The sequence below is a fragment of the Neiella marina genome, from assembly GCF_002165625.1.
Lineage (GTDB): Bacteria > Pseudomonadota > Gammaproteobacteria > Enterobacterales > Neiellaceae > Neiella > Neiella marina.
Genome location: NZ_NGNS01000016.1, coordinates 1 through 100,410, shown reverse-complemented (window position 1 = coordinate 100,410; position 100,410 = coordinate 1). Strand labels below are relative to the sequence as shown.

The following is a 100,410-nucleotide window of genomic DNA, read 5'->3' as shown; positions in this document are numbered from 1 at the left end:
ACCGTCCACAGTTCTACTTCCGTACAACTGACATCACCGGTACTATCGAACTGCCAGAAGGCGTAGAGATGGTAATGCCAGGCGATAACATCAAGATGGTTGTTGAGCTGATCAACCCAATCGCGATGGACGAAGGTCTGCGTTTCGCAATCCGTGAAGGTGGCCGTACCGTAGGTGCGGGTGTTGTAGCTTCTATCATCGAATAAGCTGCTGCATTAAAACCATCTAAAAAGGCTGCCCTCGGGCGGCCTTTTTTGTGCTCACATTTCTGCTGGGCTAAGGTTAGCCACCAGTTGTGGCCAAATATTGCTTGATTCAAGCAGTGTTTCGTTAAAAGGGGATATTCTCTTCCGATGTAACTTTGTTACACTGAAGCCCTACTTGTGCGGCGAAAATTAACTCTTGCTGCACCTAAACCTATATTTACCCCAAGGTAAGGACACTAAATGATATACCCCGTCATTATGGCTGGCGGCTCAGGTAGCCGACTTTGGCCTTTGTCTCGTAAACTCTATCCAAAACAGTTTTTGCCGTTGCATGGTGATAGCACCATGTTGCAAGAGACAATCACAAGACTTAACGGTGTTCAGGCTAAATCACCAGTAGTTATTTCAAATGAAGAGCATCGTTTTATTGTTGCAGAGCAACTCCATCAGCTCGGTGACTTGGGGACAATTATTCTAGAGCCCGATGGCAGGAATACTGCGCCAGCGGTGGCACTAGCAGCGCTCACCCTAAAGCACACTGAGGGTGACGATGCGCTCATGCTGGTGTTAGCAGCTGATCATGTTATTCAAGATCAATCGGCATTTCATCGGGCAATTGAACAGGCGGTACCGCTAGCGAAGGCTGGTGAGTTGGTGACATTTGGCATTGTTCCTACCGGCCCAGAGACAGGTTATGGCTACATTCGTTCTGGCGACGCTATGGGAGAAGCCTTTAAGGTTGGCGAATTCGTTGAAAAGCCAGATCTGGAGACTGCCCAATCTTATGTTGATAGTGGTAAGTATTATTGGAACTCCGGTATGTTTATGTTCACTGCAGGCCAGTATCTGAGTGAATTAAAAAAACATCAACCCGACATTCTCGCTGCTTGTGAAGCATCAATGGCTGATGTCAGCCATGACCTTGATTTCGTCCGAGTGGATAAAGACGAATTTTTGAAATGCCCTGATGATTCCATCGATTATGCGGTGATGGAGAAGACTGAGCGCGCTGTTGTGATTCCGCTTGACGCCGGTTGGAACGATGTTGGCTCATGGTCGGCCTTGTGGGAAGTGAACGAAAAAGACCAACACGGTAATGTCACTCGCGGTGATGTGATGGTCCATGAGAGCAACAATACCTACGTCAACAGTGAAGAAAAACTAGTTGCTGTGGTTGGTTTAGATAACATCATCGTTGTTGAAACCAAAGATGCTGTATTGGTTGCTGACCAGAATCGTGTTCAAGATGTAAAAAGCATTGTCAATGAACTGAAATCACAGGGTCGAAGCGAGTACTTACATCACCGTTATGTCTACCGTCCTTGGGGCAAGTACGATTCCATCGACAATGGCAGCCGTCACCAAGTGAAGCGTATCACGGTGAAGCCTGGTGCCAAGCTTTCGGTCCAGATGCATCATCATCGGGCGGAACATTGGATTGTTGTTAGTGGTACCGCGAAGGTAACCAACGGCGACAAGACATTTTTGGTGACCGAGAATGAGTCGACTTATATCCCAGTAGGCGTAGTTCACGCGCTGGAAAACCCCGGCAAAGTGCCACTGGAGTTGATCGAAGTTCAATCTGGTTCTTATCTCGGAGAAGATGACATCGTGCGATTTGAAGATCGTTATGGGCGGGTAGAGAGTTAACTATGGCTGAATTAACTTGTTTTAAAGCATATGACATTCGTGGCCAACTCGGTACCGAACTCAACGAGCAAATTGCCTATGACATTGGTCGCGCCTACGGCGAATTTTTGCAACCAGAAACGGTTGTTGTTGGCGGCGATGCGCGCGCAACCAGTGACGCGTTGAAGAAAGCCTTGGCAGAAGGGTTAATGGATGCTGGCACAAATATTATTGATCTCGGGGTGACCGGCACCGAAGAAATTTACTTTGCCACCTTTCACCTTGGTGTGAGTGGTGGTGTAGAAGTGACCGCGTCCCATAACCCGATTGATTACAATGGCATGAAGTTGGTTTGCGAAGGCAGCCGGCCGATCGGTAATGCCAATGGCCTAGCTGATATTAAACGCATCGCTGGCGAGGCTCCTTGGCGCAGCGCTGAGTTTAAATCTGAGCGCACTAAGGGCAGCTATGAACAGCGCGACTTACTTGCGGATTATGTAGCCCATTTACTCGGCTACATTAATATCACTAAGCTCAAGCCATTAAAGTTAGTGGTCAATGCTGGCAATGGTGCAGCAGGACACGTCGTTGATGCGCTGGAGTCAGTGTTCAAACAGGCAGACGTTCCGATCGAATTGATTAAAATTCACAATGAGCCTGATTCGACATTCCCCAATGGTATTCCTAATCCGCTATTGCCAGAAAACCGCCCGGCTACAGCAAACGCCGTCAAGGAACATAATGCCGATATGGGGATTGCTTGGGACGGCGATTTTGATCGCTGTTTCTTGTTTGATGAAAACGGCGAATTCATCGAAGGCTATTACATTGTTGGTCTGCTAGCTAAAGCATTCCTCGATCAGCAACCTGGCGCCAAGATCATTCATGATCCACGTTTGACTTGGAACACCATCGACGTGGTCGAGCAAGCCGGCGGTAATGCCATCATGAGTAAAACTGGCCATGCGTTTATTAAAGATATTATGCGTGCCGAAGATGCGGTGTATGGCGGCGAGATGAGCGCCCACCATTACTTCCGTGACTTTGCTTACTGTGATAGCGGTATGATCCCTTGGTTGTTGGTGGCCGAATTGCTCAGCACCACAGGTCAGCCACTGTCTGAATTAGTCAAAGAGCGGATTGCTGCATACCCGTCTTCTGGCGAAATCAATCAGAAGTTAGCAGACCCTGATGCTTCTATCGCTGCCGTGCTGGCTCAATACCAAGATGAGGCCGACGTCATCGATCGCACTGATGGTATTAGCGTTGAGTTTCCCGAGTGGCGCTTTAACTTGCGCAAGTCAAACACTGAGCCTGTTGTCCGGCTAAATGTTGAAAGCAAGGGCGACAAAGCGCTGATGGAAGCCAAGACTAAAGAGTTACTCGCGGCGCTTTCAGCCTAGCAACACTGCTGATATCGCTGAACGTTAAAAAGCCGGAGTTAATCCGGCTTTTTTGATAACGCCCAAAGGGTCCATGGTTGCTTACATTAGTACTATCCGCTGCTGTCGGGCTTGGCATCATAGGTTGATTGGTAACTAATCTTTTCGTGGGATGGCCGCCGTCCTTTGCCGAACTGTATTTCTATGCCGGCAATGAATAAGTAGGTCGGTTTGTAATCAAATTTGCGCGGTAGAGTAATTTGCGGCTCCAAGTGAAAGGTAAACCAAGGACGCCAAACACTCTTACGATAGTTAAATCCAAGCCGATAGATCTCTGACTCATCGTCATCTTTTGGATCGTCGGTGGCACCTTCCACTGACAGAAAAGAGACAATCGCGCTGCGCTGAGACAATTGCTTGATACGGGCGATGGTGGCACGCCACTCGTAGCCATCTGTCTTCTCACCATACTTCCCTTGCAGCTGATATCGATAGATGACGTCATCAAGATAACGATCGACTGTCGCCCGCGAGGTTTCGTACCAGCTATCTTCGAGCTCTAATGTGAGATCTTGAGTGAACTTAAATACCGTGTTGTCACTCCATGGGTCGTAATGCCGAGCTCGGACACGAGTAAAGGGGCCGCCGCTAAAATGTGCGCCTACGTCAAAGCTCAAATCCCAGCTATCTCGGTCAAACATGGTATAGCGCACCGCAGCGGAGGATTTTTCTTGCCGCCGGCCTGCTGGATTCAAAAGATTGTCACCATTACCGGAATCATCTTTACCATCAATCAACAATTGCAGTTTGTTGGAGATCTGAGGCAAATGAATCGACGCTTGGATTCGTGGTTTAATCTTGTCAGATTCGCGTTGCCGAATGACGTAGTCGGTACTTAAACGAACCAGGCTGCTAGCACTTTGAATATCTGATGAAGTGACTTCATCTGGGCCGAAAAAGCTATCAAGCCACAGGGCCTGGTCACACACTGTGTCGGATAACAGTAGATGAGCTTTGTCGTACCAAGGATAGTTTTCTTGTGCAATGGATTCGCAGGGACGCATGTGATCCTTGGCGTAAGACCACATTTCAGTTTCGTCTTCGCTACTTGGTATGAGCGCTTGGACTTGGGCGGCGGCAAGAACGACAGACAGCAACAACGACATTTATCCCCTTTTCAATTCAATACTTCAGTTAACACAAGCATGCGGATTCTGTCATGGAGTTCGTTTTGAAAATCAAACCTACATCGGGCTTGTTTTGTCGATACGCTTGTGTATAATACGCGACCACTCGGTATTGAACGAGTTTAATTGATTCGATTTAAAGCGGCTTGCCGCAGCAAGTCGAGTCAAATACAGCAACCCCGATTTGGGGTTGAATGAATCGATGCACACCCACCATACCAAAAATGGTATTGGATTGGGCGTGTGTTTTTGTGTCAAACATTTTTGGAGCGTTGGTCTGATGCAGAACCAAAGAATCCGTATCCGCCTAAAAGCTTTTGACCATCGTCTGATCGATCAGTCTACGTCAGAGATCGTTGAGACGGCGAAGCGAACCGGGGCTCAGGTACGTGGTCCGATTCCGCTGCCAACCCGCAAAGAACGTTATACCGTTCTGATTTCACCGCACGTCAACAAAGACGCGCGTGATCAATATGAGATCCGTACTCACAAGCGTTTGGTCGACATCGTCGAACCTACCGACAAAACTGTCGACGCTTTGATGCGTTTGGATCTTGCTGCGGGCGTTGATGTTCAGATCAGCTTGGGTTAATCCCAAGCAGACTAGAAGAGGTTTGTAAACCATGGCTATCGGATTAGTCGGTCGTAAAGTAGGTATGACTCGCATCTTCACTGAAGATGGTGCTTCTGTACCTGTAACCGTAATTGAAGTCGAAGCCAACCGTGTCACACAGATTAAAACTCTGGAAACCGACGGATACCGTGCGGTTCAAGTGACCACTGGCGGCAAAAAAGCCAACCGTGTGACCAAGCCGGAAGCGGGCCATTTTGCTAAAGCTGGCGTTGAAGCTGGCCGCGGTGTATGGGAATTCCGTCTGGCAGACGGTGAAGGCGAAGAGTTGGAAGCTGGCAAAGAAATCACTGTTGATGTGCTAGCTGAAGCAAAGAAAGTTGACGTAACCGGCACCTCTAAAGGTAAAGGTTTCGCAGGCGTTGTTAAGCGTTGGAACTTCAGTACTCAGGACATGACTCACGGTAACTCTTTGAGCCACCGTGCACCTGGTTCAATTGGTCAAAACCAATCACCAGGTAAAGTCTTCAAAGGCAAGAAAATGGCCGGTCAAATGGGTAATGAGCGTGTAACTGTTCAATCTTTGGACGTTGTACGTGTTGACGCTGAACGTAACCTCATCCTTGTTAAGGGTGCGGTCCCAGGCGCTACTGGCGGCGACGTCATCGTTAAACCTGCCGTTAAAGCGTAACTTGGAGATTGGTGATGGAATTAGTATTGAAAGACGCGCAAAGCGCGCTTGAAGTCAATCCAACGATCTTCGGGCGTGACTTTAATGAAGCGTTAGTTCACCAGGTAGTTGTTGCTTATGCAGCAGGTGCCCGTCAAGGTACTCGTGCCCAGAAAACTCGCTCAGAAGTGAGCGGTGGCGGCAAGAAGCCTTGGAAACAAAAAGGTACTGGTCGCGCACGTGCTGGTACTATCCGCAGCCCAATCTGGCGCAGCGGTGGCGTGACTTTTGCGGCTAAGCCACAAGATCACAGCCAAAAGGTGAACAAGAAGATGTATCGCGGTGCACTGCGCAGCATTCTGTCTGAGCTTGTGCGTCAAGAGCGTCTGATCGTTGTTGAAAAATTTGGTGTTGAAGCACCTAAAACCAAAGAGCTTGCAAGCAAACTGAAGCAGTACGATGCGAACGATGTTCTGATCGTTACTGAAGAAGTTGATGAGAACCTGTTCCTGGCCGCACGCAACTTGTACAAAGTTGACGTTCGCGACGCAGCAGGCATCGACCCAGTTAGCTTGATCGCCTTTGATAAAGTTTTGATCACTGCTGCTGCAGTGAAACAACTTGAGGAGAACCTAGCATGATCACTGAAGAGCGTCTGCTGAAAGTTCTCTTGGCCCCTGTTGTCTCTGAAAAGAGCACCATGGCTGCTGAAAACAACAACACTGTTGTTTTCAAAGTTGTGACTGACGCTGATAAGCGTGAGATCAAAGCGGCGGTAGAGAAGCTGTTTGAAGTTGAAGTTACTGGCGTTCGTACCGTCAGTGTAAAAGGCAAAACCAAGCGTCACGGTGCCCGTTTCGGCCGCCGCAGCGACTGGAAAAAAGCCTATGTAACGCTTAAAGACGGCAGCGAAATTGATTTCGTTGGCGGCGGTGAGTAATTGGAGGAGTAGGAAACATGGCAATTGTTAAATGTAAGCCAACATCTCCGGGTCGTCGCCACGTAGTTAAGGTTGTTAACAGCGACCTGTACAAAGGCAAGCCATACGCCCCTTTGCTGGACAAAAAGTCTAAGTCTGGTGGCCGCAACAACAATGGTCGCATTACCGTGCGTCACATTGGTGGTGGTCACAAGCAGCATTACCGTATTGTTGACTTCAAACGCAACAAAGACGGTATCCCAGCAAAAGTTGAGCGTCTGGAATACGATCCGAATCGTAGTGCAAACATTGCTCTAGTTCTTTATGCAGATGGTGAGCGTCGCTACATCATCGCGCCTAAAGGCCTAGAAGTTGGTGCAGCAGTTCAGTCTGGACAAGATGCGCCAATCAAAGCCGGTAACGCACTGCCACTGCGCAACATGCCAGTTGGTTCAACCGTACACTGTGTTGAACTGAAGCCTGGTAAAGGTGCTCAGTTGGCTCGTTCTGCCGGTGCTTATGCACAAATCGTTGCCCGTGAAGGCTCATACGTCACTCTGCGTCTGCGTTCTGGTGAAATGCGTAAAGTATTCGCTGAATGTCGCGCGACTTTGGGTGAAGTAGGTAATGCCGAGCACATGCTGCAGCAGTTTGGTAAAGCTGGTGCATCGCGCTGGCGTGGCGTTCGCCCAACCGTTCGTGGTGTTGCCATGAACCCGGTTGATCACCCACATGGTGGTGGTGAAGGTCGTACGTCTGGTGGTCGTCACCCAGTTACACCTTGGGGTGTGCCGACTAAGGGCTACAAGACGCGTAAGAACAAGAGTACTGATAAGTACATTGTTCGCCGTCGTTCTAAGTAATAGAGGTAGAAGCCATGCCACGTTCTCTCAAGAAAGGTCCTTTTATTGACCTGCACTTGCTGAAGAAGGTAGAGAAAGCGGTGGAAAGCGGGGATAAAAAGCCAGTTAAAACCTGGTCCCGTCGCTCAATCATCATTCCTGATATGATCGGATTGACCATCGCTGTCCATAATGGTCGCCAACATGTTCCTGTCTACGTGACTGACGAAATGGTTGGCCATAAGCTGGGTGAATTTGCACCTACTCGTACATACCGCGGTCACATCGCGGACAAGAAAGCCAAGAAGCGTTAAGGAGTAAATGATGGAAGCATTAGCTAAACATCGGTTTGCCCGCACCGCAGCACAAAAGGCTCGCTTGGTCGCGGATCAAATCCGAGGTGTACCAGTAGCAAAAGCTCTGGACATCCTGAACTACAGCCCTAAGAAGTCTGCTGTATTGGTTAAAAAAGTGCTGGAGTCTGCAATTGCAAACGCCGAGCACAACCAGGGCGCCGACATTGATGAGTTGAAAGTTGCCAAAGTCTTCGTTGACGAAGGTCCAACTATGAAACGCATCAAGCCGCGTGCAAAGGGTCGTGCCGACCGCATCCTGAAGCGTACCAGCCACATTACTGTGGTTGTGTCCGATAGCTAACGGAGACAGGTAAATGGGTCAGAAAGTACATCCTAATGGAATTCGCCTAGGCATCGTTAAGCCGTGGAACTCAACCTGGTACGCAGGTAAGAAAGAGTACTCGGCCAACCTGCACAGCGACCATTTGGTTCGTCAGTTCTTGAACAAAGAACTGAAAAACGCTTCAGTTTCTCGCATTGAAATTGAACGTCCAGCGAAAAGCATTCGCGTGACCATTCACACTGCCCGTCCAGGTGTTGTGATTGGTAAAAAAGGTGAAGACGTTGAAAAATTGCGCCTGCAAGTAGCCAAATTGGCTGGTGCTCCTGCGCAAATCAACATCTCCGAAGTGCGTAAGCCAGAACTCGACGCGAAACTGGTCGGCGATAGCATCGCTAGCCAGCTTGAGCGCCGTGTTATGTTCCGTCGTGCCATGAAGCGCGCGGTACAAAACGCTATGCGCCTCGGTGCCAAAGGTATCAAGGTAGAAGTTAGTGGTCGTCTGGGCGGTGCAGAAATTGCTCGTACAGAATGGTACCGCGAAGGTCGTGTACCGCTGCACACACTGCGTGCAGACATCGATTATGCAACTTCAGAAGCTTTGACTACTTACGGCATCATCGGCATCAAGGTGTGGATCTTCAAAGGTGAGATCCTCGGTGGTATGGAACAGGTCGAGAAGCAGCAGGCGCAACAACCGCGTCCAGCTAACAAGCGCGGCCGTAAAGGTACTAAGTAAGGAGTAAGCAATGCTACAACCGAAACGTACTAAGTTCCGTAAGATGCAAAAAGGCCGTAACCGCGGTGTCGCGGTTGCTGGTAGCAAAGTCAGCTTTGGTTCTTACGGTCTAAAAGCAGTTGGCCGTGGTCGTATCACTGCGCGTCAGATTGAAGCTGCGCGTCGTGCCATGACTCGTCATGTGAAGCGTCAGGGTAAAATCTGGATTCGCGTCTTCCCAGACAAGCCAATTACTGAAAAACCATTGGAAGTTCGTCAAGGTAAAGGTAAAGGTAACGTTGAGTACTGGGTTGCCCAGATTCAGCCAGGCCGTGTTCTTTACGAGATGGACGGTGTTCCAGAAGCATTGGCTCGTGAAGCCTTTGATCTGGCCGCTCGTAAGCTTCCAATTAAGACAACCTTTGTAATTCGGACGGTGATGTAATGAAAGCGAGTGAACTGCGTGAAAAAAGCGTGGAAGAGCTGAACGCTGAATTGCTAGAGCTGTTGCGTGAGCAATTTAACCTGCGCATGCAAGCAAGCACTGGTCAGTTGAGCCAGACTCACACGCTGAAACAGGTACGCCGCAACATTGCGCGCGTTAAAACCCTCCTGAACGAGAAGGCAGGTGCGTAATGAGCGAAGCTAAGATTCGTACGTTGCAAGGTAAAGTGATCAGCGACAAGATGGACAAGTCCATCACTGTAGCTATCGAGCGTAAGGTGAAACACCCAATCTACGGTAAGTACATCAAACGCACTACCAAGCTTCACGTACATGATGAAGAAAACCAATGTCAAACTGGTGATGTGGTTAGCATTAAAGAATGCCGCCCACTGTCTAAGACTAAAAATTGGACCCTAGTTGAAGTGGTTACTAAAGCTTAAGTTTGACTTAATGCTTTAATGAAAAAAGGCTCCCTCGGGAGCCTTTTTTGTTTGCTGGTTGTCATGCGCCCCAGTCGCATTTAACCAACGAGCTTTAGCTATGTCCGTCGGTGACTTAGAAGTGGACTTGCACACCGCCGTAAATACCGTCGAATTCGGCGTCGATGGTCAGGTCATCAACATCATCCAAATCAAACTTCACTTTGCGATAGCCCAGTTGAATCGCTGCTTCAACGGCTAGGTTATCGATCAACAGGTATTGAGTACCTACTTGCACGTCATAAGCGCTGTAGTCGCCGACACCGATCCAATTGGCTTCACCATAGATTGAAAAGCCGGTGCCTGGGATACCAAGCTCGGTGGCGCCGTATAGCATTGGAATAACGCCTTTGTAACTCTCTTTCGATGTCGCTGTCACCGTGGTGTCGTCAACTTCGACTTCGCCAACTACTGTTACTTTGTAGTCGCCGTATTTCAGGTTCAAGCCTACATCTAAGCTGGTGAGCGGATTATCGAATAATTCGTAATACATGATGATGTCAGCGTGGTCGAGCTCGGCATCGAGTGTTGATTCACCATTGTAGGTAATGCCACCGAATTCAAAGTCCTCAACGTCGGCAAAGCCATCAGTGTCCATTTGGTTGTATCGAAGCTTCAAGTTAGGTAGCAATGGCACGGGATGCTCAACAGCTAACCAAATAGAAGCTTTACCTTCGTCGGACAAATCATACTCTTGGGTGCTGCTGCTGGTACCAAACTCTCCTTGAGCGTCCATATCCCAGTATTGAACGCCGGCGTAGATGCCAGCAAAGGTATCTGCCTGTGCGAGCGATGGAAACGCTGCTATTAATGCAGCTGCAAGTATTTTGTTTTTCATATTGTTGGGTTTCTATTAAGTGTGATGGGAAAGCTAACATGGACGGCTACCGAAGCAAAGGCTCGAGTCTCAGTCGGTGGCTAACTTGGGAGTGTTCATACAAGTTATTGGCCGATTAAGCATTCAGCTGTGGCAACTAACGAATCAAGTGTAAACAATTCATAACAGATTTCTGTACAGGCCAACCCCAGCAATTATGTGACTTGGGCCGCCATTTCTTAGGTGTTTTCGTTGCCTGCCTCTACAATGCCGTCCGTGTTTAGTCATGTAAGCGATGCATTGTTATGAAGCAGATGGCCCTGAGTTGGTATGCCCAGGTTGAAGGCTGTTTTTTGGTATCTCTAGGTGTGTGCTTTCTTGCCGCTAGTGGCTTGTTGGTTGGCGGTACAGCCGGCCTTGCCTTTATTGCCAACAAGGCTTTGCCGATTACCTTCGGGTTTTGGTTTTTTACTATAAATCTGCCGTTTTTCTATCTGGCCATTCGGCAAATGGGGAAAGCTTTTGCTCTTCGCAGTTTGCTGTGCATTGTCGCGGTATCACTGATGTCCGATGTGCTCAACTACTACGTCCATTTTGATAACCTGCCTCCTCTGCTTGGTGCTGTCATTGCTGGCGGATTGATTGGCATCGGCTTGATTCTGTTGTTCCGCTATCGTTCTTCATTAGGTGGTGTGAACATTTTAGGTTTGTACCTTGAGGAGCGCTTTGGTATTCACTCCGGTAAAGTACTTCTCGGCTCAGATTTGATTGTTGCTGCTTTTGCCTTGGCCTTATATGACTGGGATAAAGTGGCTTATTCGCTACTTGGATTTGTGGTGCTAAGCTCTGTGCTTGGCCGCTACCACAAGAAGGCTCCGATTCAGCAACAATCGGATATTCATCTTCAGCCACCGGCGCAAGAGGCTCGCGAGTCGCAAAGTGTGGTAAATACACCAAGCTAAATCGCGGTTATCTGTCATATTAGTGTCACCTTTGTTTAATAAGGTCAGCACCATGTGGCAGATTTTCAAACACTTCTTTTCTCTCGGTTGGGTCAGCTTTGGTGGCCCAGCTGCGCACTTGGGTTATTTCCAACGACATTTCGTGCAGAAATTGGGCTGGCTTAAACAAGAGCGTTACGCCCAACTGATTGCGCTATCGCAATTTTTACCCGGCCCTGGGTCTTCCCAAGTGGGCTTCGCTATTGGTTATCAGCGAGCGGGATTGCTCGGTGGCCTGACTGCGTTTTTTGCTTTTACTGCGCCATCTTTTTGCATCATGTTTGGCATTGCCATCGTCAACACCAGCTTGACAGAAAATCTGTTCTATCAGAGTGTCATTCATGCGTTGAAGTTGTTCGCTGTGGTCATCGTTGCTGATGCGGTGCTCACCATGTCGAAGCAATTTTGGCAACGACAACTCGGTGTTGTCATAGGCCTTGCTAGCACCGTTGTGATGCTTATTTGGCCAGGGATTAGCACTCAATTACTGGTGCTTATTGCTGCCGCAATTATTGGTTGCGTCCAACCATCAGCGCCCATTGATGCCGACAATGCTACAGGCTCGGAGCTGAAACCAAAGTGGTGGGCGCTGGTCGTCTTTGGCTTGTTGTTTGTTGGCTTGCCATTGTTGGCGTCGAGTAACCCGCTACTGTCCTTGTTTAGTGATTTCTTTCAAGCTGGCGCCTTAGTTTTTGGTGGTGGTCATGTGGTATTGCCTTTATTGCAGGAGGCATTGGTTGGGCAGGTCAGTAGTGATAGCTTTTTTCTTGGCTACGCTTCTGCTCAAGCTATTCCGGGTCCTATGTTTACATTGGCGACATTTCTTGGCGCCGATTTGATGCCAGAAACCCCTCTTATTGGCGCGCTGTTAGCTACTATGGCTATCTTTGCGCCCGGCTTACTGTTGATGGTTGGATTTCTATCCAGTTGGCATGGATTAATGGCGAAGCCTCGTTTGGCCGCGGCAGTTAGTGCTGTCAATGCCGCAGTTGTTGGCCTGCTATTGAGCGCTTGGTATAGCCCCATTTTTGTTAGTTCGGTGCTTGATGCCGGTGATTTTGCTGCCGTTGTTGTTGGCTACGTTTTGTTGCGACAGCTTAGAGTACCGGTGCTGTTTCTTGTGTCCGGCTTTTGTGTGTTTGGTGTCCTGTCCGCCATGGCATAACCTGAGCTCTCATCGGTCAGCGACAACTACCCTATTGCGGCCTTGCTCCTTGGCTTGATAGAGCGCTTGGTCTGCTCGGCAAGTCAGCTCATTTAAGCTTTCATGACTGGCATTGTGTTGGGCGACGCCAATACTTGTGGTGACCGATAGTGTTGTCGCCAGATAACTGAGATCGAGATTATCAATATCTCGCCGAATGCGCTCGGCGACTAAGCTTGCTTGTTTGCTGCTGGTTTGCGGCATCAGCGCGATAAACTCCTCACCACCGGTGCGACCGATGACATCTTGGTGGCGAATTGCCGCTTTGGCTGTTTGCGCCAAGATCTTAAGAACTTGATCGCCTACTTCATGGCCGTATGAATCATTGATGGTTTTGAAATGATCGATATCCATCACCAGCAGAGAGCAATCGTGTTTGTTTTGAACACATTTATCGAGCATCTGCAAACCAACTTCTTCAATGTGGCGCCTATTAGGTAACATCGTTAACGGGTCGGTTAGTGCTAGGCGTTGCATTCGACGCGCATGAAGCCACAGTCTGACGCCAGCAATCGCAATGACGACCAGTAATGCTGACGCCAGTGCCACGGTGACGAATTGCCACTTTGACGCTTCGGCAAGTGCCTGTAACTCGGCATTTTTGAGGGCTTGTTGTTGCTTAAGATGATCGTTTTCGTCTTGAGTGCGTTGTAGGTTAAATTCGATTCTCAGTCGTGCCGAGTGCTGCTCGTCTTGTTTTTCAGTGAGTTCAACGAGGCTATCGGTATAACGTTTTTGCTCGTCAAATGCTTGCTGCCACAGTTTTTGTTTGGCGTACAACAAGGCTTTTTCTTGATGGAGCAAGGACAAAAAACGAAGGTTGTTTTCTCGCTTGAAAGACGCTTCGGCATTGGCCAGTGCGACACTTGCTTGGTCTAGTTCATTGAGGCCATTAAGGGCTTGACCGAGGTAGAACTGATTGAGTTGTGGATCGAGGTCGGGATTGTCGCTCAGCGCAATGGACTGGCGAATATACACCAAGCCGGTCTGATAATCTCCCATGTCGTTATGGATGCTACCCAAGTACGTTGAGGCAAAGGATATGCCGTCAGGATCCTCTTGTTGTTGATAAAAATCATACACCGACTTGGCCAGTTGTTGGGCTGTATCCAATTGCCCCATATCCTGATAAATGATCGATTGGTAAAGCTTAATCTCCATGAGGCTCGCGCGATTCAGCGCATCAGAATAGAGTTCATGTAGCCGAGCATAGTGTTCTAAAGCATCGCCATAGGCCTTCATTCGACGATAGGTATTGGCAATGATGGATAGGTTATATGCGCTGTAATAGGGCAAGTCGAGTGCGTCATAAATGCTTTGTGCTCTGAGTAGGTCACGCAGCGCAATGGCGAGATCACCACGATATGAATTGATTTCGCCTCTGGCTGCCATCATGTCGGCGATGAGTCGTCGATCATTGATTTGCTGAGCGATTGCATACGCCTGCTCGATCTTGCCCAAGGCTTTATCGGGATCGCCAAAGTAAAAATCATAAGCAGCTTGGCAATTAATAAAGTCGGCTTCTGCCACTCGATCTTGAGCTTGTTGTGCCTCTGCGATTTGCGTTTCGGTAAAGACGTTTACTTGCGCTGGTTCGAGGTGATGCAGGTACCAACATTTGATTCGATTGAGCTTACGGCGTGCCGCATCATCAAAGTAAAGCGCTTGTTGCTCAAGGTATTCCAGCGTTTCTAAATCAGCTTCAATTGTTGTGTCTGAACCATCTGTGAGGATTTGGACTGCGGAGAGGAATTGTTCTTCGGTTAGCTCTTGCTCTGGCTGAGCTTGGGCCAGCCAAGCTGGCATCAGGCTTAGGCTGGTAATGAGCAATAGCAAGGTAAACTGGAGCATCGACCGGAGAAACCTATAGTTGTGCTGAACCTCAATGCAAGGTAGCAGATAAGTACTCGGACAGTCTGAGCGATTTAAAGTAAGCCCGCAACTGACATTTGGTAGTTATATTACCTGAGGTTAGGGCGCCAGCGTTACTCTGTTTCGACCTTGTTTTTTGGCTAAGTAAAGCGATTCATCTGCGCGCTTGAACCAGTTTTCAATGTGTTTTGAATTGAGCTTAGCGACGCCAAAAGAAGCTGTCACTTGACTGTGTTCACAGATATGACTCGACTCAATCACTGCTCGTAAGTTCTCCGCCAACGTTAAGGCGCCAGCGGTGGATGTTTGCTCACAGACGATAGCAAATTCTTCTCCCCCCCAACGGACAAGGTGGTCATTGTCTCGAATGTGTTTACGCAGTAGTTTGGCGAGCTGCACCAGTACCCGATCACCTTCATCGTGACCATAATTGTCATTGAGTTGTTTGAAGTTGTCGATATCCAGCAAAATCAATGCGGTGGAGCTATTGCCATGTTCAAACTGACCGATGGCGCGACCGAGGATATCGATCATGCCATTTCGGTTAAGACATCCTGTGAGAGCGTCATGTTTGGCCAGAGTTTCGAATTTATCGCGCTCAACCTGGAGGAAGTTATTAATTTCGTTAAGGCGTTTTGCTTCACGCTGGGTGTACAGGTACTTAAAGCGAAAACGCCTGGCAATTACTAGGATTTGGGCAACTGCGGCAAAGGCCCAAACCACCAATAGATAGAAATAAAGGTCCGCTGCTCTCATCCATTTGCCATCAAAGTGAAAGTCCAACACCTGAATTTGCACATGTCGAGCACTGCGGTGATCGCCGGTTGAAAGCTGAATGTTCTGAACATTGTCGAGACGTGATGCGGTGGTAATGTTTTGTTCTGTTCGGGAAAAGATCCACCATGACGGGACATGAAACTGAGATAGCGGCAGGGTGTAGTCTTGCGTACCTGTCGCTGGCACCAGCACTTGCATGTTGGCCCGAATCACTTGGTCGTTGCCGATAATCTCACCGTTGTTTAGATAAACCAACAAGGTGTCGCGTTCGCTCGCCTGAAAGCCAAGCGTTAAGGTCAGTGAATCATATCGTTGTAGATCAATACCACTGCCGTTGTTATTGCTGAGCGGTAATAGAATGCTGCAAAACGGAAAGCTTTGTGACAGCACAATATCGCAGTTCAGCGTCGGTTTACCGTTGGTGTATGACAAGATGCCGCGAGAGCGGCCGCCGTTGATGTCATCATTACTCAGGGTAACTGGCACTTCCCTGGATAATTGATAGCTGTAACTGATATTCATGCCGAAGTGTTGCCAGGCGACCAAACCGATGGTCAGCATCAGCAAAATAAGATAGGCAAATTCGGTTTTTATCAGGATTTTCATGGTGACTACAACGATGCGTTAACTGACTGTCTGTCATGCGAATCTTGAAGTGTTCGCTCTAATCTGAGTATTGATGTTGCGTTTAATTGAAGCAAGCGTTGGAGTCACAAAAAGGCAAGCTAGGAGGCCCTAGCTTGCCGTTTGAACCAGCTTATTTTGCAGGTTTGAGGTGTGTCTCAAAAAGCTTGTGAATTCGCTTGTATTCATCGAGCCAGCTAGAGGGCTCTTTGAAACTATGAGGTTCGACTGGGAAAATAGCCGTTTCGAAGTCGTCTTTCTCCAGTTCGATCAAGCGCTGCACTAACCGCACTACATCTTGGAAGAACACATTGTTATCAAGCATCGGCGCATTGATTAGCAATGGTTTGTTCAACCCCTCAGCGTGATAAATCGGTGAACTAACCCGATATGCTTGGGGGTCCATTTGCGGAGTATTGAGGATGTTGCTGGTGTAAGGCGCATTGTAGTGAGCCCAGTCTGTCACCGGCCGCAATGCTGCACCGGCAGCATACAAGTCTGGCTCTCTAAATAAGGCCATAAAGGTTAGAAAACCACCGTATGAGCCGCCATAAACACCAACTCGCTGAGCGTCGACATTGGCATTTTGCGCGAGCCACTCAACCCCTGTGGCCATGTCTTCAACTTCCGGGTGCCCCATGTTGCGATAGATAGCTGTGCGGACATCGCGACCATAGCCTTGCGAGCCGCGATAGTCGATATCCATCACCACATAGCCTTGTTCGGCCAACAAATTATGGAACATATACTCGCGGAAATAACCGGACCAACCCGCGTGGACATTCTGCAGGTAACCGGCTCCGTGAACGAACATCACTGCTGGATACTTTGTCGCTTGGTCGGCGTCATAACCTTGTGGGTAAAAGATTTTGGCGTAGACAGGTTGATCATCGTGAGCCGATGGCATGGCAACAATTTCTGCCTGTTGCCAATCAATTGCTTGGAATTCGGTCTTGACGGTGTTGCTCAGTTGCTTGGCTTGATCACTGCCGTCAGCTGGTGCGACAAACAGTTCCGGCGGCTTGGTCATGGTTGAATGAGTGAGTAGCAGCTGTTTGCCATTGGGGCTGAGCTGATAAGATGTCATCCCTTTTAAGTCGGTGAGCTGGGTGATTTCGCCGCTCGACGTTGCAACTCGGTAGATGTCATAGACGCCCGGGTGAGTAGGATTCGATACGTAGTAAATGTAAGCGCCATCTGGACTCACAGTCAGTGACTGAACTTCTTGAGTGCCGCCCACTAAGCGGCGAGTTTTGCCTTGCAGTGATTTGACATACAAGTTGCTGTAGCCCATTTGCTCAGACAAGTAATAAATTTGCTCGCCAAGCCAGCCGAATTCATTGAAGTCGTAGTTGACCCAAGCATCGTCATGCAAGCGATGCTGCGATTGGACAATGCCTGAGCTGTTAACAGAGGCAATCCAGCGATCTTTGTTGTCCACCGCTTCCACCATCAACAGTGCCGTATCTTGCTCTGGATGCCAAATAATCGATGGGTGGCTAAGCCCCCAATCTTCCATTAACTGCAGTTTGCGGGGCTGCTGTTCGGGGGCCTCATACGCACTGCCATAGGCCTTTTCGTTGGCGGCACGAACTGCTTTGAATACATCATCCTTCATACCGGGCAAAACCGACATGTCGAGAATGGTCATGGCGCCGGTTTGAGTATCCACCATCATCAGTTGCAGTGGCGCAGGATCATCATCGCCAACGCGGGCACGAACTGATTGCGTTTCAATGGTGCCATCGAAGGTGATGTAATTTGGCATGATGTCGCTATCAGCACGACTGACGCGGTCTTCAGCATAAGCCAATAGCAGGTAACGGCCGGACGCCGACAGATGAGCCGCTAACAGCTCATGATCGTCGCCCAAGTAAATGGGTTCAGGAGCAGCTGAAGGGTCTTGCTGTAGCCATTGTTGTTTATTGTCGAAACGTTGCTCAGCACGTTTATGATTATCGGCAACCCATTGAATCAAGTCATGTTGCTCTTGGGAGACGAATCCCTCGGGTTGAGCTGGTGGCTTAGGGCTGTTTTCCAATCGTACATCGGCCAATTGAGTGCGCTCACCAGAGTGAGGATTAATCGCAAAAAACTGATTGTCTTGACGATAACTAATACGACCATCAGTCATAAAGTGCGGTTGGCTGACCTCATCGCTATTTCGGGTGAGCTGCTTGACATCGCCGCTACTCAGGTTGGTCAGCATTAAGTTGCCGCGGAATATGTACGCGCGCCATTTGCCATCGGCAGAAGTCTCGCCATCTTCCATGTCGGTAAGGTAGCGCTGCTCGATGGGTACAACTTCAGTATTACCTTGTAAATCTAGTTTGACCCGCTGGTAATAAACTTGGTCTTTGACTTTTTGGTCGTAGTAAACAGCGCTGCCATCCCAATGCCAATGACTGGCGTAAGGCTGATAGCCAATCCACTCGGGATCAGCCATGATTTGTTGCAGCGTTAAACCTTGAGGTTGGCTGGGAACACTTGCTGAAATAACGGGAGTTGTCGTCGGAGCAGTTGAAGCAACGTCGGGCGACGTTTGCGCACATGCAGTGAGCATCACAATGGATGCAACAATGGAGTATCGGATCATGCCGAGAACCTGTTTTATTGTTTTATCGGATAGAACTGTCGGGCTCACCATGAGTGAGCGGCGATAGTATACACGACTGCCAGCAACTACAGTGAACAATGGGATTGTCTCAGTGCATTAGTCGGTTGACTTGATTGCGCGTAATACCTGAGCCTAACCCGCTATTCTCCGAACAACCCAAACCACCAAGTGCAGCAATAGTAACCCAGTAAAAGCACCGCTAAAAAATAGCAAAGCGATCGACTCAACGGATTTCGGCGAGTCGGCGTATAGCCAGTACCATAGTGGCCAGCAAATTAAAGACAACAAGGAAAGCTGCAAAGCGCAGATTTTGCAACGCCCTAATTTACGCTTAAACACAGTGCTAATGCAGTCGTCACAGGCCAAGCTCAGTTTCCTTCGTGCAGTTACAAGCAATAATTGTTGGGCCATGGTAACCGTCATTATTGGTTGCCTCTAGTCATAGCTAATGTTTTATTGATCATCTGCCAGTTCACGCTTGTTGCGTGAAATCGGGTGACAGCCTCGGCGGTTTTGCCGATAATAATGGGCCGAATTCGATAGGTGTCCCATGGCTAGTACTCCGCAAAAGCAGCGTTCTCAAGATCGTCAGGTTGAATCCCTGAAAGTCCCGCCACATTCATTAGAAGCTGAGCAGTCTGTGCTTGGTGGTCTGATGCTGGACAATGAAGCTTGGGACCGAGTGGCTGAGAAAGTGGTTGCTCAGGACTTTTATCGCCGGCCTCATCAACTATTGTTCGAGACCATGGGGCGGCTGGCTGAATCAGGCAGCCCGATTGACCTAGTAACGTTGGCCGAAGCGCTGGAGAATGAAGGTGCATTGGATGATGTTGGTGGCTTCGCATATATCGCTGAAATCGCCAAAAACACGCCCAGTGCTTCTAATGTTGCTGCCTATGCAGAAATCGTTCGCGAACGGGCTGTGACTCGCGAAATGATCGGTGTCGCCAATGAGATAGCCGAAGCTGGTTTTGATCCGCAAGGCCGTAACGCTGCCGAGTTGCTCGACATGGCCGAAAGCAAAGTATTCAAAATTGCTGAGAGCCGGACCAACTCCAACGAAGGGCCGCAAAATCTCAATACCGTGTTAACCGCCACGGTGGAGAAAATCGAGCAGCTGTTCAATAATCCCCATGACGGTGTTACGGGTGTTGATACCGGCTATGCCGACCTCAATAAAATGACCGCCGGCCTGCAGTCATCGGATCTCATCATTGTTGCCGCCCGACCGTCGATGGGTAAAACCACATTCGCCATGAACCTCTGTGAACATGCGGCACTGACAGCCGATAAACCAGTGGTCATTTTCTCCCTCGAGATGCCTTCCGAACAAATCATGATGCGGATGTTGGCATCGTTGAGTCGCGTCGACCAAACCCGGATCCGGACCGGCCAGCTTGATGACGAAGATTGGGCGCGAATATCCGGCACCATGGGGATGATGGTCGAGCGCGGCAAACTTTACATTGACGACTCGTCGGGGCTTACGCCAACTGAGGTGCGTTCACGTTCGCGTCGTATTGCTCGTGAACATGGCGGCATTAGCATGATCATGGTTGATTACTTGCAGTTAATGCAGGTACCTGGCTTGAGTGAGAACCGAACCCTAGAGATTGCTGAAATCTCTCGCTCTCTGAAAGCCTTGGCGAAAGAACTAGAATGCCCTGTGGTTGCCTTATCGCAGCTGAACCGTTCATTGGAGCAGCGAGCTGACAAGCGCCCAGTGAACTCTGACTTGCGTGAATCGGGCTCTATTGAGCAGGATGCCGACTTAATCATGTTTATTTACCGCGATGAGGTATATCACGACGATAGTCCTGATAAAGGCACTGCGGAAATTATTATTGGTAAGCAGCGGAATGGTCCAATTGGCCGCATCCGGCTGACTTTCCAAGGCCAGTTCTCGCGGTTTGATAATTATGCCGGTGGCGGCATGTTAGAGGAGTAGCTCTTGGAAGTTGCTGTTGCCACCATTCACACCAGCGCCCTTGCGCATAACTTGGAGCAAGTGCGTAAGCACGCGCCGGGACACCCGGTGATGGTCATGCTTAAAGCCAATGCCTACGGCCATGGCTTGATTGAAAGTGCCCATGCTCTTCATACCGCAGATGCTTTCGGCGTGGCCCGGCTGCATGAAGCGGTGACGTTACGTGAAGCGGGCTTTCAGCATCGCATTGTGCTGCTTGAAGGCTTTTTTGAAGCCAAAGAATTGCCACTAATTGCCACCTTGCAGCTCGACGTCGTGGTGCATCAGCAGTGGCAACTTGAAGCACTTGAGTTGGTCGAAGACGGCGAGCTCGAACAACCCATTGCCGTTTGGTTAAAAGTTGATTCTGGCATGCATCGGATTGGCGTTGCGCCAGAGCTGACCGATGCCTACCTGCGACGTCTACAAAATTGTTTGGCGGTCCGCGCAGATATCAATTTGATGACCCACTTCGCTTGTGCTGACGACTTGCATTCGACCATGACCCAAAGTCAGTTGGCTACCTTTGAATCTTTGTATCCTAGTTTTTCAGAACATACTTTCGGTGGCGAGGTGTCGCTGGCCAACTCCGCTGCAATTATCGCCCATTCTGCCAGCCATCAAGGTTGGCTCAGACCGGGTATCATGTTGTATGGCGCAAGCCCGATGCAACATCGGCAAGCGAGCGATCATCAGCTGCAGGCGACCATGACGCTGAACAGTAAAGTCATTGCGGTACGAGAGTTAGCCGCTGGCGAGCCAGTTGGTTATGGCGCCAGATGGCGGACACCAAAAGCGACTAGAATTGCTGTTGTTGCCATGGGTTATGGCGATGGATATCCGCGTCATGCCGAAGATGGCACGCCTGTGATGATTAACAATCAGCGTTTTCCTTTGGCGGGGCGGGTGTCGATGGACATGCTCACGGTTGATATCGCCGATGCCGATGTTCGCGTTGGCGACCCTGTTGAACTGTGGGGCCAGCAGCTCTCTGCTGATGAGGTGGCACGATGTGCAGACACCATTGCTTATGAACTGTTTTGTGGCATGACCCGGCGAGTAAAATTTCGCTACTGTTAAATTTACTTGATAGCTAAAAATCGCTTCATCTTCACCGCTTCATTACCTTGTTCAGCTTTTGTTAATTTTTTGCCTGCTATTCTCTAAATCATTGCTAATCTTAGTTAAAGATAAATAAACTGCCTGACGCCAAGCGCTTAAATGGACTCAGGCTAGGTGATTCCATTTTTCACATAGGATATGAATGATGAAAGCATTGCTGTTAGGTCTAGGAGTGATGGTAGCTGGTACTGCTATGGCAAATGATGAGGCCCAGTTGACCGATGAGTTGGTTCAATTGGCTGCCGAAGCGAAGTACATCAGCATTGATTGCGATATACCGCTAGATAAAGACAAGTTCATCGATCTGACGAAGATTTATGCCTTTAATAACGGTTATGATCCCAAGACTGAAATCAACTGGGAATACGTAAAGCTTGAATCGCATAAACTTTACATGACGATGAAGAGTGATTTACCACACGCAGGCCAGGCCTGCGATAGCCTTACTGACAAGTTCAAAGATGCGCTTCCGGCCCTGCAGAAAAAGCCTGCATTGGATTTAGACATCTAAGCCCAGAGTTATCTTTATCAGCACAAAGGCCGAGCAATGCTCGGCCTTTTTCGTTGCTACAGGGGAGCTGTAGCACTCATCAGCTGTTACTGGCACAGAATCAAGGTGGCTGCATACCCAGATAGCAACAATTGTTGCTGGCTTAACTGACCGTCGCCAATCAGCGTCTCGATATGGCTGGCTTGATGATGCCAGCAAGACAAATCCAGATTGACCTCCAATGCTTGATTGCTGCGATTAATCGCTACGATTAACATCTGCTGCTCAACAATTCTGGCAAATACAAACACATCGCCTTGAGCATAGAGTGTCGCATAGGCCCCTCGTTGCAACGCTGGTAATCGATGGCGCAACGCAATCGTTTGCTGATACCAGCTTCTCAGCTCATGATGCCAGCTCGTTTCATCCCAGTTAAAACAGCGACGGCAATAAGGGTCATTGCCGCCGACTAATCCGATCTCATCACCATAATAAATACTCGGTACCCCGATATAGCTCATCAGCATTAATACTGCTTGCTTCATCGTTGGCAGATGCTCATTGACCAGGGTAAAAAAGCGTGCGGTATCGTGACTACCGAGCAAGTTAAATTGTGCTAATTGATGTTCAAACGCAATGCTGTTGCGAGCTTCAGCCAACCAGGCAGCAAACTCTTCGGCATCTAGGCGGCAGGGCTGATAGGCAACATCTTGATGTGCGAGGAATGCCCTGACTGGGGTGGCAAAACCAAAGTAGTTCATGGCTGCGTCTTCTTGGTCGCCTTGTAGCCAGCGGCTGGCCTCGAAGAAGTGCTCGCCCAGCACCATGGCGTTGGCGTTGGATTGTTTCACTGCTTGGCGAATTTGGCGCATGCGAGTGGCATTGTTTTTTGCCCCCGGACCATCGCCAAGCATGTGGATCACATCGAGGCGCCAACCATCAATATGATATGGCGCGTTGAGCCAATGCTGAATCACTCCTGATTTTGGGTTGCAGAAGTAGTCCTGCACTTGGGGGTTGCCCCAATCCAGTGTTGGTAGTGTTTTCGCACCTTTCCAGCAGCGGTAAGAGTCGGCATTGGCTTGGTCATAGAAATAGTAATAACTGCGTGTATCCGACGATGGCGTGAAGTAAGCGCCGCTGTTGTCGTGCTGTTGCCAGCGATCAAACCAAGGATGGGTTTCGGAAGTGTGATTGAACACAGCATCGAGTACGATTTTCATCTCACGTTGATGAATTTGTTGGCACAGATCGGCTAAGGCTGCGTTACCGCCAAAGTGCGGGTCAACGTTGAGGTAATCTTCGGTGTCGTATTTGTGGCTACTTGGTGAACTAAAGACTGGGTTGAGATATATCGCAGTGGCGCCAAGTTGCTGAATATAGTCGATACCCTGCTCAACGCCGATCAAATCACCACCATAAAAAGCGGCTTGATCACCCGTGGCTAAGATGTCATCTCCCCAAGGCATCGACTGAGTTGCAACTTCGCCGTGATAACGGTAAGCGTCCGTTTGCACATTGAGGCGTTGGTCGCCATTGCGGAAGCGCTCGGGAAACACCTGATAAAACACCTGACGGTGAATCCATTGCGGCGGATGATCGGCCAGCAGCCAGCGAAACTGATGTTCCCGTTTCGGAGCTCTTGGTCCTACGCCTGTGGTATCGAGCCATCGTTGGCGGTCGCCACAGATTGCTTTAAAACAATAGAGAAAAGTTGGTTCATGATCAGACAACGAGACATCAGCTGACCACCATTGCCAGCGCTCATCGACTTGCTCTTTAGTCATTGCCGTCAGCTGTTCTTCGTTGTCCGGTTCGGTGCGTAACCACAATTGGTCGACGTTCGCGTCCCGGGCCAATCGCAAGCGCACAGTCAACTGGCCACCGTCAGCATGGCGATATTCAGGCAAAGGATAGTGATACATGTTTGTTGGGTATGAAGCGGCAACCATGAGCAACAACCAAAGTCGATGTGATTAAGCCATTTTAGCGCAAGGTTGATGGCGGCGAGGGTTGCATTATTTGGTATTCAACAAACGAAATTTATTGTCTTCATTGGCACCGGCAAGGGGGAGAGCAGGTCTAAGCAAGCTGGTTTGCTAGCCTTGACCCTGAATGGTGATGATGACCGAGCGACCAGATGCATGATCGCGATGTTCGCCGAGGTAAATACCTTGCCAGGTTCCTAATCCTAAACGACCTGATTGAATGGGAATACTGACACTGGCGCCGAGTAGTGAAGCCTTGAGATGGGCAGGCATATCGTCCGGACCTTCGTAAGTGTGCTGATAATATGGCGCGTTTTCTGGCACCATCTGGTTGAAATGACGCTCAAAGTCACCTCGAACCGTTGGGTCAGCATTCTCATTTAAGGTCAATGACGCCGAACTATGGCGAATAAAGGCATGAAACAAACCGATGTTGATGCGGTGTAGCTCAGGAATGGCTGAAACCAGAGTGTCAGTGATCAGATGAAAGCCCCGCCGGTAGGGGCGAAGCTCGACTTGGGTTTGAAACCAGTGGCTATTTGTCAAAGCAGATCTCGATGTAGGCTTTGCCCGCATCACTAGTAAACGGCAAGATTAACTTTGGCCCTTTGGCCTTATGAGTAATGGTGTGTGCTGGGCCGGAGACTACGGCTGGAGTCGCCATATCGAATTCGTATCCCTTATCACCGAGTAGGTTTTTTGCTCCGCCTGTCACCATGTTGGTGATTTCGCCGACCATATCGGTTACTTCTTCATTAACACTGGTTGGGCGCTCGCCAAGCATACGTTGCATGATTTCAAAGGCGAGCTCTTGCTCGAAGCTAATGGAGAACGACCCTTTGGTTTGCGGGCCAATCATCCCAATCAAGCCTGAAACGTCCCCTCTGGCCACTTCATCTCGCTTTAAGCCCGGCTTACCTGGCGTTAGTTGCATATTCGCCATGGTGCCAAGAACATTTTGAAGCGATGTCAGAAAAGGGTTAACAAATTCAGCATTCATTGAGCAATATGTCCCTAAGTCTTTTTTGGGTAGATAGAGTTTTTTATCAGACCCTACGGATTCTAATACGAATTAAGTCTTTGACAACCGTTGGGTTGCAAGATTATGCAATGCTTTGTTGGGGGTCACAACTATGACTTTCGATGGCAAATTTCTACCATCTTGCTGGTGTTTATCATTGCTTTTTTGCTGTTAAGAAAGCTGTTAGTGAGATAAAACCCCAAACGACTTCAAGGCCAAACACTGGCCAGTTACCATCTTGGTATAGTTGAAACAATAAAATCCAAGCAGCATAGGTGTTTAGCAAGTAGTAGTGCTTCGGTAGTAAACGTTTGGCGGAAAACTTCCAATAGCCCAAACAAAAAGCCAATGTCGAACTCCAGCCCCAGATGGCGATACCTGACATTGAGCCGAGCAGCAATAAGCCGCTACCGGCAACAAACATGAATAAACAGCAAGCAAACAAAGCACGATTGCTAATGGGTAATTTGGGTAGCTGCCAAGATTTGATCGAAGCAAGGCTGACAATCAACCAGAACAAGTTGATCGCCACGGGCTGCCAAGACATTAATGCCATTGAACTAATCACCAGCGCCAACGCCGCTGCGGCATTGCAACAAAAGTAGATGCGATTGGCTGGTTGCCCTAGCACGCTAATTCGAGCATGGGCATACAAGTAACAAAGGGTACCAAACCAGCCAATTACCGACAGCATGCTCATGATTAATCGATCTCTATGTGCATATTGCGAATGTAGAGTGACTTACCAGCATGTGGGCCATTGGCAATATGGACCAACGAGTAGCGCATCATGCCATCAAAAATTTGTTCATTGTCGTGTGGCTGTAATACTACTGGATGCCATCTAAGTACCTCGCCTCGCGAGCCCTGCGGGATTACAAAGAACTGTTTGTCACCGTTATCAAGTAGCTCATAACCAGTGACAACCGGAAATCCTTCGGCGGCAACCAAGCGAACAAAACCAGAACCTTCAACCATGCGATTGCTGCTGAGAATTTCATCAAACAAACCTTGCGCCTTTAACGTCTTTAGGGCTTGATTGAATTGTTCGATAAAAGCTCGTCCTTCGACGCTGTTGGGCGCGACTAAATACACGTTGTTGTGGGCACGATGCTTATTCAGCACTTTAAATTCATGGGTTTTGTGGGGCATGTAGCGGCGAATCAAGTGCTTCGCAACTTGAATGCTAATCGGTAGGAGATCGATATCACCGTTGGCCAATGCCTCGAGCGCCAGTAACTCGCTGCTATAAATCTTTGCTTCGGGCAACAGCTCATCGAGTTGCTGACCATAGCTATAACCGGCAACACGACCATATTTCAGTGATTGATTGTCGGCCGCAGCGAGCTGGGCAACATCTTGGTGCCAACGCTCGGAATAAAACATGCCATTTTCCACTCGCATGAGTGGTTCAGAAAACAATGCCCGAGCCTGTCGATCGGGAGTTTTGAAAAACGGAAATGCGGCGGTAATGTCTCCCTCCGCTGCCATCTTAAAGCTGAAGTAGTAGTCGATGTGGTGCCATGATGGGCTGCGCTTCATCTCATACAGCACTAATTGCACAATGCGCTCGGCACTGCCCAAGTGTTGTTCGTCGCCGGTGACAAATGGTGGCCAAGGCGCAGTATAAATGGATTGTTGTTGAAGCGTCGCCGCTTGGGCCGGCAGGCTCCAACAACAAAGAATCAATAGCAGAAATTTAATGACGTTTGGCATACAGGTAGATAAAGAAAGCAAAGACAATAAAGAAGAAGCTGATGAGTAGCAGGTGGTCGGTCTCTAGAGTGGCTATCATGGTTAGAAATGATGACGGCGCCGAATCTCGGTACCCTAAAGTCGCGCTAGCAGTATAAGTTCGGCTGTATTCTGACAAGGTTATCGCTAAGTCAAATAAGCTGATAAAACCGATAGCGACCAGAATCAGATCGGTGTAATAGCTACTTTTCTCTTCCTGAGTGGATTGAATATCGTGAAGCCGGCTGGAACAAATGTCGATCAAACGCTCGGAGTTAGCAGTGACTTTGTCGAAATCCCACCCTTTTAAGATCTCATCAATAAGAATTTTTTTCTCGGGCTTTAGGTATTTACGAGCTTCCTGAAAGCTGCTGATATGCATCCGAGTAATGGCGCGAATCGCTGTTATTGCGGTTTTCGCCTGCTGCACGCTCTTTTCCAGGTAAGTTGTCGAAATGGTTTCGTAGAGGTTGCTATTGCAGATGTCTTGCACCGAGTAAACGTATTGCGCCGAGACCATGGCGGCAATTCGCATATCATTGAGCTCGACATTGGTATCAACAAACACATAGTTCAGCCACACCATGGAGACATCTGATTCGCCTGCAATAATTGCTGTGGCATCCTCCGGGCATGGGGTGTTGCTGAGCCATTCGGTGATCAAGTCGGCATGGCTTTGGCGCTGATGAGGTTGCAAGCGCAACGAGCGAGCACTCCAAAGTTGTTCTACTTCATCATCCGACCCAAATGGTTCATTGATATCAATAAAGCCTGAGAACTTGCCGATTGGCTCAAGATACTTAGGCGCCAGTTTGGCTGCCAGCAACTGTAATTGTGGCATTAAGTGCTGCTGGTAGTATTCGTTGATCAGCGTTGTGGTATGGTCCTGAACCCAATTTTCGAGATCGGTGTCGGGCAGTGTTTGTTCGTCAAACAACAGTTCGATGATGCTCACCGTATTGCTATACACATGGGCTGTTAGGCTAATTCCCTGCTGTTCAAAGCTATGCTTGATGCTAAACAGCTTGAGGCCGTCTCTATCATCCACTTTTAGTGATTTGTAAGCTTTCGCCGAACGTTGTTTGGAGATTTTTGCCTTTGGCAGTAACGACTTAATTGAATCAAGAAAGTCTTTGTATCCAGCGGTTTTTTCATTGACCCCTAGGCGAAGGTTCAAATGAGAGCGGATTGGGGTGATGGTTACTACTTGCATGGTTTTCTTCTTTACCAACTACTATCACGGCTCGAAGGCTACCATAAGGTGATTGTGAGTTGTTGATATGGCGATAATATTTGTTGGCGCGTCGGCAAAGTTAAGTGATTACCAGCTGGCGAATACTTTTGCTTGTGAAAACTGCAGCGTGATGGAACATACACTACTCGACCGCGCAGGGCTGTGGTTTTGCCTCAAGCATTATCATCAGAGTAACAGTGATACAGATTGACTCAATATTGGGCAAGGGTTAGTCAAAATTGCTTAATTTTGGTGCGTAGATCATCGCCACATCATCGCTTAAAAAACACCAATATAGTTTCTTGTCCTTGGCGTCGCTGAGTTTGGCGCATCTTTAATGCCTTGGCACAGGCTTTGCTGTTATCTCCTTAACGCATTAGAGAGAACTATCTCCGCTACCAACAAGTCGATGACTTGTCATGGACCAGCGTTGACCACAATTTGAAAAATAGACATCTAGGGTTCCGGCTGACTTCAAATCAGTGACTGGTCCGAGAGTTGTCAACCTCACCGCTTTATCGCAAATGGGGTCACACGGAGGGACAAAAGCCCGGGAGAACGACCTTAGGTCAAAGTTTCTCTCGTGCCACAAGTTTCTTTGGGTGAGCTCAATGCGCACATCCAAAATCGCAAAACCCAAATTGAACTAACAGCTATTGCCTGTTTGCGTAGCTCTAAAATAACCAAGGTGAGGTTAGCCATGTTGCAAGTCTTTCGTTCTGTAAAACGAGTTGCCGCCGTCGTTTCTATTTGTGCATTGACGATGTTCGGTACAGCTCAAGCCACTGAAAAAACTGAATTTAAATTAGCCTGGACCATTTATGTTGGTTGGATGCCGTGGGATTACGGTGCTGCATCCGGCATTGTTGATAAGTGGGCAGACAAATACGGCATCAAGATCGAAGTGGTACAGATCAACGACTATGTTGAGTCCATCAACCAGTTCACTGCAGGTCAGTTTGACGCCACCGTGATGACCAACATGGATGCTCTGACTATTCCCGCCGCCAGCGGTGTTGACTCTACAGCGTTAATCGTCGGTGATTTCTCTAACGGCAACGACGGTATCGTTCTCAAAGGCGAAAAGTCGCTCAAAGACATCAAAGGACAAAACGTTAATTTGGTCGAGCTAAGTGTCTCCCACTATCTGTTGGCTCGTGGTCTTGAATCAGTTGGCATGACAGAGCGTGATGTCACCGTGGTTAACACGTCGGATGCCGATTTGGTTGCAGCATTTACCACCAGCGGTGTGACTGCAGTGACCACTTGGAACCCGCTGCTAAGCGAAATCACGGCAATGCCAAAAACCAGTAAGGTATTTGATTCGTCGATGATTCCTGGCGAAATCATCGATTTGCTGGTGGTCAATACGGACACCCTGAAAGCCAACCCTAAGCTGGGCAAAGCCTTGACCGGTGCTTGGTATGAAATCATGGCCACTATGTCGGGTTCAGATGAAGCTGCGGTGAAGGCCAAAACTTTCATGGCCGAAGCCTCTGGTACTGATTTGATTGGCTACGAAGCGCAGTTAGCGTCCACCAAAATGTTCTACAAACCAGCTGATGCTGTTGCATTTACCAATAGTGCCAAGCTGACCGCCACCATGGAAAAGGTATCTGAATTCTCTTTCGAACATGGTTTGTTGGGTGAAGGTGCGCCGGACGCTGGCTTTATCGGCATTGAAACGCCAGCTGGCGTGTTTGGTGACAAAGGCAACATCAAGTTGCGCTTTGACCCAAGTTACATGGCGATGGCCGCCGAAGGTGCGCTGTAAACCCTGCCTGCTGTAACGCATTTTGATTTTGCTCGGCCACGTTGTGCCACATTGTGGCGTTGGCCGAGCTCAATCTGCCTGAACACCAAATATCGACCGTGAGGTGCCCATGACGCGCATCATCAATCGCCAACCCAATCGCTATGGCCGCATTGTGCTTGGGGTACTGCCATTTATTATCTTGCTGCTGCTGTACTTATCGGCATCCGATGCACGATTGGCAGAGAACCCCAATGACAAGTTGTTGCCAGCGTTTAGCAGTTTTGCCGAAGCCATTGAGCGAATGGCATTTGAGCCCAGCAAACGCACGGGTGAGTACCTGCTGTGGCAAGACACTCTCGCTAGTTTGTTGCGTTTGGCAATGGGGGTTGGCATTAGTGCCTTGATAGGGCTGTTGATTGGCATCGGTAACGGCATGGTGCCTTACATGCGCTCGCCGCTATCGCCTTTGGTAACAGCTTTGTCACTCATTCCGCCAATGGCAATTTTGCCGATTCTGTTTATCGTTTTTGGTTTGGGCGAGGTTTCCAAGGTGGTGCTAATTGTCATTGGTATTAGCCCCATCATTGTCCGAGATTTACAACTTCGCACCGATGCGCTGCCCAACGAGCAACTACTCAAAGCTCAGACGCTTGGTGGTAACAGTTGGCAGATTATTGTGCGAGTGGTATTGCCGCAAATCATGCCACGATTGATTGAAGCGATTCGCCTGACCTTAGGCAGTGCCTGGCTGTTTTTGATTGCAGCTGAAGCCATTGCCGCTACCGAGGGCTTGGGCTATCGCATCTTTCTGGTTCGGCGCTACCTGTCGATGGATGTCATTTTGCCTTACGTCCTTTGGATCACGGCGCTGGCATTTGCCATGGACTGGTCATTGAAGCGCTTGTCGCTACTCGCGTTCCCTTGGTATCACGCATCGAAGGGAGGCCGCGATGACTGATTCAATTATTGAGTTCAATAACGTCTGGAAAGAGTACGGCGACAACGTGGTGCTCGAACGGCTAAACCTGGGCGTCAAAGCAGGGGAATTTGTCAGCATTGTTGGTGCTTCCGGTTGTGGCAAAACGACGTTTCTCAACTTATTACTGGGCACGGAGCAAGCCACTCGCGGCGAGATTTTGCTCGATGGCCAACCGCTCAACCCAGAGCCGGGCATTGAGCGCGGTATTGTGTTCCAGCGCTATTCGGTGTTTCCGCACTTGACGGCATTGGAAAACTGCATGTTGGGTGATGAGTTTGCTGGTTCTTTGACGAGTTTATTGCTTGGCCGCTTGGCCGGAAAAGCAAAATCTGCTGCTCGCGAGCGTGCCATGAGCATGCTGGAAAAGGTTGGCCTGGCGAATGCCGCCAATCGTTATCCCAGTGAGTTATCTGGTGGTATGCAGCAGCGTTTGGCGATTGCCCAGGCTTTGCTCAAACAGCCTCGCATCTTGCTACTTGATGAGCCATTTGGCGCCCTCGATCCAGGGATTCGCAAAGACATGCATGGTTTGATTGGTGAACTGTGGCAGGAGCAACAACTCACTGTCTTTATGATCACCCATGATCTAAGTGAAGGCTTCCACCTCGGTAGTCGGCTCTGGGTGTTCGACAAACTGCGCCACGATCCACAAGCACCTGAGCGATTTGGTGCTCAAGTGACTTTTGACATTCCACTTCATCATGAACATTCATCCGCAGCGCAAATGGACCAACTGGCAACCTTGCCGGGAACGCCAAAAGCTGCGGTGCTAGCTGCGTCTTAACCGATAACAATCAAACGCGTAGCTGAGTTAGAGGATTTTTTATGGCCGATACAATTTTTACTGATGTGATACCGCCAGCGGCACACTGGTCGATGGTGGTTCCACAAGGGCATACCTTGGTGCTCACCGATCCCGATGGTGGCGCCAATCTGAGTATGTTGTTTTACAACCCCAATAATCTGCTAGAGCGCTACAATGCGCCAGATACCCTCAAGTGTCAGCATACCTTCAAACTGACCCAAGGGCATTGCCTGTACTCCGACATGGGCCGGGTATTTTGCTCGATTACTCGCGATGATACCGGTTGGATCGATTCCGTAGCGGGCGTTGCCAATAAAGCTAAGGTTGCCAGCAAATGGGGTAAGCGCGATTACCAGACTGATCGCAACAGCTGGAAGCAAAATGGTTATGACGCCCTGTTAGTTGAAGTTGCCAAATATGGCTTAGGTAAAAAAGACCTAGCGGCGAATTTAAACCTGTTCAGTAAAGTGCATACCGATGCTGAGGGCAATTTGCAGTTTGCCACTGGGCACAGCAAAGCTGGCAATGTCATTGAATTGCGCTTTGAGATGGACACCTTGGTGGTGTTTACAACCTGCCCTCATCCGATGAATCCAGCTACCGAATACCCTCGCCATTCGGTGCAACTCAGTATGGTCAAGTCGGCTGCTGTCGCTGATGACGATACGTGCCTTAATTCGCGACCAGAAAATGGTCGAGGCTTCGAGAACAACCGCCGTTATTTGGCTCATTCGGGCCATAGTACTGGCTGTTGTTAGGAGACAAGTCGATGATTAAAGAGAGTAACTTGCTCGCAGAACACGCAGTACAACGAGATGTGGTCGATGCCGGTGATTACTACATGAAAGTGGTCAAGGCCGGTCAGACAGTAAGAATTCTCGATCTGGAAGGCAATCAGGCAGCCGATACTTTGTTTTATAACGCCCACGATCCATCGGAGCGCTATAGCGCCATGGATACTATTCGAGAGCAGGGTAATGTCTATTTAACAGCAGGCACCGAGCTGCTATCCAATGAAGGTAACCTGATGTTGGAAATTGTCGCCGATACTTGCGGTCGACACGACACCTTGGGTGGTGCTTGCGCGACGGAAAGCAATACGGTGCGCTACGCCATCGACAAAAAATGCATGCATGCTTGTCGCGATAGCTGGCTTCTCGCAGTTGCGGAAAACGAGCAATTTGGCATGAGCAAGCGCGATATTACCCACAACATCAACTTCTTTATGAATGTGCCTATTACTGAGCAGGGTGGCTTAACCTTCGAAGACGGCATTAGTGGTGCGGGCAAGTATGTTGAGCTAAGAGCGGCGATGGATGTGATTGTGCTGCTATCGAACTGCCCACAGCTGAATAATCCCTGCAATGCTTACAACCCGACTCCGGTTGAAGTGCTGATCTGGGACTAATTGAAACAATGAACCAACTGGGCAGGGGACGACCCCGTTAAACGCCCGCTATTCATCTCGGGACGACCCGAAATAAAGACTCAAATTGAACAGCTGATACGCAGATTTCTAGCGGCAATGTTCGCCGTGTTGTTGAAGAGCTTCTCGCACAACAATATGACGGACATTGCCAAGCCAATCGAAGTTCCAAGTTCGCTGATGAAGTTGGATAGCGCTGGGTTAAACGTTGATCAAATTGAGCAAAGGTGAATGACCTATGTTTGCAAAAGTGCTGATTGCCAATCGCGGCGCGATTGCTTGTCGCATTATTCGGACGTTGCGAGCCATGAACGTCAAAAGCGTGGTGGTGTATGCCGAAGCTGACGCCGATAGTTTGCATGTCTCGCAAGCTGATGAAGCCTACTCCTTGGGTGATGGCGCAGCCGCTCAAACCTACCTTGATCAAGACAAGTTACTGGCCATCGCGGCTCAGTCTGGTGCCCAAGCGGTTCATCCCGGCTATGGTTTTCTGAGTGAAAATCCAACCTTCGTCGAGCGTTGTGAGCAGGCTGGGCTGGTCTTTCTCGGTCCCACTGCTGCCCAGATGAACGGCTTTGGCCTCAAGCATGAAGCGCGCGCGTTGGCCGAGCAAGCCTCGGTGCCGCTATTGCCGGGGACCGGATTACTCGACTCGCTAGAGCAAGCGCTAGCGCAAGCAGAGCAGATTGGCTATCCGGTGATGCTGAAAAGCACTGCCGGTGGCGGTGGCATTGGCATGCAACGCTGTGACACTGCTGATGAGTTGTGTGATAGCTACGAGTCGGTCAAGCGCTTGAGCGAAAACAATTTCGCCAATGCCGGTTTGTTTCTGGAGAAATTCATTCAGCACGCTCGCCATATCGAAGTACAGATCTTCGGCGATGGCCAAGGCGAGGTCGTTGCGTTAGGCGAGCGTGATTGTTCGGCACAACGTCGGAACCAGAAAGTCATCGAAGAAACCCCTGCGCCGCATTTGTCTGATGACACCCGCTCGGCCCTGCAACATACCGCGATTCGATTGGCGGCACAGGTCAACTACCGCAATGCGGGTACCGTTGAATTTGTGCTGGACCAACAAACAGAGCAGTTTTACTTTCTTGAAGTGAACACTCGCTTACAAGTAGAGCACGGCGTTACTGAGCAAGTGTTTGCCGTCGACTTAGTGCGCTGGATGATCGAGTTGGGGGCCGGTGAGCTCACGCCACTGGCCGAGTTAGCACCAACACTCAAACCTCAGGGGCATGCAATTCAGGTTCGTTTGTACGCCGAGGATGCCAACAAAAACTTTCAACCCTGTGCTGGCTTGCTCACTCAAGTTGATTTTCCAGCCACTGATGGCTTGCGCGTTGATCATTGGGTTGAGGCGGGGTTGGAAGTGTCACCCTTTTTTGATCCGATGCTGGCGAAGATCATCTTTACTGACGTCGACCGTCAGCAAGCGCTCCATGGCTTAGCCAACGCCCTTGCCGATACCAAGCTTTATGGCATTGAGCATAACTTGGGTTATTTGTCGCAACTGCTGGCCACTGAATTGGTGCAGCAAGGCAAGGTTCTCACTCGAAGCCTGAATGACTTCCATTACCAGCCAACAAGTGTCGATGTTGTCAGTGGCGGTACCCAAACCTCCATCCAAGACTATCCGGGGCGGGCCGGCTATTGGGATATCGGCGTGCCACCTTCGGGGCCGATGGATTCATTGACCTCGCGGTTGCTCAATCAGCTACTCGGCAATGACGAGTCTGACGCTGGCTTGGAAATGATCATCAGTGGCCCAACGCTCAGCTTTAACAGTGATAGCCAAATTGCCATTGGTGGTGCGGCGATCGATACCAAGTTAGATGGTCAAGTCATTGCACCTTGGACTGTGATTGACGTTGCCGCTGGCCAAACCCTCACTCTGGGTAAAATTAGCGGCGCTGGCGCTCGGAGCTATCTGGCCGTCGCCGGAGGGATTCAGTGCCCAGATTATCTAGGTAGTAAATCAACGTTCACCTTGGGCCAGTTTGGTGGCCATGGTGGCCGCGCTTTGCGTGCCGGTGATGTTTTGCATTTAGCTCAACAATACACGCCAAAGGCCGCGACCAGTAGCGCTATCGCAAAGCCGCCAATGATGACCCAAGATTGGTCCATTCGGGTGATATATGGCCCCCACGGAGCCCCTGACTTTTTCACCCAAGCCGATATTCAGGCATTTTTCGATGCCCAGTGGCAGGTTCATTTTAACTCGTCTCGAACTGGTGTGCGCTTGATTGGACCTAAACCACAGTGGGCTCGTAGTGATGGCGGTGAAGCAGGTCTGCACCCATCAAATATCCATGATAATGCTTATGCCGTTGGGACCATCGATTTTACCGGCGATATGCCGGTCATTTTAGGACCTGACGGTCCGAGCTTGGGTGGTTTTGTCTGCCCTGCCACCATTATCAAAGCCGATTTGTGGAAAATGGGGCAACTCAAGGCGGGCGACACCATTCGCTTTGTTCCTGTCAGCCATGAGCAAGCAGAACAGGCTGAGAAGCAGCAACTGTTAGCCATTGAAGAAGGGCGCTTTGAAGAAACCGAGTTGGACGCAGAGCCCTATTCGGCGGAACAACCGCTACCTTCGCCGATACTGAAAACCCTTGATGCTGCTTGTTATGGTGAGCAAGTGGTTTACCGACCCAGCGGTGAGGATTTTTTGCTGGTGGAATATGGCCCGCAAGTGCTCGATATTCGCCTGCGATTTCGCGTCCATGCCCTAATGCTGGCATTGCAGGAACAAGCCATTGAAGGCGTGCTTGAGCTCACCCCGGGTATTCGCTCGCTGCAAATTCACTACAACAATTTGCAGTTACCACAAGCCGATCTATTGGCTCAGTTAGAGCAAATCGAAATGGCGTTGGGCGATATTGACCAGCTGACTGTTCCTGCTCGAGTGGTTCACCTGCCATTGTCTTGGGACGATGAAGCGACCCGTTTAGCGATCAAAAAATACGATGAAGTGGTCCGCAAAAATGCCCCTTGGTGTCCCGACAATATTGAGTTTATTCGCCGTATTAATGGTTTGGATTCAGTCGATGAGGTCAAGCAAATTGTCTTCGATGCCAACTATTTGGTGATGGGATTAGGCGACGTGTACTTAGGGGCGCCGGTGGCAACGCCGATGGATCCGCGACATCGTTTGGTGACTACCAAATACAATCCCGCCCGCACCTGGACACCGGAGAATGCAGTTGGGATCGGTGGTGCTTATTTGTGTGTCTATGGCATGGAAGGGCCGGGCGGCTATCAGTTTGTCGGCCGCACCATGCAAATGTGGAATCGCTACCGGACTACCGAAGCATTCAGTAAACCTTGGCTACTGCGATTTTTCGATCAAATCAAATTCTATGAAGTCAGTGCCGATGAGCTATTGACCATCCGCCAGCAGCATCCGCGTGGTCAGCATCCGGTGAAAATTGAACAGACCGAGTTTTCGCTGGCCGATTATCAGGCCATGCTCGATGCCAATCAGCCACAAATTCAGCAGTTTAAAACCAAACAGCAACAAGCGTTTGAAGCGGAGCGGCAGCGTTGGATTGACAGTGGTGACGCCAATTTTGAGGCCGAGACAATTGGCCAAACTGAAGCCAGCGACGATCAACTTAACGACGGCGAACAAGCCGTTGAAAGTCATGTGGCAGGCAATATCTGGCAAGTGTTGGTGAAGCCCGGTGATGTGGTTAAAGCAGGACAAGTATTGATGATTTTAGAAGCGATGAAGATGGAATTGGAAGTAACGGCGCCGAGCGATGGTGTCGTCGTCAATCTGACACAACAAGCTGGCGCGCAAGTCCACGCCGGTCAGCGTTTGCTGGTGATATCTGAAACTGAGCAGACTGTTGCAACGGAGGTTGGACAATGAGTGAACTGAATCTGGCCACTGTCAGTGGTGTACTTGCCGCTTATGCCGAGGGCAAGATTAAGCCTGCGACGTTTTTGCAGCAAAAGCTCGATGATGCTCGCGCAGATAATAATAATTGCTGGCTCAGTCTGCTCAGTGACGAGCAGTTATCGGCCTACGTTGCAGCCTTGGAGGATAAATCGGCCGCTGATCTGCCTCTCTATGGTGTGCCATTTGCCATTAAAGACAACATTGATTTAGCTGATCTGCCAACGACTGCCGGCTGCAAAGAATACAGCTATCAACCGACCGAATCGGCGTTTGTTGTGGCGCAATTAATTGCTGCAGGCGCGGTGCCATTGGGTAAAACTAATCTTGATCAATTTGCTACTGGCTTGGTCGGAACACGTTCACCTTGGGGCGCGGTCAGCAATAGTTTTGATGCCAGTTATATCTCAGGTGGCTCCAGCTCAGGCAGCGCCGTGAGTGTTGCCACCGGTCAGGTGTGTTTCTCGTTGGGGACCGACACCGCGGGCTCTGGGCGAGTTCCCGCCGCTTTTAACAACATTGTTGGCATGAAAGCGAGCAAGGGCCGCTTGAGTTGCTCGGGCGTGGTGCCCGCTTGTAAGAGCCTCGACTGTGTGACGCTATTTGCCCACACCACCGATGACATTGAACGATTGCTGGCCATTGCTGGTGCGTATGACGGCAATGACTGCTACGCCAGACCACTGCCATCAACGAGCGAGAGCTATCTGCCGCAACAAGGCTTAGCTGGTAAGACTCTCGGGGTACCTAAGGCCAGTCAGTTGGCGTTCTTTGGTAATGAGTCGGCATCTGAGCTGTTCGCCGAATCGTTGCAACAGTTGAGTCAGCAAGGTGCAACCTTGGTCGAGATCGACTTTGAACCATTTTTACAAGCGGCCAAACTGCTGTATGAAGGGCCATGGGTGGCTGAGCGCTATGCTGCTATCCAGTCGTTTTTTGAAGCAGACAGCAGCCGTTGCCTACCAGTGATCGAAACCATCATCGGTGGTGCGCAAGGCAAAACCGCGGTTGATGCATTTAACGCTATGTATAAATTGCAAGCCTATAAGGTGCAATGCGATGCCATCTTGGCTAAATTCGACGCCATCGTCACCCCCACTGCCGGCACTATCTACACGATTGACGAGGTCAACGCCGACCCCATTACGTTGAACTCGAATATCGGCTACTACACCAACTTCATGAACCTCCTCGACTATGCTGCGGTTGCCGTGCCTGCTGGATTTCAAACGACGGGGTTGCCGTTTGGCATCACATTGTTTGCTGATGCTTGGCAGGATGGCGCGCTGCTGAGTATGGCGGGGCAGTTACAGCAAGCCTATGGCTTCAATTTGGGCGCAACCGAGATGGCCTTGCCGCCGTTAGCTGAGCAAGCTGAAGCTACTGCAGAAATGGTTGAGCTGGTGGTCTGTGGTGCTCACTTGCAAGGTTTACCGCTCAATCACCAATTGCTGGACCGAGGTGCCACCCTACTGGAGCAAACCGCCACCTCTGCCAATTACCGTTTCTATGCGTTGGCCGGTGGACCGCCATTTCGTCCTGGTTTGATTCGAGATGAAGCAAACGGTGCCGCGATTGCCGTGGAAGTCTGGCAAATGCCGCTGGCGCATTTGGGCAGTTTCCTCGCAGGTATTCCACAGCCACTGGGTTTAGGAAAAGTAGAGCTGGCCGACGGTCGTTGGTGTGTCAGCTTTATTTGTGAAAGCTATGCCATTGAGTCCGCAACTGAGATAACCCACTTTGGCTGTTGGCGTCGTTACCTGGAAAAACAAGCGAACTAGTCGATAGTCTAATTTCATCAAAAAGCTCGATCATCCGATCGAGCTTTTTTGTTTGACTCCCCAACTTGCCGTGATGAACTAAATTTATCCAATAGGTACGGAACATCTATGCTTAATAGCTGTTCAAGTCGACTCGTCTTGTATTGCACACGCGCCTCCACTGGTAGCGACAGCCTAACTTTTGGGAGGCCAAATGAGCGAACCTGTTGTATCAGCGACGAAAGGAATCGAAGCGATGATCACTGCCAATGTATTGATTTTAGAGGACGATCGTTTTCAAAGTCGGCTTATGGAGAGCATGGTGAAAGGCTTGACCTCGGGCCATGTTGCGATCGCGGCCAATGGTCACGAGGCGTTGGAACACTTGAAGGCGGAGCCATTGCCCCATTTGATCTTGTGCGATATTCAAATGCCTGAAATGGATGGCATTGAGTTTTTGCGAGCTTTGGCTGGCTTGAGTCACCAGTGCTCTGTTGCGCTCACCAGTGCCATTGATAGCAACATCATCGACTCCGTGCTGCAAATGGCCCGCTGGTATGGCATCAACAATGTATCGAAAGTTGAAAAACCAATCCAGCAGCAAGCGATTCTTCGGTTGTTAAAACAAGCTCAACAAGTGGAGGAAGCTGAGTCGAAATCTTGGCCTCAGTACGCTTTTAGTGATGACGATATTATCGAAGCGGTTGCCTCTCAGATGGTGCCTTTTTATCAACCTCATGTTGCGGCTAAAAGTCGAGAAATTGTAGGTGCCGAAGCGCTTATTCGGTGGCAGCATCCCGAGCACGGTACGCTGACGCCCAATCACTTTTTGCAGCAAATAGAGCAATTGGGCTTGAGTCATCAATTGACGCTAAAAGTGTTGCAACAAGGTATCGCCGACTGCGCGCGCTGGCATCAGCTTGGTATGCCGTTGCACATTTCGATTAATGTTTCTGCTTCGGATATGGTGGAGTTGGCGTTTGTCGATAGCGTCTTGGCCATTCTGAACGAACATCAATTGCCTGCGCAATATTTGACGTTGGAGTTGACTGAAACCGAAATATCGCCTCATTTAGCCAAGTCACTCGATACCATGAGTCGGCTTCGGATTAACAAGATCAATCTGTCCATTGATGATTTTGGCACTGGCCATTCATCTTTACATCAGTTGATTACCAGCCCATTTAATGAATTGAAAGTGGACATGGCATTTGTCCGTCACATGTTAACCAGCGACAAGCATCAAGCAACGGTTTCGGCATCCTTAGTACTGGCCAAACAACTGGGATTGAAAACAGTCGCTGAAGGGGTAGAAACACAAGAACAGGCCAACAAACTAGCAGACTTGGGCTGTGATATTTTGCAGGGCTATGTTTACTCACCAGCGTTACAAGGTGACCAGTTCATCGAATGGTATAAAGCTAATCCAATAGGCTAATGATAATTACCGCAGCCAACTGTTCATCTCGATCAGAATCCTCATCTGTCCCTTGATTTGGAGGGTAGCCGGTGACGGCAACCAAATAGTGTTGTTGGGGGCGCGCATAAAGCCGAATATGGGTTTTTGTGCTGATTTGTTGCCGTTGCCGCAATAGCGTGTGTAACCACGCCGCAACCGGTTTTTGGTTTGGGTCTGTGCATTCAATCAAGTAATCCAAGCTGACGGCTGATAACTGTTGTAAGTCAATCGCCAGCCACTCCACTGCTTGCTTGTTGGCAAACTGAATATGACCATGCTGATTGACGGTAACGACAATATCGGTAATCGAGTTGAGCAGCTCCTGATGGTGTTGGTTTTGCCGCTGTAATGAGGTTTGAATCGCTTTAAACTCAGCCAATACTTGCCCGAGTTCTTGCAGTTGCCCTAAGGCCTTGGGAGCCTGTGTTTGAGAAGCTGAAGTGGTTAAGTAGTGCAATAGTAATTTTAGTGGCTTGATGATTTGTTTGCGCATCAATAGCCAAGTGAGAAGTGACATTGCCAGCACACCAATAATAATCACGGCGATGAGCAAAATTGGCTCCCAAATAGCGGCGCTGTATTTCGGCAATAGCAAGGTCACTTTGGCTGGAATCATGGTGCCGTTGTTCATATAGCTGACGATGACCGCTTCTGATACGCCTTCCATGCTGGTTATTTGTTGTAAAGCGATGTAGTAACCATCCGAAAACGAATATCGAGCCGTGACAAAAGATGGCACGGTTAATTGCACTCGAACCTCCACGCCCAAGCTTTTTGCGATTTGCTGACTGAGTTCTGGTACCGCTCTTCGGAGTAAAACGAGCTTGCCATTTGTTTCTTGGGTTCTATTGCTATTTGAAATCAGTTGCGAGGTGTAGATGAAGATTTGGCCTCCGGAAATCAGCAAGCCAAAGTCGGTTTCTGATGGGGGAGTCGAGCGAAACAAATTTAACGTTTGGACAGGTGAGTGCTCGTTAAGTAAGGCTTTAAAGAACAAAATGCTGCCGCTATCTGATTGGATAATGACGCCATGGATCAGGGACGATTCAAGACTGGCATCAGAGAAATTTGATGCGATGAATTTGGCGTTTTGCTGCTCAACAAATTGGTACATATCATCCCAGTATGCAAAGTCATTGGTTAGCAGTTGTAACTGGAAAAAGTTGTTATCCACTAGGTTTTTGAGAATGTCACTAAACTGATGGGCAAATAACTCCTCACGCTCGCGGTTATCAAACCAAATGGTGACGCTGATGACGGTCACTGCTATGGCGATGGTAACGGCAGCAAAACTAAGCAGATGCCAACCAATCTTGCTTTCCATTGATTGCGACATCATCACCCTTCTCTCCTGACGATGATTACGATGTCTTGGTTGCTGCTTTCGCTGCTGAGCGCTCTCAGTTGAATATGGATATCATCAACAGTCTCAGGCATTGAAACTAAGCGCACTGTGAGTGAGCGACTAATGTCTTGGTGATGGGCAAGGGTAAGCAAATGCGCAATTGATGCGTCCGGTTCGGTACTTTCAATTAAGTAGTCAATAGGCTGGCCGATGAGCTGTTTTTCGTTGAGTCGCAGCCACTTTAGAGAGGCGGTATTGGCGAAACTGATGGCACCGTTGGGAGATACAACAAAAAGGGCATCGGAAATGGATCCAAGTATTAATTGGTTGTAACGGTGCTGCCGAGATAAACGCAGCAACAGGCTGTCGATGGAGCGCGTCAGCGAGCCTATTTCATCCTTTCTATGGCTCAGTGACAGATCTGCGATGGCGCCAAACCCTTTCATTTGGTGGAGCTTGGCCGATAGCAAGGTAATTGGTCGAATGATCAAACGATTATTGGCCATCAGAATTAGCATCGCGACGATAACAAAGACCACCACATTGACCACCATGGTGACTGTTTCGACCATCAGGTTGCCCTGAGGGAGTTCGAACCGTGTCTCGATAATAATGGGAATAGTCTCGCCATTTTGTGTTTCGGAACTAAAGCTGGCGCCAATTGCCTTATCACTGCGCCAAAACGAAGTCACTTTGAGTTCGGTGATTTCATTGGTCGCCACCAAAACTGGATTGTTTGGACGAATCAGGGTCGATACGTCTAAGTAGATACCTAAGCTGTCGCCGAGTTCTGATAGTAACTCGTCATCTAACTCTCTTAACACGGTAAAAAAGCCAACAAGAGGACCCGTCGGAGTCTGCTCAGGAATCACCGAATGGGAGCGGGGCGCTGATGCAACATTCTGCTCGGCAAAGATTGGTGAAGTGGCATACATATAGAGCATATCTTCGATGAAAATAAAGCCCTGATCGTCAGCTGTTCGAGCAATAGAAAACCGGCGATTGGTTAGTAGGTTGCCGATGTCCTGGTTGTGTTTATTGGCTAATGATGTGACATAAGCGACTTCAGCTGATTGCTCATCTCGAATTAAGATAGCTTCGACATTCATGGCATCAAGTGTTGCTGGATTTAGCCAACGCTCAATAAAATGACCACTTCGATTCTGAAGGTAATCAATGGTTTCACGGTGTAGCCCTAAGTTGTCAGCGAGAAATTGCAGAAGATCGATCTGGCTGGCTATTTCTTTGGTCGCAACTTGGCCATAGTTATCAATGGCGCGGTTAATGCGAATACCTTCGCGGTGCTTATTAATCCAGACATTGGCACCAAACTCCAGCAGTGCAAAAGCAAGCAGAAGCACCAACACAAACCAGCCTAGAAGTGACGCTAACTTGCTTTCGCGAGTAATCATGTCGGTTTATCTTCTGATGATGGTCGATTGGCGCTCAGATCTGTAAGCCAGCGTTCTACCTCTCCTTCCAATTGCTCTAAATCGGCAGCTAATTGATTGAGCATGTTGTGGTAATCCGATGGCCGCTGCTGTTTGGCATCATTTTCAATTGCTTTGCATGTCGACACAGCTCTTTGGGCGCCTAAGTAGCGCAGCCCTCCGCCCATTTTATGGGCTAACTCGGATAGCTTGGAATAGCCATCAGATACCAATGCTTGCTCCATATCGGCGATTAGATGCTGCTCTTCGAGAAATGCCTGAAGTACTTGCTGAATGACTTCGTTATCGTCCCCGATTAACCCCGTGACATGCGCTCGGTTGAGGATGCCGGAGTCGGAAGATTCCTTAGCCAATGAAGGGGGAGCCGTTGTAGCCTGCGGCAAACAAAGTAACTTCTGTCTCAGGGTGTCGAGGGTGAATGGCTTTGACAGGTAGTCATCGAAACCGGCTTGCTGGCAGCGCTGTATTGAATCACTCAGGGCATCAGCGGTCGTCGCGATTAACCTAGGGTGTTGATTGTCTCGTTCTGCTGAGATTTTTCGAGCTAGGGTAAAACCGTCCATTTTTGGCATGTGGCAATCTGACAGAACGACATCAAAATCGCCGTTCTGCCATTTTTCGTAGGCTTCTTGACCGTTTAACGCAACGACTGGCTTGATGCCAAGGCAGGCTAATTGGCTGGTTAGCACTTTGATATTGACTTGATTATCCTCGGCGACAAGGACGTTTAGTTGAGCGAGTTGCGGAGCTGGTTCGAGGTCGATGCTCAGCTCATCTGCTATTACCGACTTCGCTTCTTGTTCAATCTTGATAGGCTCTAATTGCAATTCTACGGTAAACAAGGTGCCAACGCCTTCGAGCGAGGACAAACTTATTCGACCACCCATGCCTTCGGTGATTTCTTTACAAATGCTAAGTCCTAAGCCAGATCCGCCGTATTTTCGCGTGGTGTCGATATCGGCTTGAACGAATGGTTTGAACAATTCATTTTGCTTCGCGGCAGAGATGCCGATACCGCTATCGCGAATATTGAACCTGACAAGGTGATAACCGGTTTGCGACGCTGATTGCGAGGCGGCATCGTCAATCAATTGTGCGTTGAGCTCGACAAAGCCCTTATGGGTGAATTTGATGGCATTGGAAACCAAATTGTTCAACACCTGCATCAAGCGGGTTGGGTCAGTAAGGTAGACCTTGTTCAGTGCCGGATCGAGTTTGCAATATAAGTCGAGCTCACTCGACAGAGTTTTGTGTTTGAAATTGTCGACGACACTATTGAGCAGGTTTTCTAGTTGCACGGGAGCTTTTTCAAAGGTGAGTTTTCCTGCATCAATTTTTGAATAATCCAGCACGTCATTAAGCAATGCCATCAGGTTTCTGGCTGAGCCATTCAGCACGGTCAATAACTCTGTTTGCTCTTTATTCAGCGAGGTAAATGACAGGGCTTCAGCCATGCCCAGTACACCGTTCATGGGGGTTCGTATTTCATGACTCATTCGGGCAAGAAAGTCACTCTGTGAACGAGCCGCGCGTTCGGCATCTTGGCGCGCTTGCTGGGTTTGCTGGAGTGCTTGTTCAACTTCGCGATGAGCTTGTTTTCGTTGGCGAATTTGTAAACGCTGTAGCAGGAATACGCCAAAGGTAATAAATGCAACGGCAAAGGCGATGTTGTAAAAATATTTGTGGTCGAAAATGCTGACATCGGGGACAGCGGTACTGGTTTTGCCCCACTTGCGGCGTAATTCATCCATCTCCAGTGGTGAGAAGGTTGCCAAACCAATATCGACCAATTCGACTAAAGGCCAGTGTTTTAGGTTAACGGCCATTCGAAAGGCTAAGTCTTCGTTAATGTCGGTGACTTCGTTTACCACCAAGTCGCCGAAGTTACCTTGCTTGGAGCGATAAATCATTGCTAATTCATCATCTAGCAAAACATCGGCGCGATTATCTTCAATAGCTTGAGTTGCTTCTGTGGCACTGTCGACATGGAGAAACTCATTGTTTGGCAATCGAGTGCTCATTAAGTGGCTTTCGTAGTAATCCTTGATAGACGCGATTCGGGCATCAGAAAGTTGTTCGAAAGACGAAAAGTTATCTTTCGCCCGACTCAAAAACGCCGGTGATGATTGGCCAAACGGAATCGAAAAATGCCACCGCCCCTCTCGTTGCGGCGTTTTGTAGACGTTTGGCATTAGCTGGATATCACCCTTATCGAGCGCTTTTAGGGCTAACCGTGCATTGGAGACTCGAATGGGTTGAAACTCAATGCCCATGCGATTGCCAATGGATGACAAAACGTCTATTGCCAAGCCTCCAACCCCTGCAGTATCGGGCACAACGTAAGGAGGATAACCACTTTCCATCGCCGCATAGTAAGTAACTGGGTTTTCAAGTAAGTATTCCGATAGCTGTTGGTTTACGCCGCCTTCTAACTGAAGCAAGGTCAGTTGAAATATTGACTCTTGGCTCCCCATGTTTTGTTGCCACAGAGCGGCTGCATCCTCAGTGTTGATAGTACGAAACACTTTATTGAGGAATTCCACTTCTGGTTTGCGATCTCGGAGCATCATTGCGCGAGCGAAAATAGGTGGTGCAGTCTGGTTTTGCGGCTTGAAGTCTTGCCGCATGTCTCGGCGGGTTAGCACCGATTCCGCAACCCAAGGAATCCAAGAATAGATCAGGTAGTAATCGTTACGGCGCGACAGCATGTCATCCAAGTCGTCGCCAAAAACGCGATGCATCGAACCGGCACTCGGCAGGCTGAAGTTGGCAAAGTCGGGGACATGAATAGCCGATGCCTTATGATGCCGAGATGGATTTGAGCGGACGTATACCGCCGGCTTCATCGATAAATATGGGATGGTGAAATACGCTTTTTGAAACAATGAATCGGCGTAGGGAGCGATGGCGATGACATCGACTTCGCCAGATTCAAGTACCTCGAGGTAAGTGGCAAAGCTGGTAGCTTTGAATTGGATCCTGATGTCGTACTTTTTACCGATATCAAGCCAAAACTGCTCAAGGAACGACGCTAACTTGGGAAAATCACCATACCAGTCTTTTTCAATTGCAGAGAATGACGGTAAGCCGATTGTCAAACTATTGGGTTTGGTAGCTTCTTTTGGCAAATCGGTCGCTACGGGCTGCTCATCGGCTGCTACTAGCGGCGTTATGATGCAGTAAATCAGCAATGCAACTGCCAACGCTTTTATCTGAAGCCTGCTTTTCCGTTGAATCAATCCTAAAATTAATTGTGGGCACGCCACTTGCCACCTCGAACGAGTCGAAATTGTCTGTGACTAGTATGGTAAAGATTCGGATACTTTGAGAGGCAATGCTGGTAGTGTGCACAAGGTGTATCTGGCTCGTCTTTAAACGAGTCTGTAAGTTTTTGATCTAACTAACAGTATTGAGTTGGCCTGAGGGCTAACGTTGGCGTTTTTTTTAACATCGTTGAGGGTCATTCTGTGAGTCATGTTGTATTTGTACTGCTGTTAGCAGGCTTTTGGTTCGTCAGCTATTACCTGCAATGGTCGCTGGTCTGGCCTGCTTTGCTCACAGGCATTTGGTTGCTTGGTAGGGTGCGCAGCCGTAACTTACAGCGTATTCGTGAACAAAAAGCCGATCAAATTACTCATTGTGCTGCAGCACTTGGTGTACCAGAGTATTTTGTCGAACACTATTTCGACAAGGAAGCTTGGCAAGCTCGGGAAAACTACAATGATGTGCATCCGGGCCGAGTCGCAGAGCAACTAGCGGAAGAATTCAAAGCACAGAACTAAGGTCTGTTGATCGTTACTTTAGCGGTCATACTCCAATGGCTGTGATAAACTTCGCACAACCTTGATTCATACCTTTCCGAGTTTGTTTGTGAGCAACGATCCTCTTGCTTTTAACCGCCGCCTTTCCATTGCCCCGATGCTCGATTGGACGGACCGCCATTGCCGTTATTTCCACCGTCAGCTCAGTGCCGATGCGCTGTTGTATACCGAAATGGTGACCACGGGTGCCATTCTGTACGGCAAAGGTGATTATTTGGCATTCAATGAACTTGAGCAGCCGGTTGCCTTGCAATTGGGCGGCAGCGATCCGGAGGATTTGGCGAAAGCGGCCAAAATTGGCGCCGAGCGCGGTTACTCGGAAATTAACCTGAATGTTGGCTGCCCATCGGATCGAGTGCAAAAAGGTCGCTTTGGTGCGGTGTTGATGACCGAGCCTGAATTAGTTGCCCAGTGCGTCGATGCCATGAAGCAAGTGGTTGATGTGCCGGTTACGGTGAAACACCGGATTGGCGTTGACGAGCAAGACAGCTACCAATTTGTCCGCGATTTTGTCGGTACCGTGAATCACGCCGGTTGTGATGTGTTTATTGTTCACGCCCGTAAGGCTTGGCTGCAAGGGTTAAGCCCTAAAGAAAATCGCGAGATCCCACCGCTCGATTATCCCCGCGTATACCAGCTTAAACAGGACTTTCCGGCCTGCCACATCTCGATTAATGGCGGCATTATGACGCTGGCGCAAGCGCGCGAGCAGTTGCAACACCTTGATGGTGTCATGATAGGGCGGGCAGCCTACCAAAATCCCTATTTGCTGGCTGAAGCCGGAGAGTTGATGTTTGATCGAGAGGGCGGTGAAACCATCGGCCGCGCAGATGTGGTTGAAGCCATGTTGCCGTATATCGAGCAGCAAATCGCCCAAGGAGCCCGTTTAAACAACATTGTTCGACACATGTTAGGGCTCTATCAGGCTGTTCCTGGGGCTCGCGCTTGGCGCCGATATCTTAGTGAGAACGGTCGCGGAGACGACAAAGGTGTCGAAGTACTACAGCAGGCCATGGCACTGGTTTACGATTGATGCCACTTTTCACGTCTTCTTAAATTGTGAAATTGACTAATGGACTAGTTAATTTCACTAACCCTTCCTTTTCTCAACGTCCTGTCAGAACTGCTAATTTTTTCATTTAATCAAGTAATAACAACAAGATAAAAATAATTTTCAATTCTGGCACAAGCCTTGAAATAGTCTCTTCGTAACGCAGTGAAGCGCCGCAGTGTCACTGGACATTGAACTTAACCCTTAGTCCTGCAATAGACAGGAAAGGAATTGGAGAGAACATCATGAAACGCATTCAAATCGCACTTATTTCTGGTTTAACTTTGGCTACCAGCGTTGTTGCACCTGCCGCCTCGGCAGATGAGCTGACCGGAGTCGTAAGTGAAGTGGCAATGGACGTTGCAGAACAAGTAGCAGCCGATATCAGAGAAAGCTCGGTTCGTCAGTTGGAGCAAGTTTGGGCGAATTTGCAAAGCGTCATTGTTGACACTGCTAAAAGCGAGTAACGGCCATGTTGTCACCAACTGAATTAATGATGTGGTGGAGCTTGCCATTAGCAGGGTGGTTGGTGACTTGGTTCGGTCTTCACATTTTATCTATTTGGGCTCGGGGCAACTATGCCAAACGAGCAGGAGTTTGAGGCGAAATGAACACTTATCAGCAACTATATCGTGATCCGGTGCAGGGCAAATTAGCTGGCGTGATTGCTGGTTTTGCGAACCACTGGGGATTGAGTCGATTTTGGTTACGTATTGTCGCGTTAGTGATGCTTTTTAGCATGCCGATGGTGATGATTCCCGGTTACTTGCTAGCTGCGGTACTAATGCCTACGCCTCAATCGAGACTCAGATAGTCATTTAAGGCGAGAGAAGATCTCGCCTTTTGTTTGCGTAAGGTCATTATATTTGTCTGATTATTAGAGTTTTCACGCTGACTTGATATGCTGGTTACATCGAATCATGCGTCGACGATTGTGACAGGCCCTTTGTCGGGTTGTTCAGTTGCTCGGCATACTGGCAAAACAATCGAGTAGGTGAATTAGTGATTAAACGGGCCGCATTGTTATTGATGTCGTCGATGGCGACTTGGGCTTCAGCATGTGAGATTAAAGTGGAAGATGCTTATGTTCGTGCCGCCATTCCTGGCGTCCCCAATACTGCTGCATTTTTGTCGATCGTTAGTGCCTGTCAAGAGCCTGTTTCTCTAGTTGGCGGACAAACAGAGCTAGCTAACCGCCTCGAACTCCATACGCATGTTCATCAAGATGGCATGATGAAAATGCGCCAAGTCGATGCCATTGTTGTTCCTGCAAATGGCGCTGTTCAGTTAAAGCCGGGCGGCTACCATTTGATGATGATGGGGATTGACTCCGCGATTAATGACAAGACATCTATTCCAATTTTGCTAACCTTCAGTAATGGTCAGCAGTTGTCCATTGATGCGCCGCTCAAAGACCTGAAATCCTCCCATCATCACCATCACTAAAGTCTGTTAAGTGAGGCCTGTGTGTACAAACGATATTGGAAAAGTGCTGCCCTTCTAATCGGTTTTTTGTTCGTTGTATTCTATTTCATCGCGGTATGGTGGAGTGGCGAACCAGATGTGCCGAATGTTGAGTCGGTTGCGAAGCAGCAAGCGCAACAAGATCAAGTGGTGATGGTGCCGGGTTATACCTCCACAACTGCATTGGTTTTGTTGATTGAGCATTTGCTCGATAAGCCGGGTGGTTATTTGAGTAATGATGTCACGCCGCCGGGTATTTTCATGGACAACATGCCGAACTGGGAATTTGGGGTGCTTGAGATCGCCCGAGATACTGCATTGGCAATGCGCCGTGACTTTGCCCGTAGCCAATCGCAATCAACCGAAGACTCAGATTTAACTGCAGCTCACCCGGCGTTGAATATTTCTCACACCAGCTGGATGTTTCCTGCAGCTGAAGATGAATATGACAAAGCCAGAAAATCCTTGTTGGCCTACCGCTCGCGACTTGCTGATCCGGCTGATTTTTCTGCCCAATTTTACACTCGTGCCGATAACCTCAACGAATGGTTGCGCTTTGTTGAAAAGCGTTTGGGCTCGGTCTCACAAGCTTTGAGTGCTAGTGTTGGGCGCGATCGCATCAACATTGATATGTTGAGTGAGCGCTACGAAGATCCATCAACTGCCATCGCAGAGCTGCAGTTCAATCAGACGTCGTGGTGGAAAATTGATGATGTGTTCTATCATGCTCGTGGCACCAGCTGGGCCTTGTTAGTCATGTTCAAAGCTGTCGAAGTCGACTTTGCTGACGTCTTGGAGAAGAAGAATGCCACCGTCGGTTTGCAGCAAATTATCCGCGAATTAGAAGCGACTCAGGAAGCACTGTGGAGCCCCATGGTGCTCAATGGCTCCGGTTTCGGCATGCTTGCCAATCACAGCCTGGTGATGGCCAACTACATTTCCAGAGCGAATGCCGCGGTGATTGATTTGCGAGAGTTGCTCAATCAAGGCTAGGTCATTGCAAATTTCAACAAAGGGCGGCCCTCGGGCTGCCCTTGTTGTTTTTATCTGTTTATCTCTTTTTGGAATATAAAAAGCAAAATCAATTCTTTTACGTTATTTCTTAACTTGTTTAGTCTTTATCACCTCTGAAAAAGTAAGGTTAGTAACCGCCATGCAATTAAACGGACTCACCAGTCCTTTAACGGACCAACAATTAAGCCTGCTGCAACAGGCTCTGGCTGGGATGTCACCTCTGCAAATAAGCTGGGTCAGTGGCTACTTGGCTGCGTTAAGCCAAACCGGTGTCAGCACAGGTGAGGCGCCAGTTGCTGCTGCGCCAGCGGCAGATAGCGCCAAGCTCACCATTCTGTACGGATCGCAAACTGGTAATGCCGAAGGTGTTGCCAAACAGCTTAAAGAAAAAGCGGATGCCGCTGGAGTGGCCGCTGACGTCTTTAGCATGGGCGATTACAAACCAAATAAACTGAAAAACGAGAAGCTGCTTGCCATCGTTGCGTCGACCCACGGTGAGGGTGAGCCGCCCGATGATGCCGAGGAGCTGCACGGTTTCTTAGTTGGCAAGAAAGCACCGAAACTTGATGGCGCTCGTTATTCTGTGTTGGGTTTGGGTGATTCAAGCTATGAGTTCTTCTGCCAAACCGGTAAGGACTTTGATGAGCGCTTGGGCAAACTCGGTGCTGAGTCGTTCGTACCACGGGTCGATTGCGATGTTGATTACGATGATGCAGTTGCGGAGTGGATCGATAAGGTTGTCGCTGAAGCTAAGTCGCTGACGAGTGTTGCTGCGACGCCTGTGGCAGCAGCAACTGCTGCAGCGCCAGCCGCGAGCCAGTTCAACAAAAAGAACCCATACAACGCAAGCTTGCTCACCAACCAAAAGATTACGGGTCGTGATTCGATCAAGGATATTCGCCATATCGAAATCGATCTGGAAGGATCGGGTTTGCAATACCAACCTGGCGATGCGCTCGGTGTCTGGTTCCAGAATGATGAAGCCTTAGTTGACGAACTGCTCTCTTTGGTCAAAGCCGACGGTGGTACAGACGTTGATGGCAAGTCGCTACGCCAAGCGCTGATTGAAGATTATGAGCTGACCCTAAGCTACCCCGGCTTTATCAAAGCTGTTGCTGAAGCGACCGGCGAAAAAGGCTTAGCTGAGTTAGCTGCCGATGCTGGCAAGTTGCGTGACTACATTGCCGATCGTCAGATCATTGATATCGTTCGTGATTACCCGCTGGAGTTGACCGTTGAGCAACTTACCGGTGCGCTTCGCAAGATGGCGCCGCGACTTTACTCTATTGCTTCGAGCCAAGCGGAAGTTGACGAAGAAGTTCACCTCACCGTTGGCGTGGTTCGTTACGATGCCCACGGCCAAGAACACATGGGCGGCGCGTCTGGTTTCCTGTCTGAACGATTGGAAGAAGGCGGTGATGTCAAAGTCTTCATCGAACACAACAACAATTTCCGTTTACCGGAAAACCCAGAAACACCGATTGTGATGATTGGCCCAGGTACAGGTGTTGCGCCATTCCGTGCCTTTATGCAGCAGCGTGAAGCGGACGGCATTGAAGGCAACAGCTGGATGTTCTTTGGCAATCCACACTTTACCCAGGACTTCCTCTATCAGGTGGAATGGCAGTCTTATCTCAAGTCCGGCGTGTTAGGTCGTATGGACGTTGCATGGTCACGCGATCAAGCCGAAAAAGTCTATGTCCAACACCGCATTGTTGAGCAAGGTGCCGAGCTATATCAGTGGCTAGAAAAAGGCGCTCACGTTTATGTCTGTGGCGACGCCAATCATATGGCTAAAGATGTCCATCAGGCCTTGCAAACTGTCATCCAACAGCATGGCGGTAAATCAGAAGAAGACGCGCAGCAATATCTCACTGATCTGCGTAAAGCCAAGCGTTATCAACGGGATGTGTACTAATGAGCGACATTAACATCGAAGACTTACAAGTTCAGGGCAAGCTGGCTGACAACGAGCGCCTGAAGCGAGAAAGTAATTTTTTGCGCGGTACCATTGCCGAAGAACTGAATGATCAAATTACCGGTGGTTTCAGCGCCGATAACTTTCAGCTGATCCGCTTTCATGGCATGTATCAGCAGGACGATCGCGACATTCGTGCCGAGCGCGCCAAACAAAAATTAGAGCCGTTGCATACGGTAATGCTTCGCGCTCGTTTGCCGGGCGGTATTATCCAGCCGAAGCAGTGGTTGGGTATCGATCAGTTTGCTGAAGACAAGACCATTTATGGCAGCATCCGCCTGACGACACGGCAGACCTTTCAGTTTCACGGTGTATTGAAGCGCAACATGAAGTTGATGCATCAAACACTAAACGACATGGGTATTGACTCCATTGCTACCGCAGGTGACGTCAACCGTAATGTGTTGTGTACCTCGAACCCGATTGAGTCTGAAGTACATGCCGAGGCTTATCAGTGGGCTACCAAAATCTCTAAGCATTTGTTGCCAAAAACCAATGCCTACGCCGAGATTTGGTTGAACGGCGAAAAAGCAGTCACAACCGAAGAGCCGATTTTGGGTTCAACTTACTTACCACGTAAGTTCAAAACCACAGTTGCTATTCCACCGCTAAATGACGTTGATGTTCACGCCAATGATTTGAACTTTATTGCCATCGCTGAAGGCGGCAAGCTCATCGGCTTCAATGTTCTGGTTGGTGGCGGTTTGGCGATGACCCATGGTGACACGGCAACTTATCCGCGCAAAGCGACTGATTTTGGCTTTATTCCACTCGAAGCAACCTTGGATGTTGCCGCTGCGGTTGTTACCACGCAGCGCGATTTGGGCAACCGAGTCAACCGCAAGAATGCCAAAACCAAGTACACCCTCGAGCGTGTTGGCGCTGACGTATTCAAAGCGGAAGTTGAATCTCGTGCCAGCATTAAGTTCGAAGACAGTCGTCCGTACGAATTTACTGAGCGCGGCGACCGCTTTGGCTGGGTTGAAGGCATCGATGGCAAGCATCACCTGACTTTATTCATTGAAAATGGCCGAATTCTCGACTTTCCAAACAAGCCACTGAAAACCGGTATGCGCAAGATTGCTGAAATTCATCAAGGTGATTTCCGCATGACCGCCAACCAAAACTTGGTCATTGCAGGTGTGCCTGCTGAACAAAAAGATGTGATTGAGCAACTGGCTCGCGAGCACGGCTTGTTGGACGACGATACCAGTAATCAGCGCAAGAGTTCGATGGCTTGTGTGGCGTTTCCAACCTGCCCGCTGGCGATGGCTGAAGCGGAACGCATGTTGCCAAGCTTTGTTACTGATATTGAAGGTATTTTGGCCAAACATGGCGCTCCAGAAGAGTCCATCATCACCCGTGTCACCGGCTGTCCAAACGGCTGTGGCCGCGCCATGTTGGCGGAAATTGGTCTGGTGGGTAAAGGTCCGGGTAAATACAACCTGTATCTCGGCGGCACTCACAACGGCGAGCGTATTCCACGTCTGCACAAAGAAAACATCAGCGACAGCGAAATTCTCAGCATTATCGATGAGTTAGTGGGTCGTTGGTTGCAGGAGCGCGACGGAGCAGAACGCTTTGGTGATTTCGTTGTTCGCAGCGGCATTATCGCCCCTGTGGTCGACTCAGCAAAGGACTTCCATGATGTTGGCGCAATCCCAGCTTAAATCCTTATCAACGCTGTCTCCAGCAGCACAGCGTTCTGAGTTGGCCGCCATTAACGGCCACTTAGAATCGCTGAGTGCGCAGGAGCGCGTGGCTTGGGGCTTGGAGCATTTGCCTGGTACCCAAGTCCTGTCGTCCAGTTTTGGTATCCAGTCGGCGGTGTTGTTGCACATGCTGGTGGAGCAGCAGCCTGATATTCCGGTGATATTGGTCGATACCGGCTATTTGTTCACTGAAACCTATCAGTTTATTGATCAGTTGCAGCAACGTCTTAATTTGAATCTTAAGATCTATCGCAACCCGATCAGCCCGGTATGGCAAGAAGCCCGTTATGGCCGTTTATGGGAAGAAGGCGTTGAAGGCATCGACAAATACAACCGCATGAATAAGGTTGAACCGATGCAGCGCGCTCTTGAAGAGCTCAACGTCGGCACTTGGTATTCAGGATTGCGTCGCAGTCAGTCCAGTACGCGCAGCGAACTGCCAGTGGTGGATACCGTCAAAGGTCGCTTCAAGATGCTACCGATCATCGATTGGAGCAACAAAGACGTGCATTACTACTTGAAAGAGTATGGCTTACCGTACCACCCATTGTGGGACAAAGGTTATGTCTCGGTTGGTGATGCTCATACCAGCCGCCCGCTAGAAGTCGGAATGACGGAAGAAGAAACGCGTTTCTTTGGCCTCAAGCGCGAGTGTGGTCTACACGAATCGAATGTCGACGGGGACGGTATCTAATGGTCCATTCCCAGTTATTGCAGATCCCCGGCCAGTTGCTGTCGCCGCCAACGGCAGCGATATCATTGGTCGGTGCTGGCCCGGGTGATGTTGGCTTGTTGACCATCAACGCACTACTTCGCATCCAACAAGCGGAAATCGTGCTGTATGACTATTTGGTATCAGAGCAGATCTTGTCGCTGTTGCCTGCCAGTTGCCAGCGCTATTGCGTTGGCAAACGCGCAGGTCAGCACAGCATGACCCAAGATGCGATTAATCAGTTGCTATTGAAAGTTGCAGCGACCGGACAACGGGTAGTGCGCCTCAAAGGTGGCGATCCGTTTATCTTCGGCCGTGGCGCTGAAGAAATGCAGGTGTTGCTCGATAGCGGTCATCACGTTGAGGTGATTCCGGGGATTACCGCAGCCTCTGGCTGTGCGGCTTATGCCGGTATTCCACTGACGCACCGAGATGTTGCCCAAAGTGCTACCGTAGTCACTGGCTACTGCAAAGCTGCAGGTAAATCCCCTGATTGGGCACAAATGGCTGTTACCAATAGCACTGTGGTGGTTTATATGGGTCTGTTTAAAGCCGCCAAAATCGCTGCCGAGCTGATCAAGCATGGTCGTGCCGCCGGCACCCCAGTTGCCATTATTGAAAAAGGCTGTACGCCTGCGCAGCGGGTGGTTGAGTGCCAACTGAACAACCTAGCTGACACCATTGCTGAACAATCAATTCAATCGCCGGCGCTACTGGTGATTGGCGATGTGGTTGCGATGCGACTACAGCAACCGCTAGCGGCAGAGGATGTTGCCTAGATTAGTCGTGATTGTTTGCTTCATTTCATGATTGTGTGAGAGCTGGCCTCAAGAAAAATTGGTAATTGTCGATACAAACGTTATAAGTAGTTTTATCGTTTGCTCGGATGGTTTCTTTCGCTATGGCAAGGTCAGTTCTCAATCTTCTAAAGGCAGTCACATTGACTGTGGCAATGGCCTGCTCGTCGGTTCAAGCTGATTCAATTTTGTCTGCGGTGCAAATCTATTCGCAAGATGAGTTGTTGGAGCTCATCAACGACAATGAACACCTCAAACGCGTGCGCGACGATGACTGCCAGCTGGTGGAGGACATCAAAGCGCGTGCAGAAAAGATGAAAGTACCGGCTTATCAGTTTCTCTACGGTGACATGCTGCTGTACGGCGTATGTATTGAGCGCGACGCCGAGTTAGGCATGCTGTACGTTGAGATGGCTGCTAAACAAGGTTTGCCTGCGGGCTTAGAGCAATTAGGCAGGTACTATGCCCAAGGTAAGTTTGTTCGCCCCAATAAAACCCGCGCGGCTGAATATCTCTACACCGCATCATCGACCGGCCATATCAAGGCACAAATGCAATTGGTTGAATTGTACTTAGAAGGGTATGGCGACCCATCCGCTTATTATGATGTCTATCATTGGTTGCACAACGCAGTGATTGCTGACCGGGCGCAGCAACAGCGAGCAGGTGAGTTACTGGCTCAATTAGCCAATAAAATGCCAGAGGAATTGGTCAAACAAGCGCAAGGACCGCTAGAGCGTTAATTTGCGTGCATTTTCTTCGTTGCTAATTGACTCCATAAGGTATACTCAGCGCTATCAGGCCTAATTGACGAGCCAGCGTGAGTAAATCCAAACACTATCAAGATCCGCATCAGGATCGAGAAGCTAAAAAATACGACCGACCTATCGCTTCGCGGGAACTGATTCTGCAGCTATTGCAGGACCAACCCGAGCCACTCAATCGTTCCCAAATTGAAAAGCATCTTAAGCTTGCAGATGAAGAGCAGCAAGAAGCGTTGCGGCGTCGCCTGCGGGCTATGGAACGTGATGGTCAGTTAGTGTTTACACGCAGTAAATGCTACGCCTTACCTGAAAAGATGGGCGTTATTAACGCAACTGTGATTGGCCATCGCGATGGCCATGGCTTTGCTCGCCCTGATGAGGGTGGCTCCGATTACTTTATTCCGCCGCGGCAAATGTTGGCTGTGTTGCATGGTGATAAAGTGCTGATCTTGCCGACCAAGCACGACCGAAAAGGCCGGATGGAATGCCGCATTGTTCGCTTGTTGGAAGATGCTAAACGCAGCATTGTGGGGCGCTACTTTGTTGAAAAGGGCACTGGTTTTGTGGTGCCGGATGATAATCGCCTTAATCAAGACATTGTTATTCCCAAAGACGATAGCAAGGGCGCTCGCCAAGGTCATGTCGTCGTCGTTGAATTAGTGCAACGGCCTAATCAGCGCCAGCATGCCATCGGCAAAGTCACCGAAATTCTTGGTGAACACATGGCGCCTGGGATGGAAATCGAAACCGCTATTCGGCGTCACGAAATTCCACATAAATGGCCTAAAGCGGTCACCCGTGCGGTCAAGGGCATCCCTGAAGCGGTGCCGGAAAAAGATAAGTACGGCAATGGCCGAATTGACTTGCGCCATTTACCTTTGGTCACCATTGATGGTGAAGATGCCCGTGACTTTGATGATGCCGTTTATTGTGAACGCAAGCGCAGTGGTGGCTGGCGCTTGTGGGTAGCAATTGCCGATGTCAGCTATTACGTCCGGCCCGGCAATGCTCTCGATGACGAAGCCGTCAATCGGGCAACCTCGGTCTATTTCCCGCAGCAAGTGATCCCAATGTTGCCAGAACAGCTCTCTAATGGCTTGTGCTCACTGAATCCAGAAGTGGACCGCTTGTGTATGGTTTGCGAAATGACCGTTAGCGAGCGCGGGGCGCTGTCTGGTTATAAGTTTTATCCGGCGGTGATGGAGTCCAAAGCTCGCCTGACCTACACCAAAGTGGCGGCGATTTTAGATGGTGATGCCGAATTAATTGAGCGCTATCAGCCATTGGTGGGGCATATTACTCAACTTCATCATCTCTATCAGGCCTTGCATGCTGCTCGTGTTGAGCGCGGCGCATTGGGTCTTGAAACAGTTGAAACTAAGTTCATCTTCAACGCCTTCCGTAAGATTGACCACATTGTTCCAGTTGTTCGCAATGATGCTCATAAGATCATCGAAGAGTGTATGATCTTAGCCAATGTCTCGGCTGCAAAATATGTTGAGAAGCACAAAGCTGCTTCGCTGTTCCGGGTCCATGATTCGCCGGGTGAAGAACGTTTAACCAACTTCCGAAATTTCCTTGGTGAACTAGGGTTGCACCTTGGCGGTGAAATGGAACCCACGCCCAAGCACTATGCCGATTTGCTGGAACGAGCTGCTGATCGGCCGGACGCAGAGCTGATTCAAACCATGCTGCTTCGCTCCATGCGGCAGGCGGTTTACGATGCCGAGAATATTGGCCACTTCGGTTTAGCACTGAAATCCTATGCTCACTTCACTTCGCCAATCCGGCGTTATCCGGATTTGTTGCTACACCGGACGATCAAATACTTGATTGCCAAAGAGCACGGTGAAGTGCCTGATCGTTGGACGCCCATTGGCGGTTACCACTATTTTGATGAAGACATGGACTATTTTGGTCCTCACTGTTCGATGGCAGAACGTCGAGCCGATGAGGCCACTCGAGACGTCGATAGCTGGCTTAAATGCGAGTACATGCAAGACCATGTTGGTGATGAATTCACTGGCGTGATTGCCTCTGTTACGAGCTTTGGCTTCTTTGTCCGTTTGGATGAGCTACACATCGATGGTTTAGTCCATATCTCCAGCCTACAAAATGACTACTACAATTTTGATGGTGCCCGTCAGCGACTCGTTGGCAACGCCTCGGGCAAAAGCTATCGCATCGGCGATGTTGTTGAAGTTCAGGTTGCAGCGGTCAATCTCGATGACAAAATGATCGACTTTGTACTCGCCGGTCAATCGGCAAGCCGCAAAGGAACGAAATCGAAAAGTAAATCAAAAGCCAAAGGCGGCGCGAAGAAAGCAAGTGCCAATAAGGGCGTATGGAACGATACAGGCATCGCCAAGCCAAAACCGGGCTCTGCCAGAGCTGCGGTGGCGGCTGCCGGTGCAGCATTGGCAAAAAGTAAGAAGTCTAAAGGGCCGAAAGGCAAGTCAAAAGCAAAAGGCAAAGGCGCAAGCGCCGCCAAAAAACGCAAGAAAAAGTAATACATGAGTCAACTTGAATCAGTGTTCGGCATTCACGCCGTGCGCGCTATTTTAGATGCAGCACCGCTGCGAGTGGTTGAACTGTGGTGTCTGAAAGGTCGTGATGACGATGCTTTCCAAGCCATGGTTGGGCTAGCTCGGCAGCATGGTGTTAGCATCCAGTTTGTACCCCGTAGGACCCTCGATGATCGTGCCAAAGGTGAAAACCACCAAGGGGTACTGGCACGCATCAAACCCGCCAAGATCGCGAATGAAGCCGATCTCGATGCCATTTTAGCAACCAACGATCAACCGTTGTTATTGCTGCTTGATGGTGTCACCGATCCGCATAACTTAGGTGCATGTTTACGAACGGCCGATGCCGCTGGTGTTGATGCTGTGATCGTGCCAAAAGATAAGTCTGCCAGTTTAAACCCAACGGTGAGAAAAGTGGCCTGTGGCGCGGCAGAAACCGTACCCTTAGTGCAAGTCACAAATTTAGCTCGCACCATGCGCTTTTTGCAGGAGCAGGGGATCTGGTTAGTTGGTACTGCGGGTGAGGCCGAGCAAAGCCTATTTGACTGCAAGTTGCGAGGGCCAATGGGCTTGGTTATGGGAGCCGAAGGCAAGGGCATGCGCCGACTCACTCGGGAAAACTGTGACGAGTTAGTGAAGCTGCCGATGGCTGGAGCTGTTAGTAGTTTAAATGTGTCGGTGGCTACCGGCATTTGTTTGTATGAAGTCGTGCGTCAACGGCTAGGAGCATAAGCATGAGTGAATACTCAGAACAACAAATTACAGAATGGGGACAACAAAATGAAGAACAGCGTTTTGATTTGTTCCTTGGATTAGCCGTTAAGCACAAACAAGTTTGGGCACTCTCCGATGATCAAGGTTGTTTGATAGTGGACAGTGACGGCGAACAGCTACTGCCAGTGTGGCCGCTGGAAGTCTTTGCTAAAGCTGCTTCCGTTGAAGAGTGGCAAGGTTTGGAGCCACTGGCTATTTCGCTGGAAGATTGGGAACAGAAGTGGTTGCCGGGAATGGAAAATGATGTCATCGATGTCGCTGTATTCCCAGATCTTGAAGGTAGCAGTGAAGTGATTGCGGCAGAAGAGTTGGCGGTTCACTTGAAACTGCAGAAGAAAAAAGCACCAATCGCATAGATATTAGTGAATCACGAAAAAGGGCCCTCTAATGGGGCCCTTTGTCGTTTGCTTAGCCTTCACTCAGGGAGTGCGAAGTGGGCGTAGCCCTTCTTTAGATCCAACGTCAGAATAAAATGGCGTAACACATCAAACCCCAAGATGCCTTCATAGGTTTTGCTTTTTAGCGCTCTGCTACCATGGGAATTGATTGACTTTGGAACAGGAAACGCATGGCCAGCAGATGGCACAGTAATCAGCACATTTTCGAGCTCAAATGGACCGAGTTGCAAAGACGGAATACTAAAGCCCTCCATAATCGCTGTCTTATTGATGCCAGACGACAAGGCCAAATCCGATGGGAATTTCTCCAACCAGCTATGGCGAGTGGCCACCGAGCGTCTCAGCAAAATGCCTGAATTATTGCCGGTATCCAATAGTAGCCAGGCTTCTTCTTCGCCATTCAGTTGAGCTTGAATCAGCGGCAACCCCGAAACCGGGTCAATGTCCGCGGTGACATTTTGATGCTTTTTCAAATCGATACTATCGCGGGTGATCAACCGTAGTCGCTCGCCAGGGTAGTCAATCTGAATCACGAAGTGATCGAGAAAAGGTTTTCCTAGCAAGATATTTGCGTAGCTGCCTGGAAGAGTCATTTCAACCATGCTGTCGAACTCTTTATCGACACCAAATAAGTTGATATTGACATTGTTAATCATGGATTTGGTTTCGGTACCGAATACACCAGAGATGCGTATCTTTCGTCCGCGATCAACATCTAACTCTTTGCTGTTGATGAACAATTCATTGATGGCATTAATATTGGCGCCTGAATCAAGAACGGCATGACCATTCACGCCTTGAATTTCTACTGGGATAACAATATGGCCATTGTGGATCTCAAACTCGGCCCATTCTGAGACCAAAGCCGTCGATGGCAAGCTCACTGTTGATAGCAGCAATGCCACGAATAGAAGTGGGTATTTCATGAACAAAATCCTTTTTGTCTGTTGGCACCGTCCGTGATGCGTCATACAGGAGTCTAGAGGGAGATGGTTTTGGCGTCCAGCATGGCAGCTAAAGTTCGTGACTGCGATAGGGCTGAATATGAGCATTGCGCAACAATAACGTTGATTGCTGACGCCGCTCAGGGGCCGGTTTGTGTTCTGCCAACAAGCTGAGTGAATTTGGCTGGGTCATCATGTCCCAAAACCGGGTGGTAACAAAATTAATGGCGTGAGACTCGGCATTCAGCAACACGACAACACCAATATCGAGTTCGGGAGCGTAAGCCAAGTCGGCGCGAAAACCGGCAACCCAGCCGCCATGGTATACCAAATCCGTGCCTGCAAAGTCGTACAATCGCCAGCCTAAACCATATTCAGCTCGTTTCAGGTAATTGCGCCACTGGCGTCGTTTTAAGTCTCTTCTGGTAGTGATATTGGCTTGCTGCATATCCAACAATACATCGTGAGATAGCACATCAGGACGGTGCCCCAGCTGCGCCACTAGCCACTTACTCATGTCGAGAATGCTGGCATTAACGCCGGCAGCAGCGGGGAAGTTGTAATAGTCGCGTTTTGGGCTCTTTGGGTACCAGCCACGCTTTAATTTGAGATGACCGGTGGCATGGTTGGGATTGTTGATAAAAGCATCGCGGCCAAGGCTGGCATGCTTCATTCCTAGAGGATTGAAGATGTCGCGTTGCATCAAGTCCTCATAAGAAAGCGGATTAGTCTGCTCAATGACTTGTTCAATCATGCTGTACAGCACGTTTTGATAACCATAGCACTGGCCGGGCTTACAAAGAGGTTTGAGCTTTTTGAACTGAGGCAAGATTTTTGGCAGCGACTGGCCTGCTTCAATGAGGTTGTCATAAGCATTGGGAACCAGACCACTGGTGTGACTGAGGAGGTTTTTCACCTCTAGTTTTTCTGCATGCCCCTGGGTTTTAAATTGCAGCTCCGGCACATAGTCCAATACCGGATCAGACCATTTAAACGCACCGCTATGAGCTTGCTTGGCGGCCAATGTGGCAGCAAAGGTCTTCGACACTGAAGCAAGGCGAAAGGTGGTATGAATATCGACTGCTGCGGAGCTGCGCTGCTTCCTTACTCCGTAAGGTCGCAGGCGAAGCACTTGATCACCATAAACAATGGCATAAGCGCCACCGGGCACTTTGTGTTTTTTCATTTGGGTGAGAAAGTAGTCATCAAACTGCTGCAACAATTGCTCTACCGACTGCGCTGTTTTGTTTGCAGCGAGAGCTACTGATGGCAGTGCCAGCAGTACTAATAAAACCCACGATCGAACCATTCGGCTACGCAACATCATTGAGACGAATAACACCTTCTGAAAAAAGTCGCGCTAGGTTAACAAATTTGAGCCAAATTCGGGAGTTGCAATATTCCATCAGAGCAGTTGCGGTTGGTGTTTGCTTTCTGTACACTACGCGCCCTTAAATCAGTCAAACTAACTTTAGTTCCTTGCTTCTATGTGGTGTGACTGAGCCTAACGAAGCTAATAATCCGTAAGGAGCAAACATGCGTCATTACGAAATCGTATTTATGGTCCATCCAGACCAAAGCGAACAGGTTCCTGGTATGGTTGAACGTTATACCGGCCTGATCGAAGCTGATGGTGGTAAAGTTCACCGTCTAGAAGACTGGGGCCGCCGTCAACTGGCTTACCCAATCAACAAGCTGCACAAAGCTCACTATGTGTTGCTGAACGTTGAAGCTAACCAAGCTGTAATCGATGAGCTGGAAACTGGTTTCCGCTACAACGATGCTGTGATCCGCAATGTGATCATGCGTACCAAAGATGCTGTGACTGAGCCTTCGCCAATGGCGAAAGCAAAAGAAGAGCGTGCGTCTCGTGAAGAGCGTGCTCCTCGTGAAGAGCGTCCTGCGAAAACTGAAGAAGCACCAGCTGCAGAAGCTAGCGCTGAAGAGTAATGGCCGATAACTGGCTGGTGTTGAGCGGCGTTATTAGCCGAGCACCGCAGCACAGTGTAAGCCCCGCAGGGATTCACCATTGCCACTTTTCGCTCGACCATGAGTCGGAGCAGCAAGAAGCCAACAGACCGCGCCGAGCGTGGTGTCGGATTCAAGTGGTGGCAAGTGGCGAAGAGCTGCAGACGCAAACAGCGTCTTTGACAACGGCAATGCAAGTAAGAGTAAGCGGCTTTATTAGCCAGCAAAAAACCGCCAACGGCTTAACCCGCTTGGTGTTGCATGCCAGAAGCATTGAACAGATTAACTAGGAGATAGCCTCATGGCTCGTTTTTTCCGTCGTCGTAAATTTTGCCGCTTCACAGCGGATGGCGTAACCGAGATCGATTACAAAGATATTGCTACTTTGAAAAGCTACATCACTGAAAGTGGCAAAATCGTACCAAGCCGTATCACTGGTACCAGTGCTAAGTATCAGCGTCAGCTGGCTCGTGCTATCAAGCGCGCTCGCTACCTGGCACTGTTGCCATACACTGATGGCCACAAGTAAGCCCTGCTAAATAGGAGAGATTAAAATGCAAGTTATCCTACTTGATAAAATCGCTAACCTGGGCAGCCTGGGTGATGAAGTAACCGTTAAAGCTGGTTACGCTCGTAACTTTCTGCTGCCTCAAGGCAAAGCAGTAGTTGCTAACAAAGAAAACGTTGCTTTGTTTGAAGGACGTCGTGCAGAACTGGAAGCAAAACTGGCTGACGAGCTAGCTGCTGCCGAAGCACGCGCTGCCAAACTGGCTGAACTCGAAAGCGTTGTCATCGCCTCTAAAGCAGGTGATGAAGGTAAGCTGTTCGGTTCTATCGGTACTCGTGATTTGGCTGAAGCTATCACCGCTGCTGGCGTTGAAGTTGCTAAATCTGAAGTACGTTTGCCACTGGGCACGCTACGTAACCTGGGTGAGTACGACATCGACGTACAAGTACACTCAGACGTTACTGCAACTGTTAAAGTAGTAATTGAAGCTGAAGAGTAATCTTCTGCTTCGCTCCTTCACTGGAGCTCGAGCGTAAAAAAACACCGCCAATCGGCGGTGTTTTTTTATGGCAAAGCCGCGGCCGCTATCAAACTTTATGATATGACGCAGCTTGAAACTCCGGCAATTGTTCAACCGTGGCGGAGTAGCGAGAGAGCAAAGGGAATTGCTCTGGGTCGATGACCCCAGGGATCATATGTTGAGTGAAGTACCAAGCGCAGGCTACGGTGATACCGGTCTGGCGAATATCATCACTGCGTTTTGCCAGATTACTCTTTGACAGTTCCTGCTCTAATAGTTGATAGCAATGCAATAATTGGCCTTGGACACGATCAATCCAAGGCTGATGCTGCTTATCATCAGGTCTTAATTGTTGCTCATAGACTATTTGGACACTTTTCTCACATGCGGTAAGAGCAAGGCCAACGATGTGAAGTGCTAGCTGGTATTCTGAAATACCTTGTGGCATCAATGTCCTGCTATTGCCAGCAATTGCCTCGAGATAGCTCAAAATCAAGTTAGAATCCGTGAGTAAACGGCCGTTATTGCAAACCAATGTTGGCGCTTTTACGGTAGGGCTGATCCGCTGAAACTCGTCAAAGTCTCGGAATACTGACAGTGATTGATGTTCGAACTCGATGTTCAGTAATTGCATTGAAATCGCGACACGGCGAACGTATGGCGAATCAAGCATACCAATGAGCTTCATTTATAACTCCATTCATTTAACAACTGTATCTATCAGACTAGCTCTATTGTCGATTGTTGGCGCAAAACATTGCTGCTAATTTGTTTTTGCTGCGGTTGGTTTCATTACTTTGGCAAACATAGTGAGCAGTGCTTGATGGTAAGCTTCGTGTTTGATGTTGCCGATCAATGGGGCCAATTCATCACCAACAGGGGTAAATCGGTAATAGCGTAGTTTTAGCTTGTTGACCGTTGGGGTAAAGCTATGTAGCTGCCCTGTAAGTCTAATTTGATATTCTTGCTTGGGCGATAATGGACTAGTTTCGAGATCGCTATTGAACAGCAGGCCATGCTCCATCAGCCAAAGAATTCCAGAATAGGGTAAGCCAAATTGATTGAGGCTTAGCGCTTCCGAATGGTTGTCTGAGAAAAATCCCCAAGTTTCATAGTGATAGCCTATGATAATCTTACAAGAGCGATCCCCTGGAGTACGGCTATGTAAGGCGACCGCTTGCTGAAACAACTGCGCATCTTTGCGTGTCATTTCGCTTAATGTCCGTAAGCTGCGGATACTGAAACTGCCTGCGTGGCATGACTCTTTAGCGAAGATGCTGGCCCAAAGAGCCTGCATATCACTGTTGGAACTTTTCTCTGCCAACGACAAAAAACAGTCGAGCCAATCTGAATCCAGCGGTTGATCGGTTGCAGCCTTCTCAATCAAGCGCAAGCCTTTGGATAGAATGGCTTCTAAGTTTTTTTGATACTGAAGTTGGCGTTGTTGCAGGCGTTTGTCGAGCCGCTGTTCCAAAGTTGTCCCAGTGATTGATAGGGTCACTCCAGTTTGTTGCAGTGCGGCTCTGGCACCAGTTATTGCACTATTTTTTTGTGGTTCTGAAGCCATGCTGTTCCTTTGCTGCTAGTTTCGATACCTGCATCAAGAATGATTGAAAAGGGCGCAGGTGGCAACGGTGTAAGTTGCTGGCATCTTCAAATTGCGAGGCGCATTGAGCGGATGCGAACTAAAGTTAATGTTGGGTTGAAAACCAAGGGGCATGTGATGCGTTGCCTTCTAATAATGTTGGGCTTGCTGTTTTGTACTGCTGCTATTGCTGGCAAGATAGTTGTGCGTAAAAGCTCCGATCCTGAATTTGATGTGTGGGCGTTAAAACAAGAGTTGATTGAGCAAAATGCTTGGAATGAAGCGCTGCGCCAACAGCAAATTCTCAATTGGGTTTACTCCATGCCGCCGGGCTGCTTATTGTATCGGAGGCCCTATCAATACTACGCCTGTAATAATCAGTATTGGCGCCCTTACTCTCATCAAGGACAGCAACTCTATATTCAAATCGATCCACCTCAACAAAGCCAAAAGTAATCCACTTACCGGTGGCGTTTAGGTAAACAATTCATCTTTATTTTCGGTTAGTTAGATGAAAAATGTTTAGTTATTGCCTAACCTGTTGACAGTAGGTTTTCACAGGACTGTGTCTTACATGCGTTTGTCGACGGACTCTTTTCAAAGCCGCATCGTTTTTTGGATCGCTTTTCCTATTTTATTGATTGTCGTGATACTTGATGGCATCGAAATATACCTTGAGCATCAGCGTCTCAATAAGCAGCAGCAAAGTCATTTAGAAGCAATCACCGAAGATGTTGCTAGTCAGCTTAATGATCAATTCCGGCTGGCCAAATTAACCACCAAAGCAGTGGTGCGATTTCTTGAACTTCAAGGTCAGGACACGACTGAAGAGCGCATCGACCAGTTGTTGTATTGGCAACTTCAGCACAACGATTTGATTTACGGGTCGGCGATCGCTTTTGCTCCCAATCGGCTGCCCGGTCGAACCCTTTACAGCCCTTACGTGTATCGAGCAGATAACGGTCGCACCAAGCGAATCGATATTGCCGTTGATGGCTATGACTATCAAGATGGTAGCCATGATTGGTGGACGCTGCCGGTACAAATGGAGCGTGAAATTTGGGTTCGCCCTTATTTTGATGAAGGTGCTGGTAATGTTGTGATGACCACTTTCAGTGCGCCGTTTTACTGGCAAGGGGAAGTCGCAGGCGTGGTGACTGCCGACGTTGCGCTTCAATCGCTATCCGCGCGTTTGACTCAGCACCATGAGCAGCTACTGATAGTGAGTCGCGAAGGACAAATTTTTCATCAGGACGATTCAGTTGAGTTTGATGGTACTCAGTTAGCACAATTGTTGGAACGCGATAGTGCCGCTATCGCGATTGCCAACGGCATGCTTAATCACGAGTCTGGTTTTGAACATGTGCGGATCAATGGTGAGGGCTACTCGATGGCCTATGCACCTGTAGAGTTCATTGATTGGTTAGTGGTAATGACGACGCCAGAGCAAGCGTTCTTTGCCGTTGCCAATCAGCGACTTTGGCAAGACTTGCTGGAAGTGCTGTTACTCGGCTTAGTGACAATTGTATTGGGGGTGTTGATCAGTCGGCGCCTGACGCGGCCGTTGGTCAAGCTGCAAGATACCATCAATGAAGTGGCCACGGGCAATTTGACGACGGCTATTGATGTTGCCGGGCCACGAGAAATCAAAGCGGTGGTGCGCAGTGTCAGCAATATGGCGAAGTCGTTGCGCTTAAAGGATCAAACCATTCGCACCGAGCGCGCAGAAAGGTTTGCCGAACTGATTGATTCGTTGGGCTACCGAGCCATTTACGTAGCCTTGGATCGAGATGGCAAAGTGATTCAAGTTAGCCAGTCGGTTGAATTGATTTTGGGCGTAGCTGCGGCGGAATTTGGCAACAACTTACGTCAGCGTTTAGCTGACAAACCGGTCAATCAACCCCACATCGATAGCTTGCAACTATTGCTGCAAGGGCAACACGTAGATGTTTCAGAACAGCAGGTAACGCTGCAACACCGAAATGGCAACAGTGTGCGCTTTGATGTTTCGATGCACGGTTGCCATGAAAGCAACAATGCTGTTGCAGTGGAATTGTTGTATACCGATGTGACAGAAAAGTTGTCTACTTCTGAATGGTATCAAGCGGTCATCGAAACCTCGCCCGATGCGCTGTTGTTGGTCAATGAGCAGGGTCATATTACCTATGCCAACACTCAAAGCTGCAATCTGTTCGGCTACCGCGCTGCCGAGTTGGTGGGCGAAAAAGTCGAATTGCTGATACCTGAGCGTTTTCGTAGCAATCACCCGAGTCAGCGCGGTCGTTTCTTCCAACATCCGGTGACTCGAGAAATGGGCGAAGGGTTGGAGTTATTCGCTGTTTGTAAGTCTGGTAAAGAGTTTCCGGTTGAGGTCAAACTAAGCTTGCTGCCGCTAACTCAGAAAAAAGAGCGGGTCGCTGTTGCCATCTTGCGCGATGTCACCGAAAAGCGTCATGCCAAGCAGCGGCTAGAGCAAAGTGAACAGCGATTCAGAACCATGGTGGCTAATGTGCCAGGGGTTATCTATCGATGCCTATTGGATGAGCATTGGACCATGGAGTACATCAGTGATCATATCGAAGACATTTCGGGCTACCCAGCCAGCGATTTTATCAACAACGAAAAACGCACGTTCGCTAGCATTATCCACCCGGATGACAGCCCGTTTGTAGAACTCGAAGTGGAAGACAAAATTAGTCGTAAAGAACCTTACAACATTCAATATCGCATTATTGACAATAATGGTCTGGAGCGTTGGCTATATGAAAGAGGGCGAGCGGTATTTGATGGCGATACGCCGCTTTACTTAGACGGTGCGATGAATGAAATCACCGATCAAAAACAAGCTCAAAAAGAGCTTAGAGAATCTCAGCAGTTATTATCCAACATCACCAACTCGCTGCCTGGCACAGTCTTTCAGTTGCGCGAGGTGACAGAGGCTAAGTACGCATTTACTTTTGTGAGCATCGGTAGTTTGAGCACTTTGGGGCTGCCGCAAGAGCAGTTAATGAAAGGTTTCAATGCCTTCACCAGTCTGCTAACTGGTGATGACCGAGCAAGTTTAGAGCTGTCGCTGGCAGACAGTAAGAGCTACCGTCGTCCGATTTCGCTCAAGATTCAGGTTACTTCGCCAAATGGTCAGCGGATTTGGGTCGAATGGACTGCGATGCCGATTTTCCGTGATGGTGAGGCGGCGGAGTGGAACGGCTATATCCAAAACATTGATGATCGGGTGCGAGCTGATGAAGACCGTGCACGCAGTGAGGCTCATTTCAAGGCATTGTTTAGCAATGCAGGCATCGGCATGACCAACATGGATGGCCGTGGCAACCTGGTCAATTGTAACGAGCGCTTCAGCGAATTTGCTGGTTATAGCGCGGAACAACTCAAACAAATGCACTTGCTTGAGTTGATTCACCCGTCACAGCACAGTGAATGTAGCGGCTTAATCAAGTCATTGTTAGCTGGAGAGCGAGAACGTGTCGATGCCCAATTGCAATTTGTCACCTTAGACAATGATGTGCGCTGGGGTGATATGAGCGTGACTACTTTGCCAACCGAAGACGCGAGTGATGCCGTTGCAGTGATGACTGTTGATGACATCACCGAACAGAAAATTCTGGCTGAGCAACTCAAGCAAGCGACCGATGAAGCCCACTCGGCAAATCAAGCGAAGAGTGAATTTTTGGCGAATATGAGCCATGAAATTCGAACGCCGATGAATGCCATTATTGGTATGTCACATCTGTGTTTGCAAACCGCCTTGAATCCCAAACAACACAACTATGTGCGCAAAATTGACAATGCCGCGACAGCGCTGCTGAACATCATCAACGATATTCTCGACTTTTCCAAAATTGAGGCGGGCAAACTCGAATTGGAAATAATCGACTTCAAGCTTGAGGATGTGTTGGAACGCCTAAGCGATATGTTTGGCCCACAAGCACAAGATAAGAACATCGAAATTATGTTTGAAGTGGCCAAGGAAGTCCCGAGCGCGATGCGCGGCGATCCGTTACGGCTAGGTCAAATCCTCACTAACTTGTTTAGCAATGCGCTCAAATTTACCAAGCACGGTGAAATCATGTTGAAAGTCGCTTACCTAGCAGCGGCAAATGGTAAGCACCAAGTTAAGTTTACGGTGCGAGATAGTGGCATTGGTATGTCGCCAGAGCAGACCAGTAAACTGTTTCAAAGCTTCAGTCAGGCAGATAGCTCTACCACTCGCAAATATGGCGGCACCGGCCTCGGCTTGGCGATTTGTCGGCGACTATGCCATTTGATGGATGGTGAGATATGGGTGGAAAGTCAGTTGGGACGGGGTAGTGATTTTATTTTCACTGCTCATTTTGACCAGTCCGATGGCGTTGTTCAACGCAGCCAACCAAGTCAGCAACTGTTAAACAAGCGCATTCTGCTGGTGGATGACAATGCTCATACTTTGGAAGTATTGGAAGTGCTGTTACGTAATTTTGGTTTCCAAGTGACGTGTGCCAGCAACGGCAACGAAGCACTCGACAAATACCAGCCCGATCAGATTGATCTGGTGCTGTTGGATTGGCAAATGCCGGGCATGGATGGGGTGCAAGTTGCCGAACAAATTTTGGCGATGGAAGCGCAAGAGCCTGCGCGGATTATTATGATCACAGCCTATGGCAACGATGAACTAGATGATCGACTTCGTGCGCTAAACCTCCATACAGTGCTTCATAAGCCAATTAGTCCTTCATCTTTGCTCGATGGCATTATGGAAGCATTCGGTGAACGTTTGGATGACCCGGCTCAATCGGCTGACCTCGACAATATTGAGGTCGATCCTGAAGTGTTGGCAAGCAAATTGATATTGCTGGCTGAAGACAACCCAGTGAACCAAGAAGTTGCATTGGAAATCATGGCGGAGTTGGGCTTTACCAATGTCAGGGCCGTCGACAATGGTTTGCTGGCGCTTGAAGCATTGGATAACAACGATTTCGACTTAGTACTGATGGACTGCCAGATGCCGGTAATGGATGGTTATGAGGCAACCCAGCAAATCCGCAAAAGGGAGCAGTGGCAGCAATTACCAGTGTTGGCTATGACAGCAAATGCCATGGCCGGAGACCGGGAGAAGTGCCTGGCTGCCGGTATGAATGACCATATTACCAAGCCCATCGATGTCAGTCAGTTACAGCGAGCCTTGCTGCACTGGCTGAATATATCGGGGGCCGCTAGCACGCGGGTTATTGAACATAGTAGTTGGCCGTCGCATCCTGAATTAAATGTCGACCTCGCGCTGCAACGAGTACAGGGTAGCGTCAAAATATATCGTAAATTGCTGCTACGCTTTGTCGAACACCATGCTGGCTTCAGCACTGAATTTATAAACTTAATAAATAACAAGCAAATTGAAGAAGCTGAAAGGCTGTCGCATACGTTTAAAGGGTTAAGTGGCAGTATTGGGTGTGAATTGTTGCAGCAACAAGCAGCTGAATTGGAACAGATGGTCTCCGATAATCCTCAATCGGCTCTGGCAGCGATCACCCCAATAGCAGCGCTGACAGGAAGTATTTGTCAGGCCATCGAGGCTTGGCAGGGTGAGCTCAAAACACCAGATGTGCCAAAGGAATCTGCCATGCCTCCGCAACAGCAGCTTCAGCGGTTGCTTTTATTGCTGGCTGATAGTGATGCAGATGCAGTGGATTTGGCCGAAAACTTAGCTGAGCGCTACCCAAACCCAGGCTGGAATCGGTTGATTGAACTCATTCATAGCTATGATTTTGACGAAGCCGAACAGCTGTTAAAGGACACGTTTCAGTTAGCAGTTAATGATTGAATGTGATTGCTAATGATAGATGGCAGGAGATAGACATGAATGAAGTCACTAAACAAACCGTTTTAGTGGTCGATGATACCCCAGAAAACCTTGATGTTATTGCGGGTATTCTGAAAAAAAATTACAAAATTCGTGTTGCAACTAACGGAATGAAAGCGCTCAAGCTGGCGGACAATGCTTCACCTCCAGATATCATCTTGCTTGATATCATGATGCCTGAAATGGATGGCTATGAAGTCTGCCAAGAGTTGAAGAAAAACCCAAGGACGGCACGCATCCCCGTTATCTTTGTCACCGCCAAAGGTGATGTGGCTGATGAAACGCGAGGCTTTGAGCTCGGTGCGGTCGATTATATTACCAAGCCAGTTAGCCCTCCTTTGGTCCAAGCGCGAGTGAAAACTCACCTTGCTCTTTATGATCAAGAGCGTTATCTCGATTCGTTGGTCGCTGAACGAACCAAGGCGCTTGAAGGAACTCGGCTACAGATTATCCGCCGCCTTGGCCGCGCAGCCGAGTTCAAGGACAATGAAACTGGCATGCATGTGGTACGAATGAGTCACTATTCACGTATCATCGCTGAAGCGATGGGAATGCCTGAGGACTATTGTGACCTGTTGCTGCAAAGCGCGCCAATGCACGATATCGGTAAAATTGGTATTCCTGACAGCATATTATTAAAGCCCGGGCGACTGACGGATGATGAATGGGTGACGATGCGCAAGCACCCTGAAATCGGCGCATTGATTATCGGCGACCATGACTCTGAGTTGCTCAAAATGGCAAAGATCATTGCCCAAAACCACCATGAGAAATTTGATGGCTCAGGTTACCCCAATGGTCTCGCCGGTACGGATATTCCGATTGAAGCCAGAATCGTGGCTATTGCCGATGTGTTTGATGCGTTAACCACTGAAAGACCATACAAAAAGGCTTGGACCGTTGAAAAGGCCATTGACGTTATTCAACAAGATGCAGGGTCCCACTTTGATCCTGATTTGGTCGAAATATTTGTTCAGGAACTGGCAAAGGTTTTGGAGATCAAAGAGAAGTACGCTGAGACGGTGGAGTCAATTGATGATCAATTGCAGCGAGTGGTGATTACTGAAGACTCCTAGGCAAATGCGAGACATAAAAAAGCCAACCAGAAGGTTGGCTTTTTTCGTTCATGCGATGCAGCTAGAGAGGATTATGCTTCCGCTTGATAACGCTTGGCGCTTTCCAAAATCTCTTGGCGAGCAGCTTCGGCATCAGCCCAGTTTTCTACTTTGACCCACTTGCCTGGTTCCAGCGCTTTGTAGTTTTCAAAGAAGTGCTGGATTTGGTTCTTTAGTAGTTCAGAGACATCGTCGATGTCTTTGATGTCGTCGTAGTCTTTGCTCATTTTGGTATGAGGCACTGCGATGATTTTAGCGTCTTCACCTGACTCATCAGTCATGTTCAACACGCCAACTGGACGACAGCGGATCACTGAACCTGGCAGCAATGGGTGTGGTGTAGGAACCAACACATCAACTGGATCACCATCTAAAGACAGAGTTTTGTTCACGTAGCCATAGTTGGCAGGATAGAACATAGGCGCTGTCATTAGGCGGTCAACAAAAATAGCACCAGTATCTTTGTCTACTTCATATTTGATTGGGTCAGCGTTGGCTGGAATCTCAATGATGACATAGATGTCATCAGGCAGTTCTTTGCCAGCAGGTACGTCATTCAGACTCATGTGTGGCTTCCTTCACGTCAAAGTTGGATCAGTTTTCGTCGCAGCATTATAGCCGCGACGACTCTGAATACCAGCCAAGTGATGCCAAAAGCAACAGATTAATCTGCGTACTCGCGCATAAACTCTTCTGCTTTATGGATCATTTCCGGCGAGCCAACGAAGAAAGGCTCACGTTGGTGTAGCTCTGTAGGCTCAATATCCATGATCCGACGGCCACCATCAGAAGCAATGCCTCCGGCTTGCTCAGCGATGAAAGCTATTGGGTTGCACTCGTAGAGCAAACGCAGTTTACCGCGAGGTGCAGACTCCGTGGTGGGATAGATATAGATACCACCTTTCAACAGGTTACGATGAAAATCTGATACCAACGAACCAATATAACGAGAGGTGTATGGCCGGTTGGTTTGATCATCGCGTTCCTGGCAATACTTAATGTATTTTTTCACACCATTAGGGAATTTGATGTAGTTTCCTTCGTTAATCGAATAGATGTTACCGGTTTCTGGCATTTTCAAATTTGGATGCGATAAAGCAAATACACCCAGCGTCGGATCGTAGGTAAAACCGTTAACGCCATTGCCTGTGGTGTACACCAACATGGTTGAAGAGCCGTAGATGACATAACCTGCGGCAACCTGATTGTGGCCGGGTTGTAGGAAGTCTGCTGCGGTAACTGGTGTGCCAGCTGGCGTTACTCGACGGAAAATCGAGAAAATGGTACCAACAGAAACGTTTACGTCGATGTTTGAGGAGCCATCCAGAGGATCCATCAGCACAACATACTTAGCATTTTTGCTGCGCTCATCATCAAAGATTACAAACTCGTCTTCTTCTTCTGAGGCAATACCGCAAACCTCGCCTCGCGCACTTAGTGCTGCTTTAAACTTGTCATTGGCGAATACATCTAACTTTTGCTGAGCTTCACCCTGAACATTTTCGATTCCTGCGGCACCAATAATATCAGGCGATAACCCTGCTCGATTGATTTCGCGGTTCACGATTTTAGCTGCTAGTCGAATGGCGCTGATAAGCGAAGAAAGCTCACCGGTTGCGTGGGGGAACGCGTGTTGTTGCTGTACGATGAACTCGCCCAGCGTCGTCATGCCTGCCATAGCTGACATCTCCTTGTTAGTGTAAAGGTTATTCATGCCATAGGCTGAATTTTTTTTACAGTTAAAATGAAAAAAAATTACACAACTAGGCGATTTATTGTACGCGTGCTCGAATTTGAGCGAATGGTCCTTTTCGGCCCAATGTTCTCCTGTCTGTTTCGGTGTTGTTGTTTGCACTGCTTTGATAAACTACAGGGCTATCCATTAGCTGCGGCGTTGATTTGCTGCAATTTCGCGAGTTTTCTTCACGATGCACCTGCATATTCTTGGTATTTGCGGCACTTTTATGGGTGGCGTTGCTGCACTGGCTAAAGCGTTGGGACATAAAGTCACTGGTTCCGATGCTAATGTCTATCCGCCAATGTCAACTCAGCTCGAGTCCCTCGGTATTGAACTGACTCAAGGCTACAATCCTCAACAACTAGAGCCAAAACCTGATCTGGTGGTCATTGGTAATGCCATGTCGCGTGGTAACCCTGCGGTTGAAGCGGTACTGGAACAGGGGATTCCATTTATGTCTGGCCCAGAGTGGCTTCATCGCTATTTACTGCAGGACAGGTGGGTGTTGGCGGTATCAGGTACTCATGGAAAAACCACCACTTCGAGTATGCTGGCATGGATCTTAGAACACGCTGGCATGGCGCCAGGCTTCCTCATCGGTGGTATTCCACAGAATTTCGGTGTTTCTGCTCGGCTAGGAGACACACCGTTCTTTGTCGTTGAGGCCGATGAATATGATTCAGCATTCTTTGATAAGCGCTCTAAGTTTGTTCATTACCATCCGCGCACGCTTATTCTCAATAATCTCGAGTTTGATCATGCCGATATATTTGATGATTTAGCGGCCATTGAACGGCAGTTTCATCATTTGATTCGAACTGTTCCCGGTCAGGGGCGAATTCTCTATCCGAGCAGTGAACCAGCATTGGCACGAGTGCTAGCACAAGGCTGCTGGAGCGACACCGAAACGATTGGCGAGTCACAAGATTGGCAGTACCGACTTGAGCAGGCTGACGGCTCTGAGTTTAGCGTCGCATATCAAGGTCATTGGTTTGCTGCATTGAAGTGGGATCTACTTGGCGAACACAACGTAAGTAATGCGGTGATGGCAATTGCTGCTGCTCGTCATGTTGGCGTCACGCCCGAAGTGAGCCTGGCGGCACTCGCACAATATGTAAACACAAAACGGCGCTTGGAGCTGCGCGGAGAGGTTGCAGGTATCAAGGTTTATGATGACTTTGCTCATCACCCAACGGCCATCAAAACAACGGTCGCGGGATTAGCTAATCATATTGAGGGCGGCCGTTTGATTGCAGTGCTGGAGCCTCGCTCGAACACCATGAAAATGGGCATTCATCAACAAACTTTAGCGGCTAGTTTGCACCAAGCTGATGTGGTGGCACTGTTTCAGCCTCCCGGCATTGAATGGTCGGTCGAGGCCGTGCTGGCAGAACAAAAGCAAGGCTTAGTTGCCGAGGATGTGGACGAGTTAGTGGCGCAACTGGTGGCATTGGCAGAGCCCGGCGATCAGTTGCTGGTAATGAGCAATGGCGGTTTCGGCGGTGTTCATGGCAAATTGCTAACGGCCCTTGAGGAGCGTTTTGGATGAGTTTTGACGGTCAAATTACCGTAGCACTGACCGGTGCATCGGGCGCACCTTATGCGCTGCGTTTATTGCAGTGCTTATTAGCTGCCAATCGACAAGTGTTCGTGTTGATGTCGAGTGCTGCCCGGGTCGTTTTGGCAACCGAAAACGACTTAAAAATTCCAGCTTCACCAGAGCAAGCAAGTCAATTTCTCAGCGACTATTTTTCTGCCCAGCCCAGCCAGCTGCAAGTATTTGGCAAGGAACAGTGGTTTTCCCCGGTTGCCTCAGGTTCTGCTGCGCCAAAACAAATGGTGGTATGCCCGTGCTCAACTGGATCGTTAGCAGCGATCGCCACTGGTATGAGTGACAACTTAATTGAACGTGCGGCCGATGTGGTGATTAAAGAACGCGGGCAGCTTATTCTGGTGCCACGCGAAACGCCATTCTCCGCTATTCATCTGGAGCATATGTTGTCGTTGGCTAAACTTGGGGTGACCATTATGCCCGCCGCTCCGGGGTTCTATCAGAACCCCAAGTCCATTGACGATTTGGTCGATTTCATCGTGGCAAGATTGCTGGATCACTTACAGGTGCCACAAGAGCTCATGCCGCGATGGGGTTATCAACACGATTAACACGGCTGCACGCCATTCAAATTCAAGTGTTTTTTAAGAGCAAATAAGATGATTGAACATAAAGTAGAGCAAATGATTAGTGCCGAAGAACTACAACAGCGAGTGAAAGAGCTCGGTGATGAGATCAGCACTTACTATGCCGGTAGCGAGCATTTGATTTTAGTTGGATTATTGCGCGGTTCAGTAATTTTTATGGCCGACTTGGCGCGCGCGATTGACCAGCCTGTAACACTCGATTTTATGACCGTTTCGAGCTACGGCAATGCCATGAGTTCAACTCGCGATGTCAAAGTATTGAAAGACCTTGACGAAGACATCGAAGGTGCGGATGTGCTGATTATCGAAGATATCGTCGATTCCGGTCACACTCTAAGCAAAGTCCTGGCGATGCTAGCATTACGCAACCCTCGCTCGCTGAAGATTTGTACCTTGTTGGACAAACCATCTGGTCGTGAGGTTGATGTTGCCGCCAAGTGGATTGGCTTCGAGGTACCAGATACCTTCGTTGTTGGTTACGGTATTGATTACAGCCAGCGCTATCGCAATTTACCTTTCTTGGGCAAAGTCGTGCCTGTTTAAAACTGCCTGCCAGATACCAACGGATGATGTAGTCGTTCTATGAATGCAATCGAAATTAGAGGGTTAACTAAAACCTACAGCAATGGCGTAGAAGCACTTAAAGGCATTGATCTCACGGTTCAACAGGGCGATTTCTACGCCTTGTTAGGGCCCAATGGTGCCGGCAAGTCCACTACAATCGGCATATTGAGTTCGCTGGTCACTAAATCTTCCGGTTCGGTGACAGTGTTTGGACACAGTATTGATCGCGAGTTAGAGAAAGCCAAAAGCTGCATCGGTTTAGTGCCGCAAGAATTCAATTTCAATCAGTTTGAGACCCTGCTGCAAATCGTCGTCAATCAGGCTGGCTATTACGGTGTGCCACGAAAAGATGCCCTGCAGCGGGCTGAAAAATACCTGACGCAATTAGAATTATGGGAAAAGCGCAACCACCGAGCTCGGGAACTCTCTGGTGGCATGAAACGCCGTTTGATGATCGCCCGGGCGTTGATGCATGAACCGCAAATGTTGATTCTTGATGAGCCAACTGCCGGCGTAGATATCGAAATTCGCCGCGGTATGTGGGATTTCCTCAGGGACATAAACAAACAAGGCAAGACCATTATTCTGACCACCCACTATCTGGAAGAAGCTGAATTGTTGTGTCGCAACATCGGCATTATCAATAAGGGCCAAATTGTCACTAACACCAGTATGCGAGATTTACTAGCGACACTGAACGTTGAGACCTTTGTGCTTGATTTATCGGCCCCTGCAGATTCCGTCACTCTCAATGACTTTGACTGGCGTACCGTCAATGAGTCGTCCATAGAAGTCGATGTTGCGAAAGAAAAAGGGATGAACCCGGTTTTTGCCCAGCTCGATAATCAAGGTATTCAAGTGTTGAGCATGCGCAACAAAGCAAACCGATTGGAAGAGTTATTTGTTGCCATGATGGGCGCGACAGAGGAGAACAAAGCATGAGTGCGGCGGTCAACTACATCGCGCTGAAAAGCATTGTGCGTAAGGAATGCACTCGGTTTATGCGGATCTGGGTGCAAACGCTGGTCCCGCCAGCGATCACTACGACACTCTATTTCGTGATTTTCGGTGGCTTAATTGGCAGCAGAGTGGGGCAAATGGGTGGCTTCAGCTACATGGACTACATTGTTCCTGGGCTGATTATGATGAGTGTCATTACCAGCTCCTACTCCAATGTTGCCTCGTCATTCTTTTCAGCGAAGTTTCAGCGCAATATTGAAGAGTTGCTGGTGGCTCCGGTACCCAACTACATCATCATCATGGGGTATGTTGCTGGTGGTGTTTGTCGTGGTTTACTGGTGGGGACTATCGTCACCTTAGTGGCCATGGTGTTTACCGATCTGCAATTTCACCATGTCGGTATTTTGGTGCTGGTGATTTTGCTTACCGCCGTGTTGTTTGCTTTGGGGGGAATGTTTAATGCGCTATTCGCGAAAACTTTTGATGATGTCAGCATCATACCCACCTTTGTATTGACGCCACTAACCTATCTAGGCGGAGTGTTCTATTCGATCTCGATGTTGCCTGAATTTTGGCAATGGGTGTCGAAACTCAACCCAGTTGTTTACATGGTCAATACCTTTCGTTATGGGTTTCTTGGGGTTAGCGATATTCCTGTATTGCCGTCGGTGATCATGTTGTTGGTAATGACGGTAGCGTTGTTTTTGGTGATTCTCAATATGCTCAAACGTGGCGTTGGCATTCGCTCGTAATGGCTGGAAATTCAAAGTTAATTGTTAGTAATCAGCCAGGCGTCCACGAACACTTGGCTGATAAGGTGCAACGCCATTTCAAGCATCCTTTTCGCAAACCAGTGGCAGAACACACATTGGATGTGTTTCAACAACTGAATGAGCAAGTTCAGCAATGGCCAGGATCGGTGATCTTGGATGCTTGTTGCGGCGTTGGTGAAAGCACCAAGGTGCTGGCTGCGCAATACCCCGACAGTCTAGTCGTAGGTATCGACAAGTCAGCTTGCCGGATTGGTAAAGGGCTGCAGCAAGAAGGTGGTGGCCACTATGTGCTTGCGCGCGCTGACTTAAATGATCTGTGGCGACTCATCTGGGCTGCTAACTGGCCGTTGAGCCGGCAATTCATCCTTTACCCTAATCCCTGGCCCAAAGCCGAGCATTTGGGACGACGTTGGCATGGTGCCGGTGTGTTCCCTTATATTTTGGCCGCTGGAGGCATATTGACGGTGCGAAGTAATTGGCACATCTACGTTGATGAGATGGTTCAGGCAATGGCATTGGCCGGCCTCACTGTTCAAGCGCAGCCCTACCCACACGACGACGGAGTTGAACCGATGACGCCGTTTGAACGCAAGTATTGGCAGTCAGGCCATGCTAGTACTCAACTGGCTGTTGATTTAAGTCGCTATCAGGCGCCCGAATGGTTGTTGCAATCACGATCTGCGTTGCTTGCTGCAATGACCTGAAGCTGAACAATGACTTAACAGCACTAACATTTGTGTATAAATAACCACGAACATTTTCATCTGCGACTAGTCTTACTGTTTGAAACCTAAATTATTTACAGTGGAGGCCTTTTGCATGAAACGCGTGACCCATTGTTGGACCGTGATGCTGGCCAGCCTAATGTTGATTCTCACAGGCTGCGCTTCAACCCCTAGAGTCGATTCTGACTATGCTGATGGTTTTAACTTCGCCCATCTGAAGTCATTTCATTTAGTGCCAATTAATAACAGCACATATGCTGGTCAGCCTGGCGCCAGTTTGACCGAGCAACGCATTGAAGAATCGATCAAGCGTAACTTAGGTAATCGAGGGATGACCGAAGTGCCGGCCGAGCAAGCTGATATTCTGGTGTCTTACCACGTGACGAGTCAGGACAAAACTCAAATCCGCACATACAACACTCGCTACAACTACCACAGAAGCTATCACAACCGCGCTTGGGATTATGGTTGGGGCAATGACATTGATGTCCGCCAGTTCACTGAAGGACAGCTACTCATCGACTTAGTCGACCCAGCCAGCAATCATGTGGTTTGGCGAGGAATTGGTACCAAGCGGCTAAAGCGGTCGACCACTCAGGATGAACGCATCGAAACGATCAACGAATACGTCGATGCTATGTTCATGCAAGTGCCAGGCTGGTAGACCAACCGAGTTCTGAACTACGAATAAAAACGGCGAGAGTTTAGTCTCGCCGTTGTTTCGTTTGTTTGGCTAATGGACTGGATTAGCTTTGCGCTGCGAGTGTCGCAAATGCTTTGGCGGCAGCGGCAATGGTTTTATCTAGGTCTTGCTGGCTATGAGCGTAGGAAACAAAACCGGCTTCATAAGCGGATGGGGCCAAGTAAACACCCTCGTTCAGCATCAAGTGGAAGAATTTCTTGAAGCGCTCGACATCGCATTGAGTCGCTTGCTCGAAGCTAGTGACTTGCTCTGCTTCTGTGAAGAAGTAACCAAACATGCCGCCAACGGTCACTGTTGCCAATGATATGCCAGCCTCTTTGGCTGCTGAGCTGAAGCCCGCCATTAGGTACTCTGCTTTTTCGGCGATGGTTTGATGTATCTCAGCAGGTTGAATAAGCGTCAAGGTTGCCAAGCCTGCGGCCATCGCTACAGGGTTACCCGACAAAGTTCCGGCTTGGTAGACCGGTCCGGTTGGCGCAATATGATCCATGATTGCCGCCTTACCACCAAATGCCCCTACGGGCATACCGCCGCCAATAATTTTACCGAGCGTGGTTAAATCAGGGGTAACACCATAAAGCGCTTGAGCACCGCCGAGAGCAACGCGGAAACCTGTCATCACTTCATCAAAAATCAGTACGCTGCCAAATTGGTCACAGATGTCCCGCAAACCCTGCAGGAAGCCATCAACTGGCGGAATACAGTTCATGTTGCCAGCAACTGGTTCAACAATGATTGCCGCGATATCTTCGCCACATTCGGCAAACACTGCTTTTACTTCGTCAATATTGTTAAAACTGACGGTTACTGTGTGCTTTGCCAAGTCGGCAGGTACGCCCGGCGATGTTGGTTCGCCCATGGTTAACATGCCAGAGCCAGCTTTCACCAGCAGGCTATCGGAGTGGCCATGATAGCACCCTTCAAACTTAAGCAATTTATTGCGTCCGGTGTAGCCACGAGCCAGTCGAATGGCACTCATTGTTGCTTCGGTTCCGGAGTTTACCATGCGCACTTTTTCCATCGCCGGCATGATGCTTTGAATGGTCTCCGCCATGGTGACTTCAGCTGCCGTAGGAGCACCGTAGCTAAGTCCTTGCTGCACGGCGTCGACCACAGCCTGACGAATAGCAGGATGGTTGTGTCCCATGATCATTGGGCCCCATGAACCGACATAGTCGACATAGTCGTTGCCATCAACATCATAGAGGTAAGCACCATCCGCTCGCTCGATAAATACCGGGGTGCCACCAACGCCATTAAAGGCACGCACAGGCGAATTCACGCCACCGGGTATAGTCTGACAAGCTTGTTGATAGAGTTGTTGCGAACGGCTCATGAAGCGGTCTCCGAAGATGATGATAATTTGCTGAGGCTGCGTATGCTTGAATCTGCTAGGGCCCCGTTATTGGCGCCTCACTATATCAAACCAAACGCAAAATGCATGAGTGATTTATTCGAGCGCTAAGCTTGCCTGTATTGAGGCACTGAAGCTAATCCAACCCCGTTACTGAAACCATGTCACGACCGCGGTCTTTTGAGAAATAGAGCGCCTTGTCGGCTCGATTGACAAAGTCAGTGAACGGCTCGCCGGCATAGTATTCGCTGACACCAAAGCTTGCCGTAACTTTCAAGCCATTTGGCCACTCTGTTAGGCGGATGGCATTGCGAATCTTGTTCGCCATTAATTCAGCTGATTGCAGTTCGGTTTGCGGACAGAAAATCGCAAATTCTTCACCGCCCCATCGAACCAATAAGTCTTGGTGGCGAATCTGTTCTCGACAAAGTTTGGCCAGTTGCACCAATACGTTATCGCCAACATCGTGACTATGACTATCGTTTATCGCTTTAAAGTGGTCGAGGTCAAAAAAGATCAGTGATAAGCGATCGTCGTGGTCAATGACTCGGTTTACCCAATTCGGCACGCGCTCTCGCAGTACTCCGCGATTATAAAGGCCGGTCAGCGGGTCGCGTTGAGAAGCTTGTTGATAAGTTTTCGACTGCAAGTGCAATGCTTCATTGATTTGCTGTAGTTGATTGGTTTTGGCAAGAGTCGCCGATAGTTGCCGTTTGGTAGTGCGTACATGGCTCCATCCGAGGATACAGGCAAACAAAATCCACATACCTATGATCAACAAGTAAAACTGCCTAGGTGGAAACCACTTACCCTGCAATTCAATCCGCTCCAACTTGATCTTATAGCGACCTGGCGGTGCATTGCTGCCGGTACCGAGTTCCAGTGTCAGTACGTTGTCCAGTTCGGCAACTGAATCAAGCAAACCTTTGTTGTTTTTGGTTAGCCACCACGGAGCAGGGCGAAACAACTCCAGCGGTACCGTTATGTCGTTGTCGTAGCGTGTCGGTTCATAGGTGACCATGTGGTACTTGCGGTGATCGTCAGCAAGTTCAGTTTTGTCCATACTGACTGATGATATCAGATAGGCACGAAGTTGTGGCTTGGGGCCATCAATACTGGCTTTGAAGCGAATGGTTTCATAGCTGGCGATGTCAACTCCGTTGCTGGATACACTCAAGTCGAAGCTCATTCGACAGTAAGGCCAAGCATAAGCAGAATTGTCCAGCTCGCAATCAAGCTCCAAAATACCATTCGAAGTACCTAGCGAGGCAGTTGATGCGCCACCAAGATAGCTTTGATCTGAGCTTACCGCCATGGGGTGGCCGCTGTTGATATCGATGACCAAGTGTTTATTCATCAACAAATCGTAACTAACGATGAGCGCGCTGGAGGTGACAACAAGAGAGAGCAAATACCAATGGAGAGATTTCATACTGCTTGGGGTGAAGCTCGAACTACGATGATAAGCCGATTATAACGAGTTATTAATTTTCGTATGTGATTGAAGTTTACCTTTGCTGTGAAAACTAATGATTGATTATGACTCAGTTAGTTTAGGTTCAGTTAAGCCACTTCTTTGTGCATGTATTCAGCAAGCATTGGCCAAGTGATGATGCCCAGTAGCTGCTCGCGGCGATCGCCATAGACATACACTGCGCCTTTGCGGACCCGTCGCAAACGCTGATAGGCAATCGCTAACGACGCTTGCTGGTCAATACCTTCCATCCTGAGTCGTTCACCATTGTCTGGATCAATATAGAATAGTCGATCATGCGCTTCGCCTTTTTCCTTGGCTAACACAAGCCCTTTCACCGAGCCCATGTCATCAATGTCACTAAGCCATTGATAGTTTGTTTCCATAATCGCCAGAGCCCCGGTTTTTTGCAGGCTCAATACCACAGGCGATTGTTCGTACGTCATGCCCTGCATCTGCATTTGCTGGACGAACATTGATGGTTTATTGAAGATCTGACCGACCATCAATTGTGCCGGAATCATCACCAGCATGGCCGGTACGACGACGCCCGGACTATTGGTTAACTCTGCGATTGCCACCATTGCTGCCATCGGCGCATGCAATGAAGCGGCCATCATGCTGCCCATACCAATGATGATAAACATCGGCGTCAGGGCAGGGTCCCAATCCAAGTACGGTCTCAACAGCGTTAGGAAACACCCTGTTGCAAGGGCTCCCATAGCGTATAACGGACCAATAATCCCGCCTGGAATACCAAGCCCAAGAGCAACCGAACATGCCACTAACTTGCCAACAAACAATGCTGCAATCAGCTCAAAAGTCAGACTGCCATCGAGCTGCCGGATCACTGCCTCTGACTCAGTCATGTTTAGTTCTGGCACGAACCAAGCAATGGCGCAGGTGACGGTACCGGCAATTGTCAGACGGTAGGTTAGCGGCAGTCGATAACTGGCTTGAGTTACCCCACCGAGCATGGCGGCAAATAACACCGACAATAGCCCAAGAACAATACCGAGCAACACCAAGCTTCCAGCGATTTTCCAATCCATCGCAGGGAACTGTTCTAGGGTAACGTCTAAGCTATGACCTAGATCGAGCTGGTGATGCACAATCGCGCCGCAAGCCGCCGCCAACAGCACTGGCAGCACCATGTGCATTTTGTACTCTTTTAATACCACCTCCATTACGAAGACTACGGCGGCCAATGGCGTGTTAAAGGTCGCCGCAATGCCGGCAGCGATTCCGCTGGCGGATAGCACTCGAGTGGCGTTGTTTGGTAGCTTTAGCCACCACCCGACTAAGCCACTTCCGGCAGCGCCTAAGTGAACAGCTGGGCCCTCGCGGCCGACAACAAAGCCGCTCGCCAACGCGATGCTGGCACCAATAAATTGGTTGATGGTGTTCTTCAGCGGCATGGAGCCGTTGTGAGTGCGGATTCGATAGATCACGAACGGAATACCCAGACGGTAGTACTGCAAGCCTAGGGATATCGCTATCAACAGAATAATAGCGACGCCAACGAGCGGTAAGGCGTGCTCTAGCGGCGGGAGTTCGACGGTGAGTTGAGCAAATAGCTCTTTCAGAAAGCGAATAAAGCCGATAAACAATACAATTAGCACGGATGCACAAAAGCCGCCGATAAGGCCCAGTAGCGTCAGCTGCCAGCTTACCCTTGGCACAGCGAGGCGGTATCGCAATAGGTGCAGTAGCTTGTTCATCCTGATTTCAGCTATCAAGTCGCGTTTGGATTGAATATGATAGACATTCTATGTTGATTCTTAAGCAGTTACATCATTTGATTAAGAGAATATTGGCGCTGGAAGTTTTCCGAACCGGGCGCGTAACCTTGTTGCTGGTGATGGCCTTTTGCGTCATGGCCGGTTTTGTTGCGGGTCGATTTGGTCATGATCTAGAGATTCAAAAACGCCAAGAAGCCGAGCGCCAAGTCGAATTGGCAGAGTTACATCTTCAGGAAAATCAAAAGATTACCTCTAGTAAGGACATCTCGTTGAGAATGGTCAATGCTGAGCTCACTTGGTTGCAAGAAGAGATCAAGCGACTCGGCGATGAAAAGCTGGCGCTCACTGAGGAGCTCAACCTATACCGCAAAGTGTTTCGCGATGGAGATTCTAATGATGTGATGGCGATCGACACAGTGACATTGCTCAACACCAATGCCGCCAATGTGTTTCGTTTTCGCATCACGCTGATTCAATTGGGTCGCTTCGATCGACCAGTTAAGGGTGAGTTGTCGATGTCGTTGTTGGGGATCCGCTCGGAGCAGCCGGTGCAGTTTGATACTTGGGCCTTGGTCTCAGCGCCTGACAAGGCCAGCTTGCAATTTAGTTTTAGATATCTGACGACCATAGAGGGCATTATTCAAGTGCCAGATGATGTTGTTCCCGAACAACTTGAATTGCAAACTAAGCTCAGCAGTATGCCACGCAGCAAGAGCACGGTGACGGCGACTTATGAGTGGCGCGATATCGTTCAGGCGGATTACTAATCGCTAGGTATTGTCATCGCAACAAGTGTGACTGAGCGCAAGTTAATACTTGAATAAAATACTCGGGTATTGGATAATCGCGCGGTAATGTATGAGTGAGGTTTGTATGTCCCAACCTGAAGTTGCAGCGTTGCCGATTCAGTTTTCTGATGCCGCCGCGCAAAAAGTGAAAACGCTAATTGCCGAAGAAGAGAATCCTGAACTCAAGCTGCGGGTTTACGTCACCGGTGGCGGTTGTTCTGGTTTCCAGTACGGCTTCACTTTTGACGAAAAGGTTAATGACGGCGATACCACTATCGACAAAGAAGACGTCACCCTAGTGATTGATCCAATGAGCTTGCAGTATCTTATTGGCGGTATCGTTGATTACACCGAGGGCCTTGAGGGTTCACGTTTTTTCGTTAATAACCCAAATGCAACAACCACTTGTGGTTGCGGTGCGTCATTCTCGGTATAACGACATACGCGCTGCCCTAGAGCTCAAACCCTATCTGCATCGTACCTGCTGACTTGTTGTGGCAGGTCCATCCCACCTCATTCCTTGTTTCAACCTTCATAACTCGTAACATTTTTACATCCACATTTACTTTAAGGTCTTTTACGATACCGAGGTCGAAATAAATCCCGGCCCATTTCTTCGTTTTGGCCGGACAAGGAATGCGTCATGTCGAAACTCTCTCAAGGCCTACAAGTGTTGTCTGCCAAGCCATGGATCTTAGCCGTCACTATTAGTGTGTTGCTGGTGGCTTGGATGGCTAGTGGCTCCGCCAACAATGAGGCTCCACAAGCTCAAACTGAACAGCCGAGCCTGTTGCCTAAAGTGCAAGTGGAGCGGATGCAAACCTCACCCGTAACTCGAGCCATTACCTTATACGGCCGCACCGAGCCGAATCGTGAAGCTACTTTGCGAGCAGAGACCGAAGGCCGAGTGGTTGAAATTCTGGCCGTCCGTGGTGCATCGGTTAAAGCGGGCCAGCCGCTGGTTCGTTTAGCGATGAATGATCGTGAGCAGCGCCTAAACCAAGCCAAAGCGGAATTTGCTCAACGTCAGATTGAATATCAAGGCGCCAAAAAGTTGAGTTCGCAAGGATTCTCTGGCCGTGCTCGGTTGGCCGAGGCGCAAGCCCAGCTTGAGCAGGCCAAAGCCGCAGTGGCTCGTTTGCAGCTGGAAATTAACCACACCATTATCAACGCGCCGTTTGATGGCATTTTGAATGAGCGGATGGTGGAAGTAGGCGATTACTTGGGCGTTGGCGACCCCGTTGCCATGGTGTATGACATTGATCCGCTGATTATCCGAGCTGATGCTGGTCAGCATGATATTTCTCAGTTGCAAGTTGGCCAACATGGTCAAGCTCGTTTTGTTAACGGTAATTTACAGCAAGGCACTATCCGCTACTTATCGAAAGTAGCCGATGCCGCTACCAATACATTCCGCGTCGAGCTGACGTTGGACAATGCCGATGCAAAAATGTATGCAGGATTAAGCACTGAGCTTGAATTACCGCTGGCGACTGTCAATGCCATTCAAGTGACACCGGCTTTGTTGGCTTTGGATGAAGATGGCAACCTAGGTATCAAGTCGGTCGATGACGATGTGGTGCGTTTTACTCCGATTGAGCTGGTTAAAGCGGATAATGACGGTGTTTGGTTGTCCGGTTTTGGTGATTCGGTCTCTGTGATCACTATGGGGCAGGGATTTGTTCGTCCCGGTGACCAAGTCATCCCCGTTTACAAAGAAGCGAAATAAGGAACAGCCATGCTTGCACTTATTGAAGCTTCACTGAATCGCACTCGCACCGTCATGATGGTGTTAGTGTTGGTACTGATCGCCGGTATTTCGACCTATGTGTCGATTCCGAAAGAATCTAACCCAGATATTCTGATTCCCTACATTTATGTGTCGATGACTCATGACGGCATCAGCCCAGAGGATGCTGAACGCATGCTGGTGCGGCCAATGGAAAACGAGCTGCGTTCCATTGAAGGGGTCAAGGAAATGACTGCGCGAGCCGGCGAAGGTCATGCCTCTGTTACGCTAGAATTTCTTGCCGGTACCGATCCCAAAGAAGCATTGGCCGACGTCCGCGATAAAGTGACGCTAGCGAAAGCTAAATTGCCAAGTGAAACTGAAGAACCGTCAGTTCACGAAGTTAAAATGGCAGAAGAGAACCCCGCTATCACAATAATGCTTGCCGGCCCCGTGCCAGAGCGCGCATTGATTCAGCTCGCTCGCGATGTCCAAGACCGACTTGAAAGCTTGCCAGAAGTTCTGGAAGTGAAAATTGGTGGCGATCGCGAAGACATTGTTGAAATCATCGTCGATCCATTATTGATGGAAAGCTACGACCTTGACCAAGGCGATATTGCCAGCTTGGTGTCTCGTAATAACCGTCTGGTTGCTGCTGGTACCATGGACACTGGCAAGGGTAGCTTTGCCGTTAAGGTGCCATCGGTATTTGAAAGCGTTCGCGACGTCATGGAAATGCCGATCAAGGTCGATGGCGATAAGGTCATTACGTTTGCCGACGTTGCGACAGTGCGTCGGGCCTATAAAGATCCGAGCACCTTTGCTCGCTTAAATGGTCAGCCAACGGTATCACTAGAAGTGGTCAAGCGGCCTGGCGAAAACATCATTGAAACCGTCAATAAAACTAAAGCACTGATCGCTGAACAGCAGAAAATTTGGCCAGCAAATGTTGAAGTGGCTTACACCGGCGACCGTTCCGAAGACGTTAAAGAAATGCTCAATGATCTGCAAAACAATGTTCTTTCGGCCATTTTGCTGGTGGTCATTGTCATTGTTGCGGTGCTTGGATTGCGCAGTGCAGGTCTAGTTGGCGTCGCTATTCCCGGCTCATTTCTGACTGGTATTTTGGTACTGGCGATCATGGGTTTTACCGTCAATATTGTGGTGTTATTTGCCTTGATTATGGCCGTTGGTATGTTGGTGGACGGTGCCATTGTCGTCACCGAATATGCCGATCGTTGCATGAGCGAAGGGTTGCCGCGGAAGCAGGCTTACCTGCAAGCAGCAAAGCGTATGGCGTGGCCGATTACCGCTTCTACCGCAACGACCCTCGCTGCCTTCGCTCCGCTAATCTTTTGGCCAGGAATGATGGGCGAATTCATGAAATATCTGCCTATCACCCTTATCGCCACGCTTTCTGCCAGCTTGTTTATGGCGCTCATCTTCGTCCCTGCGCTGGGCTCGATGATTGGCAAAAGCCGGCCAGTAAGTGCTGAGGCGAAAAAGCAACTAATGCTGGCCGAACAGGGCGATGTGTCGGCCATTAAAGGCTTTACCGGCACTTATTTACGTACTCTGTCGGGCGCCATCAAACGGCCGGTATGGGTACTAGTTGGCTCTATCTTGTTTGCCATCGGCGTTGGCGTTGCTTACATCATGTCTAATCTTGGTGCTGAGTTTTTTCCTGATGTTGAACCGTCTGGTGCCAATGTTCATATCCGCTCCCATGGTGATTTGTCGGTCTATGAAAAAGACACCATCATGCGCGAGATTGAACAGCGCATGGTTGATATGGGCGAGATCGAAACCCTATATACCCTGACTGGTAACAATGGCGAAATAGGTTATTTTCGGATTAATTTGATTGACTGGGATCAGCGCCGTACAGCTAACACTATTATCGATGAAATTCGCGCCTCGACCGCCGATATCGCAGGCGTCGAAATCGAGATCCGTAAGGATGAAAACGGCCCCGGCGGCGGCAAAGATCTACGTTTGCAGCTCAGTTCTCGATTCCCCGATTTAGTCAATGACGCCGTACGCACGGTGCGCCATGCGTTAGCGGAGAATGGCAGCTTCACCAACATTGATGATGATGGTAGTAAACCCGGTATTGAGTGGCAGTTAAAAGTTGATCGCTCCGATGCTGCGCGCTTTGGTGCTGATGTCACCACTCTCGGTGCGACGGTGCAAATGGTCACCAATGGCCTCAAGTTGGGCGAATACCGCCCTGATGATGTCGATGATGAACTAGACATTCGGGTGCGTTTCCCAGAAGAGAAACGTCACTTAGGGCGGTTGGATGAACTTCGAGTGCGGACCTATGCCGGTCAGGTACCGATCACCAACTTTGTTCAACGTACTCCGGAGAAGAAGCTCGATACCATCCGTCGTGTCGATGGTAAGCGAGTGGTGACAGTTAGTGCCGACCTGATCCCCGGCGCGCTGCTCAATCTTGAGCTTCCGAAGCTGCAAGAGCAGCTGCCAAATCTTGGCATTGATCCTCGCGTGCATATTGAAGTGAAGGGCCAGAATGAAGAGCAAGATGAGTCATCGGCATTCTTGCAAAATGCCTTTATGGTGGCGCTATTTGTCATGGCCATTATTTTGGTCACCCAGTTCAATAGTTTCTATCAAGCGTTTTTGATTCTCAGTGCTGTGGTGTTCTCTACCGTCGGTGTGTTGCTCGGTCTGCTGATATTCCAAAAACCTTTTGGCATCGTGATGTCGGGCATTGGCGTGATTGCGCTGGCAGGCATTGTCGTCAACAACAATATTGTGTTGATCGATACCTTTAACGTGTTGCGCCGCCAAGGCATGAGCGCTCGCGAAGCAATTCTGCGCACTGGTGCGCAGCGTCTTAGGCCAGTGTTGATGACCACGGTAACGACGATTCTAGGTTTGCTACCTATGGTGTTGGAAGTGAACATCGATTTGATGGCTCGAACCATCCAGCATGGCGCTCCGTCTACTCAGTGGTGGTCGCAACTGGCCACCGCGGTTGCTGGCGGCTTGGCCTTTGCGACGGTTCTGACATTGGTTTTGACGCCGTGTCTGCTGATGATCGGCGCCAATGTCAGTGGGTTCTTCAATCGCCGTCGTCGCGTTGCTGAGCCGGAGAAACCCAACGCCGAGATAGAGGATATTCACTCGGCAGCATAATCAAATCATTTCAAGCTTAAGCGACGCAGTATTCGGCTTGAATTGGTCGCGCAGGCATCGGCCTGCTCCCTCGAGACCGATATTTGGGGCGCCCGCAGGCGCCTCTTTTTTTGTAACCACCAATCCAAGTAGGATTGGTATAAAATAAGCCCGCTTCTTGGTCATTTAGGACTCCTCATGCTGAGTTATCGTCACTCCTTTCATGCTGGCAACTTTGCCGATGTGCTCAAACACATCGTATTGGTTGAAATCATTCAGTACTTGCAGCAAAAACCAAAACCGCTGGATTACATTGATACGCATTCAGGGGCTGGGTTGTACAACCTAAATGCTGACACTGCCAACAAGCTCAGCGAACACTTAGGGGGTATCGGCAAACTAGATGCCAATGATTACCCTGAAGTGAGTCGCTATTTTGAATTGGTACAGCAATGTGACCCAAGTGGTGAGCTTAGTTTTTATCCGGGCTCGCCGTTGTTGGCTAAACAAATGCTCCGCCAGGATGACAAGTCCTGGTTAACCGAATTGCACCCGAAAGACTATCAGCACTTGTTGAATAACATGGGTAGCGATCGCCGGATTCGAGTGAGTCAGGAAGACGGCCTCAAGCGTCTGATGGGCTTGTTACCACCACAAAGCCGCCGCGCCTTAGTGTTGATTGACCCTTCCTATGAAATCAAAACTGAGTACCAACAAGTGTTTGATGCCATTGCCAAAGGCTACAAAAAGTTCGCCACTGGCGTTTATGCGCTTTGGTATCCGGTGGTTGAACGGGCACGAATTGATCGACTTGATCAACAGTTCATTGATAGTGGCATTCGCAATATTCAACGTTTTGAGCTCGGTGTTTCGGCCGATTCTGACGAAAAGGGCATGACCTCATCAGGCATGTACGTTGTCAATCCACCATGGAAGTTGATGGCAACTATGGAAGCTATTTTGCCGCGTTTAGCCGAAGCGGTGTCAGTCGATAATTCGCTGCACTACAGATGCCAAACCCTTGTTGCTGAATGATTTTGCTTTCAGCGCATCAATCCGATAGATTTTGGGCCGATTGTATTGCCCCTGAGAAAGCCTTATGCCGTTATCGACTCGCCTGAAAGTGGCCTGGCGTTTAGCCAGTAATCAAGTGACCCAGCAGCGTGTATCCTTTGTTGTTGCTGGAGCACAAAAGAGCGGAACCACCGCACTGGATCAGTACTTGCGTCGTCATCAAGGCTTGGCGATGCCGGACAAAAAAGAAGTGCACTTTTTCGACAACAGCCGTTTGTTTGCCAACGGTGAACCAAACTATCGCAAGTATCATGCGTTCTACCCCTCCAATTGCGCGGGTCGTTTGATGGGCGATGTCACTCCGGCGTACATGTACCTGCCAGACTGTATGCCGCGGATCCATCGCTATAACCCTGACATCAAGGTCATTGCGGTGCTCCGCAATCCTATCGAGCGAGCATACTCGCATTGGAATATGGAGCGCCATCGGGGGCGTGAAAAGCTACCGTTTGTTCAGGCGATGGCCGAAGAAGCTGAGCGTATTCAACTCAGTCGCGGCAGTTCACGCAAGTATTCTTACGTTGATCGGGGCTTCTACAGCCAGCAAATTGAGCGCATCTGGCAGCTGTTTCCAAAGCAGCAAACCTTGTTTCTACGCCACGATGAGCTGCTGACGGACCCAACTACCACAGTCAATCAGATCTATCGGTTTTTGGCGATTGAAGAGTTGCCGCATACTGAGAAGAAAGATGTTCACAGCCGACCTTACGTGAGCAAGATCAGCGCCGATGAAAAGCAGCAGTTGCGTTCGATTTTTGCTGCAGAGATAACTAAGTTAGAGAACTTGCTCGGTTGGCAACTGGATAGCTGGCGGGATTAATATTTAACTACCCGATGGAATTGGAGTTCCATCGCAAGGAGATATACATCATGGAAGATGACTGCGCTTTCCCATTGAAATCGCGTTACGTGTTTTTGGCGTTGCTATTCGCCTCGATCATTTTTGTTATCTTGTCCGCCAGCTTGAACTTGCATTTGTATTGGCAAGGCGCAGCGGATGGCATGTTGTTTTATTTGGTTGCAGGCATGTTATTGGCCGCATTAATTGTGTGGCGCAGCATACCTTTAATGGCGGCTATGCAAGACCCGTCTTGGACCGATTATATTGCTGGATTTAAGCTCTCTTTGTTCAGTGTGCTATTTAGCATTGCTGCCGTTTACGTATTTTACTATCCGCTGTCATTTTGGTTGCCAGATTGGGTTTCGAATCAATTGCTTGAAGGCCCCGATATCACTTATGACTATCGTGATGGTGATAGCTTTGTCCCAAATACCCTTAGTTTTGCTGCGATCGTAGTACTTGCGCCTATTGTCGAAGAGATTGTTTTCCGATTTTTATTGCTGCACCGATGGGCAGATAAATGGGGGGGATTGGGAGCGGCAATTGGTTCATCAGTTCTGTTTGCCGGATTACACACCGATGTCATTGGTAGCCTAATGTTTGGCCTTTGTATGTGTGCCTTGTATATCAAAACCGGTACTCTTTTTGCCCCCATTTTTTGCCACATGTGCAATAACTTATTGGCTTGGCTTTACTCTTACGGTGCCATGGTGCTGTCCGATTTGGACCAGCCCTATACACTGCAAGATTTTCAGTCTGAGTGGTACATTGGTGTGACATGTGGTGTCATTGCGCTCGCTTGGGCGTATCGGTTTTTGTCGCAACAACCTGCTTATACATCGATTCTTAGCGAGCAGTTGCCAATGCGCTAATGGTCAGATGATAGCAGTGATTTTCAATTGACTAGTTTGCTCGAAACTTCCGGGTGCTGGTAGTTATCTCTGTTGATAAATATCGCTGGAATGTCGGTGGTTTCTGAGATTGGCTTTTCTAAACGAATGCGATGGAGCGCTTTTGTTGCTTGATAGCCCATCAAGTAGGGATCTTGCACCATAAAGCCAGCGAGCTTGCCGTTGGCCATTGAGTCAACAATGTATTTATTGCTATCGAAACCAATATGCACAGGCCGCTGTTCGTTGCCAATTGCGTCCAAGCTGGCGATGGTTGCTACTGTGGTGTTTTCATTGGGACTAAAGATGGCATCAATATCTGGATGTTGCTGCAGTAGCTCAGTGATTTTGCTGCGAGATTCACCCACTTTAGTGCCCACTAGCTCGTTGAATACAATGTCTAAGTCCATGGTTTCAGCGGTGCCAACGAAGCCATCAACTCGGGCGGTAACTGCTTTATCTAACTCATGAGTTCTTAACACGCCGATAGTTGCTTGCGGTGGCGTCAATTGGGCTATTTTCATCGCCACTAATTTGCCAGCGTGATGATTGTTGGTTTTCAACACTGCGCGCCGTTCGCCACCGATATCTCGGTCGATAAAAACCGTCGGAATACCGATTGCATCGAACTCAGCGACGAGGTCGAGTAAAGCGTCAGAACTGGGCGCAAGAAGAAAGCCTGAGCAGCCTTGTTGGCGAATGGATTTCATGATCAGCACTTGAGCTTTATCGTTTCGCTCATCGGCGATGCCGCGGGTAACAATGGTCATATCGAGTTCGTCGGCAGCGGCTTGCGCACCTTTCACTACTTGATGCCAATAATGGGCTCCGCCGCCAGCGGTTACTACGCCATAGCAATTCGCTTGAGTGCAAGCACTGAAAAGCATGGTAATTGCTACTAGTAGGCAATAAAGCTGGGGTGATAACGTCCGTTTATCTAACAATTGGAATTAAAAAAGGTTGTGGCGACACTGCAAGTTAGTCGCAGAGTCACCTGAATGTAAAGAAACAAGCGGCTGATTTGCCATTTTGTTTGATATCTCAGCGGCGTTGTCGGTTTACGCTGATTGTGCGCTTGCCATGCTTGTTGCTCGGTATTGACCTGGGGTCAGCCCGGTAAACTGCTTAAATGCGCGAGTGAATGGGCCAACCGAAGCGAAGCCGCTCTCTAATCCAACAATCAGTACAGGCCAGTCTTTGGTCGCAGGGTCGGCTAGTAAACTGCGAGCGTGTTCGACTCGCAGCTGATTGACAAAATGATTGAAGTTCTTGGCTTGAAAATGCTGTTTCAGAATTCGGCTCACCCGGTATTCGGAAACATCAAGGGCTCGGGCAACATCTGCCACTTTCAAATTCGATTGACGATACTGACGCTGGATACAGCGATTGACTTGCTCGGCTAGCTCCATATCAAGCGCAGTGGTCGTGATACTAGTTTGGCAAGCGCTACTTGCTTCATTGCTTGCTGGTGCAGGGGAGCGATGAGAGCACTGTTTGACGATTGGGCCGGTGTTGCTGCTTCGCCATGTTATCAATATCTGCGTCAATAGCATGACCATCACAGTAACCACGGCAATCACCGCTTGCACTATGTCGGGCTGGTTGGCATGAGTGACCGCAACTGTTTTGGTAATGGCAATGGCTGCGGCAAGGCTCACGAGGAAAGTCAGGCGCTGTATACAGTCTTTTCGGTTGTTGCGATCAAAGCCTCGTATTCCTTCCCAAACCGCCATGATCAACACAAATGAAGAGAGCAGTGTGATGAGCTCTCGCAAAATGCCATTAAAGACATCGTCAAATCGCAGACTAAATTGCCAGAAGCTATCGATAAAGAGATAGCCTTGCTTGGCCATCATCAAGGCCCCGAGAGCAACAGCGAAGCCAACATGATGCAACTTAATCGGCGTTGATGTTCTGAACAGGGAACGTGCGAGCAGCCAATAAATATTGCAGGTCGCACAGGCACCCATACCAATAAGGTATTGGTAGGCGCCAACGCTATCGCCAGTGAGTTTCTGTGCGCTTGATAGCGCCACTGAGCCACAAAACACCGCAAACAATAGGTGAGTGGTGGTTTTACGACTGACAACAGCCTGAGCAAGCAGTAATGCCAAAGCAGTCGCAAGTACCAAGTATTGCAGCGTCATTGCCTCTATTAGCGGTTGCTCTGGCATGTCAGTTCATCGTTGTGGTATCGAGTTTATGAAGTTAGCAGCAGCTATCTGAGGTAATCAAGTTCAGCTTTGCAACAAAACACTTCGGCGTGGCGAAAATACGTCGATTTTTATGCGCCGAATTTTAAATTCGGTGCGAATTGGAGCGACGTTTTACTCATAGTTTTCACTTTCAGTTGATTGGAGTGATTGCTGTGTTTACATCTGTTTTGGGCTTGCCTAGTGCGACTTTGCACAACGCCAAAAAGGCCTTAGATATAAGTGTCAAAAGTTGGTTTGCCATTGCCCTGGCAGGGCAATGGGCGTTCGCATTTTATGTCTTTGCCATATACGCCTTGACGATGGTATTTGGCTTTGACGTTGCTGAGTTTAGCCCGGCTCCGGGAGTTAAAAATACCGAGGGCTTTGATCGATTGGTGTTGTTTGCTCATATCCTGCCGTCGATTTACTTGTCGTTGTTTGGCATTTTCCAGTTGGTTCCGAGTATCCGAAATCGATTCAAAGGATTTCATAGCTGGAACGGCCGGCTGTTTCTTGTGCTTGGCATGTCGGGGGCATTGACGGGGCTGTATTTGCAGTGGGTCAAGGGGCTCACCTTCAGCCAAGGGGTCACCTTAAATGGCTTGCTGATTCTGGTGGCTGTTGGTTTTGCCTGGTATCACGCCGTTAACAAACGCTTCGACCTACACATGCGGTGGGCCATTCATAGCTTTATTCTGATTAACGGTGTTTGGAGTTTTCGTTTGTACCTGATGGGCTGGTATCTGGTTAATCAGGGACCAAATGGCAACACTCAAAATGTCGATGGGCCGATGGATATCTTTCTGTCATTCGCTTGCTATCTGTTACCCATGGCCATTGTTGAGATTTATTTCTGGGCCAAAAAACAGAGCTCAAGCAGCACTGTGTGGAGCGGTGCGGCGGTGATGACTGGTGGCGCTGTGATCACTTTGATTGGCGTGGGTGCAGCAATCATGCTGATGTGGGCACCAAGAATTGGCAAGCTACTTGGCGCCATTTAGCAAGCATATTAGCTGGCTGGATAAAGGCAACCCAACAACCGTGGTCCTTTAGCTCCTGTTACTTTTGGCACGTTGGCGGGGATGCGCTGTTCAAAACAATGGGCCAGCCAAGCAAAACAAACTGCTTCAACCCAGTCGGGATCGAGTCCAAGAGCTGCGGTGGTGTCAACGGTGTGGGAGGGCATGGCTTGTGCCAGCGAACGCATGATTAATCCGTTATGGGCGCCACCGCCACAGATGTAGACATTGCACTTGCCTCTTGCTAAAGGGCGGATTGCATCGGCAATGCTATGAACGGTTAGGGCATGTAATGTTGCCTGGGCATCGGCTGATGCGATTGGCTTAGCATCGCCCATATAGTCCTTTAACCAATGGACATTGAAATACTCGCGACCAGTGCTTTTGGGGGCGGGGCGGTGGAAGTAGGCATCAGTCATCAGGTTGGCTAACAATTCCTGATCAATATTGCCCGAGGCACCCCAGTCGCCATTGTCGTCATAAGATTGGCCGGTATGAAGTTGGCACCAACTATCAATCAATGTATTGCCAGGTCCGGTATCAAAGCCAAAGATATGATCGCTATTGGCTGGCAGATAAGTCAGATTGGCGATGCCGCCAATATTAACAATAATGGTCGGCTCTTCTCGTTTACCTAGCAACCAAGAGTGAAATGCTGGCACTAATGGCGCGCCTTGGCCGCCTGCTGCCATATCGGCGCTGCGGAAGTCTGCCACCGTGTCGATGCCGGTCTTCTCGGCAATGATCGACGCATCGCCAAGTTGCAGGGTAAATCGATGATCGAGATCGGGCCGATGGCGCACAGTTTGGCCATGACTGCCAATGGCGCTCACTTCGCTTGCTGCGATGCCTGCTTTATCAAGCAATTGATTGATCGCGTCAGCGCTACATTCACCAAGCCATTGGTGAGCACGGCCGTAAGAATCGAGATCATCAGAGCCCGGATCGCATAGTCGCTGACAAAGGGTATTTAGGGTATCAGGCAGGGAATAAGTATGGGCGGCAACCAGCTCGAGCTGGTGGTCACCAAAACGGACTAATGCCACGTCCAGCCCATCCATGCTGGTCCCTGTCATTAGTCCGATATAGTAATTGCTCATTTCATCAATCAGTCATTGCTGGCATTCATAGCCAGGAGAATGCGTTGATTGGAATCTAGCTGATGACCTATTTGTTTCGCAAGGTTCAAGAACGACTGACGTTCTTTTTTGGCAATGGCTTGTGATTGCGGCAATTTCACCGTGCGTGGGTTGCGGTGCACACCATTGACTAAGAACTCATAGTGCAAGTGAGGTCCGGTGACGCGACCCGTGGCACCCACGGTACCAATGGTTTTGCCCTGACGCACTCGCTGGCCAGTCTTGACGTAACGTTTGTGCAAATGAAGATATTTGGTGACGTACTTTTCGCCGTGTTTAATAAACACATAGTTACCATTAAGGCGACTGTAACCCGACTTCATGACTTTACCATCACCAGCGGCAACCACAGGTGTGCCTGTCTTGGCGGCGTAATCAATACCGCGATGCGGTCTGACTTTACCGGTCACAGGATGAAGGCGACGGGGGTTGAAGCTGGAACTGATGTATTTGAAGTTAACCGGGGCACGCAAGAACGCTTTGCGCATGGCATGACCGTCTAGCGAGTAATAATTGCCATCGGTGTGGCGAATCGCTCGGTGACGCTCACCCTGATTGACAAACTCGGCGCCGATAATATCGCCGTAACCGGCAAACTCGCCATCAAGATAACGAGTCTCGTAGATGACGGTGAAGCTATCGCCTTTGCGAATATCAAGGGCAAAGTCGATATCCCAGCCAAAGATATTGGCCAGCGCCATGATTAAATTGGGAGTCATGCCAGATTCAATACCGGCATTCCAGAAGTTACTCTCAATGGTGGCGCCAGCATAGTCGCTGCGCAGTTCGAATTCTTTTTCTACCGTACGAGCGTCAAAGCCGCCGTCAACCACATCGACATACAGGGTCTTTTCTTCGCTGATGGCATAAGCCAGTTGCTGCAAATTACCGTCGCTATTTCTGGCAAAGCTAATTTGGTCGCCTGGGTGAATTCTTTTCAACGCGGCGACAGGTTTGCCGAGTTGCATGATTTGGTGAAGGGTTTTGGCCGACAGTCCGGCGCGGCTAAATAACTTCGCTAAGCTGTCGCCTGATTTTACCGTTTCTACTTGCCAGTTGAGTTGTTCAGCTGCTTCGGCGGCTTGCGCAGCAGCTTGCGATGCTTGCAGATCGAGAGGAAGGGGATAGCGCTTGTTAAGCTCTAGCTGCCAGGGCGCATCCGCGGTGCGCGTGGCTTTGGCCTGTTCCGAAGGCCAAATTAATCCCAGCAAAATGAAAAATACACACATCCCTAACAGCCAACGATGACTGTTTGGCATGCGGTGCAATACCCGCGTCATTGTACAACTACTCTTTGTTTGTATGTGATTTAAATAAGCGCTTGCTTGTTCAAATAAAGACTTCATTGAAACAAGAAATACACATCAAAGGTCAACAATCCCTTGGCCTACAGTGCTACTTGATACTTATATTGACTGTATTTTTCAAGTACAATCCGTCCGCTTTGACGTATTCATCTAAAAAAAGGGGCGATTCATGACCGACTTGCAAACCGCACTTGCTGAGATTAAAAGGGGTGCAGAGGAAATTCTGGTCGAAGACGAACTGGTTGAAAAACTAAAATTAGATCGCCCATTGATCGTCAAGTTAGGTGCCGATCCAACCGCACCAGATATCCACTTAGGTCACACTGTCATCCTCACCAAGTTGCGCCAATTTCAACAACTCGGTCATCAAGTGGTGTTCCTGATTGGTGACTTCACTGGCATGGTCGGTGACCCAACCGGTAAAAACTCTACTCGTCCACCGCTGACTAAAGAGCAAGTACTTGCTAACGCTGAAACCTACAAAGAGCAGGTTTTCAAAATTCTCGATCCTGAGAAAACACGCGTTGTATTCAACTCTGAGTGGTTAGCTGAGCTGGGTGCAGAAGGCATGATCCGATTGGCGGCGAAACAAACCGTTGCCCGTATGCTTGAGCGTGATGACTTTAAAAAGCGTTACACCGGTGGCCAGCCGATTGCGATTCATGAATTCATGTATCCGTTGCTGCAAGGTTATGACTCCGTGGCACTAAATGCTGACATTGAGCTTGGTGGTACCGATCAGAAATTCAACTTGCTGATGGGCCGTGAACTGCAAAAAGATGCCGGACAAAAGCCTCAGGTAGTGCTGACAATGCCGCTGTTGGAAGGTTTGGACGGTGTTAAGAAAATGTCCAAGTCAGCTAATAATTACATTGGTATTTCTGAACCAGCTGATGAGATGTTCGGCAAAATCATGTCGATCTCAGATGACTTGATGTGGCGTTACTACCAACTGCTGAGCTACCGTCCGCTGGCTGAAATTGAACAGCTTAAAGCCGATGTTGAAGCAGGTAAAAACCCACGTGACGTCAAAATTGCGTTGGCCAAGGAAATCATTGCTCGGTTCCACGATCAAGCCGCAGCAGATGGCGCTGAGCAGGCGTTTATCGCGCGCTTCCAAAAAGGCGCTATTCCAGACGATATTGCTGAAGTAACAGTGAATGCTGTTGACGGCGAAATCGGCATGGCAAACTTGCTCAAAGATGCGGGTTTGGTGGCTTCGACCTCTGAAGCTATGCGCATGGTGAAACAAGGTGCGGTGAAGCAAGACGGTGAGAAAGTTGCTGACGCCAAGCAAACCGTTGCGACTGGCACAACGGCGGTATTCCAAGTTGGCAAGCGCCGCTTCGCCAAGGTGACTGTCGCTTAATTGCAGTCTTGTCGATTTTAGAAAGCCCGCTTCGAGCGCAATGCTGTTCACTTAAGAGGGGCGGCATTGCGGTTTACCGGATAACGGGTCTTGGATATTTTCACCGCCCTAGGCCTTGACGGCCTAGGGCGTTTCTCTATG

At 49.1% G+C, this 100,410-nt stretch carries 92 protein-coding genes and 1 riboswitch; of the genes, 64 read left to right on the top strand and 28 right to left on the bottom strand.

Annotated elements, in window-relative coordinates:
* The 3 genes from CBE68_RS12815 to CBE68_RS12805 form a co-directional block, all read left to right on the top strand.
* The coding region (locus tag CBE68_RS12815) for an EF-Tu C-terminal domain-related protein (protein WP_456298995.1) at positions 1–206 on the top strand (206 nt) is incomplete at its 5' end.
* Positions 207–446: 240 nt separating this feature from the next.
* Positions 447–1,856, top strand: a complete 1,410-nt coding sequence (locus CBE68_RS12810) for a mannose-1-phosphate guanylyltransferase/mannose-6-phosphate isomerase (protein WP_087506488.1) — start codon at positions 447–449, stop codon at positions 1,854–1,856.
* A 2-nt stretch (positions 1,857–1,858) separates the two neighbouring features.
* Entirely contained in the window at positions 1,859–3,238 is a 1,380-nt protein-coding gene (locus CBE68_RS12805; RefSeq protein ID WP_087506487.1) for a phosphohexomutase domain-containing protein, read from the top strand.
* A 92-nt stretch (positions 3,239–3,330) separates the two neighbouring features.
* Here the strand turns inward: CBE68_RS12805 and CBE68_RS12800 are convergent, their stop codons facing one another.
* Positions 3,331–4,383 (bottom strand): hypothetical protein, encoded by a 1,053-nt coding sequence (locus CBE68_RS12800; protein WP_087506486.1) that lies wholly within the window; start codon positions 4,381–4,383, stop codon positions 3,331–3,333.
* Positions 4,384–4,684: 301 nt separating this feature from the next.
* Between CBE68_RS12800 and rpsJ the strand changes: the two genes are divergently transcribed.
* The 11 genes from rpsJ to rpsQ are packed head-to-tail and all read left to right on the top strand — an operon-like array spanning position 4,685 to position 9,647.
* Complete coding sequence (rpsJ, locus tag CBE68_RS12795; RefSeq protein WP_087506498.1) at positions 4,685–4,996, top strand: 30S ribosomal protein S10; 312 nt, start codon at positions 4,685–4,687, stop codon at positions 4,994–4,996.
* 31 nt (positions 4,997–5,027) lie between these two features.
* Positions 5,028–5,666 carry a 50S ribosomal protein L3 gene (rplC, locus tag CBE68_RS12790; RefSeq protein WP_087506485.1) on the top strand — a complete coding sequence of 213 codons (639 nt, stop codon included), beginning with the start codon at positions 5,028–5,030 and terminating at the stop codon, positions 5,664–5,666.
* Between the two features lie 14 nt (positions 5,667–5,680).
* Complete coding sequence (gene rplD, locus CBE68_RS12785; protein WP_087506484.1) at positions 5,681–6,286, top strand: 50S ribosomal protein L4; 606 nt, start codon at positions 5,681–5,683, stop codon at positions 6,284–6,286.
* Positions 6,283–6,585 (top strand): 50S ribosomal protein L23, encoded by a 303-nt coding sequence (rplW, locus tag CBE68_RS12780; RefSeq protein WP_087506483.1) that lies wholly within the window; start codon positions 6,283–6,285, stop codon positions 6,583–6,585. The genes rplD and rplW overlap by 4 nt, the downstream gene beginning before the upstream one ends.
* Before the next feature lie 17 nt (positions 6,586–6,602).
* The gene (gene rplB, locus CBE68_RS12775) at positions 6,603–7,427 is read left to right on the top strand and encodes a 50S ribosomal protein L2 (RefSeq protein ID WP_087506482.1); all 825 of its coding nucleotides are present in this window, start codon (positions 6,603–6,605) and stop codon (positions 7,425–7,427) included.
* A gap of 14 nt (positions 7,428–7,441) precedes the next feature.
* Complete coding sequence (gene rpsS, locus CBE68_RS12770) at positions 7,442–7,720, top strand: 30S ribosomal protein S19 (RefSeq protein ID WP_087506481.1); 279 nt, start codon at positions 7,442–7,444, stop codon at positions 7,718–7,720.
* 10 nt (positions 7,721–7,730) lie between these two features.
* A complete protein-coding gene (gene rplV, locus CBE68_RS12765; protein ID WP_087506480.1) occupies positions 7,731–8,063 on the top strand; it encodes a 50S ribosomal protein L22 in 333 nt (110 codons plus the stop codon).
* Positions 8,064–8,076: 13 nt separating this feature from the next.
* Positions 8,077–8,781, top strand: a complete 705-nt coding sequence (gene rpsC / locus CBE68_RS12760) for a 30S ribosomal protein S3 (protein WP_087506479.1) — start codon at positions 8,077–8,079, stop codon at positions 8,779–8,781.
* A 10-nt stretch (positions 8,782–8,791) separates the two neighbouring features.
* Positions 8,792–9,205, top strand: a complete 414-nt coding sequence (gene rplP, locus CBE68_RS12755; protein WP_087506478.1) for a 50S ribosomal protein L16 — start codon at positions 8,792–8,794, stop codon at positions 9,203–9,205.
* Entirely contained in the window at positions 9,205–9,396 is a 192-nt protein-coding gene (gene rpmC / locus CBE68_RS12750; protein ID WP_087506477.1) for a 50S ribosomal protein L29, read from the top strand. Before rplP ends, rpmC begins: the two co-directional genes overlap by 1 nt.
* Positions 9,396–9,647 carry a 30S ribosomal protein S17 gene (rpsQ, locus tag CBE68_RS12745; RefSeq protein WP_087506476.1) on the top strand — a complete coding sequence of 84 codons (252 nt, stop codon included), beginning with the start codon at positions 9,396–9,398 and terminating at the stop codon, positions 9,645–9,647. Before rpmC ends, rpsQ begins: the two co-directional genes overlap by 1 nt.
* A gap of 115 nt (positions 9,648–9,762) precedes the next feature.
* Here rpsQ and CBE68_RS12740 read toward each other — a convergent pair whose 3' ends face one another.
* Positions 9,763–10,524, bottom strand: coding sequence for a TIGR04219 family outer membrane beta-barrel protein (locus CBE68_RS12740; RefSeq protein WP_087506475.1), 762 nt, complete (start codon positions 10,522–10,524; stop codon positions 9,763–9,765).
* Between the two features lie 284 nt (positions 10,525–10,808).
* On the opposite strand from CBE68_RS12740, the gene CBE68_RS12735 reads away from it, so the two are divergent.
* Complete coding sequence (locus CBE68_RS12735; protein WP_087506474.1) at positions 10,809–11,465, top strand: YitT family protein; 657 nt, start codon at positions 10,809–10,811, stop codon at positions 11,463–11,465.
* Between the two features lie 52 nt (positions 11,466–11,517).
* Complete coding sequence (gene chrA / locus CBE68_RS12730; RefSeq protein WP_087506473.1) at positions 11,518–12,669, top strand: chromate efflux transporter; 1,152 nt, start codon at positions 11,518–11,520, stop codon at positions 12,667–12,669.
* 9 nt (positions 12,670–12,678) lie between these two features.
* Here the strand turns inward: chrA and CBE68_RS12725 are convergent, their stop codons facing one another.
* From CBE68_RS12725 to CBE68_RS12710, 4 genes are all read right to left on the bottom strand, one after another.
* The gene (locus tag CBE68_RS12725) at positions 12,679–14,559 is read right to left on the bottom strand and encodes a tetratricopeptide repeat-containing diguanylate cyclase (protein ID WP_087506472.1); all 1,881 of its coding nucleotides are present in this window, start codon (positions 14,557–14,559) and stop codon (positions 12,679–12,681) included.
* Positions 14,560–14,679: 120 nt separating this feature from the next.
* The gene (locus CBE68_RS12720; protein WP_087506471.1) at positions 14,680–15,963 is read right to left on the bottom strand and encodes a GGDEF domain-containing protein; all 1,284 of its coding nucleotides are present in this window, start codon (positions 15,961–15,963) and stop codon (positions 14,680–14,682) included.
* A gap of 151 nt (positions 15,964–16,114) precedes the next feature.
* On the bottom strand, positions 16,115–18,577 hold the full coding sequence (locus CBE68_RS12715) for a S9 family peptidase (protein ID WP_087506497.1): 2,463 nt from the start codon (positions 18,575–18,577) through the stop codon (positions 16,115–16,117).
* Between the two features lie 153 nt (positions 18,578–18,730).
* Positions 18,731–19,009, bottom strand: coding sequence for a DUF3624 domain-containing protein (locus CBE68_RS12710; RefSeq protein WP_371870492.1), 279 nt, complete (start codon positions 19,007–19,009; stop codon positions 18,731–18,733).
* 139 nt (positions 19,010–19,148) lie between these two features.
* Here CBE68_RS12710 and dnaB point away from each other — a divergent pair, with 139 nt between their 5' ends.
* From dnaB to CBE68_RS12695, 3 genes are all read left to right on the top strand, one after another.
* Entirely contained in the window at positions 19,149–20,546 is a 1,398-nt protein-coding gene (dnaB, locus tag CBE68_RS12705) for a replicative DNA helicase (protein ID WP_087506470.1), read from the top strand.
* A gap of 3 nt (positions 20,547–20,549) precedes the next feature.
* Positions 20,550–21,644 carry an alanine racemase gene (gene alr / locus CBE68_RS12700; RefSeq protein ID WP_087506469.1) on the top strand — a complete coding sequence of 365 codons (1,095 nt, stop codon included), beginning with the start codon at positions 20,550–20,552 and terminating at the stop codon, positions 21,642–21,644.
* A 184-nt stretch (positions 21,645–21,828) separates the two neighbouring features.
* Positions 21,829–22,197 (top strand): hypothetical protein, encoded by a 369-nt coding sequence (locus CBE68_RS12695; RefSeq protein WP_087506468.1) that lies wholly within the window; start codon positions 21,829–21,831, stop codon positions 22,195–22,197.
* 86 nt (positions 22,198–22,283) lie between these two features.
* Here the strand turns inward: CBE68_RS12695 and malZ are convergent, their stop codons facing one another.
* The 6 genes from malZ to CBE68_RS12665 form a co-directional block, all read right to left on the bottom strand.
* Positions 22,284–24,128 (bottom strand): maltodextrin glucosidase, encoded by a 1,845-nt coding sequence (gene malZ / locus CBE68_RS12690; protein WP_087506467.1) that lies wholly within the window; start codon positions 24,126–24,128, stop codon positions 22,284–22,286.
* A 147-nt stretch (positions 24,129–24,275) separates the two neighbouring features.
* The gene (locus CBE68_RS12685) at positions 24,276–24,710 is read right to left on the bottom strand and encodes a secondary thiamine-phosphate synthase enzyme YjbQ (RefSeq protein ID WP_229744732.1); all 435 of its coding nucleotides are present in this window, start codon (positions 24,708–24,710) and stop codon (positions 24,276–24,278) included.
* A complete protein-coding gene (locus tag CBE68_RS12680; protein ID WP_087506465.1) occupies positions 24,700–25,164 on the bottom strand; it encodes a chemotaxis protein CheX in 465 nt (154 codons plus the stop codon). The genes CBE68_RS12685 and CBE68_RS12680 overlap by 11 nt, the downstream gene beginning before the upstream one ends.
* Before the next feature lie 175 nt (positions 25,165–25,339).
* Positions 25,340–25,885: a CBU_0592 family membrane protein gene (locus CBE68_RS12675; protein WP_087506464.1), complete on the bottom strand. Its 546-nt coding sequence runs from the start codon at positions 25,883–25,885 to the stop codon at positions 25,340–25,342.
* A 2-nt stretch (positions 25,886–25,887) separates the two neighbouring features.
* Positions 25,888–26,901: a substrate-binding periplasmic protein gene (locus CBE68_RS12670; RefSeq protein WP_087506463.1), complete on the bottom strand. Its 1,014-nt coding sequence runs from the start codon at positions 26,899–26,901 to the stop codon at positions 25,888–25,890.
* Positions 26,885–28,132 (bottom strand): hypothetical protein, encoded by a 1,248-nt coding sequence (locus CBE68_RS12665; protein ID WP_087506462.1) that lies wholly within the window; start codon positions 28,130–28,132, stop codon positions 26,885–26,887. The genes CBE68_RS12670 and CBE68_RS12665 overlap by 17 nt, the downstream gene beginning before the upstream one ends.
* Positions 28,133–28,598: 466 nt before the next feature.
* A riboswitch (guanidine-I (ykkC/yxkD leader) is annotated at positions 28,599–28,712 on the top strand.
* Between the two features lie 141 nt (positions 28,713–28,853).
* Here CBE68_RS12665 and CBE68_RS12660 point away from each other — a divergent pair.
* The 8 genes from CBE68_RS12660 to CBE68_RS12625 all read left to right on the top strand — a co-directional run bounded on the left by CBE68_RS12660 (position 28,854) and on the right by CBE68_RS12625 (position 40,227).
* Positions 28,854–29,927, top strand: coding sequence for a putative urea ABC transporter substrate-binding protein (locus tag CBE68_RS12660; RefSeq protein ID WP_087506495.1), 1,074 nt, complete (start codon positions 28,854–28,856; stop codon positions 29,925–29,927).
* A gap of 109 nt (positions 29,928–30,036) precedes the next feature.
* Positions 30,037–30,867: an ABC transporter permease gene (locus CBE68_RS12655; protein ID WP_087506461.1), complete on the top strand. Its 831-nt coding sequence runs from the start codon at positions 30,037–30,039 to the stop codon at positions 30,865–30,867.
* Positions 30,860–31,672 carry an ABC transporter ATP-binding protein gene (locus CBE68_RS12650; protein WP_087506460.1) on the top strand — a complete coding sequence of 271 codons (813 nt, stop codon included), beginning with the start codon at positions 30,860–30,862 and terminating at the stop codon, positions 31,670–31,672. The genes CBE68_RS12655 and CBE68_RS12650 overlap by 8 nt, the downstream gene beginning before the upstream one ends.
* 41 nt (positions 31,673–31,713) lie before the next feature.
* Positions 31,714–32,451 carry an urea amidolyase associated protein UAAP1 gene (locus CBE68_RS12645; RefSeq protein WP_087506459.1) on the top strand — a complete coding sequence of 246 codons (738 nt, stop codon included), beginning with the start codon at positions 31,714–31,716 and terminating at the stop codon, positions 32,449–32,451.
* 11 nt (positions 32,452–32,462) lie between these two features.
* A complete protein-coding gene (locus CBE68_RS12640; RefSeq protein ID WP_087506458.1) occupies positions 32,463–33,101 on the top strand; it encodes an urea amidolyase associated protein UAAP2 in 639 nt (212 codons plus the stop codon).
* A gap of 256 nt (positions 33,102–33,357) precedes the next feature.
* Complete coding sequence (uca, locus tag CBE68_RS12635; protein WP_087506457.1) at positions 33,358–37,002, top strand: urea carboxylase; 3,645 nt, start codon at positions 33,358–33,360, stop codon at positions 37,000–37,002.
* On the top strand, positions 36,999–38,810 hold the full coding sequence (atzF, locus tag CBE68_RS12630) for an allophanate hydrolase (RefSeq protein ID WP_188708243.1): 1,812 nt from the start codon (positions 36,999–37,001) through the stop codon (positions 38,808–38,810). Before uca ends, atzF begins: the two co-directional genes overlap by 4 nt.
* A gap of 193 nt (positions 38,811–39,003) precedes the next feature.
* Positions 39,004–40,227, top strand: a complete 1,224-nt coding sequence (locus tag CBE68_RS12625; protein ID WP_087506456.1) for an EAL domain-containing response regulator — start codon at positions 39,004–39,006, stop codon at positions 40,225–40,227.
* Here the strand turns inward: CBE68_RS12625 and CBE68_RS12620 are convergent.
* The 3 genes from CBE68_RS12620 to CBE68_RS12610 are packed head-to-tail and all read right to left on the bottom strand — an operon-like array spanning position 40,211 to position 46,247.
* Positions 40,211–41,587 (bottom strand): CHASE4 domain-containing protein, encoded by a 1,377-nt coding sequence (locus CBE68_RS12620; protein WP_087506455.1) that lies wholly within the window; start codon positions 41,585–41,587, stop codon positions 40,211–40,213. The genes CBE68_RS12625 and CBE68_RS12620 overlap by 17 nt on opposite strands.
* A complete protein-coding gene (locus CBE68_RS12615) occupies positions 41,587–43,005 on the bottom strand; it encodes a CHASE4 domain-containing protein (RefSeq protein ID WP_087506454.1) in 1,419 nt (472 codons plus the stop codon). Before CBE68_RS12615 ends, CBE68_RS12620 begins: the two co-directional genes overlap by 1 nt.
* Positions 43,002–46,247 carry an ATP-binding protein gene (locus CBE68_RS12610; RefSeq protein WP_087506453.1) on the bottom strand — a complete coding sequence of 1,082 codons (3,246 nt, stop codon included), beginning with the start codon at positions 46,245–46,247 and terminating at the stop codon, positions 43,002–43,004. Before CBE68_RS12610 ends, CBE68_RS12615 begins: the two co-directional genes overlap by 4 nt.
* A 264-nt stretch (positions 46,248–46,511) precedes the next feature.
* On the opposite strand from CBE68_RS12610, the gene CBE68_RS12605 reads away from it, so the two are divergent.
* The 14 genes from CBE68_RS12605 (at position 46,512) to CBE68_RS12540 (ending at position 60,012) form a co-directional block, all read left to right on the top strand.
* Entirely contained in the window at positions 46,512–46,826 is a 315-nt protein-coding gene (locus CBE68_RS12605) for a hypothetical protein (RefSeq protein ID WP_087506452.1), read from the top strand.
* An 88-nt stretch (positions 46,827–46,914) separates the two neighbouring features.
* Positions 46,915–47,898 carry a tRNA dihydrouridine(20/20a) synthase DusA gene (gene dusA / locus CBE68_RS12600; RefSeq protein ID WP_269844731.1) on the top strand — a complete coding sequence of 328 codons (984 nt, stop codon included), beginning with the start codon at positions 46,915–46,917 and terminating at the stop codon, positions 47,896–47,898.
* A gap of 263 nt (positions 47,899–48,161) precedes the next feature.
* The gene (locus CBE68_RS12595) at positions 48,162–48,383 is read left to right on the top strand and encodes a hypothetical protein (protein WP_087506450.1); all 222 of its coding nucleotides are present in this window, start codon (positions 48,162–48,164) and stop codon (positions 48,381–48,383) included.
* A gap of 140 nt (positions 48,384–48,523) precedes the next feature.
* Positions 48,524–48,730 carry a PspC domain-containing protein gene (locus CBE68_RS12590; RefSeq protein ID WP_087506449.1) on the top strand — a complete coding sequence of 69 codons (207 nt, stop codon included), beginning with the start codon at positions 48,524–48,526 and terminating at the stop codon, positions 48,728–48,730.
* A 188-nt stretch (positions 48,731–48,918) separates the two neighbouring features.
* Positions 48,919–49,362 (top strand): copper chaperone PCu(A)C, encoded by a 444-nt coding sequence (locus CBE68_RS12585; protein WP_143824554.1) that lies wholly within the window; start codon positions 48,919–48,921, stop codon positions 49,360–49,362.
* Between the two features lie 21 nt (positions 49,363–49,383).
* A complete protein-coding gene (locus tag CBE68_RS12580) occupies positions 49,384–50,373 on the top strand; it encodes a DUF2333 family protein (RefSeq protein WP_087506447.1) in 990 nt (329 codons plus the stop codon).
* A 160-nt stretch (positions 50,374–50,533) separates the two neighbouring features.
* On the top strand, positions 50,534–52,312 hold the full coding sequence (locus CBE68_RS12575) for an assimilatory sulfite reductase (NADPH) flavoprotein subunit (protein WP_087506446.1): 1,779 nt from the start codon (positions 50,534–50,536) through the stop codon (positions 52,310–52,312).
* Entirely contained in the window at positions 52,312–54,042 is a 1,731-nt protein-coding gene (cysI, locus tag CBE68_RS12570) for an assimilatory sulfite reductase (NADPH) hemoprotein subunit (protein ID WP_087506445.1), read from the top strand. Before CBE68_RS12575 ends, cysI begins: the two co-directional genes overlap by 1 nt.
* On the top strand, positions 54,020–54,778 hold the full coding sequence (locus CBE68_RS12565; protein WP_087506493.1) for a phosphoadenylyl-sulfate reductase: 759 nt from the start codon (positions 54,020–54,022) through the stop codon (positions 54,776–54,778). The genes cysI and CBE68_RS12565 overlap by 23 nt, the downstream gene beginning before the upstream one ends.
* Positions 54,778–55,575 carry a uroporphyrinogen-III C-methyltransferase gene (gene cobA / locus CBE68_RS12560; protein WP_087506444.1) on the top strand — a complete coding sequence of 266 codons (798 nt, stop codon included), beginning with the start codon at positions 54,778–54,780 and terminating at the stop codon, positions 55,573–55,575. The genes CBE68_RS12565 and cobA overlap by 1 nt, the downstream gene beginning before the upstream one ends.
* A 122-nt stretch (positions 55,576–55,697) precedes the next feature.
* The gene (locus CBE68_RS12555; protein WP_229744729.1) at positions 55,698–56,336 is read left to right on the top strand and encodes a tetratricopeptide repeat protein; all 639 of its coding nucleotides are present in this window, start codon (positions 55,698–55,700) and stop codon (positions 56,334–56,336) included.
* A 77-nt stretch (positions 56,337–56,413) separates the two neighbouring features.
* Positions 56,414–58,867: a ribonuclease R gene (rnr, locus tag CBE68_RS12550; RefSeq protein ID WP_087506442.1), complete on the top strand. Its 2,454-nt coding sequence runs from the start codon at positions 56,414–56,416 to the stop codon at positions 58,865–58,867.
* A gap of 3 nt (positions 58,868–58,870) precedes the next feature.
* A complete protein-coding gene (rlmB, locus tag CBE68_RS12545; protein ID WP_087506441.1) occupies positions 58,871–59,614 on the top strand; it encodes a 23S rRNA (guanosine(2251)-2'-O)-methyltransferase RlmB in 744 nt (247 codons plus the stop codon).
* Positions 59,615–59,616: 2 nt separating this feature from the next.
* Positions 59,617–60,012: a DUF2750 domain-containing protein gene (locus CBE68_RS12540; protein WP_087506440.1), complete on the top strand. Its 396-nt coding sequence runs from the start codon at positions 59,617–59,619 to the stop codon at positions 60,010–60,012.
* 59 nt (positions 60,013–60,071) lie between these two features.
* Here CBE68_RS12540 and CBE68_RS12535 read toward each other — a convergent pair whose 3' ends face one another.
* Complete coding sequence (locus CBE68_RS12535) at positions 60,072–60,980, bottom strand: pepsin/retropepsin-like aspartic protease family protein (protein WP_158100598.1); 909 nt, start codon at positions 60,978–60,980, stop codon at positions 60,072–60,074.
* Between the two features lie 88 nt (positions 60,981–61,068).
* Positions 61,069–62,325: a serine hydrolase domain-containing protein gene (locus tag CBE68_RS12530; protein WP_087506438.1), complete on the bottom strand. Its 1,257-nt coding sequence runs from the start codon at positions 62,323–62,325 to the stop codon at positions 61,069–61,071.
* A 209-nt stretch (positions 62,326–62,534) separates the two neighbouring features.
* On the opposite strand from CBE68_RS12530, the gene rpsF reads away from it, so the two are divergent.
* The 4 genes from rpsF to rplI are packed head-to-tail and all read left to right on the top strand — an operon-like array spanning position 62,535 to position 63,973.
* Positions 62,535–62,948 carry a 30S ribosomal protein S6 gene (rpsF, locus tag CBE68_RS12525; protein WP_087506437.1) on the top strand — a complete coding sequence of 138 codons (414 nt, stop codon included), beginning with the start codon at positions 62,535–62,537 and terminating at the stop codon, positions 62,946–62,948.
* Positions 62,948–63,256 (top strand): primosomal replication protein N, encoded by a 309-nt coding sequence (priB, locus tag CBE68_RS12520; protein ID WP_087506436.1) that lies wholly within the window; start codon positions 62,948–62,950, stop codon positions 63,254–63,256. The genes rpsF and priB overlap by 1 nt, the downstream gene beginning before the upstream one ends.
* A gap of 11 nt (positions 63,257–63,267) precedes the next feature.
* The gene (rpsR, locus tag CBE68_RS12515) at positions 63,268–63,495 is read left to right on the top strand and encodes a 30S ribosomal protein S18 (protein WP_087506435.1); all 228 of its coding nucleotides are present in this window, start codon (positions 63,268–63,270) and stop codon (positions 63,493–63,495) included.
* A gap of 25 nt (positions 63,496–63,520) precedes the next feature.
* The gene (gene rplI, locus CBE68_RS12510; RefSeq protein WP_087506434.1) at positions 63,521–63,973 is read left to right on the top strand and encodes a 50S ribosomal protein L9; all 453 of its coding nucleotides are present in this window, start codon (positions 63,521–63,523) and stop codon (positions 63,971–63,973) included.
* Between the two features lie 88 nt (positions 63,974–64,061).
* Here rplI and CBE68_RS12505 read toward each other — a convergent pair whose 3' ends face one another.
* Complete coding sequence (locus CBE68_RS12505; protein ID WP_087506433.1) at positions 64,062–64,682, bottom strand: glutathione S-transferase; 621 nt, start codon at positions 64,680–64,682, stop codon at positions 64,062–64,064.
* Between the two features lie 75 nt (positions 64,683–64,757).
* On the bottom strand, positions 64,758–65,561 hold the full coding sequence (locus CBE68_RS12500; RefSeq protein ID WP_087506432.1) for a TIGR03899 family protein: 804 nt from the start codon (positions 65,559–65,561) through the stop codon (positions 64,758–64,760).
* A 156-nt stretch (positions 65,562–65,717) separates the two neighbouring features.
* On the opposite strand from CBE68_RS12500, the gene CBE68_RS12495 reads away from it, so the two are divergent.
* The 3 genes from CBE68_RS12495 to CBE68_RS12485 all read left to right on the top strand — a co-directional run bounded on the left by CBE68_RS12495 (position 65,718) and on the right by CBE68_RS12485 (position 72,506).
* Positions 65,718–66,035: a hypothetical protein gene (locus CBE68_RS12495; protein ID WP_143824553.1), complete on the top strand. Its 318-nt coding sequence runs from the start codon at positions 65,718–65,720 to the stop codon at positions 66,033–66,035.
* A 118-nt stretch (positions 66,036–66,153) separates the two neighbouring features.
* The gene (locus CBE68_RS12490; protein ID WP_087506430.1) at positions 66,154–71,391 is read left to right on the top strand and encodes a PAS domain S-box protein; all 5,238 of its coding nucleotides are present in this window, start codon (positions 66,154–66,156) and stop codon (positions 71,389–71,391) included.
* Positions 71,392–71,426: 35 nt separating this feature from the next.
* Positions 71,427–72,506: a response regulator gene (locus CBE68_RS12485; RefSeq protein ID WP_087506429.1), complete on the top strand. Its 1,080-nt coding sequence runs from the start codon at positions 71,427–71,429 to the stop codon at positions 72,504–72,506.
* A 71-nt stretch (positions 72,507–72,577) separates the two neighbouring features.
* Here CBE68_RS12485 and ppa read toward each other — a convergent pair whose 3' ends face one another.
* Positions 72,578–73,111 carry an inorganic diphosphatase gene (gene ppa / locus CBE68_RS12480; RefSeq protein ID WP_087506428.1) on the bottom strand — a complete coding sequence of 178 codons (534 nt, stop codon included), beginning with the start codon at positions 73,109–73,111 and terminating at the stop codon, positions 72,578–72,580.
* Between the two features lie 98 nt (positions 73,112–73,209).
* Entirely contained in the window at positions 73,210–74,214 is a 1,005-nt protein-coding gene (gene fbp, locus CBE68_RS12475; protein ID WP_229744733.1) for a class 1 fructose-bisphosphatase, read from the bottom strand.
* Between the two features lie 259 nt (positions 74,215–74,473).
* Between fbp and mpl the strand changes: the two genes are divergently transcribed.
* From mpl to CBE68_RS12440, 7 genes are all read left to right on the top strand, one after another.
* Positions 74,474–75,832 (top strand): UDP-N-acetylmuramate:L-alanyl-gamma-D-glutamyl-meso-diaminopimelate ligase, encoded by a 1,359-nt coding sequence (gene mpl, locus CBE68_RS12470; protein ID WP_087506427.1) that lies wholly within the window; start codon positions 74,474–74,476, stop codon positions 75,830–75,832.
* Complete coding sequence (locus CBE68_RS12465; RefSeq protein WP_087506426.1) at positions 75,829–76,446, top strand: flavin prenyltransferase UbiX; 618 nt, start codon at positions 75,829–75,831, stop codon at positions 76,444–76,446. Before mpl ends, CBE68_RS12465 begins: the two co-directional genes overlap by 4 nt.
* Before the next feature lie 51 nt (positions 76,447–76,497).
* Positions 76,498–77,025 (top strand): hypoxanthine phosphoribosyltransferase, encoded by a 528-nt coding sequence (hpt, locus tag CBE68_RS12460; RefSeq protein ID WP_087506491.1) that lies wholly within the window; start codon positions 76,498–76,500, stop codon positions 77,023–77,025.
* A gap of 39 nt (positions 77,026–77,064) precedes the next feature.
* On the top strand, positions 77,065–77,988 hold the full coding sequence (locus CBE68_RS12455; RefSeq protein WP_087506425.1) for an ABC transporter ATP-binding protein: 924 nt from the start codon (positions 77,065–77,067) through the stop codon (positions 77,986–77,988).
* Positions 77,985–78,758: an ABC transporter permease gene (locus CBE68_RS12450; protein ID WP_087506424.1), complete on the top strand. Its 774-nt coding sequence runs from the start codon at positions 77,985–77,987 to the stop codon at positions 78,756–78,758. Before CBE68_RS12455 ends, CBE68_RS12450 begins: the two co-directional genes overlap by 4 nt.
* Positions 78,758–79,483 carry a tRNA (guanine(46)-N(7))-methyltransferase TrmB gene (gene trmB, locus CBE68_RS12445; RefSeq protein ID WP_087506423.1) on the top strand — a complete coding sequence of 242 codons (726 nt, stop codon included), beginning with the start codon at positions 78,758–78,760 and terminating at the stop codon, positions 79,481–79,483. The genes CBE68_RS12450 and trmB overlap by 1 nt, the downstream gene beginning before the upstream one ends.
* Positions 79,484–79,598: 115 nt before the next feature.
* Positions 79,599–80,168: a DUF4136 domain-containing protein gene (locus CBE68_RS12440; protein ID WP_087506422.1), complete on the top strand. Its 570-nt coding sequence runs from the start codon at positions 79,599–79,601 to the stop codon at positions 80,166–80,168.
* Between the two features lie 82 nt (positions 80,169–80,250).
* Here CBE68_RS12440 and hemL read toward each other — a convergent pair whose 3' ends face one another.
* The 3 genes from hemL to CBE68_RS12425 form a co-directional block, all read right to left on the bottom strand.
* Positions 80,251–81,543, bottom strand: coding sequence for a glutamate-1-semialdehyde 2,1-aminomutase (gene hemL / locus CBE68_RS12435; RefSeq protein ID WP_087506421.1), 1,293 nt, complete (start codon positions 81,541–81,543; stop codon positions 80,251–80,253).
* A 154-nt stretch (positions 81,544–81,697) separates the two neighbouring features.
* Complete coding sequence (locus CBE68_RS12430) at positions 81,698–82,918, bottom strand: GGDEF domain-containing protein (protein WP_158100597.1); 1,221 nt, start codon at positions 82,916–82,918, stop codon at positions 81,698–81,700.
* A 206-nt stretch (positions 82,919–83,124) separates the two neighbouring features.
* Complete coding sequence (locus CBE68_RS12425) at positions 83,125–84,756, bottom strand: chloride channel protein (protein ID WP_087506419.1); 1,632 nt, start codon at positions 84,754–84,756, stop codon at positions 83,125–83,127.
* Positions 84,757–84,806: 50 nt separating this feature from the next.
* On the opposite strand from CBE68_RS12425, the gene CBE68_RS12420 reads away from it, so the two are divergent.
* The 7 genes from CBE68_RS12420 to CBE68_RS12390 all read left to right on the top strand — a co-directional run bounded on the left by CBE68_RS12420 (position 84,807) and on the right by CBE68_RS12390 (position 93,222).
* Positions 84,807–85,544, top strand: a complete 738-nt coding sequence (locus CBE68_RS12420) for a DUF6776 family protein (RefSeq protein ID WP_087506418.1) — start codon at positions 84,807–84,809, stop codon at positions 85,542–85,544.
* A 106-nt stretch (positions 85,545–85,650) separates the two neighbouring features.
* Positions 85,651–86,001: an iron-sulfur cluster insertion protein ErpA gene (gene erpA / locus CBE68_RS12415; RefSeq protein WP_087506417.1), complete on the top strand. Its 351-nt coding sequence runs from the start codon at positions 85,651–85,653 to the stop codon at positions 85,999–86,001.
* 207 nt (positions 86,002–86,208) lie between these two features.
* Complete coding sequence (locus CBE68_RS12410; protein WP_087506416.1) at positions 86,209–87,294, top strand: efflux RND transporter periplasmic adaptor subunit; 1,086 nt, start codon at positions 86,209–86,211, stop codon at positions 87,292–87,294.
* A gap of 9 nt (positions 87,295–87,303) precedes the next feature.
* The gene (locus tag CBE68_RS12405; RefSeq protein WP_087506415.1) at positions 87,304–90,456 is read left to right on the top strand and encodes an efflux RND transporter permease subunit; all 3,153 of its coding nucleotides are present in this window, start codon (positions 87,304–87,306) and stop codon (positions 90,454–90,456) included.
* A 177-nt stretch (positions 90,457–90,633) separates the two neighbouring features.
* Complete coding sequence (locus CBE68_RS12400; RefSeq protein WP_087506414.1) at positions 90,634–91,470, top strand: 23S rRNA (adenine(2030)-N(6))-methyltransferase RlmJ; 837 nt, start codon at positions 90,634–90,636, stop codon at positions 91,468–91,470.
* A gap of 64 nt (positions 91,471–91,534) precedes the next feature.
* The gene (locus CBE68_RS12395; RefSeq protein ID WP_087506413.1) at positions 91,535–92,329 is read left to right on the top strand and encodes a sulfotransferase family protein; all 795 of its coding nucleotides are present in this window, start codon (positions 91,535–91,537) and stop codon (positions 92,327–92,329) included.
* A 50-nt stretch (positions 92,330–92,379) separates the two neighbouring features.
* Positions 92,380–93,222 carry a CPBP family intramembrane glutamic endopeptidase gene (locus tag CBE68_RS12390; protein ID WP_158100596.1) on the top strand — a complete coding sequence of 281 codons (843 nt, stop codon included), beginning with the start codon at positions 92,380–92,382 and terminating at the stop codon, positions 93,220–93,222.
* A gap of 23 nt (positions 93,223–93,245) precedes the next feature.
* Here CBE68_RS12390 and CBE68_RS12385 read toward each other — a convergent pair whose 3' ends face one another.
* On the bottom strand, positions 93,246–94,127 hold the full coding sequence (locus CBE68_RS12385; RefSeq protein ID WP_087506411.1) for a substrate-binding domain-containing protein: 882 nt from the start codon (positions 94,125–94,127) through the stop codon (positions 93,246–93,248).
* Between the two features lie 171 nt (positions 94,128–94,298).
* Positions 94,299–95,414 carry a helix-turn-helix domain-containing protein gene (locus tag CBE68_RS12380; RefSeq protein WP_087506410.1) on the bottom strand — a complete coding sequence of 372 codons (1,116 nt, stop codon included), beginning with the start codon at positions 95,412–95,414 and terminating at the stop codon, positions 94,299–94,301.
* 194 nt (positions 95,415–95,608) lie between these two features.
* Between CBE68_RS12380 and CBE68_RS12375 the strand changes: the two genes are divergently transcribed.
* Positions 95,609–96,436, top strand: a complete 828-nt coding sequence (locus CBE68_RS12375; protein WP_229744728.1) for a DUF2306 domain-containing protein — start codon at positions 95,609–95,611, stop codon at positions 96,434–96,436.
* Between the two features lie 8 nt (positions 96,437–96,444).
* On the opposite strand, the gene CBE68_RS12370 is transcribed toward CBE68_RS12375, so the two are convergent.
* Together CBE68_RS12370 and CBE68_RS12365 are read right to left on the bottom strand one after the other, a co-directional pair.
* Complete coding sequence (locus CBE68_RS12370; RefSeq protein WP_087506409.1) at positions 96,445–97,554, bottom strand: anhydro-N-acetylmuramic acid kinase; 1,110 nt, start codon at positions 97,552–97,554, stop codon at positions 96,445–96,447.
* A gap of 8 nt (positions 97,555–97,562) precedes the next feature.
* Positions 97,563–98,873: a peptidoglycan DD-metalloendopeptidase family protein gene (locus tag CBE68_RS12365; RefSeq protein WP_087506489.1), complete on the bottom strand. Its 1,311-nt coding sequence runs from the start codon at positions 98,871–98,873 to the stop codon at positions 97,563–97,565.
* 196 nt (positions 98,874–99,069) lie between these two features.
* On the opposite strand from CBE68_RS12365, the gene tyrS reads away from it, so the two are divergent.
* Positions 99,070–100,269, top strand: coding sequence for a tyrosine--tRNA ligase (tyrS, locus tag CBE68_RS12360; RefSeq protein ID WP_087506408.1), 1,200 nt, complete (start codon positions 99,070–99,072; stop codon positions 100,267–100,269).
* Positions 100,270–100,410 lie beyond the last annotated feature (141 nt).

Coding starts and splice junctions, on each gene's coding strand:
- malZ (WP_087506467.1), bottom strand. CDS start 24,128: ATGGTTGCCGCTTCATACCCAACAAACATGTATCACTATCCTTTGCCT.
- CBE68_RS12410 (WP_087506416.1), top strand. CDS start 86,209: ATGTCGAAACTCTCTCAAGGCCTACAAGTGTTGTCTGCCAAGCCATGG.
- CBE68_RS12530 (WP_087506438.1), bottom strand. CDS start 62,325: ATGATGTTGCGTAGCCGAATGGTTCGATCGTGGGTTTTATTAGTACTG.
- CBE68_RS12505 (WP_087506433.1), bottom strand. CDS start 64,682: ATGAAGCTCATTGGTATGCTTGATTCGCCATACGTTCGCCGTGTCGCG.
- CBE68_RS12430 (WP_158100597.1), bottom strand. CDS start 82,918: ATGAATAAACACTTGGTCATCGATATCAACAGCGGCCACCCCATGGCG.
- rplV (WP_087506480.1), top strand. CDS start 7,731: ATGGAAGCATTAGCTAAACATCGGTTTGCCCGCACCGCAGCACAAAAG.
- erpA (WP_087506417.1), top strand. CDS start 85,651: ATGTCCCAACCTGAAGTTGCAGCGTTGCCGATTCAGTTTTCTGATGCC.
- CBE68_RS12540 (WP_087506440.1), top strand. CDS start 59,617: ATGAGTGAATACTCAGAACAACAAATTACAGAATGGGGACAACAAAAT.
- mpl (WP_087506427.1), top strand. CDS start 74,474: ATGCACCTGCATATTCTTGGTATTTGCGGCACTTTTATGGGTGGCGTT.
- rplP (WP_087506478.1), top strand. CDS start 8,792: ATGCTACAACCGAAACGTACTAAGTTCCGTAAGATGCAAAAAGGCCGT.
- CBE68_RS12615 (WP_087506454.1), bottom strand. CDS start 43,005: ATGATTACTCGCGAAAGCAAGTTAGCGTCACTTCTAGGCTGGTTTGTG.
- CBE68_RS12595 (WP_087506450.1), top strand. CDS start 48,162: ATGAAACGCATTCAAATCGCACTTATTTCTGGTTTAACTTTGGCTACC.
- CBE68_RS12665 (WP_087506462.1), bottom strand. CDS start 28,132: ATGCAAGTAGTAACCATCACCCCAATCCGCTCTCATTTGAACCTTCGC.
- CBE68_RS12620 (WP_087506455.1), bottom strand. CDS start 41,587: ATGATGTCGCAATCAATGGAAAGCAAGATTGGTTGGCATCTGCTTAGT.
- rplB (WP_087506482.1), top strand. CDS start 6,603: ATGGCAATTGTTAAATGTAAGCCAACATCTCCGGGTCGTCGCCACGTA.
- rplD (WP_087506484.1), top strand. CDS start 5,681: ATGGAATTAGTATTGAAAGACGCGCAAAGCGCGCTTGAAGTCAATCCA.
- CBE68_RS12380 (WP_087506410.1), bottom strand. CDS start 95,414: ATGCCAGAGCAACCGCTAATAGAGGCAATGACGCTGCAATACTTGGTA.
- CBE68_RS12485 (WP_087506429.1), top strand. CDS start 71,427: ATGAATGAAGTCACTAAACAAACCGTTTTAGTGGTCGATGATACCCCA.
- rpsJ (WP_087506498.1), top strand. CDS start 4,685: ATGCAGAACCAAAGAATCCGTATCCGCCTAAAAGCTTTTGACCATCGT.
- CBE68_RS12425 (WP_087506419.1), bottom strand. CDS start 84,756: ATGAACAAGCTACTGCACCTATTGCGATACCGCCTCGCTGTGCCAAGG.
- cysI (WP_087506445.1), top strand. CDS start 52,312: ATGAGCGACATTAACATCGAAGACTTACAAGTTCAGGGCAAGCTGGCT.
- CBE68_RS12805 (WP_087506487.1), top strand. CDS start 1,859: ATGGCTGAATTAACTTGTTTTAAAGCATATGACATTCGTGGCCAACTC.
- CBE68_RS12735 (WP_087506474.1), top strand. CDS start 10,809: ATGAAGCAGATGGCCCTGAGTTGGTATGCCCAGGTTGAAGGCTGTTTT.
- hemL (WP_087506421.1), bottom strand. CDS start 81,543: ATGAGCCGTTCGCAACAACTCTATCAACAAGCTTGTCAGACTATACCC.
- CBE68_RS12670 (WP_087506463.1), bottom strand. CDS start 26,901: ATGCCAAACGTCATTAAATTTCTGCTATTGATTCTTTGTTGTTGGAGC.
- rpsC (WP_087506479.1), top strand. CDS start 8,077: ATGGGTCAGAAAGTACATCCTAATGGAATTCGCCTAGGCATCGTTAAG.
- CBE68_RS12500 (WP_087506432.1), bottom strand. CDS start 65,561: ATGGCTTCAGAACCACAAAAAAATAGTGCAATAACTGGTGCCAGAGCC.
- uca (WP_087506457.1), top strand. CDS start 33,358: ATGTTTGCAAAAGTGCTGATTGCCAATCGCGGCGCGATTGCTTGTCGC.
- CBE68_RS12715 (WP_087506497.1), bottom strand. CDS start 18,577: ATGATCCGATACTCCATTGTTGCATCCATTGTGATGCTCACTGCATGT.
- CBE68_RS12565 (WP_087506493.1), top strand. CDS start 54,020: ATGTTGGCGCAATCCCAGCTTAAATCCTTATCAACGCTGTCTCCAGCA.
- CBE68_RS12640 (WP_087506458.1), top strand. CDS start 32,463: ATGATTAAAGAGAGTAACTTGCTCGCAGAACACGCAGTACAACGAGAT.
- CBE68_RS12710 (WP_371870492.1), bottom strand. CDS start 19,009: ATGGCCCAACAATTATTGCTTGTAACTGCACGAAGGAAACTGAGCTTG.
- CBE68_RS12575 (WP_087506446.1), top strand. CDS start 50,534: ATGCAATTAAACGGACTCACCAGTCCTTTAACGGACCAACAATTAAGC.
- CBE68_RS12680 (WP_087506465.1), bottom strand. CDS start 25,164: ATGAATGCTGAATTTGTTAACCCTTTTCTGACATCGCTTCAAAATGTT.
- CBE68_RS12590 (WP_087506449.1), top strand. CDS start 48,524: ATGAACACTTATCAGCAACTATATCGTGATCCGGTGCAGGGCAAATTA.
- CBE68_RS12675 (WP_087506464.1), bottom strand. CDS start 25,885: ATGAGCATGCTGTCGGTAATTGGCTGGTTTGGTACCCTTTGTTACTTG.
- CBE68_RS12455 (WP_087506425.1), top strand. CDS start 77,065: ATGAATGCAATCGAAATTAGAGGGTTAACTAAAACCTACAGCAATGGC.
- CBE68_RS12390 (WP_158100596.1), top strand. CDS start 92,380: ATGGAAGATGACTGCGCTTTCCCATTGAAATCGCGTTACGTGTTTTTG.
- chrA (WP_087506473.1), top strand. CDS start 11,518: ATGTGGCAGATTTTCAAACACTTCTTTTCTCTCGGTTGGGTCAGCTTT.
- rpsF (WP_087506437.1), top strand. CDS start 62,535: ATGCGTCATTACGAAATCGTATTTATGGTCCATCCAGACCAAAGCGAA.
- tyrS (WP_087506408.1), top strand. CDS start 99,070: ATGACCGACTTGCAAACCGCACTTGCTGAGATTAAAAGGGGTGCAGAG.
- CBE68_RS12695 (WP_087506468.1), top strand. CDS start 21,829: ATGATGAAAGCATTGCTGTTAGGTCTAGGAGTGATGGTAGCTGGTACT.
- rplI (WP_087506434.1), top strand. CDS start 63,521: ATGCAAGTTATCCTACTTGATAAAATCGCTAACCTGGGCAGCCTGGGT.
- CBE68_RS12660 (WP_087506495.1), top strand. CDS start 28,854: ATGTTGCAAGTCTTTCGTTCTGTAAAACGAGTTGCCGCCGTCGTTTCT.
- rplC (WP_087506485.1), top strand. CDS start 5,028: ATGGCTATCGGATTAGTCGGTCGTAAAGTAGGTATGACTCGCATCTTC.
- CBE68_RS12645 (WP_087506459.1), top strand. CDS start 31,714: ATGGCCGATACAATTTTTACTGATGTGATACCGCCAGCGGCACACTGG.
- CBE68_RS12370 (WP_087506409.1), bottom strand. CDS start 97,554: ATGAGCAATTACTATATCGGACTAATGACAGGGACCAGCATGGATGGG.
- CBE68_RS12495 (WP_143824553.1), top strand. CDS start 65,718: ATGCGTTGCCTTCTAATAATGTTGGGCTTGCTGTTTTGTACTGCTGCT.
- CBE68_RS12810 (WP_087506488.1), top strand. CDS start 447: ATGATATACCCCGTCATTATGGCTGGCGGCTCAGGTAGCCGACTTTGG.
- CBE68_RS12655 (WP_087506461.1), top strand. CDS start 30,037: ATGACGCGCATCATCAATCGCCAACCCAATCGCTATGGCCGCATTGTG.
- rplW (WP_087506483.1), top strand. CDS start 6,283: ATGATCACTGAAGAGCGTCTGCTGAAAGTTCTCTTGGCCCCTGTTGTC.
- rpmC (WP_087506477.1), top strand. CDS start 9,205: ATGAAAGCGAGTGAACTGCGTGAAAAAAGCGTGGAAGAGCTGAACGCT.
- CBE68_RS12650 (WP_087506460.1), top strand. CDS start 30,860: ATGACTGATTCAATTATTGAGTTCAATAACGTCTGGAAAGAGTACGGC.
- CBE68_RS12450 (WP_087506424.1), top strand. CDS start 77,985: ATGAGTGCGGCGGTCAACTACATCGCGCTGAAAAGCATTGTGCGTAAG.
- priB (WP_087506436.1), top strand. CDS start 62,948: ATGGCCGATAACTGGCTGGTGTTGAGCGGCGTTATTAGCCGAGCACCG.
- rpsR (WP_087506435.1), top strand. CDS start 63,268: ATGGCTCGTTTTTTCCGTCGTCGTAAATTTTGCCGCTTCACAGCGGAT.
- ppa (WP_087506428.1), bottom strand. CDS start 73,111: ATGAGTCTGAATGACGTACCTGCTGGCAAAGAACTGCCTGATGACATC.
- CBE68_RS12400 (WP_087506414.1), top strand. CDS start 90,634: ATGCTGAGTTATCGTCACTCCTTTCATGCTGGCAACTTTGCCGATGTG.
- CBE68_RS12440 (WP_087506422.1), top strand. CDS start 79,599: ATGAAACGCGTGACCCATTGTTGGACCGTGATGCTGGCCAGCCTAATG.
- trmB (WP_087506423.1), top strand. CDS start 78,758: ATGGCTGGAAATTCAAAGTTAATTGTTAGTAATCAGCCAGGCGTCCAC.
- CBE68_RS12740 (WP_087506475.1), bottom strand. CDS start 10,524: ATGAAAAACAAAATACTTGCAGCTGCATTAATAGCAGCGTTTCCATCG.
- dnaB (WP_087506470.1), top strand. CDS start 19,149: ATGGCTAGTACTCCGCAAAAGCAGCGTTCTCAAGATCGTCAGGTTGAA.
- CBE68_RS12725 (WP_087506472.1), bottom strand. CDS start 14,559: ATGCTCCAGTTTACCTTGCTATTGCTCATTACCAGCCTAAGCCTGATG.
- CBE68_RS12625 (WP_087506456.1), top strand. CDS start 39,004: ATGAGCGAACCTGTTGTATCAGCGACGAAAGGAATCGAAGCGATGATC.
- fbp (WP_229744733.1), bottom strand. CDS start 74,214: ATGACGACGCTGGGCGAGTTCATCGTACAGCAACAACACGCGTTCCCC.
- CBE68_RS12535 (WP_158100598.1), bottom strand. CDS start 60,980: ATGAAATACCCACTTCTATTCGTGGCATTGCTGCTATCAACAGTGAGC.
- rlmB (WP_087506441.1), top strand. CDS start 58,871: ATGAGTCAACTTGAATCAGTGTTCGGCATTCACGCCGTGCGCGCTATT.
- atzF (WP_188708243.1), top strand. CDS start 36,999: ATGAGTGAACTGAATCTGGCCACTGTCAGTGGTGTACTTGCCGCTTAT.
- rpsQ (WP_087506476.1), top strand. CDS start 9,396: ATGAGCGAAGCTAAGATTCGTACGTTGCAAGGTAAAGTGATCAGCGAC.
- CBE68_RS12395 (WP_087506413.1), top strand. CDS start 91,535: ATGCCGTTATCGACTCGCCTGAAAGTGGCCTGGCGTTTAGCCAGTAAT.
- rpsS (WP_087506481.1), top strand. CDS start 7,442: ATGCCACGTTCTCTCAAGAAAGGTCCTTTTATTGACCTGCACTTGCTG.
- CBE68_RS12405 (WP_087506415.1), top strand. CDS start 87,304: ATGCTTGCACTTATTGAAGCTTCACTGAATCGCACTCGCACCGTCATG.
- CBE68_RS12365 (WP_087506489.1), bottom strand. CDS start 98,873: ATGACGCGGGTATTGCACCGCATGCCAAACAGTCATCGTTGGCTGTTA.
- CBE68_RS12720 (WP_087506471.1), bottom strand. CDS start 15,963: ATGAAAATCCTGATAAAAACCGAATTTGCCTATCTTATTTTGCTGATG.
- cobA (WP_087506444.1), top strand. CDS start 54,778: ATGGTCCATTCCCAGTTATTGCAGATCCCCGGCCAGTTGCTGTCGCCG.
- CBE68_RS12490 (WP_087506430.1), top strand. CDS start 66,154: ATGCGTTTGTCGACGGACTCTTTTCAAAGCCGCATCGTTTTTTGGATC.
- CBE68_RS12385 (WP_087506411.1), bottom strand. CDS start 94,127: ATGCTTTTCAGTGCTTGCACTCAAGCGAATTGCTATGGCGTAGTAACC.
- CBE68_RS12465 (WP_087506426.1), top strand. CDS start 75,829: ATGAGTTTTGACGGTCAAATTACCGTAGCACTGACCGGTGCATCGGGC.
- CBE68_RS12800 (WP_087506486.1), bottom strand. CDS start 4,383: ATGTCGTTGTTGCTGTCTGTCGTTCTTGCCGCCGCCCAAGTCCAAGCG.
- CBE68_RS12555 (WP_229744729.1), top strand. CDS start 55,698: ATGGCAAGGTCAGTTCTCAATCTTCTAAAGGCAGTCACATTGACTGTG.
- CBE68_RS12420 (WP_087506418.1), top strand. CDS start 84,807: ATGTTGATTCTTAAGCAGTTACATCATTTGATTAAGAGAATATTGGCG.